General features: G+C 59.1%; 111 protein-coding genes, 1 pseudogene and 1 riboswitch (1 of these 113 running past the window's edge). Of the genes and pseudogenes, 76 read left to right on the forward strand and 36 right to left on the reverse strand.

Translation table 11 applies throughout. The features are described 5' to 3' along the window. Positions 1–28: 28 nt before the first annotated feature. Entirely contained in the window at positions 29–934 is a 906-nt protein-coding gene (locus tag HMPREF1287_RS10285; RefSeq protein WP_232218869.1) for a SagB/ThcOx family dehydrogenase, read from the reverse strand. A 148-nt stretch (positions 935–1,082) separates the two neighbouring features. Continuing rightward, positions 1,083–2,078 (reverse strand): RimK family alpha-L-glutamate ligase, encoded by a 996-nt coding sequence (locus HMPREF1287_RS10290; protein WP_023016721.1) that lies wholly within the window; start codon positions 2,076–2,078, stop codon positions 1,083–1,085. 367 nt (positions 2,079–2,445) lie between these two features. Here HMPREF1287_RS10290 and HMPREF1287_RS10295 point away from each other — a divergent pair, with 367 nt between their 5' ends. The 3 genes from HMPREF1287_RS10295 (at position 2,446) to HMPREF1287_RS10305 (ending at position 11,457) form a co-directional block, all read left to right on the forward strand. Further along, entirely contained in the window at positions 2,446–3,459 is a 1,014-nt protein-coding gene (locus tag HMPREF1287_RS10295) for a DUF3068 domain-containing protein (protein WP_023016722.1), read from the forward strand. A 375-nt stretch (positions 3,460–3,834) separates the two neighbouring features. After that, positions 3,835–7,329, forward strand: coding sequence for a DNA-directed RNA polymerase subunit beta (locus HMPREF1287_RS10300; RefSeq protein WP_023016723.1), 3,495 nt, complete (start codon positions 3,835–3,837; stop codon positions 7,327–7,329). Between the two features lie 132 nt (positions 7,330–7,461). Further along, entirely contained in the window at positions 7,462–11,457 is a 3,996-nt protein-coding gene (locus HMPREF1287_RS10305; protein ID WP_023016724.1) for a DNA-directed RNA polymerase subunit beta', read from the forward strand. Positions 11,458–11,618: 161 nt separating this feature from the next. Here the strand turns inward: HMPREF1287_RS10305 and HMPREF1287_RS10310 are convergent, their stop codons facing one another. Beyond that, a complete protein-coding gene (locus HMPREF1287_RS10310) occupies positions 11,619–12,413 on the reverse strand; it encodes a hypothetical protein (RefSeq protein ID WP_023016725.1) in 795 nt (264 codons plus the stop codon). A gap of 328 nt (positions 12,414–12,741) precedes the next feature. Then, positions 12,742–12,897, forward strand: a riboswitch (TPP riboswitch). Here HMPREF1287_RS10310 and HMPREF1287_RS10315 point away from each other — a divergent pair. From HMPREF1287_RS10315 to tuf, 8 genes are all read left to right on the forward strand, one after another. Continuing rightward, complete coding sequence (locus HMPREF1287_RS10315; RefSeq protein ID WP_023016726.1) at positions 12,887–13,501, forward strand: ECF transporter S component; 615 nt, start codon at positions 12,887–12,889, stop codon at positions 13,499–13,501. Its footprint overlaps the riboswitch before it by 11 nt. Before the next feature lie 13 nt (positions 13,502–13,514). Further along, positions 13,515–14,942: an ABC transporter ATP-binding protein gene (locus HMPREF1287_RS10320; RefSeq protein WP_023016727.1), complete on the forward strand. Its 1,428-nt coding sequence runs from the start codon at positions 13,515–13,517 to the stop codon at positions 14,940–14,942. Then, positions 14,935–15,705 (forward strand): energy-coupling factor transporter transmembrane protein EcfT, encoded by a 771-nt coding sequence (locus HMPREF1287_RS10325; RefSeq protein WP_023016728.1) that lies wholly within the window; start codon positions 14,935–14,937, stop codon positions 15,703–15,705. The genes HMPREF1287_RS10320 and HMPREF1287_RS10325 overlap by 8 nt, the downstream gene beginning before the upstream one ends. A gap of 26 nt (positions 15,706–15,731) precedes the next feature. Next, positions 15,732–16,283: a hypothetical protein gene (locus HMPREF1287_RS10330; protein WP_005281192.1), complete on the forward strand. Its 552-nt coding sequence runs from the start codon at positions 15,732–15,734 to the stop codon at positions 16,281–16,283. Between the two features lie 263 nt (positions 16,284–16,546). Continuing rightward, entirely contained in the window at positions 16,547–16,918 is a 372-nt protein-coding gene (gene rpsL, locus HMPREF1287_RS10335; RefSeq protein WP_005276879.1) for a 30S ribosomal protein S12, read from the forward strand. Between the two features lie 6 nt (positions 16,919–16,924). Beyond that, entirely contained in the window at positions 16,925–17,392 is a 468-nt protein-coding gene (gene rpsG, locus HMPREF1287_RS10340) for a 30S ribosomal protein S7 (protein ID WP_005276881.1), read from the forward strand. Between the two features lie 318 nt (positions 17,393–17,710). Continuing rightward, positions 17,711–19,840 carry an elongation factor G gene (gene fusA, locus HMPREF1287_RS10345; protein ID WP_023016729.1) on the forward strand — a complete coding sequence of 710 codons (2,130 nt, stop codon included), beginning with the start codon at positions 17,711–17,713 and terminating at the stop codon, positions 19,838–19,840. 390 nt (positions 19,841–20,230) lie between these two features. Next, entirely contained in the window at positions 20,231–21,421 is a 1,191-nt protein-coding gene (gene tuf / locus HMPREF1287_RS10350; RefSeq protein WP_005276884.1) for an elongation factor Tu, read from the forward strand. Positions 21,422–21,959: 538 nt separating this feature from the next. Here tuf and HMPREF1287_RS10355 read toward each other — a convergent pair. The 4 genes from HMPREF1287_RS10355 to HMPREF1287_RS10370 form a co-directional block, all read right to left on the reverse strand. Continuing rightward, positions 21,960–23,657 (reverse strand): ABC transporter family substrate-binding protein, encoded by a 1,698-nt coding sequence (locus HMPREF1287_RS10355; protein ID WP_023016730.1) that lies wholly within the window; start codon positions 23,655–23,657, stop codon positions 21,960–21,962. Between the two features lie 148 nt (positions 23,658–23,805). Next, positions 23,806–25,689 (reverse strand): ABC transporter ATP-binding protein, encoded by a 1,884-nt coding sequence (locus HMPREF1287_RS10360; RefSeq protein WP_023016731.1) that lies wholly within the window; start codon positions 25,687–25,689, stop codon positions 23,806–23,808. After that, a complete protein-coding gene (locus HMPREF1287_RS10365) occupies positions 25,686–26,678 on the reverse strand; it encodes an ABC transporter permease (protein ID WP_023016732.1) in 993 nt (330 codons plus the stop codon). The genes HMPREF1287_RS10360 and HMPREF1287_RS10365 overlap by 4 nt, the downstream gene beginning before the upstream one ends. Further along, positions 26,679–27,662: an ABC transporter permease gene (locus HMPREF1287_RS10370; protein ID WP_023016733.1), complete on the reverse strand. Its 984-nt coding sequence runs from the start codon at positions 27,660–27,662 to the stop codon at positions 26,679–26,681. A gap of 347 nt (positions 27,663–28,009) precedes the next feature. On the opposite strand from HMPREF1287_RS10370, the gene HMPREF1287_RS10375 reads away from it, so the two are divergent. Further along, positions 28,010–28,708 (forward strand): hypothetical protein, encoded by a 699-nt coding sequence (locus HMPREF1287_RS10375; RefSeq protein WP_023016734.1) that lies wholly within the window; start codon positions 28,010–28,012, stop codon positions 28,706–28,708. Here HMPREF1287_RS10375 and amaP read toward each other — a convergent pair. Genes amaP through HMPREF1287_RS10405 form a run of 6 tightly spaced genes read right to left on the reverse strand, consistent with a single transcriptional unit; the run spans position 28,697 to position 32,016 of the window. Continuing rightward, on the reverse strand, positions 28,697–29,272 hold the full coding sequence (gene amaP, locus HMPREF1287_RS10380; protein WP_023016735.1) for an alkaline shock response membrane anchor protein AmaP: 576 nt from the start codon (positions 29,270–29,272) through the stop codon (positions 28,697–28,699). The two genes, HMPREF1287_RS10375 and amaP, sit on opposite strands and share 12 nt — an antisense overlap. Then, a complete protein-coding gene (locus HMPREF1287_RS10385; RefSeq protein ID WP_005281210.1) occupies positions 29,265–29,831 on the reverse strand; it encodes a DUF6286 domain-containing protein in 567 nt (188 codons plus the stop codon). Before HMPREF1287_RS10385 ends, amaP begins: the two co-directional genes overlap by 8 nt. Continuing rightward, positions 29,824–30,987 carry an Asp23/Gls24 family envelope stress response protein gene (locus HMPREF1287_RS10390; protein WP_023016736.1) on the reverse strand — a complete coding sequence of 388 codons (1,164 nt, stop codon included), beginning with the start codon at positions 30,985–30,987 and terminating at the stop codon, positions 29,824–29,826. Before HMPREF1287_RS10390 ends, HMPREF1287_RS10385 begins: the two co-directional genes overlap by 8 nt. Beyond that, positions 30,987–31,181, reverse strand: a complete 195-nt coding sequence (locus HMPREF1287_RS10395; protein WP_005276895.1) for a hypothetical protein — start codon at positions 31,179–31,181, stop codon at positions 30,987–30,989. Before HMPREF1287_RS10395 ends, HMPREF1287_RS10390 begins: the two co-directional genes overlap by 1 nt. A 2-nt stretch (positions 31,182–31,183) precedes the next feature. After that, on the reverse strand, positions 31,184–31,531 hold the full coding sequence (locus HMPREF1287_RS10400; RefSeq protein WP_005276897.1) for a hypothetical protein: 348 nt from the start codon (positions 31,529–31,531) through the stop codon (positions 31,184–31,186). 5 nt (positions 31,532–31,536) lie between these two features. Continuing rightward, positions 31,537–32,016, reverse strand: coding sequence for an Asp23/Gls24 family envelope stress response protein (locus HMPREF1287_RS10405; protein WP_005276899.1), 480 nt, complete (start codon positions 32,014–32,016; stop codon positions 31,537–31,539). A gap of 711 nt (positions 32,017–32,727) precedes the next feature. Between HMPREF1287_RS10405 and rpsJ the strand changes: the two genes are divergently transcribed. From rpsJ to rpsQ, 11 genes are read left to right on the forward strand one after another with little or no spacing between them, the layout of a single operon-like run. Then, a complete protein-coding gene (gene rpsJ / locus HMPREF1287_RS10410; RefSeq protein WP_003848085.1) occupies positions 32,728–33,033 on the forward strand; it encodes a 30S ribosomal protein S10 in 306 nt (101 codons plus the stop codon). A 23-nt stretch (positions 33,034–33,056) separates the two neighbouring features. Next, on the forward strand, positions 33,057–33,713 hold the full coding sequence (gene rplC, locus HMPREF1287_RS10415; protein ID WP_005276932.1) for a 50S ribosomal protein L3: 657 nt from the start codon (positions 33,057–33,059) through the stop codon (positions 33,711–33,713). After that, positions 33,710–34,363, forward strand: a complete 654-nt coding sequence (gene rplD, locus HMPREF1287_RS10420) for a 50S ribosomal protein L4 (RefSeq protein WP_005281229.1) — start codon at positions 33,710–33,712, stop codon at positions 34,361–34,363. Before rplC ends, rplD begins: the two co-directional genes overlap by 4 nt. Beyond that, the gene (rplW, locus tag HMPREF1287_RS10425; RefSeq protein WP_005276934.1) at positions 34,363–34,665 is read left to right on the forward strand and encodes a 50S ribosomal protein L23; all 303 of its coding nucleotides are present in this window, start codon (positions 34,363–34,365) and stop codon (positions 34,663–34,665) included. The genes rplD and rplW overlap by 1 nt, the downstream gene beginning before the upstream one ends. 35 nt (positions 34,666–34,700) lie before the next feature. Continuing rightward, on the forward strand, positions 34,701–35,537 hold the full coding sequence (gene rplB / locus HMPREF1287_RS10430) for a 50S ribosomal protein L2 (RefSeq protein ID WP_005276935.1): 837 nt from the start codon (positions 34,701–34,703) through the stop codon (positions 35,535–35,537). A 13-nt stretch (positions 35,538–35,550) separates the two neighbouring features. After that, positions 35,551–35,829 (forward strand): 30S ribosomal protein S19, encoded by a 279-nt coding sequence (gene rpsS, locus HMPREF1287_RS10435; RefSeq protein ID WP_005276936.1) that lies wholly within the window; start codon positions 35,551–35,553, stop codon positions 35,827–35,829. Between the two features lie 3 nt (positions 35,830–35,832). Beyond that, entirely contained in the window at positions 35,833–36,195 is a 363-nt protein-coding gene (rplV, locus tag HMPREF1287_RS10440; protein ID WP_005276938.1) for a 50S ribosomal protein L22, read from the forward strand. Continuing rightward, a complete protein-coding gene (rpsC, locus tag HMPREF1287_RS10445) occupies positions 36,195–36,941 on the forward strand; it encodes a 30S ribosomal protein S3 (RefSeq protein ID WP_005276941.1) in 747 nt (248 codons plus the stop codon). The genes rplV and rpsC overlap by 1 nt, the downstream gene beginning before the upstream one ends. Before the next feature lie 3 nt (positions 36,942–36,944). Then, on the forward strand, positions 36,945–37,361 hold the full coding sequence (rplP, locus tag HMPREF1287_RS10450; protein WP_005276943.1) for a 50S ribosomal protein L16: 417 nt from the start codon (positions 36,945–36,947) through the stop codon (positions 37,359–37,361). Further along, complete coding sequence (gene rpmC, locus HMPREF1287_RS10455; RefSeq protein WP_005276944.1) at positions 37,361–37,591, forward strand: 50S ribosomal protein L29; 231 nt, start codon at positions 37,361–37,363, stop codon at positions 37,589–37,591. Before rplP ends, rpmC begins: the two co-directional genes overlap by 1 nt. A 2-nt stretch (positions 37,592–37,593) precedes the next feature. Beyond that, entirely contained in the window at positions 37,594–37,902 is a 309-nt protein-coding gene (rpsQ, locus tag HMPREF1287_RS10460) for a 30S ribosomal protein S17 (RefSeq protein ID WP_005276946.1), read from the forward strand. A 71-nt stretch (positions 37,903–37,973) separates the two neighbouring features. Here the strand turns inward: rpsQ and HMPREF1287_RS10465 are convergent, their stop codons facing one another. After that, a complete protein-coding gene (locus HMPREF1287_RS10465) occupies positions 37,974–38,795 on the reverse strand; it encodes a siderophore-interacting protein (RefSeq protein ID WP_023016737.1) in 822 nt (273 codons plus the stop codon). A 99-nt stretch (positions 38,796–38,894) separates the two neighbouring features. Here HMPREF1287_RS10465 and HMPREF1287_RS10470 point away from each other — a divergent pair, with 99 nt between their 5' ends. The 4 genes from HMPREF1287_RS10470 (at position 38,895) to HMPREF1287_RS10485 (ending at position 42,868) form a co-directional block, all read left to right on the forward strand. Next, positions 38,895–39,845 carry an ABC transporter substrate-binding protein gene (locus tag HMPREF1287_RS10470; RefSeq protein WP_023016738.1) on the forward strand — a complete coding sequence of 317 codons (951 nt, stop codon included), beginning with the start codon at positions 38,895–38,897 and terminating at the stop codon, positions 39,843–39,845. Beyond that, a complete protein-coding gene (locus tag HMPREF1287_RS10475) occupies positions 39,846–40,925 on the forward strand; it encodes an iron ABC transporter permease (protein ID WP_023016739.1) in 1,080 nt (359 codons plus the stop codon). Beyond that, positions 40,922–41,956, forward strand: a complete 1,035-nt coding sequence (locus HMPREF1287_RS10480) for an iron chelate uptake ABC transporter family permease subunit (protein ID WP_023016740.1) — start codon at positions 40,922–40,924, stop codon at positions 41,954–41,956. Before HMPREF1287_RS10475 ends, HMPREF1287_RS10480 begins: the two co-directional genes overlap by 4 nt. Before the next feature lie 84 nt (positions 41,957–42,040). Continuing rightward, a complete protein-coding gene (locus HMPREF1287_RS10485; protein WP_023016741.1) occupies positions 42,041–42,868 on the forward strand; it encodes an ABC transporter ATP-binding protein in 828 nt (275 codons plus the stop codon). A gap of 38 nt (positions 42,869–42,906) precedes the next feature. Here the strand turns inward: HMPREF1287_RS10485 and HMPREF1287_RS10490 are convergent, their stop codons facing one another. From HMPREF1287_RS10490 to HMPREF1287_RS10510, 6 genes are all read right to left on the reverse strand, one after another. Continuing rightward, a complete protein-coding gene (locus HMPREF1287_RS10490) occupies positions 42,907–43,302 on the reverse strand; it encodes a hypothetical protein (RefSeq protein ID WP_023016742.1) in 396 nt (131 codons plus the stop codon). After that, positions 43,299–43,424, reverse strand: a complete 126-nt coding sequence (locus HMPREF1287_RS12800; RefSeq protein WP_255342444.1) for a hypothetical protein — start codon at positions 43,422–43,424, stop codon at positions 43,299–43,301. The genes HMPREF1287_RS10490 and HMPREF1287_RS12800 overlap by 4 nt, the downstream gene beginning before the upstream one ends. 146 nt (positions 43,425–43,570) lie before the next feature. Beyond that, positions 43,571–44,248, reverse strand: a complete 678-nt coding sequence (locus HMPREF1287_RS10495) for a methionine ABC transporter permease (RefSeq protein WP_023016743.1) — start codon at positions 44,246–44,248, stop codon at positions 43,571–43,573. Beyond that, on the reverse strand, positions 44,248–45,270 hold the full coding sequence (locus HMPREF1287_RS10500) for a methionine ABC transporter ATP-binding protein (protein ID WP_023016744.1): 1,023 nt from the start codon (positions 45,268–45,270) through the stop codon (positions 44,248–44,250). The genes HMPREF1287_RS10495 and HMPREF1287_RS10500 overlap by 1 nt, the downstream gene beginning before the upstream one ends. A 16-nt stretch (positions 45,271–45,286) precedes the next feature. Beyond that, entirely contained in the window at positions 45,287–46,126 is an 840-nt protein-coding gene (locus HMPREF1287_RS10505; protein ID WP_023016745.1) for a MetQ/NlpA family ABC transporter substrate-binding protein, read from the reverse strand. Between the two features lie 463 nt (positions 46,127–46,589). Next, positions 46,590–47,522 carry a hypothetical protein gene (locus HMPREF1287_RS10510; RefSeq protein WP_023016746.1) on the reverse strand — a complete coding sequence of 311 codons (933 nt, stop codon included), beginning with the start codon at positions 47,520–47,522 and terminating at the stop codon, positions 46,590–46,592. 543 nt (positions 47,523–48,065) lie between these two features. Here HMPREF1287_RS10510 and rplN point away from each other — a divergent pair. Genes rplN through rplE form a run of 3 tightly spaced genes read left to right on the forward strand, consistent with a single transcriptional unit; the run spans position 48,066 to position 49,307 of the window. Beyond that, positions 48,066–48,434, forward strand: a complete 369-nt coding sequence (rplN, locus tag HMPREF1287_RS10515; RefSeq protein WP_005276965.1) for a 50S ribosomal protein L14 — start codon at positions 48,066–48,068, stop codon at positions 48,432–48,434. A 4-nt stretch (positions 48,435–48,438) separates the two neighbouring features. After that, positions 48,439–48,753: a 50S ribosomal protein L24 gene (gene rplX, locus HMPREF1287_RS10520; protein ID WP_005276967.1), complete on the forward strand. Its 315-nt coding sequence runs from the start codon at positions 48,439–48,441 to the stop codon at positions 48,751–48,753. A gap of 2 nt (positions 48,754–48,755) precedes the next feature. After that, positions 48,756–49,307 carry a 50S ribosomal protein L5 gene (gene rplE, locus HMPREF1287_RS10525; protein ID WP_005281269.1) on the forward strand — a complete coding sequence of 184 codons (552 nt, stop codon included), beginning with the start codon at positions 48,756–48,758 and terminating at the stop codon, positions 49,305–49,307. A 97-nt stretch (positions 49,308–49,404) separates the two neighbouring features. Here the strand turns inward: rplE and HMPREF1287_RS12750 are convergent. The 4 genes and pseudogenes from HMPREF1287_RS12750 to HMPREF1287_RS12760 all read right to left on the reverse strand — a co-directional run. Continuing rightward, positions 49,405–49,694: pseudogene (locus tag HMPREF1287_RS12750) on the reverse strand (IS30 family transposase); the annotation flags it as partial. A gap of 825 nt (positions 49,695–50,519) precedes the next feature. Beyond that, the gene (locus HMPREF1287_RS10535; protein WP_023016748.1) at positions 50,520–53,969 is read right to left on the reverse strand and encodes a choice-of-anchor M domain-containing protein; all 3,450 of its coding nucleotides are present in this window, start codon (positions 53,967–53,969) and stop codon (positions 50,520–50,522) included. A 207-nt stretch (positions 53,970–54,176) separates the two neighbouring features. Continuing rightward, positions 54,177–54,491, reverse strand: a complete 315-nt coding sequence (locus tag HMPREF1287_RS12755) for a hypothetical protein (RefSeq protein ID WP_023016749.1) — start codon at positions 54,489–54,491, stop codon at positions 54,177–54,179. 48 nt (positions 54,492–54,539) lie between these two features. Further along, positions 54,540–55,160, reverse strand: coding sequence for a hypothetical protein (locus HMPREF1287_RS12760; protein WP_023016750.1), 621 nt, complete (start codon positions 55,158–55,160; stop codon positions 54,540–54,542). A gap of 163 nt (positions 55,161–55,323) precedes the next feature. Here HMPREF1287_RS12760 and HMPREF1287_RS10545 point away from each other — a divergent pair, with 163 nt between their 5' ends. Then, entirely contained in the window at positions 55,324–56,109 is a 786-nt protein-coding gene (locus HMPREF1287_RS10545) for a formate/nitrite transporter family protein (RefSeq protein WP_023016751.1), read from the forward strand. Here the strand turns inward: HMPREF1287_RS10545 and fdhD are convergent. Further along, positions 56,106–56,924: a formate dehydrogenase accessory sulfurtransferase FdhD gene (fdhD, locus tag HMPREF1287_RS10550; RefSeq protein WP_023016752.1), complete on the reverse strand. Its 819-nt coding sequence runs from the start codon at positions 56,922–56,924 to the stop codon at positions 56,106–56,108. The genes HMPREF1287_RS10545 and fdhD overlap by 4 nt on opposite strands. Then, entirely contained in the window at positions 56,924–57,172 is a 249-nt protein-coding gene (locus tag HMPREF1287_RS10555; protein ID WP_005276987.1) for a DUF6457 domain-containing protein, read from the reverse strand. Before HMPREF1287_RS10555 ends, fdhD begins: the two co-directional genes overlap by 1 nt. A 354-nt stretch (positions 57,173–57,526) precedes the next feature. Here HMPREF1287_RS10555 and rpsH point away from each other — a divergent pair, with 354 nt between their 5' ends. The 7 genes from rpsH to HMPREF1287_RS12640 all read left to right on the forward strand — a co-directional run bounded on the left by rpsH (position 57,527) and on the right by HMPREF1287_RS12640 (position 60,453). After that, the gene (rpsH, locus tag HMPREF1287_RS10560; protein ID WP_005276990.1) at positions 57,527–57,910 is read left to right on the forward strand and encodes a 30S ribosomal protein S8; all 384 of its coding nucleotides are present in this window, start codon (positions 57,527–57,529) and stop codon (positions 57,908–57,910) included. 15 nt (positions 57,911–57,925) lie between these two features. Next, positions 57,926–58,462: a 50S ribosomal protein L6 gene (rplF, locus tag HMPREF1287_RS10565; RefSeq protein WP_005276991.1), complete on the forward strand. Its 537-nt coding sequence runs from the start codon at positions 57,926–57,928 to the stop codon at positions 58,460–58,462. Positions 58,463–58,465: 3 nt separating this feature from the next. After that, positions 58,466–58,867, forward strand: coding sequence for a 50S ribosomal protein L18 (gene rplR / locus HMPREF1287_RS10570; protein ID WP_023016753.1), 402 nt, complete (start codon positions 58,466–58,468; stop codon positions 58,865–58,867). Between the two features lie 40 nt (positions 58,868–58,907). Then, positions 58,908–59,531, forward strand: a complete 624-nt coding sequence (gene rpsE / locus HMPREF1287_RS10575) for a 30S ribosomal protein S5 (RefSeq protein WP_005276995.1) — start codon at positions 58,908–58,910, stop codon at positions 59,529–59,531. Positions 59,532–59,534: 3 nt separating this feature from the next. Beyond that, positions 59,535–59,720: a 50S ribosomal protein L30 gene (gene rpmD / locus HMPREF1287_RS10580; RefSeq protein WP_005276997.1), complete on the forward strand. Its 186-nt coding sequence runs from the start codon at positions 59,535–59,537 to the stop codon at positions 59,718–59,720. A 3-nt stretch (positions 59,721–59,723) separates the two neighbouring features. Then, positions 59,724–60,170 (forward strand): 50S ribosomal protein L15, encoded by a 447-nt coding sequence (rplO, locus tag HMPREF1287_RS10585; protein ID WP_005277000.1) that lies wholly within the window; start codon positions 59,724–59,726, stop codon positions 60,168–60,170. Between the two features lie 142 nt (positions 60,171–60,312). Then, a complete protein-coding gene (locus HMPREF1287_RS12640) occupies positions 60,313–60,453 on the forward strand; it encodes a hypothetical protein (RefSeq protein WP_005277003.1) in 141 nt (46 codons plus the stop codon). A 107-nt stretch (positions 60,454–60,560) separates the two neighbouring features. On the opposite strand, the gene HMPREF1287_RS10590 is transcribed toward HMPREF1287_RS12640, so the two are convergent. Together HMPREF1287_RS10590 and HMPREF1287_RS10595 are read right to left on the reverse strand one after the other, a co-directional pair. Then, the gene (locus HMPREF1287_RS10590; RefSeq protein WP_023016754.1) at positions 60,561–62,063 is read right to left on the reverse strand and encodes an FAD-binding oxidoreductase; all 1,503 of its coding nucleotides are present in this window, start codon (positions 62,061–62,063) and stop codon (positions 60,561–60,563) included. Positions 62,064–62,074: 11 nt separating this feature from the next. Next, on the reverse strand, positions 62,075–63,382 hold the full coding sequence (locus HMPREF1287_RS10595; protein ID WP_023016755.1) for a class I SAM-dependent methyltransferase: 1,308 nt from the start codon (positions 63,380–63,382) through the stop codon (positions 62,075–62,077). Positions 63,383–63,759: 377 nt separating this feature from the next. Here HMPREF1287_RS10595 and secY point away from each other — a divergent pair, with 377 nt between their 5' ends. From secY to eccB, 12 genes are all read left to right on the forward strand, one after another. After that, positions 63,760–65,085 carry a preprotein translocase subunit SecY gene (secY, locus tag HMPREF1287_RS10600; protein WP_023030124.1) on the forward strand — a complete coding sequence of 442 codons (1,326 nt, stop codon included), beginning with the start codon at positions 63,760–63,762 and terminating at the stop codon, positions 65,083–65,085. Continuing rightward, entirely contained in the window at positions 65,085–65,630 is a 546-nt protein-coding gene (locus HMPREF1287_RS10605; protein ID WP_005277013.1) for an adenylate kinase, read from the forward strand. Before secY ends, HMPREF1287_RS10605 begins: the two co-directional genes overlap by 1 nt. Then, the gene (gene map / locus HMPREF1287_RS10610) at positions 65,630–66,424 is read left to right on the forward strand and encodes a type I methionyl aminopeptidase (RefSeq protein ID WP_023016756.1); all 795 of its coding nucleotides are present in this window, start codon (positions 65,630–65,632) and stop codon (positions 66,422–66,424) included. Before HMPREF1287_RS10605 ends, map begins: the two co-directional genes overlap by 1 nt. A 79-nt stretch (positions 66,425–66,503) precedes the next feature. Next, positions 66,504–67,295 carry a L,D-transpeptidase gene (locus tag HMPREF1287_RS10615; RefSeq protein WP_005277016.1) on the forward strand — a complete coding sequence of 264 codons (792 nt, stop codon included), beginning with the start codon at positions 66,504–66,506 and terminating at the stop codon, positions 67,293–67,295. A 259-nt stretch (positions 67,296–67,554) separates the two neighbouring features. Next, positions 67,555–67,773, forward strand: coding sequence for a translation initiation factor IF-1 (infA, locus tag HMPREF1287_RS10620; RefSeq protein ID WP_003854422.1), 219 nt, complete (start codon positions 67,555–67,557; stop codon positions 67,771–67,773). A 182-nt stretch (positions 67,774–67,955) separates the two neighbouring features. After that, positions 67,956–68,324, forward strand: a complete 369-nt coding sequence (gene rpsM, locus HMPREF1287_RS10625) for a 30S ribosomal protein S13 (RefSeq protein ID WP_005281309.1) — start codon at positions 67,956–67,958, stop codon at positions 68,322–68,324. Positions 68,325–68,327: 3 nt separating this feature from the next. Continuing rightward, on the forward strand, positions 68,328–68,732 hold the full coding sequence (rpsK, locus tag HMPREF1287_RS10630) for a 30S ribosomal protein S11 (RefSeq protein ID WP_005277076.1): 405 nt from the start codon (positions 68,328–68,330) through the stop codon (positions 68,730–68,732). Between the two features lie 21 nt (positions 68,733–68,753). Next, the gene (gene rpsD, locus HMPREF1287_RS10635; protein WP_023016758.1) at positions 68,754–69,359 is read left to right on the forward strand and encodes a 30S ribosomal protein S4; all 606 of its coding nucleotides are present in this window, start codon (positions 68,754–68,756) and stop codon (positions 69,357–69,359) included. Positions 69,360–69,473: 114 nt separating this feature from the next. Further along, the gene (locus HMPREF1287_RS10640) at positions 69,474–70,484 is read left to right on the forward strand and encodes a DNA-directed RNA polymerase subunit alpha (protein WP_005277080.1); all 1,011 of its coding nucleotides are present in this window, start codon (positions 69,474–69,476) and stop codon (positions 70,482–70,484) included. Positions 70,485–70,551: 67 nt separating this feature from the next. Continuing rightward, positions 70,552–71,064, forward strand: coding sequence for a 50S ribosomal protein L17 (rplQ, locus tag HMPREF1287_RS10645; RefSeq protein WP_005277082.1), 513 nt, complete (start codon positions 70,552–70,554; stop codon positions 71,062–71,064). A gap of 419 nt (positions 71,065–71,483) precedes the next feature. Beyond that, the gene (truA, locus tag HMPREF1287_RS10650) at positions 71,484–72,365 is read left to right on the forward strand and encodes a tRNA pseudouridine(38-40) synthase TruA (RefSeq protein WP_023016759.1); all 882 of its coding nucleotides are present in this window, start codon (positions 71,484–71,486) and stop codon (positions 72,363–72,365) included. A 93-nt stretch (positions 72,366–72,458) separates the two neighbouring features. Continuing rightward, on the forward strand, positions 72,459–73,742 hold the full coding sequence (gene eccB / locus HMPREF1287_RS10655) for a type VII secretion protein EccB (RefSeq protein ID WP_023016760.1): 1,284 nt from the start codon (positions 72,459–72,461) through the stop codon (positions 73,740–73,742). A gap of 67 nt (positions 73,743–73,809) precedes the next feature. On the opposite strand, the gene HMPREF1287_RS10660 is transcribed toward eccB, so the two are convergent. Both HMPREF1287_RS10660 and HMPREF1287_RS10665 read right to left on the reverse strand, forming a co-directional pair. Then, positions 73,810–75,060, reverse strand: coding sequence for a S8 family serine peptidase (locus HMPREF1287_RS10660; RefSeq protein WP_023016761.1), 1,251 nt, complete (start codon positions 75,058–75,060; stop codon positions 73,810–73,812). Further along, positions 75,060–76,508: a type VII secretion integral membrane protein EccD gene (locus tag HMPREF1287_RS10665; protein ID WP_023016762.1), complete on the reverse strand. Its 1,449-nt coding sequence runs from the start codon at positions 76,506–76,508 to the stop codon at positions 75,060–75,062. Before HMPREF1287_RS10665 ends, HMPREF1287_RS10660 begins: the two co-directional genes overlap by 1 nt. A 152-nt stretch (positions 76,509–76,660) precedes the next feature. On the opposite strand from HMPREF1287_RS10665, the gene HMPREF1287_RS10670 reads away from it, so the two are divergent. From HMPREF1287_RS10670 to HMPREF1287_RS10700, 7 genes are all read left to right on the forward strand, one after another. Next, on the forward strand, positions 76,661–80,350 hold the full coding sequence (locus HMPREF1287_RS10670) for a type VII secretion protein EccC (RefSeq protein WP_023016763.1): 3,690 nt from the start codon (positions 76,661–76,663) through the stop codon (positions 80,348–80,350). Beyond that, positions 80,351–81,529 (forward strand): type VII secretion-associated protein, encoded by a 1,179-nt coding sequence (locus HMPREF1287_RS10675; RefSeq protein WP_023016764.1) that lies wholly within the window; start codon positions 80,351–80,353, stop codon positions 81,527–81,529. 133 nt (positions 81,530–81,662) lie between these two features. Beyond that, a complete protein-coding gene (locus HMPREF1287_RS10680; RefSeq protein ID WP_005277114.1) occupies positions 81,663–81,977 on the forward strand; it encodes a WXG100 family type VII secretion target in 315 nt (104 codons plus the stop codon). A 44-nt stretch (positions 81,978–82,021) separates the two neighbouring features. Then, positions 82,022–82,309: a WXG100 family type VII secretion target gene (locus HMPREF1287_RS10685; protein ID WP_005277116.1), complete on the forward strand. Its 288-nt coding sequence runs from the start codon at positions 82,022–82,024 to the stop codon at positions 82,307–82,309. Positions 82,310–82,669: 360 nt separating this feature from the next. After that, entirely contained in the window at positions 82,670–83,113 is a 444-nt protein-coding gene (gene rplM, locus HMPREF1287_RS10690; protein ID WP_034653789.1) for a 50S ribosomal protein L13, read from the forward strand. Continuing rightward, the gene (gene rpsI, locus HMPREF1287_RS10695; RefSeq protein WP_005281349.1) at positions 83,113–83,655 is read left to right on the forward strand and encodes a 30S ribosomal protein S9; all 543 of its coding nucleotides are present in this window, start codon (positions 83,113–83,115) and stop codon (positions 83,653–83,655) included. The genes rplM and rpsI overlap by 1 nt, the downstream gene beginning before the upstream one ends. A 408-nt stretch (positions 83,656–84,063) precedes the next feature. After that, a complete protein-coding gene (locus HMPREF1287_RS10700; protein WP_023017476.1) occupies positions 84,064–85,557 on the forward strand; it encodes an integrase core domain-containing protein in 1,494 nt (497 codons plus the stop codon). Here HMPREF1287_RS10700 and HMPREF1287_RS12805 read toward each other — a convergent pair. After that, positions 85,554–85,679: a hypothetical protein gene (locus HMPREF1287_RS12805; protein WP_005280350.1), complete on the reverse strand. Its 126-nt coding sequence runs from the start codon at positions 85,677–85,679 to the stop codon at positions 85,554–85,556. The genes HMPREF1287_RS10700 and HMPREF1287_RS12805 overlap by 4 nt on opposite strands. 83 nt (positions 85,680–85,762) lie before the next feature. Continuing rightward, entirely contained in the window at positions 85,763–87,688 is a 1,926-nt protein-coding gene (locus HMPREF1287_RS10705; RefSeq protein WP_023016766.1) for a BCCT family transporter, read from the reverse strand. A 195-nt stretch (positions 87,689–87,883) separates the two neighbouring features. Between HMPREF1287_RS10705 and glmM the strand changes: the two genes are divergently transcribed. The 4 genes from glmM to HMPREF1287_RS10725 all read left to right on the forward strand — a co-directional run bounded on the left by glmM (position 87,884) and on the right by HMPREF1287_RS10725 (position 91,699). Continuing rightward, positions 87,884–89,227, forward strand: a complete 1,344-nt coding sequence (gene glmM / locus HMPREF1287_RS10710) for a phosphoglucosamine mutase (protein ID WP_005277129.1) — start codon at positions 87,884–87,886, stop codon at positions 89,225–89,227. A 95-nt stretch (positions 89,228–89,322) separates the two neighbouring features. Next, positions 89,323–89,637 (forward strand): hypothetical protein, encoded by a 315-nt coding sequence (locus HMPREF1287_RS10715; RefSeq protein ID WP_034653448.1) that lies wholly within the window; start codon positions 89,323–89,325, stop codon positions 89,635–89,637. Beyond that, complete coding sequence (locus HMPREF1287_RS10720) at positions 89,637–91,421, forward strand: hypothetical protein (RefSeq protein WP_023016767.1); 1,785 nt, start codon at positions 89,637–89,639, stop codon at positions 91,419–91,421. The genes HMPREF1287_RS10715 and HMPREF1287_RS10720 overlap by 1 nt, the downstream gene beginning before the upstream one ends. Beyond that, complete coding sequence (locus HMPREF1287_RS10725) at positions 91,421–91,699, forward strand: hypothetical protein (RefSeq protein WP_023016768.1); 279 nt, start codon at positions 91,421–91,423, stop codon at positions 91,697–91,699. The genes HMPREF1287_RS10720 and HMPREF1287_RS10725 overlap by 1 nt, the downstream gene beginning before the upstream one ends. 22 nt (positions 91,700–91,721) lie before the next feature. Here the strand turns inward: HMPREF1287_RS10725 and HMPREF1287_RS10730 are convergent, their stop codons facing one another. Continuing rightward, positions 91,722–92,555 (reverse strand): dienelactone hydrolase family protein, encoded by an 834-nt coding sequence (locus HMPREF1287_RS10730; protein WP_023016769.1) that lies wholly within the window; start codon positions 92,553–92,555, stop codon positions 91,722–91,724. A gap of 202 nt (positions 92,556–92,757) precedes the next feature. On the opposite strand from HMPREF1287_RS10730, the gene HMPREF1287_RS10735 reads away from it, so the two are divergent. From HMPREF1287_RS10735 to HMPREF1287_RS10780, 10 genes are all read left to right on the forward strand, one after another. Beyond that, complete coding sequence (locus tag HMPREF1287_RS10735; protein WP_023016770.1) at positions 92,758–95,562, forward strand: FAD-binding and (Fe-S)-binding domain-containing protein; 2,805 nt, start codon at positions 92,758–92,760, stop codon at positions 95,560–95,562. A gap of 225 nt (positions 95,563–95,787) precedes the next feature. After that, the gene (glmS, locus tag HMPREF1287_RS10740) at positions 95,788–97,659 is read left to right on the forward strand and encodes a glutamine--fructose-6-phosphate transaminase (isomerizing) (RefSeq protein ID WP_023016771.1); all 1,872 of its coding nucleotides are present in this window, start codon (positions 95,788–95,790) and stop codon (positions 97,657–97,659) included. A 112-nt stretch (positions 97,660–97,771) separates the two neighbouring features. Next, positions 97,772–98,869 (forward strand): alanine racemase, encoded by a 1,098-nt coding sequence (gene alr / locus HMPREF1287_RS10745; protein ID WP_023016772.1) that lies wholly within the window; start codon positions 97,772–97,774, stop codon positions 98,867–98,869. Beyond that, complete coding sequence (gene tsaE / locus HMPREF1287_RS10750; protein WP_023016773.1) at positions 98,859–99,359, forward strand: tRNA (adenosine(37)-N6)-threonylcarbamoyltransferase complex ATPase subunit type 1 TsaE; 501 nt, start codon at positions 98,859–98,861, stop codon at positions 99,357–99,359. Before alr ends, tsaE begins: the two co-directional genes overlap by 11 nt. Positions 99,360–99,447: 88 nt before the next feature. After that, the gene (locus HMPREF1287_RS10755) at positions 99,448–101,037 is read left to right on the forward strand and encodes an aspartate:alanine exchanger family transporter (RefSeq protein ID WP_023016774.1); all 1,590 of its coding nucleotides are present in this window, start codon (positions 99,448–99,450) and stop codon (positions 101,035–101,037) included. A gap of 174 nt (positions 101,038–101,211) precedes the next feature. Next, complete coding sequence (locus tag HMPREF1287_RS10760; protein ID WP_005277164.1) at positions 101,212–101,721, forward strand: hypothetical protein; 510 nt, start codon at positions 101,212–101,214, stop codon at positions 101,719–101,721. Continuing rightward, positions 101,721–102,395 (forward strand): tRNA (adenosine(37)-N6)-threonylcarbamoyltransferase complex dimerization subunit type 1 TsaB, encoded by a 675-nt coding sequence (tsaB, locus tag HMPREF1287_RS10765; protein ID WP_023016775.1) that lies wholly within the window; start codon positions 101,721–101,723, stop codon positions 102,393–102,395. Before HMPREF1287_RS10760 ends, tsaB begins: the two co-directional genes overlap by 1 nt. Beyond that, complete coding sequence (locus HMPREF1287_RS10770) at positions 102,392–102,913, forward strand: GNAT family N-acetyltransferase (RefSeq protein WP_023016776.1); 522 nt, start codon at positions 102,392–102,394, stop codon at positions 102,911–102,913. The genes tsaB and HMPREF1287_RS10770 overlap by 4 nt, the downstream gene beginning before the upstream one ends. Further along, a complete protein-coding gene (gene tsaD, locus HMPREF1287_RS10775; protein WP_023016777.1) occupies positions 102,913–103,956 on the forward strand; it encodes a tRNA (adenosine(37)-N6)-threonylcarbamoyltransferase complex transferase subunit TsaD in 1,044 nt (347 codons plus the stop codon). Before HMPREF1287_RS10770 ends, tsaD begins: the two co-directional genes overlap by 1 nt. A 95-nt stretch (positions 103,957–104,051) precedes the next feature. Continuing rightward, the gene (locus HMPREF1287_RS10780) at positions 104,052–104,480 is read left to right on the forward strand and encodes a hypothetical protein (protein ID WP_023016778.1); all 429 of its coding nucleotides are present in this window, start codon (positions 104,052–104,054) and stop codon (positions 104,478–104,480) included. A gap of 13 nt (positions 104,481–104,493) precedes the next feature. Here the strand turns inward: HMPREF1287_RS10780 and HMPREF1287_RS10785 are convergent, their stop codons facing one another. Both HMPREF1287_RS10785 and HMPREF1287_RS10790 read right to left on the reverse strand, forming a co-directional pair. Continuing rightward, complete coding sequence (locus tag HMPREF1287_RS10785) at positions 104,494–105,129, reverse strand: response regulator transcription factor (protein ID WP_023016779.1); 636 nt, start codon at positions 105,127–105,129, stop codon at positions 104,494–104,496. Beyond that, positions 105,126–106,334, reverse strand: a complete 1,209-nt coding sequence (locus HMPREF1287_RS10790; protein ID WP_023016780.1) for a sensor histidine kinase — start codon at positions 106,332–106,334, stop codon at positions 105,126–105,128. The genes HMPREF1287_RS10785 and HMPREF1287_RS10790 overlap by 4 nt, the downstream gene beginning before the upstream one ends. Positions 106,335–106,446: 112 nt before the next feature. Between HMPREF1287_RS10790 and HMPREF1287_RS10795 the strand changes: the two genes are divergently transcribed. The 4 genes from HMPREF1287_RS10795 to groL all read left to right on the forward strand — a co-directional run bounded on the left by HMPREF1287_RS10795 (position 106,447) and on the right by groL (position 110,544). Further along, positions 106,447–107,052, forward strand: a complete 606-nt coding sequence (locus HMPREF1287_RS10795) for an ABC transporter ATP-binding protein (protein ID WP_034653450.1) — start codon at positions 106,447–106,449, stop codon at positions 107,050–107,052. Further along, a complete protein-coding gene (locus HMPREF1287_RS10800; RefSeq protein WP_023016782.1) occupies positions 107,036–108,298 on the forward strand; it encodes an FtsX-like permease family protein in 1,263 nt (420 codons plus the stop codon). Before HMPREF1287_RS10795 ends, HMPREF1287_RS10800 begins: the two co-directional genes overlap by 17 nt. A 311-nt stretch (positions 108,299–108,609) precedes the next feature. Next, positions 108,610–108,903, forward strand: coding sequence for a co-chaperone GroES (gene groES, locus HMPREF1287_RS10805; RefSeq protein WP_005277188.1), 294 nt, complete (start codon positions 108,610–108,612; stop codon positions 108,901–108,903). A 9-nt stretch (positions 108,904–108,912) separates the two neighbouring features. Next, a complete protein-coding gene (groL, locus tag HMPREF1287_RS10810) occupies positions 108,913–110,544 on the forward strand; it encodes a chaperonin GroEL (RefSeq protein ID WP_023016783.1) in 1,632 nt (543 codons plus the stop codon). Between the two features lie 368 nt (positions 110,545–110,912). Here the strand turns inward: groL and HMPREF1287_RS10815 are convergent, their stop codons facing one another. After that, positions 110,913–111,209: a WhiB family transcriptional regulator gene (locus tag HMPREF1287_RS10815; RefSeq protein WP_023016784.1), complete on the reverse strand. Its 297-nt coding sequence runs from the start codon at positions 111,207–111,209 to the stop codon at positions 110,913–110,915. 420 nt (positions 111,210–111,629) lie between these two features. On the opposite strand from HMPREF1287_RS10815, the gene HMPREF1287_RS10820 reads away from it, so the two are divergent. Continuing rightward, positions 111,630–112,076 carry the 5' portion of a sigma-70 family RNA polymerase sigma factor gene (locus HMPREF1287_RS10820; protein WP_005277195.1) on the forward strand. 126 nt of this gene lie beyond the right edge of the window, so only the first 447 of its 573 coding nucleotides appear in the window; it begins with the start codon at positions 111,630–111,632; its stop codon lies beyond the right edge, outside the window.

The following is a 112,076-nucleotide window of genomic DNA, read 5'->3' on the forward strand; positions in this document are numbered from 1 at the left end:
TCAATGCTCCTCCTATAACAAAGCCATCTCAGTCGTCCCTAGGCCCAACTGCAATTAGCATGCCCCAGAGGAAAGATCGCCAATCTAGTCCCGCGTTGTCAGCGATAATGTCTTCCCGAAAGAGAGAAATGCCCCGAGAGAGGTGGTCAGTGGCTGTAGCAACCATTTGAATAACTTGGCTAAGGTGCCCAATTTCTAGCCAGAGCGTTCGAATCGAGTTTAGACTTTCGTATTTCCAGGATATGACTCGAGGATCACCAACAGTAATAAAATGTATTGGGGCATCCACGACATGCGATTGTTTCCCAACCGCGGTCTTCCATTCCTTATAGGGTTCTAGATGATTGAGAAACAGTAAGGAATGGTTTTTCGGGTGGTATAAATAATAACCATCGTCGATTGAATCGCATCTACTAACGCGGACAATGAGCTCGGTTGAGCACAATCCTCCGGCAGATGGGGCCGAACGAAAATGGATGTTTCCGGACTTCTGTTCGTTTGTTGTTGGGCGCTTTGAAAAGCTTGCGGAATCGTAAAGGATTGATGCTAGTGACCTAAGGCTAATTGATTTTAGCTCTGTATTCGTAAAACGTGCAGATTTTCGAGAATTCAAAACAGATTTGAAGCTTCTGGTGTAGCTTATTGTCTCGCCGTGCGGAAGGTTCAATTCTTGCTTGGCGAAAATCGGATTCTCCCATACATGATGCGGTGGGCCGGTGAGCGCGAGTTTTTCCCTTAAATGCTGGTGATGCTCATCTAGTTGAGCGATTGTCTCGTCGGAACGGACTCCGCTGGCAAATGCGTAGTCGCGCGCGAGCGGAGGAGTATCGGGCCACATATCTAGAACCGTGCATTCGGTATTGGGGGGTTCATTAGAAAAATGCTGTAGTACCCCTAAGTTCTGGAGTTCCGGAAATGAATCTTCGCTAGACACGACCGTTACTCCACTAATAGTTTGACTATCTAGTAAGCGGAAGAGTTCCTCCCTTGCCTTCTGGTTTAAGATTGTCTGAGTTTGCTCTAGAGGGTCGTCCCAAACGAGATGCGGTCCCTTGAACCGAAAATGGCCCACTGTCGCTATTCTAAGCATCGTTTAAAGTCCTTTGTAAATATCTAGCAATGGCGTTGGAGACGAGATTCGTGCCAGCTCGGTCTTCGTAGAATAGCCAATCGAAGCAAACGTTACATTCAAGAAATATTGGGTCACCTCCTTGTATTAGGAGGTCGATGGCACATAAATTACAACCGGATAGTTGGGAGTATTCAATTAGAATATCTTTTAATCTTTGGGTAGATTTATATAGAGATACGCTCACGCCGTTGTTCTCTTGCCACAGGTCGTCTGCATTGTCATATCCCGATACTCGGAAAACGATAACTTCTTGGTCGATTACGTAGCAGCGGAGCTCATACTCTGAGTTCATATACTTCTGGAATAGGAGAGGTACCGGCTCATCACGAGTTGATTGATCTAGCTTCAAACGTTTAGGCATAGCTCCAAGAAGTGTTCCCGGAGTCGGTTCTACCCAGTGGGGGCCAATCGGTTTGGCAATTGAAAAGGGAAACGCCGCTTCATATCCAATTGACGTTTGAGGGGTAGTAAGCCCAATAGAATTGGCGAGCTGAATTTGTGCAAGCCGTGACCGAGCGTTACAAAATTGGTTTACGCTAAATAAAGCAATCTCTTCAAGCGTTTGTATGTAGGATATTGCCTGATCTTTGATATAAATTATTTCCTCTTTAACGCAGGATACATTTTTTATAGATTCGCGTGAAAAATGGCGGATCCAAGCTACTGCCACCGTGGTGTTGCCATGTTCCGTAACCAGTCTTCCGAAGTTATCTATTGGTAATAGCTCTTTACTGAGTTCGCCGTCGCTGTCAATTCGTACGACTCCAATGTTTTGGCTGGCGAGAATCAGCGACAGGAGGTCACATTCTCGGTCATCTTGGCGGGTTATGAAGACTACACTTTTTGATGGAAGCGATTCGGGGTGATTGTGGCGGAATTCTCGCTGAAAATCGTTGCTTGGGCCTTGAAGTCTTATGGTGATATTTTTGTCTATAAGGATCGTCATAGATATATGGCGGGGTCCTGTGGGTGCATGCTTGAGGGGCTTGCATCCACAGGGGGTAGCTAAAAGTCCTTTTTTACGTCGTGATTTGCTGCCTTGATTTTGTAATCATTAACAAAGGCGTCCAGCTTGTGATTGAGTCGTGGTGTGGGGTGTTCTGTCTGGTTTAGAATCTCCCGTGCTGTCTGAGCGCTGAGACGCGGTGCTACTTCTGTGTGGTGCAAGGTAAAACCTCCCGGTAGTGTGATGTGCATTACTTGCGGTAATTAGAATCTACATGAGCACTTTTGGGTCCGGGTATCCTACAAAAGTTCTATATCTCGTTTCAGGAAGTGTGTTTTGAACAAACGAGTCGGTAGGATAAGCCACCATGCTGCCCAAGTCCCGCATCTTCTCCGTCCTCCTGCTCGGCCTCGGCGTTGCGCTGGTGGCCGCCGGAGTAGCGGCGCCGACGTTTTTGGATTTCTCGCCGCGGCTGCCGTTGGAACTCAAAAACACCACGTGGACTCTTAAGGATGAGTCCGCGGATTCCCAAGTGGTCAATAAGGATGGAACGTCGCCTTATTCCGGGCCGATGACCTACCAGATCAATGCGGGCATCCAAGAGCCTTCGGATGAAGATACTGCGACGCTGCGCATAGGGGAGACGCGCCTGCGCGGCGATGGCCAAGGACTCGATGATTTAAGCCAAGCGCAGGTGTGGACCTATCCCATTGACCGCCTGAGCGGTGAGGCAAAGGCAGAGGCCAGCCTGAGCCATACCTTGGCCAGCCCTGAGGAGAAGGTTGCTGTCGATGGGTACTGGCTAAAATTCCCGGCGGATGCGGAAAAGACGAATTACCCAGTCTTTGACCCCACCTTGCGCAAGGCAGTGGACGCGGTCTTTGAAGAAGAAACTGAAATAGATGGCCGTACGGTGTATCGGTATCACCAGGAAATCGAGCCAACAAACGTAGCGCAGCTTTATGCCGCCGATGGCAATACCACCTCTTTCCCCAAGGAAGATGGGGGACACGAACCTGGTTATTTGATGCACTCGGGCAGTACGGATTTCTACGTCGACCAAGCTACCGGCCTGGTGGTGGGCATGGACATGGATATCGATGACTACTACGCGGACCGAGAGGGCGTAGGCCGCGAGCGGGCATTCGTCTTTAATGGTTCCATCTCAGAGGAGTCCCGCGCGGCGCTACTCGATGAAGCGAAATCGTTCCCACGCAACCGCGTGGCGGAGATTGCGCGGTGGGCGGCACTGGGTATCGGTATCGTGTTCACCTTTATTGGAGTCATTGGGGCGCTGGGAATTTACGACCGTAAAAACAAGCATGTGCGCCGACGCGGAAAGAAAAGCGCCAGCGAAATGACTAGCGAAAGTGTCAGCTAAGAGTATTAAGCGCGGTTCGGGTTGCGGTGGAATGAGTTTTTAGTGGTACGGTGCTTGTGGTTGCCCCACTAGATCTGGCGCAACATTGTTGCCGCGTTGGCGCAGCGGCGAGCGAGAGCTTGCCCCCTAGCGCGGAAAGAAAAAGCCTTAAGAGTGGTGTGTCTTTACATACCTGAGTTTTTCCTATACACTAATTCGTTGCGCTGGAATCTGGATCTTCGGTGCACATTTAGCCTTTCGGGTTGGTGATGGCAAAACCGACTTGACAAGGTGATTTTGTGCATTCTGAACCCAGACACTCCACAGCAGACCGAATGCTAAAATTACCAGCGGTTTTGCTGCTCGTCGGCCAGGGCGAGTAGCAATCCGCGTGAGGTGCTGGAAGGACCCATCTTGGCAGTCTCCCGCCAGACCAAGTCAGTGGCCAATATCCCCGGAGCCCCGAAGCGGTACTCGTTTGCAAAAATTAGCGAGCCTATCGCCCTGCCGGGCCTCCTTGACGTACAACTCGATTCCTTTGCTTGGCTCGTCGGCTCGCCGGAATGGCGCGAGCGTGAGCAGGCTGAGCGCGGCGATAACGCACGCGTGACGAGTGGCCTTGAGGATATCCTCGAAGAGCTCTCGCCGATTCAGGACTACTCGGGCAATATGTCCCTGTCCTTGTCGGAGCCTCGCTTCGAGCCGGTGAAAAACACCGTCGACGAGTGTAAAGAAAAGGACATCAACTACTCCGCGCCGCTGTACGTGACCGCAGAGTTCATTAATAACGACACCCAAGAGATTAAGTCGCAGACCGTCTTCATCGGTGACTTCCCGATCATGACGGATATGGGTACCTTCATCGTGAACGGTACCGAGCGCGTCATCGTCTCCCAGCTGGTGCGTTCCCCGGGCGTGTACTTCGATCGTTCCATCGATAAGTCCACCGAACGCCCGCTGCACTCCGTGAAGATTATTCCTTCCCGCGGTGCTTGGCTGGAGTTCGACGTGGACAAGCGCGATACCGTCGGCGTGCGCATTGACCGCAAGCGCCGCCAGCCGGTAACCGTCCTGTTGAAGGCGCTGGGTTGGAGCGAGGAGCAGATCAGGGAGCGCTTCAGCTTCTCTGAGCTCATGATGTCCACCCTGGAATCTGACGGTGTATCCAATACCGATGAAGCGTTGCTGGAGATCTACCGCAAGCAGCGCCCGGGCGAGCAGCCTACCCGTGAGCTGGCGCAGTCCTTGTTGGATAACTCCTTCTTCCGCGCTAAGCGCTATGACCTTGCCAAGGTTGGCCGTTACAAGGCCAACCGCAAGCTGGGCCTTGGCGGCGACCACGACGGTCTGATGACTCTGACCGAAGAAGACATCGCCGTCACCCTGGAGTACCTGGTACGCCTGCACGTGGGCGAGCGTGAGATGAAGGCGCCAAACGGCGAGATGATCTCGCTGAACACCGACGATATCGACCACTTTGGTAACCGTCGTCTGCGCACCGTGGGCGAGCTCATCCAGAACCAGGTCCGCGTGGGCCTGTCCCGCATGGAGCGCGTCGTGCGCGAACGCATGACCACCCAGGACGCTGAGTCCATCACGCCGACGTCCTTGATTAACGTGCGTCCGGTCTCTGCTGCTATCCGCGAGTTCTTTGGTACCTCCCAGCTCTCGCAGTTCATGGACCACAACAACTCCCTGTCCGGCCTGACCCACAAGCGCCGTCTGTCCGCACTGGGCCCAGGCGGTCTGTCCCGTGAGCGCGCCGGCATTGAGGTGCGAGACGTCCACGCTTCGCACTACGGCCGCATGTGCCCGATTGAGACCCCCGAGGGTCCGAACATTGGTCTGATTGGTGCGCTGGCGTCCTACGCCCGCGTGAACCCCTTCGGCTTCATCGAGACCCCGTACCGCAAGGTCGTTGACGGCAAGGTTACGGACCAGGTGGAGTACCTCACCGCTGATGAGGAGGACCGCTTCGCCATTGCTCAGGCTGAGGTCGAGCAGGACGAGGAAGGCCGCCTGATCGGCGAGCGCATCGAGGTCCGCCTGAAGGAGGGCGACATCGGAGTGACCGATGCCTCCGGTGTGGACTACGTTGACGTTTCCCCGCGTCAGATGGTCTCCGTTGGTACCGCCATGATTCCGTTCTTGGAGCACGACGATGCTAACCGTGCCTTGATGGGTGCGAACATGCAGAAGCAGGCGGTCCCGCTGGTTCGCTCCGAGGCCCCACTGGTGGGTACCGGTATGGAGCAGCGCGCTGCTTATGACGCCGGCGACGTCGTCATCACGCCAAAGGCCGGTGTAGTAGAAAACGTCACCGCTGACGTCATCACCATCATGGACGATGAGGGCCAGCGCGATACCTACATCCTGCGCAAGTTCGAGCGCACCAACCAGGGCACCAACTACAACCAGACCCCGCTGGTTTCCATGGGTCAGCGCGTAGAGGCCGGCCAGGTTTTGGCCGATGGCCCAGGTACCCACAACGGTGAGATGTCGCTCGGCCGCAACCTGCTGGTTGCATTCATGCCGTGGGAAGGCCACAACTACGAGGACGCCATCATCCTCAACCAACGCATCGTGGAAGAGGACATCCTGACCTCAGTCCACATTGAGGAGCACGAGATCGATGCTCGTGACACCAAGCTGGGCGCTGAGGAAATCACCCGCGAGATTCCAAACGTCTCCGAGGACGTCTTGAGCGACCTCGATGAGCGCGGCATCATCCGCATCGGTGCTGACGTCCGTGCCGGCGATATCCTGGTGGGTAAGGTCACCCCGAAGGGTGAGACCGAGCTGACTCCGGAAGAGCGCCTGCTGCGCGCCATCTTCGGTGAGAAGGCCCGCGAGGTGCGCGATACCTCCATGAAGGTTCCGCACGGTGAGGTGGGCAAGGTCATTGGTGTTGCTCGCTTCTCCCGCGATGACGATGACGACCTGGCACCTGGCGTCAACGAGATGATCCGCGTCTACGTTGCGCAAAAGCGCAAGATCCAGGACGGCGATAAGATGGCCGGCCGCCACGGCAACAAGGGTGTTGTGGGCAAGATTCTGCCGCCAGAGGATATGCCGTTCATGGAGGACGGCACTCCGGTGGACATCCTGCTGAACACTCACGGTGTGCCGCGTCGTATGAACATCGGCCAGGTTCTTGAGCTGCACTTGGGCTGGTTGGCTCACGCTGGTTGGAAGGTCGATACCGAGGATCCGGCTAACGCCGAGCTTCTCAAGACCTTGCCGGAAGAGCTTTACGATGTCCCAGCGGATTCCCTGACCGCCACCCCGGTCTTCGACGGTGCTACCAACCACGAGATCGAGCGCCTGTTGGCATCGTCCCGCCCGAACCGCGACGGCGACGTACTGGTCAACGAGCACGGTAAGGCCACGCTTTTCGATGGCCGGTCCGGCGAGCCGTACAAGTACCCCATCTCCGTGGGCTACATGTACATGCTCAAGCTGCACCACTTGGTCGATGAGAAGATTCACGCCCGTTCCACTGGTCCTTACTCCATGATTACCCAGCAGCCACTGGGCGGTAAGGCTCAATTCGGTGGCCAGCGCTTCGGCGAGATGGAGGTGTGGGCAATGCAGGCCTATGGCGCCGCCTACACCCTGCAGGAACTGCTCACCATCAAGTCCGATGACGTGGTAGGCCGCGTGAAGGTCTACGAGGCCATCGTGAAGGGCGACAACATTCCAGATCCGGGCATCCCTGAGTCCTTCAAGGTGTTGCTCAAGGAGCTGCAGTCCCTGTGCTTGAACGTGGAGGTTCTTTCCACTGACGGCACCCCGATGGAGCTGTCTGGCTCTGATGACGATGACATGGATAGCCCATCGCTTGGCATTAACTTGTCCCGCGATGAGGGTTCTTCCGCTGACATCGCCTAAATAGATTCTCGGTCCACTGCGGAATGCACGGTTCCGGTGTTTAACACCGGGGCCGCCGCGGGCGGGCAATAAAGATTAATTCATTAAAAGCCATCAATTCCTCACATGACGAGGATGAAAGGGAGACATTACGTGTTTGACGTAAATCTCTTCGACGAGCTCCGCATCGGTCTGGCCACTGCTGACGATATCCGTCGCTGGTCTAAGGGTGAGGTTAAAAAGCCCGAGACCATTAACTACCGCACGCTGAAGCCGGAAAAGGACGGCCTGTTCTGCGAGCGCATTTTCGGACCTACCCGTGACTGGGAGTGTGCTTGTGGTAAGTACAAGCGCGTCCGCTACAAGGGCATCATCTGTGAGCGTTGCGGCGTTGAGGTCACCAAGTCCAAGGTGCGTCGTGAGCGCATGGGCCACATCGAGCTGGCCGCTCCGGTAACCCACATCTGGTACTTCAAGGGCGTTCCTTCCCGCTTGGGCTACCTGCTGGACCTGGCACCGAAGGACCTTGAGCGCATCATCTACTTCGCTGCCAACATCATCACCTCCGTTGATGAAGAGGCTCGCCACAACGATCAGTCCACTCTGGAAGCAGAAATGCTGCTGGAGAAGAAGGACGTTGAGGACGATACCGAGTCCGAGATCGCAGAGCGCGCTTCCAAGCTCGAGTCCGACTTGGCAGAGCTGGAGGCAGCCGGAGCGCGTGCCGATGCCCGCAAGAAGGTACAAAACGCTGCTGATAAGGAAATGCAGCACATCCGCGAGCGCGGCGAGCGGGAAGTCGCACGCCTGGATGAAATCTGGAACACCTTCTTGAAGCTTGCTCCGAAGCAGATGGTCATCGATGAGACCATCTACGAAGAGCTGGTTGACCGCTACGAGGATTACTTCACCGGCGGCATGGGTGCAGAAGCCATCCAGACCTTGGTCCGCAATTTCGACCTCGAGGCAGAGGCTGAGGAGCTGCGCGAGATCATCAACAACGGCAAGGGCCAGAAGAAGATGCGCGCGCTTAAGCGCCTCAAGGTCGTTGCCGCATTCCTTAACTCCGGCAACGACCCGGCAGGCATGGTGCTGGACGCTATTCCGGTTATTCCGCCTGAGTTGCGCCCGATGGTGCAGCTGGACGGTGGCCGCTTCGCTACCTCGGACCTGAATGACCTGTACCGCCGCGTTATTAACCGCAATAACCGCCTGAAGCGCATGATCGACCTGGGCGCACCAGAGATCATCGTGAATAACGAGAAGCGCATGCTGCAGGAGTCTGTGGACGCGCTCTTCGATAACGGCCGCCGTGGCCGTCCGGTTACCGGCCCGGGCAACCGCCCGTTGAAGTCCCTGTCTGACTTGCTCAAGGGCAAGCAGGGCCGTTTCCGCCAGAACTTGCTGGGTAAGCGCGTGGACTACTCCGGTCGTTCCGTTATTATCGTGGGCCCGCAGCTGAAGCTGCACGAGTGTGGTCTTCCGAAGCTGATGGCACTCGAGCTGTTCAAGCCCTTCGTGATGAAGCGCTTGGTCGAAAACGACTACGCCCAGAACATCAAGTCTGCTAAGCGCATGGTGGAGCGCCAGCGCCCAGAGGTGTGGGACGTGCTGGAGCAGGCCATTTCTGAGCACCCAGTGATGCTCAACCGTGCACCTACTCTGCACCGGCTGGGTATCCAGGCCTTCGAGCCGAAGCTGGTTGAGGGTAAGGCTATTCAGCTGCACCCACTGGCCTGTGAGGCCTTCAACGCCGACTTCGACGGTGACCAGATGGCAGTTCACCTGCCGCTATCCGCCGAGGCACAGGCAGAGGCTCGCGTGCTGATGCTGGCTTCCAACAACATTCTGTCCCCGGCATCCGGTAAGCCACTGGCTATGCCGCGTCTGGATATGGTGACCGGTCTGTACTACCTCACCATGGACAAGGCAGAGGACGAGATTGGTGGCAACGGTCGTTACCGCGAGGCTGGCGAGGACCACCCGGCAACCGGCGTGTATTCGTCCTACGCCGAGGCCCTCATGGCCTACGACCGCGGCACGGTTGGCCTGCAGGCACCGATCAAGGTCCGCATCGATCACCTGCGCCCACCAGAGGACATCGAGGCAGAACTCTTCCCCGATGGCTGGTCCAAGGGCCAGGCATGGTTGGGTTACACCACCATCGGCCGCATTATGTTCAACGAGCTGCTGCCGTGGAACTACCCGTACCTTGAGGGCATCATGGTCCGCAAGGGCGGCGGCACCGACGGCAAGGTCCTCATTGGTGACGTGGTCAATGACTTGGCCACCAAGTACCCAATGATCACCGTGGCCCAGGTTCTGGACAACATGAAGGACGCTGGCTTCTACTGGGCAACCCGTTCCGGTGTGACCATTACGATGTCTGACGTGCTCGTGCTGCCGAATAAGACCGAGATCCTCGAGTCTTATGAGAAGGAAGCAGAGCGCATTGAGCGTAAGTACTGGGAGCAGGGTGCACTCACGGAGCGCGAGCGTTATGACCGCCTGGTAGAGCTGTGGAAGGACGCTACCGATACCGTCGGTGAGGCCGTTGAGAGCATCTACCCGGATTACAACCCAATTCCGATGATTGTGAAGTCGGGTGCTGCCGGTAACATGCGTCAGATCTGGACGCTGGCCGGTATGAAGGGCATGGTTGTGAACTCGCACGGTGATTACATCACCCGTCCGATTAAGACCTCCTTCCGCGAAGGCCTGTCCGTGCTGGAGTACTTCAACAACTCCCACGGTTCCCGTAAGGGTCTGGCCGATACCGCACTGCGTACCGCTGACTCCGGTTACCTCACCCGTCGTCTGGTGGACGTTGCTCAGGATGTCATCGTCCGCGAAGAGGACTGTGGCACCCGCCAGGGCGTGCGCGTTCCTATCGGCGAGGTCTCCGGCGACAAGGTCGTCCTCTCCGAGCTGTGGGAGACCTCCGCTTCCGGTCGCGTGCTTGCTACGGACGTCAAGGACGAGAACGGCGAGGTCGTTGCAGAGGCCGGTGCAGACCTGACCGAGGAGCTCACGCAGAAGCTTCTCGATGCCAAGGTCACCGACGTCAAGGTCCGCTCCGTGCTGACCTGCCAGACCCCGGCCGGTGTCTGTGCGAAGTGCTACGGCAAGTCCATGGCGTCCGGCCAATTGGTCGACATCGGCGAGGCCGTCGGCATCGTGGCTGCACAGTCCATTGGTGAGCCTGGTACCCAGCTGACCATGCGTACCTTCCACCAGGGTGGTGTCGGTGGCGACATTACCGGTGGTCTGCCGCGTGTGCAGGAGCTCTTCGAGGCTCGTAACCCGAAGAACCGCGCACCGATTGCTTCCGTGGACGGCACCGTGTCCCTGTCCGATGAGGGCAACTTCTGGACCATGACCATCACCCCGGATGACGGTTCTGATGACGTGGTTTACGAGAAGCTCTCCAAGCGCCAGGGCCTGGCCCAGGTGCGTCGCCCGATGGAGTCCAACCCGGATGCGATGATCGAGCGTTCCTTGAGGGACGGCGACCACGTTGAGACCGGTGACCGCTTGATGCGTGGTGCGGCTGACCCGCACGACGTGCTCGAGGTTCTGGGTCGTCGCGGTGTGGAGCAGCACCTCATCAACGAGGTGCAGGCCGTGTACCGCACCCAGGGTGTGGCCATCCACGACAAGCACATCGAGATCATCATCCGCCAGATGCTGCGCCGCGGTACCGTCATCGACGCCGGTACCACGGAGCTGCTGCCGGGCAACCTGATCGACCTTTCTGAGGCCAAGCAGATGAACGCTGCACAGGTTGCAGAAGGCGGCGAGCCGGCGCAGCTGCGCTCGGAGATCATGGGTATTACTAAGGCCTCCTTGGCTACCGAGTCTTGGCTGTCCGCTGCTTCGTTCCAGGAGACCACGCGTGTGCTTACCGATGCCGCTATTAACAAGCGCTCCGATAAGCTCATCGGCCTCAAGGAAAACGTCATCATCGGTAAGCTGATCCCGGCCGGTACCGGTATCTCCCGTTACCGCAATATCTCCGTCAAGCCGACCGAGGCTGCGCGCAACGCCGCTTACTCGATTCCGACTTACGGCGATTCCATCTACGGTGATGACGGCTTCGGTGAATTCACCGGCGCTTCCGTTCCGCTGGATGAGGACTTCACCTTCTAAGTCCTAGAGCGCGTGCCCCTCGGCACCGCGTCCAGTCAGAGCCCCCGCTTCCGTGCACACGGTAAGCGGGGGCTCTTTCAGGATATTTCTCTATTAACGCAGATGGCCTATAAATATTTTGATTTTCAAATATGGGATTTAAATTGGGATACAATTTAACGTCACTTTGAACGAGGATCGTTTTTCAGAATTTCTGGAAGGGGATCGCTCGCCGAAAAATATTGAAGAACGTTAGGATCCAAGCAATTAAGTAATTCAAAAATTTCCTTCCGGTAGATGCTGCAATCGATATCGATCAGTGACTCTTGGCGGCTAATTCTATTTCTAAGCAAAACGGCGTGATGCATGATAAAACTAGCTCGATCAGGGGAAATACTCTTAGGGCCCGATGACAGCGCCCGGCTAGTTATCTCTTTGTACACGGACTTGAGATTCGTATAGGTGGTCTCGTTAGGGTAATACTTGCGGGTGCCATCGGGGCGAATTGTCGGTTTTCGGTAGAAGAAAGCTTCCTTCCATTGAGTTAAGGTGACTTGGGCAATAATGTCATCGCGGTTAATGGGTTGACCTTTTCGCGGATGAGTTCCTTCGACGAGCCCAGTTCCGTTGTCGCGAATCCCTTTAGCATTCCTGGCTTTTCCTAGGGCTCTGTTTGCAATTTGTTGGCTGACTTTGGAGAGAGGGAAGGATACATTGCAAGTGGGATGTTCAATCCAATTTTTATTGCTTTGAGGCTCCTGCTCATCGCTCCATTCATCGATCGCTTTGCAAATCTTGTTTCTGAGGACAATCTCAAAAACGGATAATAAGTTCCAAAGCGCCGCAGATAGTTGAAGGTCCCACCTATAAAGCGTGAGGGCTCGACCAGCATGATTTCCCATTTGGGTTAAATATTTTTCAGTGCGCTGTTCCCCCAACGTCTGTAGTACATGCTGTTCATGTCTGGATCCGTGCATTGCTTCGTCTTCCTCGGCATCGCGGATTAGGTGATCTTGTCATAATGTGCTTTTTGGTCTATTCTCGGAATGGAGAGAGTGATATAGCCACCTAGGACTTAATTCACTCCAGTAGGAAGGGCCACGTCCGAACACCGGTTACAAACCGAAGCATCGGACGGGGCTCTTTCGTTTTGAGAGCGTCTGATGGGTTGTGTATAGGCTTCCCGTTACTGGGAGCCCAATTCGGCCGCCGAATTGGTTGTGGGGACCCGTATGCGTGCCTGCTAGTATGAGTAAAGCCTGTGGCCCAGATAAGTAAAAATGTGGGCCTTGGACTACTTGATTTAAACCATTACACGGGAGCTTTCAGAATCTGTGGGCCCGCGGGCGCACAGGCCGCACAGGCACAGAGGTGAAGGCTGAGATACTGCGATATGACGCGGTGAACCGTTGAACCTGATCCGGGTAATTCCGGCGAGAGGGAGGAAATAATGACTACTAATGCAGCTGCGTCCGCAGCGCCAAAGCGCAACCTGAACTGGCGCGTGGTGGACATCGTGGTGGCATCCGTCTTGGGTGTTGCCTGTGGCTTCGTATTCTTGGGCTGGAATGCCGTGGGCTATGCCTGGTACGAGGCCATGGATGCGCTCACGCCGGGCCTTGGTGGCTTGGCCACCGGTATCTGGCTGCTCGGCGGCATCCTGGGTGGATTGGTCATCCGCAAGCCGGGTGCGGCAGTTTACGTGGAGGTCCTTGCCGCCACGGTGTCGGCCGTCTTGGGTTCGCAGTGGGGCATTAGCACCCTGTACTCGGGCCTGGCACAGGGCATTGGCGTGGAGATCATCTTCGCCATCTTCATGTACCGCCAGTTCAACCTTGGCGTGACCATCCTGGCCGGTATGGCAGCAGGCTGGGGCGCCTTTGTTCTAGAGCTGTTTACCTCCGGTAACCTCGCCAAGTCCTTCGAGTTCAATATGATCTACTTGGTTACCCTGACCATTTCCGGTGCCATCTTGGCCGGCGCCCTGGGCTTCTACCTAGTGAAGGCATTGGCTAAGACTGGTGCCCTTGACCGCTTTGCAGTAGGCCGCGAACAGCGCGTTTAGGGCCTAGACTGCCGTGACTGATTTTTCACGCTTAGCAGGAAACGCCACAAAAATCGCGGCCCGCGGCTACGGCTGGACCCACGCTGGGCGTTCCCAACCGGCGCTGCAGGACATAGACCTTGTCATCGAACCCGGTGAGAAGGTCTTGCTGTGCGGGGATTCCGGCTCCGGAAAGTCCACGCTTTTGGCGGCGATCGCCGGCGTCTTGGGCTCTGACGAAGAAGGCACGCGCACCGGCAGCATCACCTTGGAGGATTCGGCGGGCACGGTGGAAGAACCGGGCAAGACCATCCCGGTGGGGTTGGTTCTGCAGGATCCGGATTCGCAGGTTATCTCCGCGCGCGTGGGCGATGATATCGCCTTTGGCTGCGAGAACCTGGCATATCCGCGCGAGGAGATCTGGCGCAGGGTGTGCCAAGCCCAAGAGTTGGTTGGCCCCTATGTGGATCTGGATTTTCCCACCGAGCACCTTTCCGGCGGGCAGAAGCAACGCCTGGCGCTCGCCGGGGTCATCGCCATGGGCGCGGGCGTGGTCCTATTGGATGAGCCCACCGCCAACCTGGATCCGGAAGGGGCGGGGGACGTGGTGCGGGCCGTCGGCAAGCTGGTAGAGCACACGGGTGCCACCTTGGTGGTGGTCGAGCACCAGCATGCGGCGTGGGAAAGCGTGCTGGACCGCGCGGTAGAACTGAAGGATGGACGCATTATTTCCGATGGTCCCTTTGCTGATGCCGCCGGCAAGCGCCAGGTCACCGGTCTTCCGCAGGCAAGGTCGCTAAAAAGCGATGCGCTCGATGAGTCCAACGCCGCGCTGTGGAGCAAGGATTTGGTAACCCGCTATGGGCCGCCGCGATCCATCTCCCTGCCGGCGGGGGCTTCGACCGTCATTACCGGCCGCAATGGCGTGGGAAAATCGACGTGGCTGATGACTATGGCGGGGTTACTTCCTGCCGAGTCCGGGGAAATCGGGGTCGCTGACTTCATCCGCCGCGGCGTGAAGGGCCCGCCTTCCCGGTGGAAATCCCGCGAGTTGGCTGACCGCATTGGTTTCGTCTTCCAAAATCCAGAACACCAATTTGTCGCCCGCACCGTGGAAGAGGAATTGCGGGTCGCGCCCAAGGTCATGCGCGTTGATCCCCCAGAGAAACGCATCGCGCAGCTGGTGGAATCGCTGCGCTTGGGGCACTTGCTCAAGGCCAACCCGTTTACGCTATCCGGCGGCGAAAAGCGCCGGCTTTCTGTAGCAACGGCGCTGGTGACCGCCCCGGAGGTGCTGCTCTTGGACGAGCCAACCTTTGGCCAGGATCCCGGCACCTTTGTGGAGTTGGTGGGGCTGTTGCGCCAATTGGCCGATGACGGCACGACCATTGCCTCCATTACCCATGACCCGCTCTTTATAGAGGCCTTGGGCGATCACCAGGTGGAGGTGCGCGGTGCCTAATCTCTTGCGCAACGTCAACCCGCTGACCCGTATCTTCCTCATGTTCGTGTGGGTAACGCCACTGCTTGCGTCCATTGACTGGATATCGGCGGCCTTATCGTTGGGGCTGACGCTCATTTTGGCGCCTTTGTGTGGTGTTTCCTGGTTGCGGATGTGGAAGGCCGGTTGGTTTTTATTCCTTATCGCCCCGTTGTCAGGCATCTCTATGCTGTTATATGGCGCTCCCGGCGGAGAGGAGTATTTCACTTGGTGGCTGATTACGGTGACGGAAAATTCGGTCACCCTGGCCATCGCGATTACGCTGCGCGTGCTCGCGGTTGCGCTACCCACGGTGGTGCTCGCGCGCGATATCGATCCCACCGAGCTTGGCGATGCCCTCTCGCAAATCCTCCGCCTTCCCTCCCGCTTCGTCATTGGTGCTGTGGCCGGCGTGCGCATGATGACGCTGCTGAAATCCGATTGGCAATCGCTCGGCATGGCGCGCAGGGCCCGCGGGCTTACGGATGAAGGTCGATTCAAGCACTTGCTTACAATGTCCTTTGGCCTATTGGTCATTGCCCTGCGCCGCGGCGGCAAGCTTGCGACGGCGATGGAAGCGCGCGGATTTGGGCGCACCCCACCCGGAGGAGGGGAGCGGACCTGGGCCCGAGAATCCAGGTTGCACGCCCGCGATGGGTGGGTGATGGCCTGCGGCCTCGCCCTTGCTTGTGTACCGGTGGTAACTTCGGTACTTACTGGGGCCTGGAGATTCTTTGGCCTTTAATCCGCGAAAGCAGTGATTCAAGCACTATGGACATTGATGCCGAACAAGAGCGCCTCTTGGAGGACATCGTTAAGCTAGCAGCCTCGCGAAAGCGTGCGTTTAAACCCATCACGGTGCTTATCGATGGCCCCTCTGGCTCCGGCAAAACCTGGACCTCCGCAGCCTTGGCAGATCGCACCAATTGGCGCGTGGTTCACCTCGATGAATTCTATCCCGGCTGGCATGGCTTGGAAAAGGGCTCCGAGATGGTGGGCGAGCAGGTTTTGCGCACCATGAACCCCGGCTATTGGCGCTGGGATTGGGAAGCCAGTTGCCCCGGCGATTGGGCAAGCCTTGATGTGCGCGATGACCTCATTATTGAAGGCGTCGGCTCCGTGACCGCGGACAATATCGCAGCCGCGAAAAAGCGCGGCGCGGTAGTAACCGTGCGCATCGATGGCCCCCGCGAGCAGCGCTATGAGCGCGCGATTGCGCGCGAGCCGGCCTATGAGAAATGGTTTAGCACCTGGGAAGAGCAGGAGAAATCCTACTTTTCTGATAAGGCCGCAGAGCCGGACCTGACGTGGGAGTGGGAGTAGCCCCTCCGCGCCGCCGGCAGGACGGACTACCGGTTTTGTGTTCATAGCGCTGGCTTTGCTAGTCTTATCTCTAGTTCACTATGTACTGCGCACCCTGTGTGAATATGGCGCGCAAAGAACATGGTGAAAAGTCTGATCCTTAACAAGGCGCCCGCCTTGGGAAGAGTTCTGGACATGCGGAAGCGCCCCGGGAAAGAGCGCCTATTTTTGCATGTTTGGTTCCCTTCTTAAGAAGTGGTGCAATTCGACAGAAAGACTGTTTAATGCCAACTATTCAACAGCTGGTCCGCAAGGGCCGCCAGACCAAGCGCAAAGAGGTCTCTACCGCTGCGCTGAAGGGTTCCCCGCAGCGTCGTGGCGTGTGCACCCGCGTGTACACCACCACCCCGAAGAAGCCGAACTCTGCTCTTCGTAAGGTTGCTCGTGTGCGCCTTACCAGCGGCATCGAGGTTTCGGCCTACATCCCAGGTGAGGGCCACAACCTGCAGGAGCACTCCATGGTCCTCGTTCGCGGCGGCCGTGTGAAGGACCTTCCAGGTGTTCGTTACAAGATCATCCGTGGCTCCCTGGATGCCCAGGGCGTCAAGGACCGTAAGCAGGCTCGTTCCCGTTACGGCGCAAAGAAGGGACAGTAATAAACAATGCGTAAGAATGCTGCTCCGAAGCGTCCTGTAGTAAAGGACCCGGTATACAACTCCGAGCAGGTAAGCATGCTCGTCAACAAGATCCTCCAGGACGGCAAGAAGTCCACCGCAGAGCGCATCGTCTACGGCGCACTTGAGGCTTGCCGTGAGAAGACCGGCACCGATCCGGTTGGCACCCTGGAAAAGGCGCTGGGCAACATCCGCCCGGACCTCGAGGTTCGTTCCCGCCGTGTGGGTGGCGCTACCTACCAGGTGCCAGTTGAGGTCCGTCCGGACCGCGCCAACACCTTGGCACTGCGCTGGATGGTGACCTTCACCCGTCAGCGCCGCGAGAACTCCATGATCGAGCGTCTCGCCAACGAGATCCTGGATGCCTCCAACGGCCTCGGTGCTTCCGTCAAGCGTCGTGAGGATACCCACAAGATGGCTGAGGCTAACCGCGCCTTCGCTCACTACCGCTGGTAATTTTTCAGCACCTTCATCAATGGCCTAAGCAACGAGAAACGAGTTTCGCGCTGAGTTCCGGGTTCCCGGCGGCGACACAAAACTTCATATCTCTTGCTTGGGCCATTTTGGTGGCACAGGGTGTGATTTAGTCCAGCACAGCTGGTCTAGTCCAGCGCATTCGCTTTGTGTCCAGTACACTGAAGCGATGGAAGTCTAGGAGCCGCTGGGCACCTAGCACGGCCACACAATGGCAAACTTTTCAAGAACTTATCCATGCAGGCGTCTTAGCCAGGTTTCTGGTCACGGCGTCGACGACTATTAAGTTGGGGTATAAACGTGGCACAAGAAGTGCTCAAGGATCTGAACAAGGTCCGCAACATTGGCATCATGGCCCACATCGATGCTGGTAAGACGACCACCACCGAGCGTATTCTCTTCTACACCGGTATCAACCGTAAGGTGGGCGAGACCCACGACGGTGCATCCACCACTGACTGGATGGCACAGGAAAAGGAACGCGGCATCACCATTACCTCGGCTGCCGTGACCTGTTTCTGGAACAACAACCAGATCAACATCATTGACACCCCGGGTCACGTTGACTTCACCGTTGAGGTTGAGCGCTCCCTGCGTGTCCTCGATGGCGCCGTCGCCGTCTTCGACGGTAAGGAAGGTGTGGAGCCACAGTCCGAGCAGGTGTGGCGCCAGGCTGCTAAGTACGACGTTCCGCGTATCTGCTTCGTCAACAAGATGGACAAGCTGGGCGCAGACTTCTACTACACCGTTGACACCATCGTTGAGCGCCTGGGCGCTAAGCCGCTCGTTATGCAGCTGCCTATCGGCGCTGAGGATGACTTCGACGGCGTTGTTGACCTGCTGAACATGCAGGCTATCACCTGGCGCGGCAAGGTCGAGACCGGTGCAGAGCCAACCTACGAGGAGATCCCTGAGGACCTCAAGGAAAAGGCTGAGCAGTACCGCGAGCAGCTGGTTGAGGCCGTTGCAGAGTCCGATGAAGAACTCATGGAGAAGTACTTCGGCGGCGAAGAGCTTTCCATCGACGAGCTGAAGGCCGGCATCCGCAAGCTGACCATCAACTCTGAGATTTACCCGGTCTACTGCGGTACCGCTTACCGCAACAAGGGTGTCCAGCCACTGCTGGATGCTGTTGTGGACTTCCTGCCTAACCCGCTGGACGTGGGCGAGGTTATCGGCCACGCTGTGGGCGATGAGGACCAGCAGCTTACCCGTAAGCCTTCCGTTGAGTCTTCCTTCTCCGCACTGTCCTTCAAGATTGCAGCTCACCCGTTCTTCGGTCAGCTCAACTTCGTGCGCGTGTACTCCGGCCAGGTCACCCCTGGTACCGAGGTCATGAACTCCACCAAGGGCAAGAAGGAGCGCATCGGTAAGCTCTTCCAGATGCACGCCAACAAGGAGAACCCGGTGGAGCAGGCTGACGCCGGCAACATCTACGCCGTTGTTGGTCTGAAGGAAACCACCACCGGTGACACCCTGTGTGACAAGAATGACCAGATCATTCTTGAGTCCATGGACTTCCCGGACCCGGTTATCAAGGTCTCCATCGAGCCGAAGACCAAGGCCGACCAGGAGAAGCTGGGTAACGCCATCCAGAAGCTCGCTGCCGAGGACCCAACCTTCACCGTTGAGCTGGATGATGAGACTGGCCAGACCGTCATCGGCGGTATGGGCGAGCTACACCTCGACGTGCTGGTTGACCGCATGAAGCGCGAGTTCAAGGTCGAGGCAAACATCGGTAACCCACAGGTTGCTTACCGCGAGACCATTCGCCGCAAGGTGGAGTCCATCGACTACACCCACAAGAAGCAGACTGGTGGTTCCGGTCAGTTCGCAAAGGTTATCTGCACCATCGAGCCGTACAACCCGGACCCAGAGACCTTGGAAGAGGGCGAGTCCGCAACCTACGCTTTCGAGAACGCCGTGACCGGTGGCCGCGTGCCGAAGGAATACATCCCTTCCGTCGATGCTGGTATCCAGGACGCAATGCAGTACGGCTACCTGGCTGGCTTCCCGATGGTCAACATCAAGGCAACGCTGGAAGACGGCGCTTACCACGACGTTGACTCCTCTGAGATGGCCTTCAAGCTGGCCGGCTCCCAGGTATTCAAGGAAGCTATGGCCAAGGCAAAGCCGGTTCTGCTGGAGCCAATGATGGCCGTTGAGGTTGTTACCCCTGAGGAGTACATGGGTACCGTTAACGGTGACATCTCCTCCCGTCGTGGTCAGGTCTTCGCCATGGAAGACCGCTCCGGTGCCAAGGTCGTCAAGGCTAAGGTTCCGCTGTCTGAGATGTTCGGCTACATCGGTGACCTGCGTTCTTCCACCGCAGGCCGCGCTAACTTCACCATGGTCTTCGACTCCTACGCTGAGGTCCCTTCCTCCGTGGCTCAGGAGATCATCGAAGAGCGCACCGGCGGCGCTAACTAATAGCGACGCCCCGCCCGTTCAGCGGTGGCTAAGGGCTGGTAGTCTCTGCCAGTAGATGCCAGCCTCACCGCTAAATGTGGCAACTGGGCCAGGGTAGCGGCGGGCTGAGTTTGCAGCTAAAACCAGTGGTTGTGAATTGAGCCGGCCGTTACCCTCCCAGGATCCTTTATTTGAGACTCTTGTTGAGGGAAATGGCCGCGAAGATTCGCGGGGTTACCTCCTATAATGGCGGTTTGAAAAAACCGCGGGATAAATCTAGGATCGTGTAACTGGCACGTAAAGAAAGCGTCATTAGCGCTTTGTCCCAGATAGTGGGTCAGGTGCCAATGACAACTGTCAACCACGTGGCTGCGAAGGTCGTAGCCACCATATAGTCCAGGAGGACATACAGTGGCAAAGGAGAAGTTCGAGCGTACGAAGCCGCATGTGAACATCGGCACCATCGGACACGTCGACCACGGCAAGACCACCACCACCGCAGCGATCACCAAGGTTCTGGCTGACCAGTACCCTGAGGAGAACCAGGCATTCGCGTTCGACATGATCGACAAGGCTCCTGAGGAGAAGGAGCGCGGTATTACCATTAACATCTCCCACGTGGAGTACTCCACCCCGAAGCGTCACTACGCACACGTTGACGCCCCGGGCCACGCCGACTACATCAAGAACATGATTACCGGCGCAGCTCAGATGGACGGCGCTATCCTGGTTGTTGCTGCAACCGATGGCCCGATGCCGCAGACCCGCGAGCACGTTCTGCTTGCTCGCCAGGTTGGCGTTCCTTACATCCTCGTTGCACTGAACAAGTGCGACATGGTTGATGATGAGGAAATCATCGAGCTCGTGGAGATGGAGATCTCCGAGCTGCTCGCAGAGCAGGACTACGATGAGGAAGCTCCTATCGTTCACATCTCCGCTCTGAAGGCACTCGAGGGTGACGAGAAGTGGGTACAGTCCATCGTTGACCTGATGGATGCCTGCGACAACTCCATCCCTGACCCGGAGCGCGCTACCGATCAGCCGTTCCTGATGCCTATCGAGGACATCTTCACCATTACCGGCCGCGGTACCGTTGTTACCGGCCGTGTTGAGCGTGGTCGTCTGAACGTCAACGAGGACGTTGAGATCATCGGTATCCAGGAGAAGTCCCAGAACACCACCGTTACCGGTATCGAGATGTTCCGCAAGATGATGGACTACACCGAGGCTGGCGACAACTGTGGTCTGCTTCTGCGTGGTACCAAGCGTGAGGACGTTGAGCGTGGTCAGGTTGTTATCAAGCCGGGCGCTTACACCCCTCACACCAAGTTCGAGGGTTCCGTCTACGTCCTGAAGAAGGAAGAGGGCGGCCGCCACACCCCGTTCATGAACAACTACCGTCCTCAGTTCTACTTCCGCACCACCGACGTTACCGGTGTTGTGAACCTGCCTGAGGGCACCGAGATGGTTATGCCTGGCGACAACGTTGAGATGTCCGTTGAGCTCATCCAGCCTGTTGCTATGGACGAGGGCCTGCGCTTCGCTATCCGCGAGGGCTCCCGCACCGTCGGCGCTGGCCGCGTTACCAAGGTTCTCGACTAATCGAGGCTTCGTAACCGCTCAGTAGAGCTTTAAGAGTCCGCTGCACCGCATGTCGGTGTGGCGGGCTTTTTTGATCCCTACTCGCGCCTTGAGTTGGAGAGGTCGCTGGCTACAGGCAGTGCTGGTGCTTTAGTGGCTTTTTCTGCACTCCGAGGGAACTGTAGGGCCAGCTTAAAACCTACTCACGATGTTAAAGGCCTGAATGCAGCGATATGGCTGTGCCAGGGTAGAGGCCATCTCGGGGGCTTTTAGCTGCAAGCGCCATAGGCGCGGGCCCCTAGGTAGGAGTCGCAATGTGTTTGCTCTAGGGCATCCGTGTAGTAGCGAGTCCGATAAGCTGCCGGACGGTCTGCGCTGACGGCTAATGGGCCGCCAACGCGATCCTGTCTCGCTGCCCACGCCTGGGCAGCGAGTTTGTCCCCTTAAGTTGCATCCTGTTGGGGTTTGCAGGGTCCAAACACACCCAAACACAAAGGAAGGCCTTCCACTACCTGCAGGCAGGTAGTGGAAGGCCTTTACCTAGTAAGGGAAGTAGTTATTACTTCTCCCAGCCGATGTTTTCCTTAGGGACGACGGCGAATCCAGGGGCGCCCATGTTGGCGATGCCCTTCTTCAGACCGACCATCTGGGGGCCGTTGGCGTGCGGAAGCAGTCCGTATTCTGCGAAGGCTTCGGACTCGAGCTCGTTGATGCGCTCGATCTGCTCATCGCGGGTCGGCAGCTTCTGCATCTCGTCGATCTTTTTGTCAAATTCCTCGGTACCGGTCGCGGACTTGTTGAGGGTGGAGTCGCTCGCGTAGGTCTGGCCGAAGAATGCCGGGCCGAATGGGTCACTTGCAGCGAAGCCGGAGAGCAAGAGGTCGAAGTCGCGCTCGCTGGTGATCTTGGAGAAGTCAGAGCTTGGGCGTTCCTCAATCTTCAGCTCGATGCCGGCGTCCTTGAGCATCTTCTGGACGGCGGTAGCAGTGGACTTGGAGACCTCGTCATCGCCGATAAGGACGTAGCGCAGGGAAAGCTTGTCGCCGTCCTTGGCGTAGTAGCCGTCATCGCCCTCAGAGTAGCCGGCGTCTTCCAGCAGGCTCTTGGCCTCTTCAACGTCGTACTTAAGAACCTCAGAAAGATTGTCCTTGTAGTCTTCCTGGGTTGGGTAGAGGGTCAAGGAGCCAGGCATTTCCTCTTCATAGCCCAGGCCGTTGTAGCGGATTTCTGCGAGCTGGTCGCGGTCGATGGCTGCAAAGACTGCGTGGCGAACATCCTTATCAGCTAGCTGTGGGGCCTTGGAGTTTAGGGTGAACAGGACGCTGGCTGGCCGGGTGGCTGCGCGGACGTCGATGGAATCGCCCATGTCTGCGGCGATGGTGAGGTTGTTCTTGCTGCCCACACCGGCGACGTCAATTTCGCCAGCCTGGAAAGCGTTGATGGTTGCCTGGGACTCCATCACGCGGTAGCTGACCTTGTCCAGCTTTGGCTCATCGCCCCACCACTTTTCGTTAGGTACGAAGGACACGGTGCCGCCGCGGAAGTCGGCGTTTTCCACCTTGAACGGGCCCGCGCCATACTGTGGGTTGAGCTTGCCTAGGTATTCTTCATTGAACTTTTCGGCGGTATCGATCGCTGGGTGCAAAATGTTGTTGAATAGTCCCTGCCACCATGGGTAAGGGGTCCCAAAGGTGATCACGGCTTCCTTGTCGCTCTCGCCCTTTTCCACGGATTCGATGAGCTCGTAACCATCGGTGGAGTTAACCTGCACTTCCGAATCTTTGCCGTTGTTGAAGCGCCAGGTGTTCTCGAAAGCCGTCCAATCAATGGGGGTGCCATCGTTGAAGGTGGCGTCATCATTGATGTCGTAGGTTACGACGGTCTTATCGCCTTCGGTGGACTCGTCTACTGAGTCCAGATACGCGGGATTTGGGGTGTAGTTACCTTCGCCGTCATATAGCGCCATTTGCGGGTTGTACCAGCCCCATACGGTGCGGGTATCCGTGGTCATATTGGCGTGGAAGTCGTTTTGCTGTTCGGTCAGCTCTCCGAGGGAAAGGCTCAGCTCGCCGCCGTCCTTGATCTCATCGCGTTCTTTTTCGTTGTAGTCACCGGATGGCTTGACGTCGATCTCGAGGCCACCGACAGCCTTGTTGGAGGAGTCGCCACCGCCAGAACCCGAGCAGGCGGTGAGTGCGAGTGCCGTGGCGGAAAGAGTGGCAACCGTTGCTATGCGGAAGCGACCGAACTTTTTCATTGGGGATTACTCCTTGCGTGAGATGAAGGCGAAGTTGGCATAGACGGCCGATTAAGTAACCATCTGTTGCAACTATGTGAAGTACTTTACAATATTCAAATTTGTGTCCGCAATCACTTTGGGAAAAGGATGCGGGGCTAGGGGGTAGCTAGGCCCGGGATTTTTCCCTGCGTGCGCGGGCAACCTTGGGATCTGGATTCGGGATGGCATCCAGAAGTTTCTTGGTGTAGTCGTCTTGGGGGTTATCGAAAATCTCATCCGTTGAGCCGGACTCGACAAACTTGCCCTTGTACATCACCGCAACGCGGTCCGAAAGGTGGCGCACGACGGAAAGATCGTGGGCGACGAAGAGATAGGACAGGCCCAGCTTTCGCTTCAGGTCCTCGAGCAGGTTAATGACACCCGCCTGGATGGAGACGTCCAAGGCGGAGACTGGCTCATCCAGCACGAGAACCGAAGGACGCGTGGCTAGGGCGCGCGCCAACCCGATTCGCTGGCGCTGGCCGCCAGAAAAGTGGCTAGGGAAGCGGTCCAGCTGCGAGGAATCGAGGCCGACCAGGTTCATGAGCTCATTCACGCGGGCATCGACGTCGCCGTCATAGCCTAAGGAATTGAGCGGTTCCGCAATTACCTCGCGAACGGTCAGGCGAGGATTTAGCGAGCTCATCGGATCCTGGAAGACGATCTGAATGTCTTTGCGGGCCTCGCGGCGCTCTGAGCCGCTCATTCCATTGGCGTCCTTGCCGTTGAGGACTACTGCGCCATTTTCTGGGTCCAGGTCCATGATCTCCAGCAGGGTGGTGGTCTTACCGCAGCCGGACTCGCCGACGATGGCCAGGCACTCGCCTTCGCGGATATCGAAGGTAATGCCGTCGACGGCCTTGACGGTGCCCACCTTGCGCTTAATCAGCGCGCCCTTGGTCAGCGGGAACTGTTTGCGGAGTTCGTTCACGGCGAGGGTAGTCTTGCGGTCCTCGCGGGGAACGTCGGCCAAGACGTCATCGGAAAGCAGCGGCGGCTTGAACATCAGCTCGCCGTCAATCTTGCGGTCGTGGATCTCCGGCGCGCGCAGGCAGGCGCTGCGGTGGGAGGTGGACTCGTCCTTGAGCGGAATCAGCTCCGGCTCGCCGGAAAGGCAAGCCTGTTGTGCGACGGGGCAGCGCGGGGCGAATTGGCAACGATCTTTTAGATCCACCAAGACCGGCGGGTTGCCCTCGATGGGGGTCAGGGGCTCCGAGGCCGAGGCATCGGGGCGCGGGGTGGAACCAAGCAGGCCCACGGTATAAGGCATGCGCGGGTTAGAGAAGATGGTATCGACATCGCCGTGCTCTACCGGCTGGCCGGCGTACATGACCATGACATCATCGGCGGTTTCTGCCACCACGCCCATATCGTGGGTAATCATGATGGTCGCGGCGCCGGTCTCGCGCTGGGCTACTCGGATGACGTCCAGGATCTGGGCCTGGATGGTGACGTCCAGGGCCGTCGTCGGCTCATCGGCAATGAGCACGCGCGGGTTATTCGCAATAGCAATGGCGATGACCACGCGCTGGCGCATACCGCCGGAAAACTCGTGCGGGAAGGACTTCAGGCGCAGGTGGGGCTCGGGGATGCCCACCAGATCCAGCAGCTCAGTGGCTTGCTTGAGTGCGGCCTTCTTGCTGACGTCCTGGTGGGCTTGGATGGCCTCCACTAGCTGCGAACCAATATCGAAGACCGGGGTCAGCGCGGAGAGCGGATCCTGGAAGATCATGCCGATGCCATTTCCGCGGATGCTCGACATTTCCTTATCAGAAAGCCCGAGGAGCTCTCGGCCATCGAATTTCACGGAGCCTTCTACCTTGGCGTATTCCGGCAGCAGGCCCATGATGGACATGGAGGTCACGGACTTACCGGAGCCGGATTCGCCGACGATGCCCAGGGTGCGGCCGGGGTGCAGATCAAAGCTGACACCGCGCACCGCAGAGACGGTACCTGCTTCAGAAGGAAAGCTGACGCGTAAGTCATTGACGGACAAGATAGGCGAAGTCATAGTTTACCTCCGGAATTGGAGTTGGGATCGAGTGCGTCGCGCAGACCATCGCCAATAAATGCCATGGAGACGGTCAGCAGCGTCAAGGTAGCGGCGGGGAAGTAGAACTGCCATGGGGCGGATTGCAGGGAGGCGGTGCCGCCCTGCAGCAAGGTACCGAGGGAGACATCGGGAAGCTTCACGCCCAAGCCCAGGAAGGACAGGGCGGTCTCAGAGCCCACGGTGCCCACCACGCCGAAGACGAACTGGATGATAAGCAGCGAACCAATATTGGGAATGACGTGGCGGATGATGGTGCGCATCTTGGATACGCCCATGTAGCTTGCGGCGCGGACATAGTCCTGCTCGCGGACGGTAAGGGCCAAGGACCAAATCACACGGGCCTGGTACATCCAGCCGAAGGCGATAAGGACGACCATCAAAAGCTTCCAGTCACCGCCGGAGTCTGCCACCACGAGGGCGATGAGCAGGAAGGTCGGGATGGACAGCAGGAAGTGGATAACGGCGAGGACGGCCTTTTCCGCGATTCCGCCCCACAGGGCTGCGGCACAGCCGATGAATGCGGAGATAACCAACGTGGCAAAGGACACCACGATGGCGATGGTTAGGGACCTGCCAAGGCCGTGGATGGTTTGGGCATAAAGGTCATTGCCGGAATCGTTGGTACCGAACCAGTGCTCGGAGCTCGGTGGCTCAGACAGGGCGAGGAAGTCCGGTTCCGTGTAGTCCCACTGGGCAAAGAAATTGCCAAAAAGGGCGGCGAAGATGAGAAAGCCCAGGATGAAAACACCGACGGTGGCTAGCTTGTTGCGGAAGAAGCGGCGGACGTACAGCTTGTACCGGGAAGTACCGCGGGGAACCTCCGGCAGCGTGGCCATGCGCTCGGCTTCCTCATTGCTTAAAGGATCCTCGGAGACGACCTCGGTGCGCGTAGAAACCTCGCCACGGGGCTGTTTCTTGGACATCTTTGGTTCTTTGGGATTTGTCATTTAGCTCACCCTTACTCGTGGATCCAAGGCGACAACAACGAGGTCTGCCAAGACGGCGGACACGGCCGTCATTGCGGCACCGAATGCCGCCACGGCTACCGCGCCATTGATGTCATTCTTACTTATGGTCTGGATGAAGTACTGGCCCATACCATTCCAGCCGAAGATGCGCTCCGTCATCACGGCACCGGTGAAGATGCCGGGCACGGAGAAGGCGACGGACGTTGCCACCGGAATGATGGAGGTGCGCAGCGCGTGCTTGCGGATGGCCTGCTGGCGGGTAAGTCCCTTTGCACGTGCGGTGCGGACATAATCCGCATCGAGGTTATCGAGCAGCAGCGTGCGCTGAGTCATGTGGTAGCTGGCGTAGCTGATGATCACCAGGGACACCGTGGGCAAGACGAGGTGCTGCGCGGAGTCCAAGAGCTTGGGGAAGAATCCCTCGACCCCCAAGGACTTAGAGCCGACGACGTAGAAAATCTTCTTGCCGGTCAAATCGTTGATCTCCAGGGCAGCCCAGACGACGGCGATGGAGGCAACAACCACGTGGGTATTCATCGCAATGATGGAAATTCCCTGCCACACGCGGTCACCGGTCTTGTACTGGCGGGAGGCGGTGTATACACCAACGGCCACACCGATGACGATGGACAGGATGGTGGCCAGCAAGAGCAGCTGTGCGGATACCCAGATGCGGTAGCTGATCTCTTCGTTAACCATCTCACCGACCGGAGATTGTCCCCAGTCCCACTTCGTGAGGATATTGGTCAGCCAGGTCCACCAGCGCTCCAGGAGCGGGGTTTCTGGGCTGAGGTTATAAGGCTCGAGGAGGTTATTGATTTCCTCATCTGAAAGTGGTGGACGGCGCTCGGTGTAGTTCGAACGCGGGTCCAAAAACGAGGCCGCCAAGAAATAAGCCAAGTTAGTGGCTAAAAAGATCATGAGTAACCAGCCCAAGATCTTTTTGATCAAATACTTTGTCATGGGGAAATTCTCCGTGCGCGGTTAAGCAGGAAACAGTGCGAATAAATATGAGGCCAACGATGGAGTCGTTGTATGTGACCAATCTAATAAGATATAAGCGAGCGCACAATTCACGTAGCCCCGTGATGTACATCGCCAATCAAACGACAGGTATTTTTTCAGTGTAGACGCTTAGGGCCTTAAAAAGAAAAATGGGATTCAGCTGCAGATTTAAAAACCTGAATTGTTCAACAGTTATAGGGAACGCTTACCTGAAAATAAGTGAAAACGGGGGTAACCAGTTAGCCAAGGCGGGGTGCTGACCCGTGGCTGTAATAGGGCGGAACGCCTCGGTAGGCTAGACCCTTATGGAAGATCCCACTCGCATTGACCCGACCTTGGCAGCGCTGCGCAAGGCATGGGAGGGCCAGCCCGATCTGAGCCTGCCGACGCTCTTTGCCTTATTGGCCAACCGGGGCATCGGCTGGGGCGTGAGCGACGCGGAGTTAGTCACCGAACTCGAGCGGCAGGCCGAGGTTCACCCGCCGCTATTGCCCTTGGAGGGCGGCCGCGTGGGCACTGGTGTGTGGCTCGTGCTTAGCGATGCCCCCACCTCCCGCATCACCGCCGATTCCTCCCGCATCATCGTGCGCCGCCCGAATGCTCAGCCGGTGGTGTGGGAATACAGCGCCATTAGGCCAACGGGGCCTGGCCGGCCCTTCGTGGTTACGGATACTGAGGGCTTTGAACACCGCCTTGGGATCGTCTCCAGCATCATGCGCCTGGATGAGCCGCTGCCGGAACTTAGCGGCCTGAGCCGTTACGAGTTGGGTGACTTTGTCTATGTCCTCCGCTTGGAGGACGCTATCGCTGTCCTAGACCACGGACTGCATCTCTTTCACAAGGAAAACCGGCGGGTGGTTGCCCATAATTATGCGTGGAAGAGGATAGAAAAATGCCGCCCTGGCGAGGAGTTGGAGTTACTCCTCGAGGGCGGCGATTATGCGCGATTGGGCAAGGTAGTTGAGGTTCTTGTTGCAGAGACCCCAAACCCCTTATTCAGCTAAATCCTTCATCGGCTTGACCTTGGTGAAGTGCAGCTTATAGCTGGTATCTAGGTCAGCGTCGGGGAAAGCCTCCCGGAAGTCGCGCTCATTCGTTTCTACAGCGTTGGTCAGCCGCTCCAGCGGCGTGTCTGGGTTGGCAACCACCGTGTACTGCAGCGTTGGGCGGGCGCGGTCGTATGCAACCAAGCGCTCGACCCGGTCCACACCCTCTAACGCGTCCAGATCCTTGGCCACCGCGGTGGCGATGGCGTTCATGGATGCAGAGATTGCGCCTTCTTCATTGGAAGCTGCGGATTCCACATTATTAAAGCGGCGGTGACGCAGGTTTACGACGATGAGCCACAAACCAATGATGAGCAATAGGGCAGAGGCACCGGCCAAGACCCAGACCCACCAACTATTGTCGCCCAAAGTGCGCCACGTATCGTGGTCTACCCACTCGGCCAGGTATTCAGCAAATTCCACATTGAAGTTAATGAGAATCGGCCACACACCGAGCGCGATGAGGATGATTCCGAGCAGGCCGAGGAGGATTCGGTCAAAGGTAGCAAGCTTTTTAGACATGATTATCCATCTCCGGAATCTTCTCTACGGCTACGGTGACCTTTGGTGGATGCGCAAGCACTTCCAAGGCACGGGTGACAGCAGTTTCTACGCGCCCCGGCAACTCGGAGTCTTGCTCATCGCCATTGACGGTAACCTTCGCGCTCTTGGTATCCGCGGAAGTCTGTGCGGACGCGACTCCCGGAACGCGGCGCGCTGCAGCAGAGCTCAAGCGCGCGACATCAACCGGACGCATCCACATGGAAGCGGACTCGGAAGCGACCTGGATGTGGGTATTGCGGCGCGTCTTTACCGCAGCGATTACAAAGATGAGACCAACGACGATGGAGCCCACGCCAGCCCAGATCATCCACGTTTCTAATTGCTCGGTGGCAATAAGATTGAGGACCGGCTGGACCCACGATTGGGCATTGGCGTCTGCGCCGACAAGCCAGGTTTCGCGTACGCCCACAATGCCAATGGCCAGCAGGACGAAACCTAAAATGACGGTCCACGTACGCACGGCAGGAGACGCCTTGGGCTGTTGCCCGAAATGCTCAGGCATATTCATCTCAGCCATTATTGCCTCCTTGCTCGTGGAATGGGGTGATGGAAATGGCACGCAGCGGCTCAGGCCGTGGCGCATAGACATGCAGCGGGCGCTGGCTCGTTGGGGTTACCTTGATGCGCTTGAGCGGTTCCTGGCGCGGGGCCTGAACCTTGCGCAGCGGGGCGGGCCTTGCGGTCCGCACGCGCTGCTCGCTCCGGGAATTATCGATCTCGATCTTGCGCAGTGGTCGTGGGCGAGGTGAGTGCACCTTGCGCAGGGGAGCCGGCCGCGCAACGCGAACGCGCTTGTACTGTTGCGCATTGTCGATGTCGATCTTGCGCAAAGGCTGCGGACGAGGGACAGAGACCTTTGCCTTCTTGGCGAAGGGACGTACCTGTCCGCTCGGGAGCAACCGAGCAGGGCGCGGGGCGCGAACACTGCGTACCCGCTCTGGGCGCGGTTCGATGATGCGGCGCGGTTCGTGATCTTCTGGAGCACTGATGTCTAACAGCTGGTGATCCGGAAGATCAGCGGAAATGCTGCGCACCGGCGCCTCCCGCGGCGTGTCAACGGAGCGCACCGGGGTATCGCCAGGCGGCGCCGATACTCCGCGGATGGCAACTTCCTTCCCGGAAGAAATCTCGCGGATATCCGCTTCTGGTGGAACGGCAACTGTGCGAACCACCGCCTCTTGCGGGGTATCGACGGTGCGAACCGCGGCTTCTTCCGGGGTCTCGATGCCTCGCACCTCGACCGAGTCCTGGGTGACAGGCTGGGTCACGGTAGACGGGGTGACCTCCGGCGTAAAAGCCGAAGCAGCAGGGCGCTGCGCAACCTGTTCTGCGGTCACGCGAGTATCCGGAACCGATTCACCAACGGTGACATTAACGCGGGTGGTGGTATAGCCGGTGTGGGCAGCAATGGCCTCTGAAATGGCGGCACGCGTACTTTCCGCGACTGCGGTAACCGGCGATGGCCACACCACAGCGATGGTCGCGCTTACTGCGGCGACCTCACGCTCTGGGTCCATCTGTACCGAAACCCGTGGATAACCGCGTCCGCCAATGCCAGCAAGCTTGGCATCTAAATCCTTTGTGCCAGGCACGCTAGCAATTGCGGCGGTCACGATTCGTTCCATGGTCCGCAGCGAGAAACGCGTGTGGCCCTTAGTGGAACCTTCTGACATTAGCCTTGGCCTTTCTCCTTGCCAATGAGGCCATTCCACACAGCGCTGAGGTCGATGCGGCCATCAAAATGGGAGCCCAAGAGGCCACCGATAGCAGCAAGCAGCACGGCGAGCAGCATCCAACCCCAACCTAAGTACAAAAAGAAGGCAAGTAGCAGGCCGATAACAATGCCCAATGTGGTGTAATTTTTCATATCTAATCCTTCGAGGGAGCAGCGGATAAGCCATCTACGGCATCAGAAAACTCAACGTCGACGCGATCTAATTCCGTACATGCCTTGCGGGCGGTCGAGCGGATTTCTTCCGCCAGACGGTACAGATCAGGTTGCGCACTGATATCAACGCGGACGTTGATTTGCAGGTGGCGATCGTCGCGGGGATCGGGCCGGCGCATGCCGGAAACCCTTTCGCCCGGGAAGAGTAGGTTCACCGAGCCGTAGCGTCCGCCGTCAAGGCCCGCGACACCGTTGAGCTTTTGCACCGCTTCCGCAATTGCGTGAGCGTGGCTTACCTCGAGCTCAAATTGCGCTCGGGGTTCAGGCATTGTTCTTATGCCTGGCCCTGGTTCAGTGCAGCCTGCTCTTCAGACTCGGAGTCTTCCTTCGGCAGCTTGACGTTGTGAACAACAACGTCAACGCGCTCTACGGTCAGGCCGGTCATGCGCTCGACAGCGTTCATGATGTTGCGGCGGATTGCCTCAGCCAGCTCGTGGATGGCAACGCCGTACTCAGCGGTGATGGCGATCTCGATCTTTGCGGAGCCGTTTTCTACCTCTACGTCAACACCCTGGCGTACGTCCTCGGATGCACCGAAGGACTCGCGGATGGTGCCCATCATGCGAGCGCCGCCGCCACCGAGGGAGTCAACGCCGGAAACCTCGCGGGCTGCAATGCCGGCGATCTTGGAAACAACGACGTCATCAATGGTGGTGGTGCCGTACTGAGTCTCCAGGTTGTTGTTTACCTCGCGCTCTTCAGAAGCGGCAACGTTGTTCTCAGAGTGCTTTGCAGGAGTGTTGTTCTCTGACATGGTCTTTAAGGCCTTTCCTTAAATATTGACTTGCATGGTCGCAATATGAAATTGAAGGACCAAGAACCAACGGTTCAAAATCCCTCTTTGAGCGTACCTACCGCCTAACCGGACGTGGGGTCTGTGACAACAATATTTACCAAAACGTGATTATTGGCACTATTGCCGGGGTGGTTTGAAAAACACCAGCCCATCGTGCTTAAATACTTAGGTTGCTTTAACAGGGCAGTGCGAACCGATAACGGGCCGTCTTAAACACGGTGCATATCGGGGAGACGCTGAGCTGGTAAAGCGAACATGACACCTTCGTTGTCATCGTGGTTCAGGGCTTTCCTGAAACACAGACTGGAAGGTCATCCGATCGGGCTAGGTCCGCGCTAGAGCAGAGACACCCCGAGACGATGGACCGGAGAAGGGGCATGGCAAATAAACAGCGGCAGTTAGCGAATAGGACACTCTCCACGTGTAATGCGTGAAAACCGTCCTCTTCACAATACTTTGACTACGGGTCTTGTACCCCGTCAGGAGCACTGCAGACTGGCATTTGCCATGTGCTGTATCTCTTGGTTGTCATGACAGTCAGACCACTGGCGTTGTGTCAGGCCCCAGGCCCGGACAACGTTATAGAGAAATCGAGAAGCAATTTCCCACCGCTTCACGCCCCGGAAACGCCGGGAATGTGAAAGTGGGGAAGCGAGGAAGAGGATAAGCGTGGCGGGACAAAAGATCCGCATTCGGCTGAAGGCCTATGACCACGAGGCAATCGACGCTTCTGCAAAGAAGATCGTCGAGACCGTTACCCGTACGGGTGCTCGTGTAGTTGGCCCAGTGCCGCTCCCAACCGAGAAGAACGTGTACGCAGTTATTCGTTCTCCGCACAAGTACAAGGACTCTCGCGAGCACTTCGAGATGCGCACGCACAAGCGCCTGATCGATATTCTCGACCCGACCCCGAAGACCGTTGATGCCTTGATGCGCATCGATCTTCCGGCAAGCGTCGACGTGAACATCCAGTAAGCGACTTTGGTGGAGAACTAATAATGAGTGAAAACGAGATCAAGGGCATTCTGGGCAAGAAGCTCGGCATGACCCAGGTCTTCGACGACGAGAACCGCGTTGTTCCGGTTACCGTCGTTGAAGCAGGGCCATGCGTTGTCACCCAGATTCGCACCCCCGAAACCGATGGCTACAGCGCCATCCAGATCGCCTTTGGCGAGATTGACCCACGCAAGGCAAACAAGCCTGAGTCTGGTCACTTCAAAAAGGCTGGCGTAACCCCGCGTCGTCACGTTGCGGAAATCCGTATGGACGACACCTCCGCATACGAGGTTGGCCAAGAGGTCAAGGTAGACATCTTCGAAGGCATCACTTTCGTTGACGTCACCGGCCAGACCAAGGGCCACGGCTACGCTGGTGCTATGAAGCGCCACGGCTTCCAGGGGCAGGGCGCAGCTCACGGTAACCAGGCCGCTCACCGCCGCGTTGGTGGTATCGGTGGCGCTGCTACCCCAGGCCGCGTCTTCAAGGGCAAGCGCATGGCTGGCCGCATGGGCCACGACCGCGTGACGACCCAAAACCTGAAGATTCAGAAAGTCGATGTCGAGTCCAACCTGCTGCTCATCAAGGGTGCTATCCCTGGTGCGCGCGGCGGCCTCGTCACCGTTAAGACCGCAGTGAAGGGCGGTGCACACGCATGAGCAACCTCAAGCTAGACGTCCACACCTCTGAAGGTAAGACCAATGGCTCCGTGGACCTGCCGGCTGAAATCTTTGACACCGAGGCATCCGTTGCTTTGATGCACCAGGTTGTCAACGCACAGCTTGCTGCTGCTCGTCAGGGCACCCACGCCACCAAGACCCGCGGCGACGTCCGCGGTGGTGGCCGTAAGCCTTTCCGCCAGAAGGGCACCGGTCGTGCGCGCCAGGGTTCCATCCGTGCGCCGCACTACACCGGCGGTGGCACCGTCCACGGCCCGCAGCCACGTAGCTACGCACAGCGCACCCCTAAGAAGATGATCAAGGCTGCTCTCTTCGGTGCGTTGTCTGACCGTGCTCGCAACGAGCGCATCCATGTCATCGAAGAGTTGGTTCCAGGCCAGAAGCCGTCCACCAAGGCGGCCAAGGCTTTCCTCGAGTCCCTGACCGAGCGCGACAACGTGCTGCTGGTTATCGGCCGCGAGGACATCAACGCCCGTCGTAGCGCTAATAACCTGCCGAACGTTCAGATCTTGGACGCCGGTCAGCTCAACACCTACGACGTTCTCTACTCCGATGACGTTGTGTTCTCCGTTGAGGCGCTACACACCTTCATCACTCGCGCTACCGGCGCGGATAAGGAGGAGAACTAATGGCTAAGATTTCTAACCCGCGCGATGTCATCATCGCCCCGGTTGTATCTGAGAAGTCCTACGGTCTGATGGAGCAGAACGTCTACACGTTCTTCGTCTCCCCAGACTCCAACAAGTCCCAGATTAAAGATGCCGTCGAGCAGATCTTTGACGTGAAGGTCGACTCCGTGAATACCGTAAACCGTGCAGGTAAGCGCAAGCGCACCCGCACCGGCTTCGGTCAGCGTAAGTCCACCAAGCGCGCATACGTGACGCTCCGTGAAGGCAGCGACTCCATCGACGTCTTCGGCGCAGGCGCTTAAGCGCCACCGGAGAGCCGAAAGGAAAAGGAAGAATTATGGCTATTCGTAAGTACAAGCCGACAACTCCGGGTCGCCGCGCATCCTCCGTATCTGAGTTTGACGAGATCACTCGTTCGACTCCGGAGAAGTCCCTGCTGCGCCCGCTGAGCAAAACCGGTGGTCGTAATAACTACGGCCGCATCACCACCCGCCACATCGGCGGTGGCCACAAGCGCCGTTACCGTCTGATCGACTTCCGTCGTAACGACAAGGACGGCATTCCGGCAAAGGTCGCCCACATTGAGTACGACCCGAACCGCACCGCAAACATTGCATTGTTGCACTACGTAGATGGCGAGAAGCGCTACATCATCGCGCCGAAGGGCCTGAAGCAGGGTGCTGTTGTCGAGTCCGGCCCGAACGCAGATATCAAGGTGGGCAACAACCTGCCACTGCGCAATATCCCGACCGGTTCGACCATCCACGCTGTTGAGCTCAAGCCGGGCGCTGGCGCTAAGCTGGCTCGCTCTGCTGGTGCTTCCATCCAGCTGCTGGGTAAGGAAGGCAAGTACGCCGTTCTGCGTATGCCGTCTTCTGAAATCCGCCGCGTGGACATCCGTTGCCGCGCAACGGTTGGTGAAGTTGGCAATGCCGAGCAGATGAACATCCGCTGGGGCAAGGCCGGCCGCATGCGTTGGAAGGGCGTTCGCCCGACCGTCCGTGGTGTCGTTATGAACCCGGTTGACCACCCACACGGTGGTGGTGAGGGTAAGACCTCCGGTGGTCGCCACCCAGTGTCCCCATGGGGTCACAAAGAGGGTCGCACCCGCAATCCGAACCGTTACTCCAACAACATGATCGTGCGCCGTCGTCGCCCGAACAAGAAGCGCTAAGAGGAGGTAAACAATGCCACGCAGCCTTAAGAAAGGCCCGTTCGTCGATGAGCACCTCCTCAACAAGGTGGATGCTCAAAACGATGCAGGCACCAAGCAGGTCATTAAGACCTGGTCTCGCCGCTCGACCATTCTCCCCGATTTCATCGGACACACCTTCGCCGTCCACGACGGCCGCAAGCATGTGCCGGTCTTCATCGAGGACTCCATGGTCGGCCACAAGTTGGGCGAGTTTGCACCAACCAAGACCTTTAAGGGTCACGTCAAGGATGACAAGAAGGGACGTCGATAAGCGATGAGTGAGACCATCACCTCCGCATCCGCCACGGCCCGCTACGTCCGCGTTACCCCGATGAAGGCACGTCGTGTGCTCGATCTGGTCCGCGGCAAGTCCGTAAGCGAAGCTTTGGCAATCCTGAAGTACGCACCGCAGGGTGCTTCCAAGCCAGTTGCAAAGGTCGTTGCTTCCGCAGCCGCAAACGCTGAGAACAACTTCGGCCTCGACCCACGCACCCTGGTCATCTCCGAGGCATACGCCAACGAGGGCCCGACCATGCGTCGTTTCCAGCCGCGTGCACAGGGTCGTGCATTCATGATTCGTAAGCGCACCAGCCACATCACCGTGGTTGTCGAAAGCCAGCAGGAAGGGGCCAAGTAATGGGCCAGAAGATCCATCCTCACGGCCTACGTTTGGGCATCACCTCCGACTGGAAGACCCACTGGTTCGCGGATAAGGACTACGCGAACTACGTAGCCGAAGACATCAAGATTCGTAACTACCTCAACAAGGGCCTCGAGCGCGCCGGCATCGCCGACATCGTTATCGAGCGCACCCGTGACCGCGTCCGCGTGGACATTCACACCGCCCGTCCGGGCATCGTGATTGGCCGCCGCGGTGCTGAGGCTGACCGCATCCGCCGCGAGTTGGAAAAGCTCACCGGCAAGATGGTTGCCCTCAACATCCTCGAGGTCAAGCAGGTAGACGCAAACGCAACCCTCGTTGCTCACTCCATCGCGGAGCAGCTGGTTAACCGCGTCGCATTCCGTCGTGCAATGCGCAAGGCTATCCAGTCCGCTATGCGCCAGCCACAGGTTAAGGGCATCAAGATCCTGCTGTCTGGTCGCCTGGGCGGTGCAGAAATGTCCCGCGTTGAGCGCTACCACGAGGGTCGCGTTCCGCTGCACACTCTTCGCGCCGAGATCGACTACGGCACCGCAGAGGCCCACACCACCTTCGGCCGCATCGGCATCAAGGTGTGGATCTACAAGGGTGACGTCGTCGGTGGCGTACGCGAGTCCGAACTGAACGCTCCGGCACAGGGCCGTGGCCGCGGTGACCGCAACGGTCGCTCCCGCCGCGGTGGCCAGCGCCGCCAGCGTGCACAGCAGAAGCAGGAGGGCTAATCCATGCTGATTCCTAAGCGTGTTAAGTACCGCCGTCAGCACCGCCCGAGCCGTCGTGGCGTGTCCAAGGGCGGAAACCGCATTAACTTCGGCGATTACGCAATCCAGGCACTGGAGCCTGCGTACATCACCAACCGTCAGATTGAAGCCGCACGTATTGCCATCAACCGCCACGTTAAGCGTGGTGGCAAGGTGTGGATCAACATCTTCCCGGACCGTCCGTTGACCCAGAAGCCGCTCGGTGTTCGTATGGGTTCCGGTAAGGGCCCGGTTGAGAAGTGGGTGGCTAACGTGAAGCCTGGCCGCGTACTTTTCGAGATGAGCTACCCAACTGAGGCTGTTGCAATCGAGGCTCTGCGCCGCGCTGGCCAGAAGCTTCCTTGCAAGGTCCGCATCATCAAGAAGGAGGACCAGTTCTAATGGCAACCGGTACCCCCGCCCACGAGTTCCGTGAGCTCGACAACGCAGAGCTGGAAACCCGTCTGAAGGATGCGAAGGAAGAACTGTTCAACCTTCGTTTCCAGAAGGCCACCGGCCAGCTGACCAACAACCGCCGCATCGGCACGGTTAAGCGCGACATTGCCCGCATCTACACCGTTCTGCGCGAGCGCGAGCTGGGCCTGTCTGTCGCTCCGGGAGCTGAGGCTTAATCATGAGTGAGGCTAACGTGACTGAATCCAAGAAGGGACCAACTCCGAAGAAGGAGAAGGTCAAGGGTGCTCCTAAGGTCCGCACCGGCTACGTCGTTTCGGACAAGATGTCCAAGACCATCGTCGTCGAGATCGAAGACCGCAAGCAGCACGCTCTGTACGGCAAGATCATGCGCTCTAACAAGAAGGTTAAGGCGCACGATGAGGAAGAAATCGCAGGCGTAGGCGATCTCGTACGTATCGCTGAGACCCGCCCGCTGTCTAAGGACAAGCACTTCCGTCTCGTAAAGATCATCGAGAAGGCTAAGTAAACCCTAGCCAGCGCAGCCCCTGTACCGGACCACATGGTTCGGCGCAGGGGCCTCTCGCTGTTTTAGGGCTCTTAAGGACGGGCCCTTCCATAAAACCAATAGGGCACCCAGGTGACGTCATCGGTGGGCAAGCCCCAGCCTTTCACCGCGAGGCCGCGCACCTTCTTTGCCAAATCTCCCTCGCCGGAGACCCACACGTACCCAGGTATCGGCGCAGCAGCATAATCTGCTTCCAGCGCGGCAACGACGGAATCTGCCTCCTGGTGCGGCTCAGTCCGAAGGACGCGCAGGCTGCGCACGCTGGGCTCCCACCTGGCCATGAGGCCGGGCTCTACTTCGTCATCGCTGGTGACCACGGCTACAACGTCAGTGGAAGCGAGCTTCGCCGGGTCATGTTTCTCTTGGTAGGCAAGGATATGCCGCAGGGCAGGCAAGGCGGAGGCATCGGCGACCAATAGCTGCGCAGCCTCGGTAGGCCGCCACATCTCGTTGCAGGTAAAGAACCCCGCGGTATCGCCGGGTTGCGCGCGGAGAATCCACCGCGAGCCGGGGCCGGAATCGCCGTGGGTGACCACATCGACATCGACAGTCGCGTCCTCAGGGTGCAGCGCGCGTATGGTGTACCAGCGCAGGTCTGGACGCGTTTCCTCGTCCATAGCGGCCACCGCCGCGCGGATATTGACGCCATCGACGGGGAAGGGCGCAAATTCCTGCCCGGCTTGCGGCATGACGAGGCCAAAGTATTCATCGGGGCCGGCGAGCTCATACGTCCGGAACGCCTCAGCGTGAAACGTCAGGCGGTGCAGCCGCGGTCGGATCTGCTCATTGGCGGTGAGGGTAACGGGGATCAATTCGTGTTCAGGCATCGTGGACGATTGTAAGGAAGAATTCATGCGTCCAACATACCTGGGCACAGTTAAGCCTTGCCTAATTCTTTCGGGGGGATAGGATATGCCACGTCATTTACCTCCTTTATTGAAAGGGTTAGCCTCATGAAGATTTTCGGACGCCGCACCATGGGTGTTGTGGCACTGCTGTCCGCCGGAGCCGTCGCCTTAGCCGGCTGTTCGCGCGGTGAGGGCGATGAAAGTACGCAGTCGTCCACCGATGCCGCCAGCGAGGAGCGCGTGGCTAGCCTGGGCTTGGGCGATGCCGATACGCTGCTCGCGCTGGGCATCACCCCCGTGACGGTGGCGCCGTGGGGCGCTGAGGGCGACGGCGATCCTTCCGGCGTGGGCCCGTGGTCAAAGAAGCTGCTTGGCGATGCCAAGCCTGAGACCATCTACAACACCGCAACCGGTTTCACCGCGGAGACCTTCGAGCAGATCACCGCGGCCGACCCCACCAAGATCATTGCGGTGAATCAGGCAGTGGATGCGCGCACGAAGGAATCCCTGGAAGAGATCGCGCCGACCACCGTCAAGCCGGATGGGTATGAAGACTGGCAGATTCCCTGGGAAAAGCAGGTAGAGGCCATCGCGGACGCCGTGGATAAGGAAGACGACGGCGAAAAGCTCATCAAGGACACCGAAAAGGCCTTCGAGGAATTCCGCCGCGAGCACACCGAATTGCAGGGCAAGTCCGCGGCCATCGTCATGCCTTATGACGGCAAGATTGGCCTGTACACCGATGAGGACGGGCGCGGACAGTTCATCGAGGATCTTGGCATGGAGATCCCCGATGAGTTGAAGGGCGATGGCAGCAGCTTCTTCGTTGACATTGCCCCGGAAAACTACGCAAAGCTCAACCAGGTTGAGCACCTCTTTGTCCTGGATTACAACGGCTCCGCGGATGTCTTGAAGAAGGATAAGACCTTCCAGGGCCTCGATATTGTCAAGGAGGGGCGCGTGCGCTACCTGGACACGGATACCGGCAACGCCATGAGCATGCCGAACCCAGTGACCATCCCCTGGGCAATAGATAAGTTTGAAGAGAAGCTGTAATTGTCAGCAACCACGAAGGACGGCCAGACTATCCAGACGGGTTCCACAGCGCAAAACCCCACAGCCACACCGGTGATGGCGCGGGGAAAGGGTCGCACGACGTTCCTTGTTGCCCTTATCCTCGTCAGCCTGGCGCTGGCGGTGGGGTCCTTGGCGCTGGGTTCCCGTTCCATTCCGCCTGATGAGGTCATCGCCGCGCTGCGCGGGGCAGGCGAGCAGGATATCCGCGATATCGTGTGGAACCTGCGCATGCCGCGCACCTTTTTGGCCTATTTCGCCGGCGCTGCCCTTGCCGTCGCCGGTGTCTTGGCGCAATCGTGGACCAGGAACCCGCTGGCGGACCCGGGCTTTATCGGCATTACCGCAGGCGCCTCGTTCTTCGTTGCCCTAGGTACGGCCATTGGCATTGCTACCACCACCGGCATGCGCACCACCCTCGCGCTCGTCGGCGCGGGCATTACCACGCTGCTGGTTTTGGCCGTCTCGCGGCGGTTCCAGGATCCGCTAACGCTCATTCTCGTCGGCGCCGGCGTCTCAGCAGCCCTGGGATCGGGCGCGGTGATCATCGGCCTGTATTCCACGGACGTCCTCGATAGCATGCGGCGATGGACCATCGGCTCGACCTTCGGGCGCGGCCCAGAAGACGTCGCCATTGCGGGTATTGGCCTGCTCATCGGCCTCGCGTGCGCGGCAATGGCGGCTAGGCCGCTCGACCTTTTGGCCATGGGGGAGGAGTCCTCGCTCGCCTTAGGCGGGTCTCCCACCACCGCGCGGGTGGGCGCAGCACTCAGCGTCGTGGTGCTGGCCGGCAGCGCCACGGCGGCGACCGGCCCCATTGCCTTCGTCGGCTTTGCCATCCCCCACATCGTGCGGCGGGTGGTTGGCCCAAGCGTTGCCACGATGATCCTGCCCTCCGCGCTCTTGGGCGGTTGCGCCGTGCTTGCCGCCGATATCATCGGGCGGCTTATCGTGGGTAACTCGGAGCTAGAGATGTCTATCGTGCTTGCCATCGTGGGCGCGCCCTTCCTCATTTGGGGCGCCCACCGTGGCGTGGGCAGAGCGTGGGGCGATAACGCATGACAACAATAAGCAGTATCCTGCAAGCGCAGCAGCGTCGCAGGCACGTCCGCGTGCTCGCCTCTACACTCGTATTTGGCCTTATTGCGCTTGCCGCCTACCTGGTATTGCTGGGGCAAGGCCCGCTGGAATTGAGCCCGCGGCAGGTCCTCGATGTGCTCACCGGCGGCGGCAGCGAGAGCCACATCAGGGTGGTGTGGGACTTGCGCCTGCCTGTTGCCATCGCCACCGTCATCGTCGGCGCCGCCCTCGGTGTGGCCGGTTCGTGGACGCAGACCATGGCGCGCAACCCACTGGCATCGCCGGATATTTTGGGCGTGACCGGCGGTGCATCGGTCCTGGTGGTGCTGGGCACTGTGCATTCGCGCCCCAGTTTCGCGGACGGCATCCCGGACTTCTGGTGGCGGGCATGCTTGGCGATGATCGGCGCCCTCCTCGTCGTCATCCTCCTCGCCGTCTTGGGTGGCATCGGCACGAGCAATCGCATCGTCATCGTCGGCATCGCCTTATCGCTGATGTTTCAGGCCGTCGTGGCGTATCTGATGCGCAGCGCCCAGATCCAGCGCGCGGCCGAGGCACAAACGTGGCTTGCGGGCTCGACCGGGTTTGTGCGCATGGAGGTCATCGTTCCCCTGCTAGTGGCCCTGGCACCGTTCCTCGCCATAGGCATCTGGTGCGCGCGGGAGCTGCCGCTGCTTGCCCATGATGATTCCTCTGCCACTACCCTGGGCGTCAATATCTCCCGCCAGCGCGCCCTGCTGCTCATCGCGGCAACCGGCATCTGCGCCGTGGTGGTCTCGGTGGTGGGGCCCATTGGCTTTATCGCGCTGCTAGCGCCGCACCTGGCGCGGATGGTGGCGCGCACGCCTACGCCCTCGCCGGTGGCATCGGCAGCCGCGGGCGCGGCGCTGCTGACCGTGTGCGCCGTCATTGCCGGCGCGATTCCGGTCAACGCGCCGGTGGGTGCGGTCTCCTCGGTCATCGGCGGCTGCGCCCTGGTGGTATTGGTGTGGAATGCGGCCCGGCGCAGCTAAATGCCGTGGCGCGGCACAGCGAAGTTCAGTCCAGCCCGCCACCCAAATAGTGCTACACACTCGTACGTGGATGAAGGAAAAGATATGACGGATAATCAGCCCACGAGCCCGAAGCGCCGGTGCAGCCTCCAAGCCACCGGCATCCATGCGGGATATAAGGACGGCGAGGATATCCTCTCCGGCGTCGACCTGCATGCCCGCGCCGGTGAGGTCACCACGCTCATCGGGCCCAATGGCTGCGGCAAGTCCACGCTGCTCAAGACGCTGTCTAAAATCCTGGCCCCGCGGCAGGGTAGCGTCATGGTCGGGGAGGCTGACCTGCATGCGATGAACGCGAAGGAAGCCGCGCAGCAGGTGGCGCTGCTGCCGCAGCACCCCGTGGCGCCGGATGGGCTGCGGGTAGGCGAGTTGGTCGCACGCGGGCGCCACCCCTATCAGGGCAGGATGCGCGGCCTTTCTCCTACGGACCGGGAGATCATCGCCCAGGCCTGCGAGGCCACGGAGATTGTGGACTTCCTCGATCGCGATATCGCTTCGCTGTCGGGCGGGCAGCGCCAGCGCGTCTGGCTGGCTTTGGCGCTCGCGCAAGATACGCCGGTGCTGCTTCTCGATGAACCCACCACCTTCCTCGACCCCGCCCATGCCATGAGCATGCTGGAGCTGGCTCGCGCACAGGCGCGCGCCGGCAAAACGGTGGTTGTGGTCCTGCACGATCTCATGCTCGCGGGCCACTACTCCGATTCCATGGTCGTGATGAAGGCCGGCGATATCATCGCTCGCGGCGCACCGAAGCAGGCGCTGGCCCCCAAGGTATTGGCGCAGGCCTATGGCATTGAGGCGGAGGCCTGGGACGACCCGCTTGGCGATGCCCCCATTATCGTCCCCCGCCGCGTCCTCCCCAGCGACAACTAAGCGCTCCCCGCGCTAAGCGCCAGGAGCGCTTGGTTCGGCTACTGCCGCGCCAACCGGCGGATATCCAAAACCGAAATGGCGATGATGAAGAGGTTGAGCACGCAGCCCACGCTCAGCAGGAAATTGCCGATGCGGTAGGTTCCTGTGCCGACTGCCGCCATGTTGCCGTAGATGTAGATCCAGATTCCCCAGCCCACCAGCAGCACGATGCCGGCGATGCCGGATAGCAGTTTGAGGCTGCGCGGGGAGGCTGGAGCGAAGAACTTAAAGGCGGCATCGATAAGCGCGCCCGCTGCAAGGATGATGCTTACTCCACCCGAGAGCCACAGTGGGAGCAGGGCTGCGGTGCCAACGACGACGGGGAGGATGAAGGCGAGGAACGCTAAGAGGAATAGGCCCAGGTGTATCCACAGCGTGCGTTTGGTGTAGCTCATAGGGCTGACTCTACTTCCTTGCGCAGTGGGGGATTGGCGCCGGTGCGGGAGGTCGTTCTGTTATCCGCGCTGCTGGTCACCGCCACAGTAGTCGGTTCTTCGCCGCACACATGAATAATCATAGTTCCATAGTATCGGGGACATGAACCACCGACCGAACTTTCATTTCGCTCCACCAGTTGGGAGAAAGTGACGTCGTAGAGCTTGGCTTTCTGATACTAGAAAAGGCTGGGGATAAACCCCAGCCTTCGTCCTTTTCGGGCGTACTTTAGGCGCCGTTGCGTGCCCGGCGGGCGAGCGCATTGCCCAAGCCCTGGATTGCTTGTACCACCACGATGAGGATAATCACGGTGAGGATAATGGCTACGGTATCGAATTGCTGATAGCCATAAGATACCGCCAAGTCACCGACGCCGCCACCACCGATGGTTCCGGCCATCGCAGTGGCAGAAATCAAGGTGATGGTGGAGGTGGTCAGCGCCAAGATGATCGAGGCCTTAGCTTCCGGCAGCAAGAAATAGCGGATGGTTTGCCACAGGGAAGCGCCCATGGATTCCGCGGCTTCGAGGATGCCATCGCCAACTTCCAACACCGATTGCTCGATGAGGCGGGCCATAAACGGCGCGATGAAGATGGTTAGCGGCACCAGCGCCGCGGTCATGCCGATGGAAGTTCCAACGATAAGGCGCGTGAACGGGACGATTGCCACCATCAAGATGATAAACGGCAAGGAGCGCACCGTATTGACTAGGAAGTCCGTAATCCTAAACAGAACGCGGTTGGGATACATGCCCTGTGGGTTAGCAAGTACCAGGATGATTCCCAGGGCAACTCCGCCGATCGTTCCTAGGAAGAGGGAAATACCCACCATATAGAGGGTTTGGCAGCCGGCCTCTAGGTATTGATCGATAGAAACCTTGGTATCGAAAATCTCGGTTAAATCCATTAGTTCACTACCTCTGCGTTGAGTTGGCCCTGCTGCTGTATCCATTGCACGGCATCGTTAAGCGCAGCTTCATCCTTATTGGCGAGCCCGAGTACCAACGTGCCAACCGTGCCATCGCGTAAGGCCACGTCGGAGGCGTGGATAATATCCGTGTCGATGCCTCGTTGCACCAAGCTGCTGACAAGCCCCTTCGCCGCGCCGCTGTGGTGGGTGACGCGCAGGACGCGGTCATAGTGGGATTCATTGACCGTTTCTTGTACCGATGCTGGAAGGTGTTGCGGGAGCACTGTCTCCACGAGCCGCTGCGTCAGGGGTTGCTGTGGAGCAGAAAAGACGCCGCTCACGGAGCCGTTTTCGATGACGTGGCCGTCCTCCATCACCACAACAGTGTCCGCAATGCGGGAGATAACGCCCATCTCATGCGTGATGATGACGACGGTGATATCCAGCTCCTGGTTCACGCGGACGATGAGATCCAGAATCTGGTCTGTCGTGAGCGGGTCGAGGGCTGAAGTAGGTTCATCGCACAGCAAGATCTTGGGGTTGGTAATCAAAGCGCGGGCAATACCAACGCGTTGACGCTGACCACCAGAAAGCTGCTTCGGCAGCGATTGAGCGCGTCCTTCAAGGCCCACCATTTCCAGCACCTCGGTAACGCGCTGCTGGATTTCCTTCTTCGGCGTTTTGGCCAAGATGAGCGGCATCGCCACGTTCTGGGCCACCGTCTGCGTATCGAGCAGGTTGAAGTGCTGGAATACCATGGACACTTCTCCGCGCAGCTCGCGCAGTTGTTTCTTGGACAGCGCGTTAAGGTCGCGGCCCAGAACATTGACCGTTCCAGCGGTGGGCTTTTCCAGTCCGTTAATGGTGCGCAGCAAGGTGGACTTGCCGGCACCACTCGTGCCGACGACCCCGAAAATGGAGCCCTTTTCGATGTCCAAGTTGACAACTTCCAGGGCTGTCACCGAGGCCGACTTCGTGCGAAAGGTCTTGCCTAAGTCGCGAAATTCAACATCAAGCATGGAGAAAAGTTCCGTATTACTTCTTGAGCGAGTCTGGAACGAACCAGTAGTTTTCCTCGTTCACGCTATCGACGTGGTCGAGGAACTCCTGGGACTTATAGGCATCAATAACTGCCTTAGCCCAGTCAGCGTCCTTCTTGTCTTCCGTGGTTACGGCCTGGAGGATGAGGTCATCACTGAGATCTTCTTCCCCAAGGGCCAGGGAAGGGTCGACCTTGGAGGAATAAGCGATGGAGCCTGGGATAATACCCCAGTCAACATCGTCCATGGAGCGCGGAATGGTAGCAGAGTCCATCGGCTGAATCTTGAGGTCGTGCGGATTGTCCTCAATGTCATTGACCGTCAAGAGGTTCTGGTCAGCATCGTCCTTCATGGTGAGCCAGCCAAGCTTGACCAAAAGGCGGAATGCTCGAGTCTGGTTCGAACCGTCCTGCGGGATGGCAACGGTGTGTCCCTTATCCACATCATCAATGGACTTATGGGACTTGGAGTAAATCTTGGTCTTAACGGTGGGGATATCGGTGAGGTTGGTCAGCTCGGACCCAGTCTCTTGGTTGTAGACGTTCATGTACGCCGTGTGCTGGTCTACGTTGAGATCAATCTGCCCCTCGGATAGAGCGACATCTGCCTGTCGCAGCTCAGAAAAGTCCGTGTAATCGACCTTAAAGCCTTCATTTTCAAGGATTGGCTCAATTCCGTCCTTGAAAAGTTCAGAATATGGTCCTGGGGAAGTACCAACCTGAATCGTATCCGTATCGCTGTTGTCTTCACTATCGCTAGCGCAAGCGCTCAGCGTAAGTGCGGTTGCAGCAGCCGTTACCGATGCGCCGATTTTTGTAAATAGAGAGCGTGTCATGAGGAACCTTGGAATAGTAGACGTAAAAGTGGACGCAACATAGACTACCCGGTTCAACTATTTAGACCAAGTTGTATGGAGTGAGGAACTCTGTGTTTTTATGGCTGGCCCGACCGTTGTGGGTGGCATTTCCGCAGGTGACCTGGGTAAAATATAGCCTCAGTATAAATAATCGGGGGAATTTAATAGGATTTACTATGCAAAATTGTACAGGCTGGTCTAGTTGTGCGTCAGGGCACAGGAATCATTGCGGTAATCATGGTGGGGGAGGATATGGGGAGGGGTAACTGAGAGTAGGGGAGGACTGTCGAGCTGTAGGCCGTTGAGTCTGCCAGCCATGAAAGCCTCACAATTTTACGACACTGGAATTCCTAATGCGCATAGAAAAAGGCTGTGCGGCCGGGAATCGTTCCCGACCGGCACAGCCAGTCCTTTTACGGTTTTACCTGTAGGGGTGTTTCGCTTAAGCGAAGAACTTGCGGCGTGCAACGAATTCACCTGCAGCAAGCAGGCCTGCGATAGCCAGTGCAACAGCGCCACGTGCGATGGAGTTGTTACCGGTCTCTGCGGCCATGCCACGAACGTTGTCGGTGGACTGAGCACCGTTGGTGGTGCCCTGTGCGGAGTTACCCTCTGCAAGCTTGCCGCCCTGAGCGATGACCTCGTCCTTGTTTTCCTTCAGCATCTGCTCGGAAGCAGCCTTCTCCTCAGCGGTAGGCTGCTCGTTCTTGCGAGCCTCGTCCTTGACGTAGGTCTTACCGTCGTGGGTCAGGTACCAAGTGATGCCACCGATGATCAGCGCTGCAGGAAGTGCCAACCAAGCAAGCTTCTTGGCGTCGAACTTCTTCTCATCCGGCTTTGGAGTCTCGCCTGCAGCACTCTTGCACTTGCCGATGGTTTCTGGGGTTACCTCAACGTTGACGGCATTGGAGCCTTCAACGTATACATCCTTCTGCTGAATGTGCTGGTAGCAAATGGTGCCGTCTTCCAAGGTCTTGGTAGACGCACCAGGGATTGCGCTGGTGTCTTGCTGGTCCTTGACAAGCTTCTCGGCTTGGTCTGCGGTCAGGCGGACAGGGTTGCCGTTTTCTGGCTTAGACAGCCAAGAACCGTCCAACTGCTTGAAGTACTCAACGCCATCGACGACGATTGGGTCAGCAGCGGTGTCGTGTCGCTCGATCTCGCCGTTGTTTTCTGCATCTTCGTCCAGTTCGCCGGTGGTGTCTTCATCGGCTTCCGTGTTGGCGTTAGCCTCGGGGCGTAGGTCCAGTTGCGGGTTTTCTGGAGCAACGTACATAGGGTTGTCATTCTCTTGAGCCTGCGCCACAGTGGTGCCACCCAAAGCCAGCGCGCCGGTGAGGACGGCGGCAGTGAGAGTCTTTGGAAGACGGTTCATATTTTTCCCCTTAGGGGGGGATGATCTCCGTCAAGAGGGGAATTTGCAATTGACAGGAATAACATTAGCCACAGCTGTTCAAACTGTCATCTAGAAACTGTAATCATTTGTGTGGATAAATGAATCTTTTTTCAGAAACGGTCGAAAATTGGAACTAATGCGCGGGGTGGCTTGGTGAAACTTACGTGCAGGGAAAGCGTGAAAAGTGCAGGTAATTCTACTCAAGGAAGTTAAATTTGGGATAATTCGAAAAATCGAAATGTATTGCATTCTCGAAGGTGGAAGTGCTACACCTCCATGGGGGTGATTCGCCGAGGCAAAGTGCTGCGTTTGCGGTGTTTTGGAAGTGGTTAAGCCATGTGGTTCAATGTATAGGTTGCGAGAGCTGGTCGGTCCGTAGCGGTGCGTTTCCGAATCGCCGGTCCGAGACCCATCGACGCTTTACGGTGTTCGTTGTAAAGGCTTGAGCACAGCAAGTTTGTAGACCGCGTGTGGCAAGGACGGAAATCTTGTCGCACATCAATCCAGGTCAGGAGACCCATAGTGATTCAGCAAGAATCGCGTCTGCGCGTCGCCGACAACTCTGGTGCACGTGAGCTTTTGTGCATCCGCGTTCTCGGCGGCTCCGTCCGACGCTTCGCTGGCATCGGCGACATTATCGTCGCAACCGTCAAGGACGCTGTTCCAGGCGGCAGCGTTAAAGAAGGCGATGTAGTTAAGGCAGTTATCGTCCGCGCGAAGAAGGAAACCCGTCGTCCGGACGGTTCCTACATCCGCTTTGATGAGAATGCTGCAGTTATTCTGAAGGGCGATAGCGAACCTCGCGGTACCCGTATCTTCGGCCCGGTTGCTCGTGAACTTCGTGACAAGCGTTTCATGAAGATCGTTTCTCTAGCACCGGAGGTGATCTAATCTTATGAAGATCCATAAGGGAGATATGGTGATTGTCATTTCGGGCCCAGATAAGGGCGCGAAGGGCAAGGTCATCGAGGCATACCCGAAGCGCGAAAAGGTCCTCGTTGAGGGCGTTAACCGCATCAAGAAGCACGTCGCAAACTCCGCTACCGAGCGTGGCGCCGAGTCCGGCGGAATTGTTACCCAAGAAGCTCCGATCCACGTGTCCAACGTTGCGATCGTTGACTCCGAGGGCAACCCGACCCGCGTGGGCTACCGTTTCGACGAGAACGGCAAAAAGGTCCGTATCGCGCGTAGCAACGGGAAGGACATCTAAAAATGAGCGAGAACTACACCCCGCGTCTGAAGACTCGCTACCGCGAGGAAATCCGCAAGAACCTGAACGAAGAGTTCAACTACGACAACGTCATGCAGATCCCTGGCGTCACCAAGGTCGTCGTCAACATGGGTGTTGGCGAAGCTGCTCGTGACTCCAAGGTTATCAATGGCGCTCTCGAGGACCTGACCGCTATCACCGGTCAGAAGCCACAGCTGCGTCGCGCAAAGAAGTCCATCGCGAACTTCAAACTGCGTGAAGGCATGCCCATCGGCGCGCGCGTTACCCTGCGTGGCGACCGCATGTGGGAGTTCCTGGACCGTCTGCTGACCATCGCGCTGCCACGTATTCGTGACTTCCGCGGTCTGTCTGACCAGCAGTTCGACGGCCACGGTAACTACACCTTCGGTCTGTCCGAGCAGTCCATGTTCTACGAAATCGACATCGACAAGATCGATCGTCCCCGTGGTATGGACATCACCGTCGTTACCACCGCTACCAACGACGAAGAAGGCCGTAAGCTCCTGCGCGAACTCGGCTTCCCGTTCAAGTAAATAGAGCGCTAAAAAATCCCAACTCGTTGCAAGGAGTTGGGATTTTTTAGTTTTAATGCCAGCGCTTGGATTCTAGGGGTCGTTGCAACGATGACGGTTACTTTGGTGTGATACTACCGGTTTGTGTCAGGGCGTTGGTCATGACTTCGGCTGGGGTGCGCCAGTTGCGTGCTTTGCGTGGTTTGGGGTTGTGAATGTTGGCGATCATCTCCAGGTCCTCGGCGCTGTAGATGGACAGGTCACTGTTTTGGGAAGGATTCTCCTGAGCCTGCCGTTGGTGTTTTCGTTGCTGCCTCGTTCCCACGGCAATCCTGGATGGCAAAAATAGATGGGAATGTCAGTGGCCATGGTAAAGGCTTTATGGCCAGCCATTTCACTTTCTTGGTCGGGCTGGGCTCTTCTTATTAAGTGTTAAAAACAAAAGGAACGTCGAAGCTATCATTAGTCCAAGGGAGAATGTGTAGTTTGAGTCATTCAGTAATCCACCGAAAATCGATAGTGCAAACCCGACGAAAAATACCCCAGATTCCGATCTCGGGTAAAAATCTCTACGTATAGAGGCGTTGTACAGGGCCAAGAATATTACCGCCACAGCAAGAGGGAAAACCCTTAATTCTCCCCAGAAAAAGCCTGCTAGAGAAGTGGATACAAGAATGATGAAAGGAGTTAAAGCAGATTTCGATATACGGCTAAACAAAGCTAATCACATTTCTTACGGGGAACCTTCGCCCGTCCATTGGTCATAAATTGCTCAGGGTACCATGTTGATTCACGTGGACCCAATTTCTCTTAGCGGTCAATTTATTCCATTATGTAGTCGGGCTATCACTGCATACAGGCTCAATTTCTACTGACTTTCCCAAGAACCCGTAAACAGTTAGATAAATTTAATTTGCATAGTGTTTCTTCGATAATAGGGAATGAGCCAGAAAGGTAGGTAGGCACCCAGCATAATCCATTGAACTATTTTTAACATGCTGAATATAACCGTTCAGTTTAGTTTCCGCCCCATTCGGGCAGAGGTTAAAAGCTTGGTGCGTAAATAACCACGTCAAAACGCAAAATGAGCCCGGCCCGAACTGGTAAGCGACCATGCTCGGGGCCGATCTCTGCGTCAGAAGTAGATGCTTCTTGGGGTCTAAGGTCGTGGAGCAGTTCCCCGGTGAGAGTTCGTTGCAGTGGGGCGGTGCAACGAACCCCGGAGCTTAAGGGCTACTGACTGTCCTTAGACCGCTTTTTCACCAACACTATGCCGCCGACAATAAAGAGTGCGGCGAGCACGAGTCCCCAACCGATATTGGCACCCGTGGAGGCTAGTGCACCGTTGTGGGAGCTGGAGGAGCCTCCGCCGGATCCGGAGCCCGGACCAGAGCCACCGCCTGCTGCACCCTTAGCGGTTGTGGACTTGCTGGAGCCCTCCGACTTCCCAGTGCTATTTCCCTTGGCACCTGCATTCGATCCGGACGAGGTAGAAGCCTTGGACTTTTCGGAGCCCGGCTTATTAGTGCCGGTGCTATTCGAGCCGTTATCTGGCTTGGTAGCGCCTGGCTGCTTATCCTTCGAGGAGTCTGCGGGCTTGCCCTCTTCCTCATCGCTTTCTTTGTCAGCGCCTTTTCCGCCGGGCTGGGTGGTTGAATCGCCTACGAGGAAGGTCACGGTGTGCCAGTCGGTGAGTTTGTCACCGTTGTTGTTGACGGTGCGCATGTCCATCTCGTAGCGGCCTGGTTCGGTAAAGATCCAGTGCGCGTGGACATGAAAAGGACCATCCTCAACGCCCTTAATCGTATGGGTACCGTTGCTATCGGCTAAGGTCCGTTCCGGTGTGTTCAGGGAGGCAGTGTGGCCGGCCCACCATTGTCCGTCCGTAGGCGCTGACTTAGGACGAACCTCGATAGCAGCGTCACGGTAGTCTTGCCCGACCTTGATCGTGTCCCATCCCGGCCACACAGCATTGTGATCCTGTTGTAATGGCAGGTGGTAAATCGTTGAGCCAGTCTTTACCATTCCGGTAAAGGACAGCGTCTTAGCCAGAGAGTCAGCGACCGGCACGCGTTGCGCATCGTGAATGCGCAACGCTACGTCTTCAGGCACGTTGTGGCGGTTGTCTTCGTTGACATAGAAGCCAAGTTTATTGTCCACAACCTTTGGCCCGAAGTCGATGTGGCCCTTGGTGATCTCGCGCTTTTTGGAAGGCTCTTCGCTGGGAGCGGGGTCCGTTGACTCTGGGGTTGGTTCCTTCGATGGGGCGTTGTTGTCGGTTGTGCCGTCGGTGCTGCCATTGGAGCCGCCTTCGGTCGCATTGTCATTGCCCTTGGTTGGTGGGGTAGCAGATGATGAATCCTCGGTAGCTACCTTGAAGCGCAGAACGGCCTTCTTCGCGGTTTTGCCGTCTTTTTCGGCGACCGTGACACCGACTTCATACGTACCGGGCTTGTTGAATGCCCAGTTGAGGTGCATGTGGTCAGGGCCTTCGGTGGTATAGGAATGCGTACCATCGCTGCCGGCAAGGCGCTGGTCTAGGCCGGTTTGATCAGCCAGATATGCCAACCATTCGCCGTCCTTCGGGGCTTTGACGGGGGTGAAAGTAAAGGTGTAGTCCTTCTTGGTGTCCTGGTACGCATCTTCGGTGCTTATCCCAGGCCACACCACGCCGGTGCGCTGTGTCTCTGGCAGGACGTAGGCTGCGCTGCCTTTCTTTCCAAAGTGCGGGATGTCCTTGTTCAAGGTGGTCTTGACCTGCTTGGGAACGGTGAAAAAGACATCGGAAGGCTTACGCCAGATTGCACCAATATGGTACAGATTCGTCTCGTCCTTGATGCCTAGGTGCAGCTCACCGTCCTCGTGGATTGGGGCGATATCGACGTGGCCTCGGTGCAGATTGAGCTCCTTGTTGGGGGTGTCCTTATCCTTCGGGCCCTGCGGTTTGGGTTTGGGGACATTGGGGACAGAAGGCTTCGGGGTCGTGGAAGGTGCTTCAGGGGAAGACTCTTCGGTTGGGGTGGAACCCTCTGACTCTTCTGCTTCTTCCGAACCTTGCGGCTTCTTTGGTGTGTTGGAGTCTTCTGGATTCTCCGAGCCTTCTGGTTCCTGCGTGTCCGCGGAATCGGGAGCATCTGCGAACGAGACGGTGGTCTCAGCTATCGGCTTATAAGCCTCTTTGTGAGTATGGCTAAATAGCGTGGCGCCGCCGGCATCGGAACGCGAATCAGGAACGATGCGTAGCATGAGCTGGTAGCCGGGCTGCTTACAGCTATCGATGAGTTGCCTGCTCGTCCTTTGTCCTGGCCCGGAAGTAAAGCCGATTTCGCAATCTGCAATATGCTTTTCCGGTAGGTTGGTCATCGGTTCGCCATTTACCTTGTAGAAGCCGCCGGTAACGCGCACCGTGGTGCGGTCATCTTCGGGCTCTACGGTGATGTCGATATTGCGGTCACCATCGCCGTATACCTCGCTGGTGGACACGGTGATATCTGGGCTCTCGATCTTAAGGGGCTCTGTCTCAAACGGCTCTATCTCTTCCATTTCGGGAGTAGGAAGCTCGCCGCTTTTCGTTGTAAAAGCTTCGTCATCTTTAGCGGCCCTTTCCTTGACGGTGACGGCGCTGGTCCAGAACTCCACGGGTTCGGATACCCAGCGTGGGCTTGGGGCGTCATCGTCTGGGATAAAGATGGCTTGGAAGTCGGATTTTTCTTCACCGATCATTTCATCCCACGATGCCTTACCGCCTTCTACCTTGCGCTCGGCAAGGTAGTGGCCATTGATGGTGAAGACGGCGCGGCCGGTGTCTTTGGCATTTCCCGTATCGAGTGACAGCGTGGTGAGGATGCCTTCCTTCGCGCCCTTGGTATCGGCCGTGGAGGGAGCCATCTTAAACATAGGGGCATTGGACTCGGAATCTTCGGCTGCGGAGCCTTCAGGCTTGGCATCGTTAAAGGCAGCATCAAGATCGGTAATCGTGCGCTCGGCGGGGTTGGTCCCGCCTACCTGCCAGACTAAGGTTTGTGGCTCGGAGTGGATGAAGGTGCCATCCTTCTTTCGCGCAGAAGCGCGGTAGGTGACCTCGTAGTGGCCGGGACGGGTAAACGTCGTAGCGTTATGCGTATGCGTTCCCGCGTTAACCCATGTGGTACGGAATCCCGGATCGTGGGAGGACCAGAGTCGGTTGAGGGGGTAGTCCTCTCCGTTGTACCTAAATAGCTCCATGCGGCCGGGGCCCTTAAAGTCCACGATCTCCATGTTGAAGGACTTATCGCGGAATTGATCGGTAGGTAGATCTGCAGCGGCGCCGAACCCAGCCCAGATGGGCATGGTGTTTTTCGGGAAGCCGACCGCGGGGCCGCCGTAGTACATGAGCTGGTTTGTCTTGGCCTTAAGAAATTCAAAGCGTGGGTCATCGGGCACGCGCCAGGCATAGGCTCCTAGGCCGCCGTCGACGCGGCCGTGGCTCACCCAGTTGATCGTGTCCTCGATGGGGACTAGGCCCGCACTATTGGACATGAGCTTGAAGTTCCCGTCCTGCCACACCGCGTGCGGGGAATCCACGTGTGTTTGGGTGCGGACAATCGGGGCATCGCCAGCGAGGGCGAGGGGAGCGTGGAATAACGCGAGCGCCAAGGCCACCACTATGGTGGCAAAGCGCGCAAATGAGGTGCGCAAAGGCATAAGGTTCTCCCAAGGTTAAAGGCAGTGAACTTTTATGTAGATTCAAACGAATATTACACTATTGCAAACCGTTATCGGTACATATAGTGAGGTGAGGGAAAATATACCTGTGCGCTGGGAAAAGGGAGGATATGAAAAGTCCCTACTTCCGGCGGTGGAAATAGGGACTGTGGGGTTCGGGGGTAGGTGGCGGAGGGTACTCGGCGATTAAGCCTTCTTGTCCTCCGCGGTATGGGTGGTGCCTTCGTATTGCCAGCCCACGACGGCATTGCGCACGGCGGCCTCGAGGGGGTTAGCGGGCTGGATGCAGCTAATCGTCAGCAGCCTGCCTGGCATCGCGTCCTCGCCCCATACGCTGGAGTCACCGGCCAAGCCCTGTTTATCGGGGTCGTGGAGATCGGTTGCGGTGTAGATGAGCCAATTTTGGTCGGAATTTTTGGTGCGGACGTAGAGCTTATCGCCGATGCTGACCTTGTGCTCGTTGGCAGCGCCATCGTAAAGCTTATTGAATACGGCAGGCACACCCGCGCCGGTGTGGCCGGCGATGACGACGATATCCTCGGCATTGGTTCACGGCAGGGAATACGGGCGATCATCGGCGGTATAAGTGCAGGCCTTATCCATGGTGTCAGGGTTGATGGCGCCATCGAGCACGCGGCAATTGTCATCGTCGAACTTCGCATGAACATCGATGGCGGGAATGAACATCTCTACCGCGGCGGATGGCTCAATGACGGGGGCCTGTTCCGCCGTGACCTCGTTGGTCTCCAGGCCTTCTGGCGGGCTGATGCTGCGATCGATGGAGCTGATGACCAGCAGTGTTACCACGATGCCCGCCGCGATACGGAGGACCCAGGAAGACTTCCAGGCATCTTTCACGCGATCCCATCCGGAAGGCTTCTTCCGGTGCCTAGGCAAAGAGGTCTCCTCGAGGCGGCGGTTGGGGTAGCGGCGCTGGATGCGGCGCGCGTGGTTTTCGGCCTTCCGCCAATCGCGATCGTCGGAGCGGTGCCTGCCGGAGCGCCTGGGCTGGGTTCCTTTGGCATCGCTGGTCGATGGCCGGGGGCGCGTGCTGCGGGTCCTGCGGGAATAGGACGTAGCGGCAGTGTTGCTTTCTGGTGCCGCCGAGTGGCGCGAGTGCGCCGCAGAACGTTGGGGCCTCTCCCTCCGTGGCCGGTCTTGGTGGTCCATGCGACCTCCGAGGAAAATAGGGACAATAGGGGTGGGTGTGAACCAAGTTTATAGTAATAATTTCTATTTACTGTTTATTGACGCGGGGAATGCGCAACACGCTACGATAATCCGTGATTCTCTTGTCCGTATAACCACAGTTAAATAAGGAAATAAGAAAACGGTGTCTCTCAACGAAGCTGCCAAAGGCGCATCCCTGAAAAAGGCCGCCCTGCTCGATCAATCATTTGCACGCTTTTCTGTCCGCGCAATCCTCGCCGGTGTCTATTTGTGCATCGGTACCGTCTTTGCCGGTGTCGTAGGCCAGGCGGTAGAGGGCGTTGCGCCGGGCCTCGGGTCCGTGACCTTTGCCCTGTTCTTCGGCCTAGGCCTATTCGCCATCGTTATCCTCGGCGCGGAGCTGGCCACGGGCAATATGATGTACATGGTCTACGGGGCTATGCAGAAGCACCTTTCCTGGGGTAAGGCCTTCTACGTACTGCTTATTACCACGATCTTTAACCTTCTAGGCGCCATCATCTTTGCCGCCGTCATGGGCATGTCTGCCAAGCTCGCGAATATGGATCCCTCGCACCTGTTGGTCACCATCTCTGAAGGCAAGCTGACCAAATCCCCGCAGGGAATGCTCGTAGAGGGCATGGCCGCAAACTTCGTGGTCAATATGGGCATCGTTGGCGCGGTCTTTGCCAAGGAAATCGTGTCGAAGTTCATCGTCATCGTCCCCATCATCGGCATCTTCGTGGGCCTAGGCCTCGAGCACGTGATTGCCAATTTCTGCCTTTTTGCGCTCACCTTCTTCGGCAGCGATCCACTGCCGGCAGCGCTGACCGTTGGCAATGTTGCTCTCAACTGGACGCTGGTGTGGATTGGCAACTTCATTGGCGGCGGCTTGCTCATCGGTGGCGTGTACGCCTGGCTCAATAATGGGCCGGAAGATTACCGCGACTAGGCCAGCGTGCCCGAATAAAGGTTAAAGCGATCAGCACGGGCAAAGCCCACTAGCGCCATGCCGGTCTCGCGGGCGGTCTCTACGGCAAGGGAAGAGGCGGCGCTGACGGCAACGAGCATGCCAAAACCGGCCATGGCGGCCTTTTGGACCAGCTCGAAACTGGCGCGGGAGCTCATGACCAAAATGAGGTCATCGGCGGGCAGGCGCTCTTCCATGAGCAGGTGGCCAATGACCTTATCGGCGGCGTTGTGCCTGCCTATGTCCTCGCGGATGACCACCGGCTCACCCTCGAGGGTAAACGCGCCGGCGGCGTGGATTCCGCCGGTCTTGCGGAATTCCTTTTGGGCGGCGCGCAGCTTCTCCGGTAGCTGGACCACCAGCTGTGGATCCACGGGAATCTGGGGGATGGAATAGCGCGACTTCTTTGCCAGTGCTTCGATGGACGAGGTTCCGCACACGCCGCAGGCGGAGGTCGTGGTGGTCAGGCGGAGATCGCTTAAGTCCAACGGCGTATTCTTTACCAAGTCTATGTCTAGCAGGTTATAAGTATTCATGCCCTCGACGGTGGCACCGGCGCAGTAGCGGGCAGTGGTGACATCGGAAAGCGCGGCAATATGCCCCTCGGAGTGGAGGAAACCGTGCGCCAGCTCAATATCGTGGCCCGGGGTGCGCATGGTGGTGGTGATGGTCTGCCCACCCACGCGAATCTCAAGCGGCTCCTCGCCGGCGACGGTATCGGCGCGGGTATCTACCTGCGCGTGCTCGCCCAGGCGCACCTTCGTGACGGCAAAGGTGGCATTCTTGCGTCCAGCCATTACTTCAGCGCCTCCTTGAGGGTTTCGATATTTACCTTGGCTTCTGCCGTGCTTGCCGATGCCAACCCCACCACGAACGCCGTCAACGGTGCTGCCGGCCGCGATTGGGTATGGGCCACGTCCTTGGTTAAGTCCAGCAGTTCCCGGGTCAGCGCCGTGGCCTCGTGGGGCTCGAGGTTTAATAGCCGCGCGGCTTCTTCAAGCCATTGGTGGGCGGTGCGGATCGGATCTTCGTTCTCGGTACTTATCTCAACTACTCCTCAATTATGTAGCGCTGTATCCGACTGTAATGAATGCAGGGGATTTATTTGGAAAACCGCAGGATATGGCGTAAAGTGTTCCCGCGTGCCTGCGCTGCAGCCGGTGCATGCGCAAAGCCTTGCGGGTTTTGCGTGCTGAACTGGCAAAACGCAGAGCCGAAAAAGAATTGAACATCAACTTTGTTGTAGGCCCCTCGCCGTTTATAGCGGACCGTTGTCTGAATCAAAGGGTGGCGAGCGCCTTGCGGTATTGACCGTGAGGAGCGTGAGTAGCCCGAAATCACACGGAAAACGCTTTGGTGAGCACGGGAACCGCAACGAGAAAGGTACACGGTCACTCATATGACTATGACTGATCCTATTGCCGACATGCTGTCGCGCGTGCGTAACGCAAGTAACGCACACCACGACGTCGTGTCGATGCCTACCTCCAAGTTGAAGGCAAATATTGCTGACATCTTGAAGCAGGAAGGCTACATCGCTGACTACACCGTTGAGGGCCACACCCTGTCCCTCGAGCTGAAGTACAACAACCGCGAGCGTTCCCTGTCTGGTCTGCGTCGCGTGTCTAAGCCGGGTCTGCGTGTGTATGCAAAGTCCACCGAACTGCCACAGGTCTTGGGCGGCCTGGGCGTGGCTATCATTTCCACGTCCCACGGTGTGCTGACTGACCGTCAGGCTGAGGAGAAGGGCGTAGGCGGAGAAGTTCTCGCCTACGTCTGGTAAAGGGAGGTTTGACACATGTCTCGAGTCGGTCTAGCACCGATCGCCGTACCAAACGGCGTCGAAATCAACATCAACGGCCAAGACGTTGAGGTCAAGGGCCCTAAGGGTACCCAGAGCGTAAACGTTCCGGATCCGATCACCATTAACGTGGAAGACGGCATCTTGACCGTTTCCCGCCCTGATGATCACCGCAAGCACCGTGCTCTGCACGGCCTGTCCCGCTCGCTGCTCAACAGCGCCGTCATCGGCGTGACCGAGGGCTTCACCATCAAGATGGAAATCTTTGGTGTCGGCTACCGTGTGCAGCAAAAGGGCCAGGACCTGGAATTCAGCCTGGGCTATTCCCACCCGATCCTCATCAAGGCTCCGGAGGGAATCACCTTCGCAGTGGACGGCAACACCAAGCTGTCCATTACCGGTATTGACAAGCAACTAGTCGGACAGATCGCCGCTAATATCCGTCGCCTGCGTAAGGACGATCCTTATAAGGGCAAGGGTATTCGCTACGAAGGCGAGCAGATCCGTCGCAAGGTCGGAAAGACGGGTAAGTAAGCAATGGCAAACACTGAAAACACGAAGCGCACTCCAGTCGGCAAGGACATTTCTTCTCGTCGTCGCGAAGCACGCGCACGCCGCCACTTCCGTATCCGTAAGACCCTGCGTGGCACCCCTGAGTCCCCGCGCTTGGTCCTGCACCGCTCTTCGCGCCACATGCACGTCCAGGTCATCGATGACCTGGCAGGCCACACCCTGGCCTCCGCATCCTCCATGGAAGCGGACATCCGTGCACTCGAGGGCGATAAGAAGGCAAAGGCTGCCAAGGTGGGCGAACTGATTGCTGAGCGCGCCAAGGCCGCTGGCATTGAGCAGGTCGTCTTTGACCGCGCAGGCTACAAGTACCACGGCCGCGTCGCTGCGCTGGCAGACGCCGCACGTGAAGGTGGTCTGAAGTTCTAATGATCATCGTCAACGGAAACATCAACGGAAGGATCGCGTAATGTCGGACCGTGAACAGCGTGACGGCGGACGCTCCGCCGAGAACAACAAGAACAACCGCGGCGGCAACGGCCGTCGCAACGATCGTCGTAACCAGCAGGACAACGAGCGCGATAAGTACATCGAGCGCGTTGTGACCATCAACCGCGTCTCCAAGACCGTTAAGGGTGGCCGCAACATGTCCTTCACCGCTCTCGTCGTCGTTGGTGACGGCCAGGGTCAGGTAGGCGTTGGCTACGGCAAGGCTAAGGAAGTTCCGGCTGCAATCCAGAAGGGTGCAGAAGAGGCTCGCAAGAACTTCTTCCGCGTACCTATGGTTGCCGGCACCATCACCCACCCGGTAGAGGGTCGCGACGCAGCGGGCATCGTCATGATGAAGCCTGCCGCTCCTGGTACTGGTGTCATCGCCGGCGGTGCTGCTCGTCCGGTGCTCGAATGCGCTGGCGTGCAGGACATTCTGTCGAAGTCCCTGGGCTCCGACAATGCACTCAACGTCGTCCGCGCTACCGTGGACGGCCTCAAGCAGCTGGTCCGCCCCGAAGAGGTTGCCGCACGCCGCGGCAAGTCCATCGAAGAGGTCACCCCGGCCCGTATGCTGCGCAAGCGCGCAGGTCAGGAGGCATAAACAATGGCTCTGAAGATTACACAGGTAAAGGGCCTGGTGGGCACCAAGCCGAACCACCGCAAGAACATTGAGGCTCTGGGCCTCAAGCGCATCGGTCAGTCCGTTGTTAAGCAGGACACCCCGATCATCCGCGGCATGGTTCACAAGGTTCGCCACCTGGTCACCGTCGAAGAAGTGGCAGGGGAGTAAACCATGGCTGATATCATCAAGCTGCACGACCTGCGCCCAACCGCAGGAGCAAACAAGCCCAAGACCCGCGTCGGCCGCGGTGAGGCATCCAAGGGTAAGACCGCTGGTCGCGGTACCAAGGGTACCGGCGCTCGTAAGCAGGTTCCCGCTGCTTTCGAGGGTGGACAGATGCCCATCCACATGCGTCTGCCTAAGCTCAAGGGATTCAAGAACCCGAACCACGTTGAGTACCAGGTTGTTAACGTGGCTGACTTGGCCGAGAAGTTTGCCGATGGCGGCGACATCACCGTCGCTGACATCGCAGCTGCTGGCCTCGTCCGCGCTAACCAGCCGGTCAAGGTTCTGGGCAGCGGCGACATCAACGTTAAGTTGAACGTCACCGCAGACAAGTTCTCCAAGTCCGCCGTAGAAAAGATTGAGGCTGCTGGCGGTTCCGCCAACACCAAGTAATCTGGACTAGAGACTAACTACACCCCCTTTCCTCGCACCTTGTGTGCGGGGCGAGGGGGTGTAGTCGATCTATGCGGACGTATGCATGGCAGTGGTAGTGTTATCACCGTAAACACTCATCCCTACTAGCTAGGAGTTTGCTATGTCGTCCATTTCTTCATTCCTTGCCGCTGTCATCTCCGCCGTGCTGGCGCTCGCCGGCTCCACCGGCCCCGTTGACGCCAACCCGCAGCTGTCCCAGCCGGATAACGCTGAGACCGCGCAGGTGGCCCAGGAGCAGTAGTCGCGCTGATTTAAGCCTCGGGCCTCGTCAGAGATTGGGCCCGTAGCTGCAAAAAGGGTGGAACGCTTTCACGAGCGTTCCACCCTTATGTGGTTTTGGGAGCTGTCCTAGGCCTCGTCCACGGTCTTTTCAAAAAGGCCGGGGAAGCGGTCATCGGGGTCCGTTACGGCCTTGATAGCATCGGGCAGCTTCCCGCCATAGAGCTCCTCGAACCGCTCGCGGGAGTAGAAGGCCTCGGAGTACAGCGACTTGTGGCCGCCCAAGTCATTGACCTTTTCTTCAATGACGCGGTTGAAGGCCCCATTGCCAGGAGCGCTGGGATCGACGTGATCGCCGTCCACACCGGACCAGAAGCCGACGTTGACCCACGTCTTGCCGGGGCGCAGCGGGTACAGCGGCCAGGGGTCCTGGGACTCGGCGGCAATATCGCCGGTGCCCACGAGTTCGCCCACGCCATCGCGCAGCCGGATGGGGCACAGCCATACCGGCTGGATATCGGAGGCCTGGAAGAACCAGTGGAGGAACTCTGGGAGGTTTTCCGGGGTGACCTCAATATCCTGGACCACGCGCTCGGCGCGCGGCTTGCCGTGTGGCTTTTTGATGAAGTTGTACTCCAACTCGTACTTCCGGTCCAGACGCACGAGCTTCCAGTAGAAGGAGCTGCGGCGCAGCTCGCGCGGCCAGACCTTGCGCACCTTGGGGTTCTGGGCGCCAAAGGCACGCGAGCACCAGAACCAGTCAGTATCCCAGCGCCAGATATAGTCGCGGATGGTAAGGCGGTCTCGCCGAATGCCCTGGGCGTGCTGCAGGCTGCGGTAGTAGATCTTATCCCGCGTGTAATCGGAGGTAGGGCCTTCTTCATCGGTAAAGCGCGCGAAGACGAGGTAAGCCTCGTCCTCAGAAAAGACCACACCGTCTAGGCCATCGACGGTTTCACCCTCGTGGGTGTGGTGAACGGAGACATCGGCAAGCACGCGGCTTGCCTCCTCCACCGTGTGGAAACGCTGCTCGCGCAGCTCCACGTAGGGCGGCACGGGCTCGAGCTCGATCTTCAGGCGCACCGCGTAGCCCAGAGAACCGTAGGAATTGGGGAAGAGGCGGAAGAGATCGACGTTCTGCTCGCGCGAGCAGGTAAGGATCTCGCCGGTGCCGGTGAGGATATCCATCTCGATGACGGACTCGTGCGGCAGGCCGTTGCGAAAGCTCGTGGATTCCACGCCCATGCCGGTGACCGCGCCGCCCAGGGTGATGGTTTTTAGCTGCGGAACGACGAACGGCATGAGGCCGTGCGGCAGGGTGGCATCAACCAAGTCCTCGTAGGTGCACATGCCCTGCACATCGGCGGTGCGGGCGAGGGGATCGACCTCGATAACCCCGCCCAAGCCGGAGACGTCGAGGCCTATCTGATTCTCGCTGCGGCCGCGGAAGAGGTTAGAGGTCTTTTTGGCCAGGCGCACGCGCTTTCCGGCGGGGACCTCGCGGAAGCTGCGCAGCAAGGTGTCTACGCCGGCGCGGTGGGCCTGCCAGCCCACGGGCTCGATATGCACGGCATCGACCGGGCGCGGCTGCAGGGCAGAAACGCGCTCGCGTAAGTGATCCAAAAGGGTCATATGGGCTCCTTTTAAAAGCGGCTGTCTTCCCACCAACGGCGCTCGGGCACGCCGGCGCGGGAGCCGGCCTCGCCGAGCTTGATGCCCAAGAAGTGGTAGAGGTTAATGATATTGCGCTCGAAGCCCCACTCCGAGCCGGCCATGTAGATGCCGTAGAGGCGCGCGGTGGGCAGGCCGACCAAATCGCAGGCCTCTTCCCAGTTCTCCTTCAAGTTCTCACACCACTCGTGCAGGGTGCGCATGTAATCAAAGCGCAGGGATTCGGTGTGGAAGACCTCGAAGCCATTGTCCTGCATGGCCTTGGTGACGTTGCCGGAACCGGTGAGCTCGCCATCGGGGAAGATATAGCGGTCGATGAACCCGCCCTTGGGCGTCTTGTGGTTATCCGGGTAGGTGATGTTGTGGTTCAACATTAACCCGCCGACCTTGAGCTTGCTGTACATGAACTTGAAGAAGTCATCGTAGTTCTGCACGCCGATGTGCTCGATGATGCCGATGGCGGAGATCGCATCAAAGCCTTCTTCGGTGACATCACGGTAGTCCATGAAGCGGACCTCGGCCAGATCCTGCAGGCCTTCTTCCTCGATCTTCTTTTGGCCCCACTCGGCCTGCTCTTGCGACAAGGTCACGCCGATGGACTTCACGCCGCGGCGGGCGGCGTAGCGCACCATGCCGCCCCAGCCACAGCCCACGTCCAGGTGGGTGTCGCCTTCTTTTAGGCGCAGCTTGTCAAAGATGAGGCGGTACTTGTTTTCCTGTGCCTCCTCCAAGGTGGCATCTGGGGTGGGGAAGTAGGCGCAGGTATAGGTCATGGAATCGCCCAAGAAGAGCTCGTAGAAGTCATTGCCCACGTCGTAGTGATCAGAAATGACGTCGGCGTCGCGCTCCTTGGAGTGCTTGGACAGGCCATCGTGCAGCTTGCGGCGCAGCCAAGAGGCGCGCTCTACCTCAGGCACCGGCTGGATGTGGAAAGCACCCATGGAAGCCAGCGAACGAACCACGCGGGCCAAGTCTTTAGCGCTGGGCTTTTCAAACTTGTCATACATCGCGTGCAGGGCGTTGAAGATGCCGTACGGGTGGGCGGGGTGCTCGCCTTCTACAGAGATGCCGTCGGTGACGTAGGCGCGGGCGAATCCGACATCGCCTGGGTGGGTGGCGATATAAGCAAGTCCGCCGAGGCTATTGATGGTGACCTTGTAATCAGCATCGGCAGGGCCGGTGGCAGAGCCATCAAAGGCTTCCCAGCGGAAGGGGTTGGGACTAGGGATAAATACGTCGATGATCTCAGCAACGGTCATCGGCGTGAATTTTTTGCTCATTCAGACTTCTTTCGCAACGTTGGGTTCACACCAATAACGACCTTGGCGTTTAGGGACCGCCAGGCCGGAAAACTACGGGTAAAAAATTGCGCAGGGCAATAATTAACATGGTAAACCCCCAGTGGAATAAGCGCGAAAGAATGGGCAATCATTGTCACATAATGCGGGTTAGATGTGGCGCGCAGATATAAGGCTGGTAGGGTTATGGGGTCAAAAGTGTTCCACCGTTCCTTTGGGACTCCTTGTCTTTACTTCTTAACGCCAAGTGAGGAAGATGTGGAGCCCTGCGGGAGCCATAGAGTGTCCACCTCCGTGTGTTGCTGCGTGAGGAATCCATAGATTCGCGCGTGACAGCGGTAGGCCAGGAGGATTTTGTAGTGTCCGCCATTTTGCAGGCTTTTAAGGATGCCGACCTACGCAAGAAGATCATCTTCACCATCGTGATGATCATTGCGTACCGCATCGGTGCACAGATCCCGTCGCCGGGTGTAGATTACGCGTCAATTGCAGGGCGCCTGCGTCAGCTGACAGAGGAATCCGGAGACCTCTACTCCGTGATTAACCTGTTTTCTGGCGGCGCCCTATTGCAGCTGTCGATCTTCGCCATCGGCATCATGCCCTACATTACGGCGTCCATTATCGTGCAGCTGCTGACCGTGGTCATCCCGCGCTTTGAGCAGCTGAAGAAGGAAGGCCAGTCTGGGCAGGCGAAAATGACCCAGTACACCCGCTACCTCACGCTCGCCTTGGCGCTGCTGCAATCCTCCGGCATCGTCGCGCTGGCGGACCGCGAGCAGTTGCTGGGCCAAGGCGTGCCGGTCTTGGCGGAAGACCGCAACTTCTTCACCCTGATCCTGCTTGTGGTGACGATGACCTCCGGTGCCGTCCTCGTGATGTGGATGGGCGAGCTGATTACGGAAAAGGGCATTGGCAACGGCATGTCCCTGCTCATTTTCGCCGGTATTGCGACGCGCCTGCCTACCGATGGCATGAATATCCTGCAAAACAACGGCGGTATGGTCTTCGCCATGGTGCTGGCTGGCCTTATTGTTCTGGTCGTCGGTATTACCTTCATCGAGCAGGGCCAGCGCCGCATTCCGGTGCAATACGCCAAGCGCATGGTGGGCCGGCGTCAGTACGGTGGTTCTTCCACCTATCTGCCGCTGAAGGTGAACCAGGCCGGCGTTATCCCGGTCATCTTCGCTTCCTCGCTTATCTACATGCCGGTGCTGATCACGCAGATCGTTAACTCCAGCTCCGTGCACACCCCAGATAACTGGTGGCAGCGCAATGTGATTGCGCACCTGCAGGCGCCGTCCTCCTGGCAGTACATCGTCTTGTACTTCCTGCTGACCATCTTCTTTGCATACTTCTACGTCTCGGTGCAGTACGACCCCGCTGAGCAAGCCGATAACATGAAGAAGTACGGTGGCTTCATCCCCGGCATCCGCCCGGGCCGCCCCACCGCGGAGTACCTCGGCTTTGTCATGAACCGCCTGCTGAGCGTCGGTGCCCTGTATTTGGCGTTGATCGCCATCCTGCCGAATATCCTGCTGGATCTTGGCGTTGGCCACTCTTCGGCCGCCGGCACCTCCGCCTTTGGCGGTACGGCCATCTTGATTATGGTCTCCGTCGCCTTGACCACGGTCAAGCAAATTGAATCTCAACTTCTCCAATCCAACTACGAAGGACTATTGAAATAATGCGTCTTGTACTTCTCGGCCCTCCCGGTGCTGGCAAAGGCACCCAAGCAGCAATCCTGAGCGAAAAGCTCGGCGTTCCACACATCTCCACCGGTGACCTCTTCCGCGCCAATATTGGCGAGGGCACCCCGCTGGGCGTTGAGGCGAAGTCCTATATCGACGCCGGCAAGCTCGTGCCTACCGATGTCACCGCGCGCATGGTAGAAGAGCGCCTCAGCCAAGACGACGCCAAGAACGGCTTCCTCTTGGACGGCTTCCCGCGCACCACCGAGCAGGCAGACATCTTGGAAGAGCTGTTGTCCAAGAAGGGCGAAAAGCTCGACGGCGTATTGAACTTCGAGGTTTCTGAGGACGTTGTTGTCAAGCGCATGATGGCCCGCGGCCGCGCCGACGATAACGAGGAAACCATCCGCACCCGCCTGGGTGTCTACCGCGATGAGACCTTCCCGCTCATCGAGCACTACGGCGATGCCATCATCCCCATCAAGGCAGAAGGCTCCGTCGAAGAGATCAACGCCCGTGCCATGGAAGCGCTGGGCAAGTAATGGCTTTTCGGCGCCGCACCAAGCGCATTCCCGCCCGCACCCCGGGCGAGCTGGATGCTATGCAGGCGGCTGGCGAGATCGTCGGCAAGACGCTGCAAGCAGTCCGCGCCGCGGCGGCGCCGGGAGTGAGCACGCTGGAGCTCGATGCGGTGGCGGAACAGACCATCCGCGATGCCGGTGCCACCCCTACTTTTAAGGGCTACGAAGGCTTTCCGGGCTCCATTTGTTCCTCCGTCAACGATGTCATCGTGCACGGGATTCCGGATGCAAAGACCGTGCTTGCCGATGGCGACCTCCTCTCCATCGACTGCGGCGCCACCCTCGATGGCTGGGTAGGAGATAGCGCGTGGTCCTTTCCCATCGGTGAACTGGACCCGGACGTTGCGGCATTGAACGCGGCGACCGAGTGGGTGCTCATGGAAGGACTGCAGGCGATGGTCCCGGGCAACCGCCTGACCGACGTGTCCCACGCCTTGGAGCAGGCAACTTACCGCGCCGAAGACAAGTTTGGCGTATCCCTTTATATCGTGGATGGTTACGGCGGTCATGGAATTGGCCGGACCATGCACGAAGAGCCCTACTTGGAAAATGAGGGAAAGCCTGGCCGCGGGCCCGTCATTCAGGAGGGCTCCGTCCTGGCCATCGAGCCAATGCTTACTTTGGGCACCGTCGATAGTGCGGTGCTAGAAGATGACTGGACGGTGGTCACGCTCGACGGTTCCGTTGCCGCACATTGGGAGCACACGGTAGCCGCGACGGCGGACGGCCCGCGTATCCTCACCAGGCGCTACTAATAAATTCCCAGTACATATTCCCTGAAAAATCGCCGCTTAAACTAGGCGTAAATCCCCTGAAAGGTTTATACTCACCACTATGTCTAAATTCAGCCTCCGCAAGTTAAGTGCCACCGTTGCTGCACCAGCAGTGGCTGGCGTCATGGCATTGAGCACGATTGCCGGCGCCCCTGCAGCCTCTGCTCAGCAACTCCCTTCCCTCGATCAGCTCACTGCCCAGGCCCAGCAGCAGCTTGATAACTTCCACGGCCAGACCCGCGACCAGGCATGGCAGACCCGCAATGACATCCTGGACCAGGCTGAGAAGTACACCCCGGAACTGGTGCCTAACGTGCAGTCCGCAGTCGATAGCGCCCTGGAATTCCTCTTTCCGGGCCTAGTGGCTCAGAAGAACGAGGAAGCACGCCAGGCTCGCGAGGCTGCTGAGCGCGCACACGCACAGCAGATTGCGGAAGAAAAGGCGAAGGCTGAAGAGGCGGCGCGCCGTGCGGAGGAGCAGCGCCGCGCTAACCAATTCGACCGCGGCTCCTGCCCGGCAGATGCCAAGATTTGTGTCGACCTTGACGGCCGCCGCACCTGGCTGCAGGAAGGTGGCGACGTATCCTACATTTCCCCATCCATGTCCGCCGGCATGGTGGGCGAGGAAACCCCGCGCGGTACCTTCCACGTCAACCGCAAGGTGAAGGACGAAATCTCCCGCGAGTTCAATAACGCGCCGATGCCGTTCTCCATCTACTTCACCAATAACGGCCACGCTTTCCACTTGGACAACACCAACGTTGACTCCAATGGTTGCGTTCACCTGCCTTATGATGCAGCGGTTCGCTACTGGAACGATGTCCAGATTGGTGACAAGGTCTACATCTACTAATTCGGCGTAGCTCACCGCGTTAACGCGCCTCGCCCTCGCGCTTGGTTCCGGAACTTGGAACTGAGCGCGAGGGTATTTTTAGTTTTCCGCTGCCGGTTGGGGATTTATGAAAGTGCGTGCGGTTTGGAAATCGTGTCGCTGCAGCGTATGCTGGTTTGACGGTGTATAGCGCCAGTAGGTCTGGTTGGCTTGCACCACCGCAGTAGACAACAAACATGCAGGTGACAGGTACTTGTCTGTCGCCAGAAAAGTAGAGGTTATGGCTAAGGAAGGCGCAATTGAGGTAGAGGGTCGCATCGTCGAGCCTTTGCCAAACGCAATGTTCCGTGTCGAGCTCGACAATGGGCACAAGGTTCTTGCTCACATTTCCGGTAAGATGCGTCAGCACTACATCCGCATCCTCCCGGAGGATCGCGTCGTCGTAGAGCTGTCTCCTTATGACCTGACCCGCGGACGCATCGTCTACCGCTACAAGTAAACACAGTCAGCCTCCTCACCCAAGGGCGAAGCATGGCTTTGTCCTGTACACCTCAGGCTACGGTGGCCTGAGCCCGCACTGGTAAGCAACCCAAGGATTCCCGGCACGGTCCGGGCGAAGCGTTGCATGGAGCGGGACGGATGGGGAGAAAACCGCCGTAACAACCCGAAAGGACACGCCTTATGGCACGTCTAGCTGGTGTTGACCTTCCACGCAATAAGCGTATGGAGGTCGCTCTCACCTACATCTACGGCATCGGTCCAACCCGTGCCAAGGAATTGCTAGAAAAGACTGGCATTTCTCCTGACCTGCGCACCGACAACCTGGAAGATGAACAGGTTTCGGCACTGCGTGACGCAATCGAAGGCTCCTGGAAGGTAGAGGGTGACCTCCGCCGCCAGGTTCAGGCTGATATTCGTCGCAAGATTGAAATCGGAAGCTACAAGGGTCTGCGCCACCGTCGCGGTCTGCCGGTACGCGGTCAGCGTACGAAGACCAACGCGCGTACTCGTAAGGGCCCGAAGAAGACGATCGCAGGAAAGAAGAAGTAGTTCATGCCTCCAAAGACTCGTTCCGGCGCACGCCGTTCCGGCCGTCGCGTCGTCAAGAAGAATGTGGCTCTGGGCCACGCATACATCAAGTCCACCTTCAACAACACCATCGTCTCGATCACCGATCAGACCGGTGCTGTTATCTCCTGGGCATCCTCCGGCCACGTTGGCTTCAAGGGTTCCCGTAAGTCCACTCCGTTCGCCGCGCAGATGGCCGCTGAAAGCGCCGCACGCAAGGCAATGGACCACGGCATGAAGAAGGTTGACGTATTCGTCAAGGGTCCGGGCTCCGGCCGCGAGACCGCCATCCGTTCCCTGCAGGCTGCAGGCCTCGAGGTTTCCTCGATCACGGATGCAACTCCACAGCCGCACAACGGCTGCCGTCCGACCAAGCGTCGCAAGGTTTAAGGGAAGGAAAGAGGTAAGAAAATGGCTCGTTACACTGGCCCCGCTACCCGCGTATCCCGCCGTCTTCGCGTCGACTTGGTCGGCGGAGACATGGCATTCGAGCGCCGCCCGTACCCTCCGGGACAGGCTGGCCGCAACCGCATCAAGGAATCTGAGTACCTGCTGCAGCTCCAGGAGAAGCAGAAGGCAAAGTACACCTACGGTGTGCTGGAGCGTCAGTTCCGCCGCTACTACACCGAGGCTAACCGCCTCCCAGGCAAGACCGGTGACAACCTGGTCATCCTGCTGGAGACCCGCCTCGACAACGTGGTTTACCGCGCAGGTCTGGCACGCACCCGCCGCCAGGCTCGCCAGCTCGTTTCCCACGGTCACTTCACCGTGAACGGCAAGAACATCAACATCCCGTCCTACCGGGTTACGCAGTACGACATCATCGATGTCCGCCCGCGTTCCCAGAAGATGGAATGGTTCGAAGACGCTCAGGACGCTCTTATCGATGCCAACGTACCGGCATGGTTGCAGGTCGTTCCTGATACGCTGCGCATCCTCGTGCACCAGTTGCCCGAGCGCGCTCAGATCGACATTCCGCTGCAAGAGCAGCTCATCGTCGAGCTTTACTCGAAGTAAACTGTTATACCGCACGGCCCTGCAAGGCCACGCGGTCCATCAGGAATCTTCAACCTCAAGATTTTTACCCCCTCTACCGGCGTCAAATAGCGGTCGCCGAAAAGGAGAATTGCAATGCTCATTTCCCAGCGTCCTCAGCTCACCGAGGAATTCATCGACTCGTCTCGTTCCAAGTTCGTTATCGAACCGCTCGAGCCGGGCTTTGGCTACACCCTCGGTAACTCGCTGCGTCGCACCCTGCTGTCGTCCATCCCGGGCGCAGCGGTAACCTCCATCAAGATTGATGGTGTGCTCCACGAGTTCACCACCATCAACGGTGTGAAGGAAGACGTTTCTGAGATCATCTTGAACATCAAGAGCATGGTCCTATCCTCCGACTCCGATGAGCCGGTGGTTATGTACCTGAGCAAGGAAGGCCCTGGTGATGTCACCGCGGGCGATATCCAGCCGCCGGCTGGCGTGGAGATCCACAACCCGGATCTGCACATCGCTTCGCTAAATGACACCGCTAAGCTGGACATTGAGCTCGTCGTCGAGCGCGGCCGTGGCTACGTCCCGGCTGCCGCAACTTCTGGGGAAATCGGCCGTATTCCAATCGACCAGATCTACTCCCCAGTGCTGAAGGTCTCCTACAAGGTCGAAGCTACTCGTGTTGAGCAGCGCACCGACTTTGACAAGCTGACTATCGACGTCGAAACCAAGAACTCGATTTCCGCACGCGACGCCCTGGCTTCTGCCGGTGGCACCTTGGTCGAACTGTTCGGCCTGGCACGCGAGCTGAACAACGCAGCCGAAGGCATCGAGATTGGTCCCTCCCCGCAGGAGACCGAGTACATCGCCGCCTACGGCATGCCTATCGAGGACTTGAACTTCTCCGTTCGCTCCTATAACTGCCTGAAGCGTCAGGAAATCCACACCGTCGGCGAGCTTGCAGAATGCACCGAGTCCGACCTGCTGGATATCCGTAACTTCGGTCAGAAGTCGATTAATGAGGTAAAGATCAAGCTGGCTAACTTGGGCCTTGCTCTGAAGGACACCCCTGAGGACTTCGACCCAACCCAGCTCGAGGGCTACGACGCAGAAACCGGTGACTTCAAGGACCCGGCTGCGGACGATTCCGAGTAAAGAATCACCCTGAACTGCGGCACTCGTTGCCGCGCGCTCAACTTTTACCGCACACGAGGAGTAAACAATGCCTACCCCGAAGAAGGGTGCCCGTCTCGGTGGCTCCGCCAAGCAGCAAGCTCACATGCTGAGCAACTTGGCAGCTAGCCTGATCGAGCACGGCGCCATCAAGACCACCGATGCCAAGGCGAAGGTTCTTCGCCCGTACGTCGAAAAGATCATCACCAAGGCTAAGTCCGGCACCATTGCTGACCGCCGCGCAGTGCTGAAGCTCATCCCGCGCAAGGATGTTGTTTCCCACCTGTTCGACGAGGTTGCACCGAAGTTTGAGAACCGTGAGGGTGGCTACACCCGCACCATCAAGCTGGACAACCGCACCGGTGACAACGCCCCGATGTCCCAGATCTCCCTCGTTCTTGAGGAGACCGTGACCTCCGAGGCTAACCGCGCTACCCGCGCTGCCGCTTCCAAGGCTGCTGAGGCTGAAGAGGCTCAGGCAGACGAGGCTGCGGAGACCGAGGCTCCGGCCGAGGACACCGCAGCTGAGAACACCTCTGCTGAGGAGTCCGAGGAGAAGTAATCTCCCTCGGTCACTGAATTCGCGCAGGCCCTAACGCCCTGCGTGGATTGCAGTTCCTACTCGCAGAAGTAGCGCATAATCGCCGCCTTCCCATTCTCTTTACGAAGAGACAGGGGAGGCGGCTTTTGTCGTTTTGGACTTGGAGCCTCAGGTACTTGGTCCCACTCCGTCGTCCCGCCCCTCGTCCCACTCCGTCGTGCGACTTCGCCATGCAGCGGACCACGCAACTTCCAATCCACAACGACAACTATGTACAACCTCCTACGCTCAACCTCCTATGCGCATCCTCCACTGCAATAACTGAGCAAATACGGCCTTCAGATATTGCATTTTCTGCTCAAAACGAACAGGGGAGGTGTAGCAGGAGAGGTTGCACATTTCGGGAACTCGCCGATGCCTCCGGTAGCATTAGGTCCACCATGACTGAAGCAGCAGCGATCGCAGATGAGGGACCAGCAGAAGGATTCGTTCGGATCCGGGTAGATCTGGCCTATGACGGCACCGATTTTCACGGATGGGCCAGGCAAAAGGGCGGACTGCGCACCGTCCAAGGCGTGCTCGAGGAGCAGCTAGCAATGATCGCTCGGACGGAGGTACCGCTGACGGTAGCTGGGCGTACGGATGCGGGCGTCCATGCTCGCGGGCAGGTGGCGCACGTGGATGTGCCACAGGAGATGCTGGAGCAACGGTCCGTAGCAAATGATCCCGGGAAGTTGGTGCGCAGGCTTGCCAAGTTGTTGCCGGAAGACGTCCGGGTGCACGGCTGCGATTTCGCGCCAGAAGGTTTTGATGCCCGATTTTCTGCGCTGCGCAGGCATTATGTGTACCGGATAACCACCAGCCCGCGGGGTGTGCTGCCGACGCGGGCGCGCGATACGGCCGAATGGTTCAAACCGGTAGACATCGGGGCCATGCAAGACGCGGCCAATGCGCTGGTGGGTCTGCACGATTTTGCGGCCTTTTGTAAGGCCAAGCCGAATGCCACCACCATTCGCGAATTACAGGAATTTAGCTGGCAGGATGTCTCGACGCCGGAGGAACCGCAGCTCTTTGAGGCCCGGGTGACCGCGGACGCCTTCTGCTGGTCGATGGTGCGCTCTTTGGTTGGCTGTTGCTTAAGCGTTGGGGAAGGCCGCAGGGACGTCGACTTTGCCGCGGCGTTGCTGCAGGAAACCAAGCGCTCCTCTCGCATCCCAGTGGCACCGGCGAAGGGCCTGTCTTTAGTGCAGGTGGATTACCCGGAGGCGGGCGAAATGTCCGCGCGGGCGGATATAACGAGGGAAAAGCGCACGACCTTGTGAAAACACGCTGCCAAGTGGCAGGGGTGAGGAGCCTGCGCTAGCCTGAGGTCTGGGTTTATTTAGACTTTTCGGGGAATTTTCGGGGGGAAATTCATGGCACGTCCATTGCCAACGACCAAGGCCCAAGTCTCGGGCCATAAATTTTTACGCCGGCGTGTGGAACACGGGCTCGTATTGGGCGATACCCGTATGATCCACGATCCGCTGGCTCGCCGCCGCAAGGCGATGATATTCGGCGGAGTAGGAGTGGCCTTTTTAGCGGTCGGCTCGGGCCTTTTGGCTTGGCTGCAGCCGAGCCCGCAGCCAGGGGATGCGCCCATCGTGCGCTCGGAGCAAGGCCAGCTCTTCGTGGACGTCAACGATACGTATCACCCCGTTTACAACCTCTCTTCCGCGCGGATCATCGCCGGCGAGGCGGCCGAGGCGCAGACCATTGGGGACGAGCATTTGCGCGAGGCCTCGTTGGGCACGCCGGTGGGAATTTCGGATGCTCCCGGCTATTTGGCCGCACCGGGCGAGACCCCGCAGCGCTCGTGGGCGGCGTGCCTTGCCGGCCACGATGAGCGGCCCGCGGATAATCCCACCAGCATCGATGGCCAACAGGTGGCCCAAGAAGAGGTCATCGTGGTGGCGGATCCGCCGCAGGAGGGTTTTGGGGAGGAGCGCGCCGCGCTCGCAGAAACGGATGGTGTGCAGTGGCTGCTCACCGCGGACGGGCGCGTGCGCTTGCCCGATGCGCAGAGCACGGAGGGCCGGGTCATCCGCCGCGGGATTGGCATCGACGGGAGCACCCATTCCTGGCCCGTCCCCGCGGAGTTGCTCAATGCCTTTGCGGAGCAGCCGCCGCTGACGTTTCCCGATCCGCTGCCGGACATCATGGACACCGGGCAGGGCCAGTGGGCCCAAACGGACGACGGCGTCGCCGAGCTTTCCGCCACCCAGGCAGACATGTTGGTTAGCTACGGCGCGACGCGCAAAGAAGCCTCACCACAAGAGGTAGGCGCGCTTGCCGATGCCCCCTTAAACTTCCGCCTGCCCGCCACCACCTTCGACTTCGTTGGCCCAGATGAGGGCTGGATGTGCGCTGATAGCGATGGTGGGGCAGCGCTGGTGACTGAGAACCCCGGGACGGTAGCGCTCGCCGGAGAGGGTATAGCGGATCGTTTTGGCGGGCTATCGGCAGGCGGCGTCGGAGTGGATACCGGGCATGGCTATCACGTTGTCTCGCCTACGGGGCAGCGCCATGCGGTGGACAATAAGGAACTCTTGGAGGCCCTCGGCACCGGTATTGGGGCGGAGGTTCCGTGGGAAATCATCCGGCTACTGCCAGAGGCTTCGCGCTTGGACCGGGACGAAGCCCTGCAGGTCAGCCACTAGGCGGTGCTATCCCGCACCGCGCTTGATGCTCGTACTGACCAGCACGAGCAATAAAACTTACGCCGACTTACTCAGACTTCGGTCGGCGTAGCCCGCGAGCAATCGCCAGGCCGGTCAGCAGCAGGACTAACCCGCCGAGCACCCAGCCGGTTCGGCTCGCAGCCGGGGAGCGTTCGTCTTTGGCGGGCTGGATAGTCAGATCGCGCGCGGGTGCGGCATATTCGCCATCGATATGCGTCAGGGCGGCGAGCGGATCGATGAAACCGTTGCCGGGCTCGCCGGCGGAAAGCAGCCGTTGGCGTATATCGGCAGCGCTGGCGTCTGGGTAGCGCTCGGCTAATAGGGCGGCGGTGCCGCTGACTACTGGGGCCGCGAATGAGGTGCCATGGAACTGTGCCAGGGAATCCTGTTGGTTCTTCCCGTCCGCCCAGCCACCGGCGGGATTAAGCGCTAAAGGGACGAAGCCGTGGGCGGATAATTGTGGGCCATCGGCAGGCGTGAGGGAGTACTCGGCGAGTGCGTGGGCATCCTCTTGGGCGCTAACGGATAAAACGGTTGGTGAATCAGCGGGAAAGACGTGATCGCCTTCTTCGCAGGTGCCGGAGGAAATATTGCCGGAGGCTGCGATGACTACCGCGCCGGCATCTTCTGCGTGGCCGAGCGCCTCATCCAAGCGGGAGCTATCGATGCGCCGCGCGGTCTTCTCTGGAACGCAGGACACCACGGAAATATTGATCACCCGGGCGTTGTCCTCCACGGCATGATCGATGGCGCGGGCCAATGTGTCGAGCGAGCCGGTGGTGCTGTCCTCGTCGGACTCGCCGGCTGTGTCATCGTACTGGCGATAATGCGCGCTGGTTTGGCGGATGGCGCGGATCTCAGCGCGTGGGGCGATGCCAATATCGTGCCCGGCAATGATGCCGGCTACAACGGTGCCGTGCAGGTCGCAATCTCGGTGCGGATCCGGTTCTTCCGGAGTGACCAGGTCCGCGCCTGCGGTGAGATTCGGCAGCTGATCGTGGTGGGCAACGCCGGTATCGATGACGGCTACCTTTATGCCCTCGCCCGTGGCAAAGGAATGCAGCTGGGAACGGTAGGCGCGTTGGTCCTCGGAAGGCTCTGGCGCTAGGGGAGAAGGATGCGCGGTGGCGCATTCCCGGTCCGGTTCCCGTGCGCCCGCGATGGGCGCGGTGGGAGCTCCTGTGATGAAATCGCCGGTTCCGGCGAGGACACATGCGGTAAGGGCGCAAGCAGCAAGCCTTGAACTGCCGCTGAAACCAGGTAGTGCGGAAGAACGACGCGAGCGGGTTTGGCCCATTATCCCAGCCCCCTGATGAGCTCGAAGATCCCGGCGAGGTGCGCGGCAAGCGGCAGGCAGGCGGCGATGGTGAGGGACTCAATGCGTTCGAACCAGGCGATGGTCGTTGGTTCCACCTCGCTCATTTTGGCCGTCCACAGTGGTGCGCTTAGCATCGCGGTAAGCAGGAGGGCCGCAACCACCGTTGGCGCCCAAGCGCCAGCAAGCCCATCTGCGGCAATCGCATGCACGGCGCACAGGCAGGCGGTAAGACAGGCAACCATGGCGACGAGCATGAGAGCCCAGCTAGCAAGCACGCGCCCGTGACGCGCGGCGTGCATGACCACCGTTCCGGCAACGGAGACGCAGAGTGCTTGGACGAAGCCGAGCCCGGTTAAACCGGTGCCGAAAAGCACGGCGATGCGAGACCCGATGGTAGCGGCGGATCCCGCCTCGTCCACGGTCCCGTCCGTGGCCACAAGGGTGCCGGTGCCAGTGAAACTGAGCGCGATAAGGGCCGGGATGAGGCAGAGCGCGATTGCGCAGCAGATGCCCTCGTAGGCGTACCCGGCGCGGGTGGCGCGATCGTCCACGTCGGGCTGAAGCTCATCCGAGACGGCGAGGTCTTGGCCTGCGGTGGGCAATTGCGGCACCTTGAGCCCCGCGGTGGCGATGGTCAGCGCGGGGGCGGTGGCAAGCATTATGACGCCTGCGATAACGGTGCCCGCAGCCGCTGCCGTGCCGTGGCTCGTGCCGATGCCCGAATTGCCGCTGAGCCCAGGAAGCAGGTAGCTCACGGCTGCAATGAGCACTAGCCCGGCGATGGTGAGCGCGCCGGAGGTAATGCGTACCGTGCTTAACCGGGTGAGGTGGCAGGCCAATAACGCCGCGAGCAGGGTGGCGCTGGTGGTGAGGGCGGCATAGGGGGCATCGGCAAGCGCGGGCGAAATAAGTGCCCAGCCGCTCGCCGCCCCTGCCGCCAGGGTGAGCATGACAAGCGATAGCGCCCGCGTCCACAGTGCGAGCACGAAGGCCGCGATGGCGAGCCCGGCGCAGGCCACCGCTGGGAGCGAGAGTACCCAAGCGACGGCGAAGGCCGCGGCAAGCCCCGCCCACGCCCAGACGATGGGAATGGCCGAAGTGGTGTCGTCGTGGCTCTGGGCGGCGAGGGATTCGGCGGCGTCGCGGATTACGGGCGCGGGCCGCTCCTCGCGCGGGGCGAGCACCAGGATGGAGCCTTCCGCTAGCGGCGTGGCGGCAAGCGGTGCGGTGAGGTCGATGGTGCGCCCAGAGGCCGTGCTGGCGCGCCAGGGTGAGTCGATCGCGGGTGCATCGACAAGGTCAGTAAGTTCTGCCATGAGCTCGCCGAGGCTGGAGCTTAATGGCAATGCCACGTCTGCTTCCTTGTGGAAGGAATCTGCGTGGATGCGGATGGTAAGGCGCAGGTGATGCGCCGTTGGAGCGGTCATAATTCCCCCGAATTGTCTAAAGATTGTGGGCGTCCCCCTTGCCCAATGCCACATATTGTGGCTTACTGGTGGCGTCGTGTCCACCGCAGCGCGGGGAATCTTGGCAGGGGGTCAAGGGCGCTAAGCGTGTGGATCGGGGGAGGATTTTACCCATGCTTGGGATCGGGGAAACCCACATCGTGGAGCCATTGTCCATGCCGCTTCGGGACGCGCCACCGCCGCTTCCCACCGGAACCATCGAGGCAGAGGAAGTTCCGGAAGCGGTGCGCCCGCAGCCGGTGCCGCTGGTGCGCCTGCTGCTGCCCATCGTGATGATCGCCGCGATGTTGGGCATGGTGGCGCTGATGGTGTTGGGCGCGGGCGATTCGCGGCATATCAGCCCGGTATCCCTGATGTTTCCGCTGATGATGCTGGCCAGTATGGCCATGATGTTTGGGCCGCACAATAGCGGGCAGGACCCGGATGAAACCCGGCGGACCTACTTGCGCCACATTAAGGCGCTGCGGGAAAAGGCGCTGGATAATGCCGGTGCGCAGCGTGCGCACGAGCTGTACCGGCATCCGGATTCGGCGGGGCTGGAACCGCTGGTGGGATCGCGGCGCATGTGGGAGCGTGGGCCTGATGATCCGGATGCCTTGGAGGTGCGCGTGGGCACTGGGCCCACCACGTTGTGCACGCCCATCAACGTGCCTGATTCTGGTGCGACCGAGGACCTGGACCCGGTCTGTGCGGTGAGCATGCGCCAGGCCATCAAGGCGGTGGGCACCGTGCCGGATCTCCCGGTGGTGATCCAATTGCAGGCCTTGAGGTTTTTATCCTTTACCGGCGATAATGCCCGCGATACGGTGCGCGCCCTCGTCATGCAGCTAGCCCTGGCGCACGGTCCCGAGACCATCGGGGTTGAGGCCATCGGCGGCGAGTGGGAGTGGCTAAAATGGCTGCCGCATACCCGGGAGCCGGATAAGGCGCGGTTTCGCATTGTGCTTGTCGATGCCCTCCTGACCACCGGCACCGAAGACTTCTTCCACGGCGATTCTTATATCACCGTCATTGAGGTAGGCGGCGCGCCGTCGTCTGCGTTGAGCCTGCGCGCGGAACAAGAAGGCCTGTGCCTCGTCGCGGCGGATACCCTGCAGGCGGTCACGGCCGCGGGCGTGGAAGAACTAGGCACACCCGATAGTTTGGGCACTGCCGCGGCCACGATTATGGCCCGCCGGATGGCGGTCTTTCGTCGCCCCGATAGCACCTCGGGGCGCCGGGGCAATGATTTGCTGGGGCTGCTCGGCTACAGCGGTGTGGATGAGTTGGCCGCTAGCGGCATGTGGCACGGGCGCGATGGTGCCTCGCGGCTCATGGTGCCCATCGGCATCGATTCCATCGGACAGCCGGTAACCGTGGATCTCAAAGAATCCGCGCATGGCGGAATGGGGCCGCACGGCCTGTGCATCGGGGCGACGGGCAGCGGTAAATCTGAGCTCCTGCGCACCCTGGTGACTGCACTTGCCGCCACGCATAGCCCGGATGAACTCAACCTGGTGTTGGTGGATTTCAAGGGTGGTGCGACCTTCCTAGGCTGTGACCGCCTGCCGCATACTTCTGCGGTCATTACCAACCTTGAAGAAGAATCCACCCTGGTAGAGCGCATGTACGATGCCATTTCCGGGGAGATGAACCGCCGTCAAGAACTCCTGCGTACCGCCGGCAACTTTGCCAATGTGGGCGAGTACAACGCTTCTGCGGATGCCGTGCGGGACTATGGGCCCTTGCCGGCGCTGGTCATCGTCGTCGACGAATTTTCCGAGCTCTTGGGCCAGCACCCGGACTTCGCCGAGCTCTTCGTTGCCGTGGGGCGCTTGGGGCGCAGCCTCCACGTGCACCTTCTTTTGGCCTCCCAAAGGCTCGAGGAAGGGCGCTTGCGGGGGCTAGATTCCCACTTGTCCTACAGAATCGGCCTGAAAACCTTTTCCTCCGCCGAATCCCGCCAGGTCCTTGGCGTGACCGATGCCTACCACCTTCCTGGCCAGCCCGGCGCCGGGTACTTGAAATCCGATGCCGAAGACCTCACCCGGTTTCAAGCCTCCTACGTGTCTGGGCCGCTCGCGCGCCGGGCTGCATCTGGCGCGGGGATGCACGCGGCCACGGACCTGGAAGGTAATCCTTCCGGCCCGCCGCGCCGGGTGGAGCTTTTTACGGGATGGGCGCAGGACGATGCCTCTGCACAGAATTCGCCCACGGTGGTGATGGATGAATCCACATCGGTTCTTACCGAGGTGGTTCGCGCCGCCGGCGAAGAGGCCGCCGCACGCGGCCAGGAGGCCCACCGCATTTGGCTGCCTCCGCTGCCGCCGGTCATTGAACTATCGTCCCTCGATATGGAGGGCGCGGAGTCCACCGCAGCGGAACTATCCGCGCCGATCGGGATTATCGATAGGCCGTACTACCAGCGCCAAGACCAATTGGTCATCGACTTTCACCAACACGGCGGCCACCTTGCCCTGTGCGGGGGACCGCAATCCGGCAAGTCCGGTGCGCTGCGCACGATAGTCTCGTCCCTGGCGCTTAACCGGCGACCGGAAGATATCCGCTTTTATGTCATCGACTTGGGCGGCGGGCAGTTAGCGGCCCTAGACCGGTTACCGCACGTTGCCGGGGTAGCCGGGCGCGAGGAAGGCGAAAAGATCCGCCGCATCGTCGATGAGGTCGCCGGGTTTATTCGCCGGCCGGAATCGCGCGAGACCTTCTTGATTATCGATGGCTGGCACCACATCGGTCCATCCAATGCGGAGTTTGAGGATTTAGCCGAATCCATCACGGATATCGTTGCGGACGGTGCCTCCGCCAACGTCCACGTTGTCATCGCGACCTCCCGGTGGACCACGATGCGCCCGGCGATTAGGGACCTCATCGCCCACCGCCTCGAGCTGCGCTTGGGTGAGGCACTCGATTCGCTTATTGACCGCAAGCTGCAGCAAAAACTGCCCAGCGCGCCGGGCAGGGGGCTGACACAGGCGGACGAAAATATGCTGCTCGCCCACACCTCGAATCAAGATATTGCCCATATCTGCCGCGTGCATGCTAACGCCGTTCCCGCCCCGCAGCTAAAGATGCTGCCCGCGGTTCTAACACCAGAGGCGCTCGCCGCCCATGGCGAAGCACCTACTGGCGGCATCCCGTGGGGCATCGGCGGGCGCGACCTTTCCACCCTGGCGTGGAATCCGGAGCGTGAGCCGCACCTGGTTGCCATCGGCGCCCAGGGCTGCGGCAAGTCCAATTTCTTAACACAGATAATGCGCGGGATTAGTAGCCTTCCGCGGGAGGCGGCGCGATTGGTGGTCATCGATCAGCGCCGCGCTCACCTGGGCACGCTGGATCAGGACATGGTGGCGGCCTATGCCGCAACGCAATCAAGCGCGCAGGAGGCAATCGTTAATACCGTGCGCACGCTGGAACAACGCTTGCCGGGGCCGGATATCACCCCAGAGCAACTCGCCGCCCGCGATTGGTGGGAGGGCCCGGATATTTACGTGGTGATCGATGATGCGGACTTGGTCAGCGATATAGCCTTGGCACCCTTACTCGATCTTCTGCCTCATGCGCGGGACATCGGCTTGCACATGGTCATCGCCCGAAAATCCGGCGGCATCGGCCGGGCACTGTTCGGCCAATTCTTTTCCGCGGTGCGCGATCTGCAACCCGCATTCCTGCTTTTCGATGCCGACCGCGACGAAGGCACCATCTTCGGGCTCAAGCCCAGCCACCAGCCGCCCGGGCGCGGGCAGTGGAGCATCCGCGGCGAAAACCTGGGAATCGCCCAGGTGGTCTATGGGGAAGGAGAAGAATAAATGTCTACAGAAACACCTATCTCCTCACCAGCGGCAACGATTACGGTGACCGTTATGGATGCGGCCACCATCTTTGAAGGCCCAGAGACCGTGTACCGCTACGATCTCGCCGGGACCGGCATCGTAGAAGGCAAGGCCTTAGGCCACGTCATGGACCAGATTGCGAAGATCGCTGGATCCGCTTGGCCGGACGTGGACGTATCCGTCATCGCGGATCCCTCTGGCACCGCCGTCTCCCGCGAGGCCGTCACCATTCTTACCCGCCAACTCGATGTAGCCGGCGCCCGCGTGCGGCAGCAGGACGCAACACCCGCACCGGAATCAACTCCAGCACGAGAGGCTGAATCGGCTGCGGGCGAGGCAGGGGCACCGTCGGCAGTAGCGGCGGCATCGGCACTTGCGGATGCCCCAGAATCCGCGCCCACCGCCCAGATGGATATTTCCACGGGCCGCACGGAAACAACGGCTGACCCGGGAACTGGTGCGCGAGCAGAAAAAGGGCAGGGGACAGGCACGCGGTGGGCCGATAAGCTGCGCGGCTGGATAGGTGCCATCGATATGTTTCATGTCGCCATCGTCGTGGTGATCCTCGCCGTCGTCGGCGCCTCGTGGTGGGCCATGGGGGCGAATGCGTCCGATAATGAGGACGGCGGCGAGGCCGGCACCGCCGCTGGAAGTGCCACCGCTGCGAGCGCCGCCGACTCCGTGCCAAAGGAAGAATCCGGTGGTGGCAGCGATGGCAACGCGGACGCGGCTGGCGACGCGGGCGGTGACGGCGAGCTCAACCCAGGCGAAAAGCGCCTTGATATCGAAGGGCTCTCCGTCGTCCTTCCCACCGGATTTCAGGCCACTGTGGAGGAAGGCCTAGTGACCGCCACAGGAGAAGACCCTGATTTAAGGATTCTCTTAGCGGCGGACTCGCTTTTTAACGTGCCGGCCAAGGCGCTCTTTGGTGAAATCAAAGCGCAGGTAGACAAGGATCCGGAACTGCGCGATGTATCCGAGGACGCAGGGCGTTTGCACTATATAGAAGACCCCGGCGATGGCTCCGTTGTGGAATGGACCATCTGGGAAGATACCGGGCACCACATGTCGGTGGGGTGCCATACCCGTCATAATGCCAATGCCGTGCAAAAAGCCGCGTGCCGGATGGCCACCGAATCCCTGAGTAAGAAATAAACAGAAAAGTTTTTAACGTCCCGGGAACCAAATGGGTCTGAGCACAGTCCAATAACGGTGAGAAAGCACAGAAGCTTTTTCGGGGGAAATCACACTCAACATCTCTTCCCGCCCTAAGGAGGGGCGCACTGTTATGTCTCAGACTTTTAAGACACAAGCCGATGTCATGGTCTCTACCGCCGGCCGCGTCGATAACACCAATGACGAGGTCCAAGGCGAGCTCACCCGCCTGCAGGGTGTAGTTGATTCTGTCCGCGGCAGCTGGGCCGGCCAGGCGCAGGTTTCATTCGATAACTTGATGCAGCGCTATAACACCTCCGCGCAGCAACTGCGCGAGGCATTGACCTCGATTTCTGAAAACATCCGCAGCAATGCCCACAACTTTGACAACGTCGAAGCCGAAAACACCCAGGCCTTCTCCAATGTTGGCGGCGGCCTCGCCCTGTAACCCAGCCACCTCCACCAGCAACTTCGAAAGGAAGCATTTTTCCCATGTCCGAAATTAAGTACCAATTCGGCGCCATCTCTTCTGCCGCAGCTGACATCAACGCCACCTCCGGCCGCATCAACAGCACCTTGGCCGACCTCAAGTCCCGCCTCCAGCCCATGGTGAGCACCTGGGAAGGTGAATCCGCAGTGGCTTATAACCAGGCCCAGGCCAAGTGGGATAAGGCAGCACAAGAACTCAATACCGTGCTGGCAACCATCTCCAAGACCGTGTCCCAGGGCAATGACGCCATGAGCGATGTCAACCGCCGCGCCGCCGCTAGCTGGGGTTAACGCACCCTTGGCGGCATCTATCTAACCTGTTTCTTTAAAGCGCAATAGGGGAGTCGGGCGGTGCCCGTGCCCGTATCCATCCGGCAGGAGGCGAACGCAGCCGCCGTCTCCTTACCGCGCTACTTGCACAAACCGCCACATAGAACCTCTTTTACCGGTACCTCTTCTTCCTGGAAAGGTGCCGGTTTTGGCGTTTTGGTCTTTTACTCCGGTAGCGGCTAAAGTTGTAGCCCTATGTGTTCGCTCGTCGGCAAGCAGCTGGCGAAGCGCTTCCCGCAGGTCTCCACCGGCCGCTGTTGGGAAGCGAATGGATGCTTAGCGCTGGCCGGCAGTTCCGAGACAGACTTTCAAGGAGTCATTTTGTCTACTTTCCACCCAAAGAGCGGTGACATCACCCGCAAGTGGTACGTCATCGATGCTACTGACGTGGTGCTGGGCAAGCTTGCTTCCACCGTGGCAGACCTGCTGCGCGGCAAGCACAAGCCACAGTTCGCACCCAACGTTGACACCGGTGACCACGTCATCATCATCAACGCTGACAAGATTCACGTTTCTTCCACCAAGCGCGACCGCGAAATGCGCTACCGCCACTCCGGTTACCCGGGCGGTCTGAAGTCCATGACCCTGGGTCAGTCTTTGGACGCCAACCCGGTCCGCGTTATCGAAGAATCTGTTGCCGGCATGATGCCGCACAACAAGCTCTCCCGCGCTTCCATCAAGAAGCTGCACGTCTTCGCAGGCGATGAGCACCCGTACGCCGGTCAGAAGCCGGAAACCTTCGAGTTTAAGCAGGTGGCACAGTAATGGCTGAGCAGAACATCGACAACAATGTAGCCGAGGCTGCTGACATCGCTGCAGCAAGCGCCGCTACCGAAGAGTTCACCAACACCATCGGTGATTCGTTGGCTAGCGCCAACCCTGAGACCGAGGCAGAGGTTGAGGCCGCTGCTCCGGTTCACGAGGGTCCAATTCAGACCGTCGGTCGCCGTAAGCGCGCCGTCGCTCGCGTTCGCCTCGTTGCTGGCTCCGGCCAGATCGTGGTCAACGGCCGCGAGTTCGCTGAGTACTTCCCGAACAAGCTGCACCAGCAGGACATCCTCACCCCGCTGACCCTGCTGGACCGCGAGAACCAGTTTGACCTGAAGGTCACCGTTAACGGTGGTGGCCCAACCGGTCAGTCCGGTGCCCTGCGCCTGGCTATCGCTCGTGCACTGAACATCTACAACCCGGCTGATCGCTCCACCCTGAAGAAGGCTGGTTTGCTCACCCGTGACGCTCGTGCAGTTGAGCGTAAGAAGGCTGGTCTGCACAAGGCACGTCGCGCACCGCAGTACTCCAAGCGTTAATCTCGCTTCTACTGCGCGCGCAAGCGCCATACATTGCCGCTGCTTCCCATTCTGGGAGGCGGCGGCTTTGTCGTTTTATCGCTCTTGGCGGTGTCCCTTTCGGTTGGGACGGCCAAACCCCGCCTGGCCGGCCTCTTGAGGCTTAGCCTTGCGCGAGACAAAGGCGCTCAGCTCGGGTCGCGATGAAGCGCTCGCACGCCGCAGCGCGCCACGGACTGTAGGGACAGAGAAAAGCCCGCCTCTCATCGCGGTGAGCGCTAATGCTGTGATGTCTAGTGACTTTTTGGACTCGGAGTCCATTGACTTTTTGGACGCGGAGTCCAGTTAGTTTTTTGACGCGGAGTCCAGGAAGTTTATGGACAGGATGTCTAACGACTTTTTGGACTCTGGCTTCTTGACAATGTGGGGATGGCAATTCCCATTACTCTCCGCAAGAAGATAGCGGATTTCGACCCCATCCGTGAGGGCATCACGGTCCAGCAGTTCTGCAAGAACATCGGCGTATCGAAGCAGACGTACTACAACATCAAAGCACGTATCGCCGAACGCGGGCGGGCTGGCATCGTGCCCGACAGCACGGCACCGCTGAACCCGCGACGGGTCTACGATGACAAGATTCGACAACAGGTCCTGCAAGCTCGCGGTACGTTAAGAGCCCGCGGCCAAGACTGCGGCCCATGGTCAATCTTCTACTTCTTCCTCGACGAACTCGGCTACGACCAACCACCGTCACGAGCTTTAATCGCACAATGGTTGCACGAGGCTGGCGTCGCTGACATCAATGCACGTAAACGACCGCGTAAGTCCTACAGGCACTTTGCCAGGGGCGAAGTCAATGAACTGTGGCAGATCGATGCGTTTGCCTACAGACTCTTCGATGTGCCTCACACGCAAGTGACTATCTACCAAGTCGTCGACGATGCCAGCCGCTTCGACGTCGGCTCCCAAGCTTTTGGAACTCCAGAAAACGGCACCGATGCCCGCATCACGCTAAGTGGAGCCATTGATGCTTACGGACTTTTCCAAGAAGTCCTCTCTGACAACGGTGATGCCTTTGCCACCTACCATCGCGGCCGGCTGTCGCAAACCGAACGCTGGCTCGCCAGCCTGGGAGTTCAATCAAGTGCGGGCTTTGCTCCCACGACGCAAGGCAAAGACGAGCGATCGCACCAAACCATGACCAGGTTTTTGGATGCTCGTACCCCGACGACGCTGGCGCAGGTCCAACAGCTGATTGTCGACTACCGCAACTTCTACAACACACGCCGTCGCCACCAAGGACTTCTCAGGGGCAAGATGCACATCACCCCAGCCCAAGCCTGGGAGATTATCTCGCATGCCCAGCCACCGACGCAGCCGATTGACCCAGATGTTTTATGGACAAAAATCGCGAAACAATATCACCGGATTCACCCCGACAACCAGGCAGATGCCTTAGCAGCCGACACAGTGGTCGCAACAGATAATGCCCTGCCTGAAGTTGCAGCTTCAGACAGGGCACCAAGTAACGACACTCAGGCAATCCAGCAAGATACACCCCATGCCGATTCCTCAACCGTAATGCCAAGCTCTACCGGTGTAAATGCACTCTGGCCTATCCCGGACAAGCTGTGGATCAACAAAAGCGGGGTGGTACGCGTCATGGGGCACGGCCTCTACGTCGGGCTGCGCTTCAAAAATCGAGCCATCTACAGCAGCGTAGCCGATGACTATGTGGAATTTTTTACTGATCACGACGGTGAGAAACTGTTTTCATTTCCGCTACCGATCCAACTGAATCAGCGTCCACCCGGCGGTCAAATCAACATAAACCACGTTGTCGGCATGTGGCACCGACAACCCCCAGAGCTAAAACCCAACCTCTCTGGGCCACGGCCAAGCCGCCGGAAGAAGCCAAGCTAGCACCAGTACAAAAACTCCGTGGACTCCCCGTCCAAAAAGCGGGGAGACTCCGCGTCCACAAAGTCCCAAGACTCCGAGTCCACAAAGTAGCTGGACTCCAAGTCCAAAAACCTCATGGACATAACAGGTGAGCGCTAATGCGCAGCGCGATGGAGGCGGGCTAGGGACCTAGAGCCTAGAGGAGAAGGCCGGTTAGGCAGGGAGATTATTCATCGTCTTCTGCGTCCTTGCCCTTGATTTTCTTCTGTGCAAAGTCCTTGAGCTCGGCGCGGCGCTCTTCGCGGAGGGCTGCCTGCTCTGCGAGGTACTCATCCGATGCGTTGATGGTGTACCACTCGTGGAGGTACGGGTCATCGTTTTCAATTTCAGCCCCAGCACCGTGGTTTTCTGGAACGGCAGAAGAGCTGAATACGAAGTCGCCATTGTGTTCTTGCAGGCCCAAGTGGGTGCCGCGCTCAATGGCGGCATGGGCATATTTCCTGCGCAGTATTGCAGGATCGCGTGCCAAGTCCTTGCCCCAGGCCACCATGATGCCGATGAGGATGAAGGTAAACGGCAGCGAACTGGAGACCATGATGGATTGCAGGCCGCTCAGGGCATCCTTGCCGGCGATAAGCAGCAGAGACAAGGAAATGCCACCCAGGGCAACGCCCCAAATAACGGAAATCGATGTCGAGGGGATTGGTCGACCTGATTGGGACATGGAGCCCATGACGTTGGTAGCGGAGTCAGCGGCTGTATTGAAGAAGACGACCACAGCGAGGAGGACGATGACCGTGGTGATGCTAGATAGCGGCAGCGATCTCATGAGATCGAACATCACATTCTCGCCGGAACCTTCAATCTCGATTCCGTCTCCATCCAGGTGGGTCTTGATTGCGGTGGCACCAAAGATGACGTACCAGAAAAGCGACAGGGTGGTGGGCACGAGCATGATGACGAAGACGAATTCGCGAATGGTGCGCCCGCGGGAAATCTTCGCGATGAACATGCCGACGAAGGGCGACCAAGAAATCCACCACGCCCAGTACAGCATGGTCCATGCGGTGACGAATTCCTTTTCCGGTTCACCCTGGGAGGCGGAGAGGGACATCATGTCTTCGAAGTGCTTGAAGAACTGCAGCAGGGAGGCGGGAAGCAGGTCCAGAATATAGAGCGTCGGCCCAGTGATGAGCACGAAGACCGCGAGTCCGATGACCAGGCCCATGTTGATATTGGACAGGATGCGGATGCCGCGCTTGATGCCGGACATTGCGGAAAGAATGAAAAGGATGGTGAGGATCGTAATGATCACCACCATGATTCCGTTGCCTTCGAGGGGCTCGCCGGTAAGGATAGAGGTACCCGTACGGATCTGCAGCGCGCCGATACCCAGGGAGGTAGCCGTGCCGAAGAGGGTGACCAACACTGCGAAGATATCGACGATCTTTCCAAATACCCGGTTATTCGAATCCGTAATGAGGGGTTCAAATAGCGAGGAAATGAGCGGGATGCGGCCGCGTCGATAAGCAGCATAGGCAAGCGCGCCGCCCACCAGCGCGAAGATCATCCACGGCAACGTAGCGTGGTGCAGAACCGCCTGGGCAAAGGCAGGAAGGATGGCTTCTTGGCTGCCGGATTCGACACCGGAGAGATACGGCGGTGGAGTCAAGAATAGGGCAAGTGGCTCCATCGGGCCGTAGAAGACCAAGCCGATTCCCATACCGGCGGCAAAGAGCATGGCGATCCAGGCGTTCCGGGAGAAATCGGGCTTGGAATCATCGGCGCCGAGTTTAATTTTGCCGGTTGGGGCGATGGCGATCGTCAGCAGGAATGCCGTGGTGGCAATCATGATGATCGTAAATAGCCATCCAAAGTTTTGGACGACCCATGCCCGCATGGTGCTTCCTGTGTTGGCCAGGTTATCTGGGGCGATGATGGCCCACAGGATAATGCCAACTGTTGATGCCAAGGCCACCGCAAAGACGGTTTTATTGGTCTTGAAATCTGCGCGGGTGTTTTCGACACTTACTCCGGGAATGAGGGCTGGATGAATAGCGCGTTCCCCAGAAGCGGCTTTCGCAATGGCTGATCGTGCCTTTTGCGAGGTAGTTTCAGGTGACTTGTCACCTGAAGATCTAGGTTCGTTCATCGTTGATCCTCTCTAGGGCAAAAGAGTGAAGTATAACCTAGCTAATAATTTCATATAAAAGCCAAAAAGTACGACTTTAAGCAAATTTTGCTTTTCATCACAAGGACATTTTTCGTGATGTTGGTTACCCAACTGGCCTGCTTGCCGATGCCCCAAACATGCGACCCGCGGGACTAACAAGGCATAATTGTCTGCATGACTCGACTATTTGGAACCGATGGAGTTCGCGGCCTCGCGAATAAAAAGCTGACTCCCATTTTGGCCTTGACGCTGGGACAAGCGGCTGCAGAGGTCTTTACTGCGCAGCGCGAATCTTATGAGCGCCGCCCCTTGGCAATCATCGGCCGTGACCCCCGCGTATCGGGCGAAATGCTCGATGCCGCTATCGCCGCCGGCTTGGCGTCGCGCGGCGTGGACGTTGTGCGCGTGGGGGTGCTTCCTACCCCAGCCATCGCCTTTTTGACGGATGATTACGGAGCGGATCTCGGCGTGATGATCTCTGCCTCCCATAACCCGATGCCAGATAATGGCATTAAGTTCTTCTCCGCAGGCGGCAAAAAGCTGCCGGATAGCGTGGAAGATAAGATTCAGGCCGCGATGGATAACCTCGTTGAGGAGGGCCCGACGGGCACCAAGCTGGGCCGCATTATCTCGGAGGCGCCCGATGGCCGTGAGCGCTATCTAGCGCACCTGAAGGAGGTCGTCTCCACTGACTTGAGCGGCATCAAGGTGGTCGTGGATACGGCCAATGGCGCGGCCTCAAAGGTTGCTCCGAGTGCCTATGAAGCAGCAGGCGCTGAGGTCATCCCGATCTACCACCGGCCCAATGCCTTTAATATCAACGAAAATTGTGGTTCCACCCATATCGAAAAAGCCCAGGCAGCGGTGCTCGAGCATGGTGCCGATTTGGGTCTTGCCCACGATGGCGATGCGGACCGCTGCCTCGCCGTCGATGCCGAAGGCAACGTCGTCGATGGCGATCAGATCATGGCCTTGCTCGCGGTAGGGATGAAGGAAGACAATGACCTGCGCTTTAACACGCTCGTGGCCACGGTCATGTCCAATTTGGGCCTGACGCTTGCCATGGAGGAGCAAGGCATTGAGGTCCGCCACGCGGCGGTGGGCGATCGCTATGTTCTCGAAGAGCTCCACCGCGGCGATTTCTCCTTGGGTGGCGAGCAATCCGGGCACGTCGTGCTTCCCGATGACTCCACTACCGGCGATGGCACCCTCACCGGCCTTTCCATCATGGCGCGTATGGCCAAGTCTGGAAAGAGCCTGAAGGAATTGGCCTCCGTGATGACCGTATTGCCGCAGGTGCTCATCAACGTTCCGGTATCCAATAAGGCGGCGATCATGGATTCTGCCGAGGTCAAGCAGGCCATCGTCGAGGCAGAAGAAGAGCTCGGGGAAACCGGCCGCGTCCTGCTCCGACCCTCTGGCACCGAAGAGCTGTTCCGCGTCATGGTGGAAGCTGCAGAAGAGGAACATGCCCGCAAGGTGGCGGGTAGGCTTTCTGCCGTCGTCGCCTCGGTATAGGCAGGAAAATAAGAAGTACCGGGAACCATTTGGTATAAACCCCAGTCCAATGAAGGTGAGCACACTTACCGCATATGGATTTGGGGATTATACCGATGTCTGAGGTTTTTCTTCGCCCCGCAGAGGCGATGTCCGCACTACAACAAGCTATAAGCGCCAACGATGAACAGCGCCAAGCCCACCGCGCCGATGTTCCAGACTTTCCCGTTGCCGCTGCTGGGCGGAATTTTTCCGGCCACGGGGAGCGCATACGCAGCATCCTCGCGCGCATTCATGACAATGGAACGTGGCGCTTAGACAATATCTCTGCCACGGGCCAGGCAGCGCACGATCAGATGCGCGCATTCGCCACGTACGATGCCGGCTTTAGCCGCTCCTTTGCAGGAGAAAGCGGAAAGGCAGTGGACTAATGAGTACGTTGACTAAGTCGCTTTTAGGGGATTATTCCGCCGCCATTTCGCAGTTCCAATTGGCCTGCCTGGGAAATTACTCCGGCCCCAGCATGCCCTTGGGGCTTCTGAGTGAGCTCATCAGCGCGGTAGATGGAATCGCCCCACAAAACATTCTGCGCCATACCATTTCCGCGGTGGGCGGCAATCTCCCGCACGGTGGTGGAAAGGGGCTTGCGGATTTCTTGCGCACTGACGACTCCGATGTTGCTAACGGCACCTTGCGCGAGCACCTGACCGGCATTCAAAAAGATTTTGATATCCACCGCGATGAAGGCAAGCAGCTTACTGACTCTGCCAAGCAATGCTCGGGCGCTATTTCCGATGTCGTCGATACCTCCGATACCGCACTCACCGAGCTGATTTCTGCGGTAATCCCACTGCTCAATATCTTGTCCATGGTGGCTACCAGGCACCCGCTGGCCAAGTTCATTATTCCCATCGTCTCCACTATTGGTGCGAAGATCATCGATGACACCAATGACTCCATCGCTAGCACGTGCCGGGACCGCGATGATGCCATTGAATCCTGTTACGACGAGTTTGAGTCGCGCTGCGAATGCGTCTGCGAGCGCCCTCTGCCTGAGGAATGCCCCGAGCCGGCAGAGGCCGAGGAGAATTCCTGCCCACCGCCAGTGGAAAAGTGCCCAGATACGCCAGCTCCCACGCGCCCGATGCCCGATGGCGGGGGCGACACCGTCCCCAACCCGCCGCAGCCAGCGCAGCCGACGCAACCCGCATCTACCGCTGAGTGCCCGCCCAAGCCGGAACCGATGCCAGAGCCGACCCCGGAGCCAAAGCCAGATCCGAAGCCAGATCCGAAACCGGCACCGCAACCACAATCCGCACCCGAGCCGAAACCAGCTCCCGAGCTGCAACCGGAGCCGAAACCAGGACCGGCTCCGAAGCCGGCTCCTGAACCCGCACCTGAGCAGCACCCTTCCGGGTGCCAGTGCCAACAGTGCCGCGGTTTCGTAAACGAGCCGCCTCGACAGAACGAATCCACGACCACTCCGGCGCACGCAGATCCGAATCCTGAGCCGGAACCCAAACCACAAGACTGCCCACCAGAACAACAGGAACAACCCGCACCGCAGCCAGAACAGGACCCAGTACCTGAGCCTGTGCCGGAAGATTCTGAATGCGAAAAAGAACCAACAACACCGGCTGCCGTGGAAGATGATGCGGCCTGTGACATCGAGTCCTCCTGCAGCGGCAGCTTGGGAATCGTCGGTGCAGGAATCGCTTTGGTGGGCGTAGGCCTCATCATTGAGGGTGCTGCGGAGTGCCTGGAAAATATCGCCGATGCAGATTGCCCAGAGCCTGAACCGGAACCTGCGCCTGAGCCGGAACCCGAGCCCGCACAGGAGCCTGAACCAGAACCTTGCCCTGAACCAGAACCAGAACCAGAACCGGAGCCGTGCCCAGAACCTGAGCCGCAGCCCGAGCCCGCGCCTGAACCCTGCCCGGAAGACGGAACAATTGAGCCACCTCCGGAGCTTTCCCAGGTGGAAGAGCCGGCCCCGCCTCCAGAAAAAGTACAACACCTGCAGGCAGCGGAAGCCGCTGGAGCTGGAGCACCTGCGCCAGAGCCGCAGCCTCAACCTGAGCCTGCACCAGCACCGGCACCGGAACCTGCGCAGCCACAGGCCCCAGCCCCGCAACCAGCCCCGGCCCCCGAGCCTGCGCCAGCGCCAAGCTCAGATGAACCATCCGTGACTGCACGAAAGGCAGGGCAGTGGTAATGAATAACGATTTCGCAGAATTCGCGCAGGGATTTCGCGAGCGCACCGCGCGGCGCATGTTGGAATTTGAAAAAAGCCTGGCTAAGGCCCAAGACGAGCTAGAAAAGTCCACGGCCAAGGCCGTGCAGCAGGCCAAAAATGAGCAGCGCGGGGGAAGGGACGGTGATGCGGTGGGGCATCGGCAAGCAGCTGCTGGAACGTGGCGCCGAAATAGTGCTGCCCCAACGCGTGTCAATAACGCATCGGGGCAGGTGAAATCTGTGCTGCGACGTGGATAGGTCTAGTTCAGCGAATTAGCTTTTAGTCATCGCGGGAAATGCCGGCGCGCTCGGCCAGTTCATCGCCGGTCAAGCTTTCTACCTTCTTCGCGCTCGCCTCAGGATCCGCAAAGCCATCGTAGGCGGACTCGCCGGCAAGGGTAGAGAGCAAGAAACCGGTGACGAGGCCGCGGGCGATTTCGGTGGGGCCGGATTGGAAGGCGCCGGAACCGATGGCTAATTTGCGGAAGCGATCTTCGCTAAAGCCGGCCTGCGTGCCCTTATCGATGGCCCGGTAGGCCACCTGGCCGCGCCAGTTATAGGCCAGCTTGGCGGGGTTTCCGGCATTGAAAATATCATCGCGCCCAGAGCCAATGACCAAGCCCGGCGTATCGAGGCTGCGGGCGGCCTCGACGGCGGACGGGGCGGTCACGGCGGGATAAATTGCGGCGACGGCCTTGACCTTCGGGTTATCAACCGCGCTCAAAACCGCGGTGCCGCCGCCCATGCCGTGGCCGATCATGCCGAGCTTGCCCGGCGATACGGTGATATTGCCGGTTCCGAGCTTTACCCCAGCGGCGATCTGCAACGCAGATTCCATGTCTGCAGACAGGTTGCGGTGATCGGGGAACATGCCGGTCTCAGAATTGGGGGCGACCACGACGATGCCCCAGCTGGCGAGGTGGCGCAGCGTGGCGTGGTAATCCTTGATTTTGTGCATCCAATCGTGGCCAAAGGCGACGGCGGGCAGGCCTTGGCCTTCTGCAGGGGTATAAACCTTGCCGGTAATACCCGCATAATCGAGGTCGCCAACCAGCACGCGGTTGCGGCCACGCTTCGATAACGTTCCTAAGTGTTTATTCAAATTCGCAGACACGCATTCTAGGATAGATGAAGATCACCCCGTGCTGGTGGCAAGGGGTGGCGAGTGGCACATGCGGGGGATTCGCGGAGGACAAAAGGGGTTGGCGGTGCCGAAGTTATATGGGTTGCCTTACTTGCGCGGCGGCGAGAAGGCGGGCGAAAATGTGCACTAGGTAACATTTTCTATGCTTCTCTGGGAAGGCAGGTCGCCGCATATGACTACCGGCACCCTTAAGATCGACCAATTATTTCCGCAGGATGGGCCGGAGGTAAAGACCGGCATCATCGACCGGGTGGCCTATGCTTCCGATGCCTCGCACTACCTCTACACCCCGAAGGCCGTGATTGAAGCGCGCTCGGCAGAACACGTGGCCGCCATATTCAAAGCGGGGCGGCAGCAAGGTATTCCGGTGACCTTGCGCTCGGGCGGCACCTCCTTGGCCGGCCAGGCCTCCGGCGAGGGCTACCTGGTGGATGTGCGCAAGCATTTCCGGGGCATAGAAGTCCTCGATGACGGCAAGCGGGTGCGCGTGCAGCCAGGGGCAACCGTGCGCCAGGTCAATGCGCGTTTGGGGCTGCGCAACCGCAAGCTCGGCCCGGACCCGGCCAGCGAGGCGGCCTGCACCATCGGCGGCGTGGTGGCGAATAATTCCTCCGGCATGGCCTGCGGCACCGAATTCAATACCTATAACACCTTGGAATCGCTGACCTTTGTCTTGCCTTCTGGCACGGTGATCAATACTGCGGACGCGGATGCGGACCGGCAATTCCAGGCGCAAGAACCCGAGCTGGTGGATACGCTGACCCGCCTGCAGCGCCGCGTGCGCGATAACCAGGAATCAGTAGATATCATCCGCCGCCATTTCCAGCTGAAAAATACGATGGGCTACGGGCTTAATTCCTTCCTGGATTTTGATAGCCCAGTCAAGCTTTTTGAGCACCTGTTGGTGGGCTCCGAAGGAACGCTCGCGTTTATCGCGGAAGCGGTCTTTCGTACTGTGCACATCTCTTCCCTCACGACGACTACCGTGGCGGTCTTTAATAATCTTTCCGCCGCTACGAAGGCGTTGCCCGCGCTCGTGGAGACCGGTGCCGCCACCCTGGAGCTGATGGATTCTGCCTCCATTCGCGTGGGCCAAGGCTTTGATAAGGTCCCGCAGGCCATTACCGGCTTCGATGTGGATTCACAGGCCGCGCTGCTCATTGAGTACCAATCCGATGACAAGGAAGAGCTGCGGGAAAAAGAGAACAAGGGCTCGTCCCTTTTGCGTGAATTGGACCTGCAATCGCCAGCGGAATTTTCTGCCGATATTCCCACCCGCACCGCCGCGTGGAATTTCCGCAAGGGCCTGTATGCCCAGGTGGCAGAAGCGAGGCCCTCAGGAACCACGGCGCTCTTGGAAGACGTTGTGGTGCCGGTGGGCGATTTGGCCGATACCTGTTCCTCCTTGCAGGAGCTTTTTACCCGCTATTCTTACGACGATGCGGTCATTTTCGGCCACGCGAAAGACGGCAATATCCACTTCCTTCTAACGGACCGCTTCGAAGGCGATAGCGCCATTGGCCGTTATAACAACTTCAATGAGGAAATGGTGGACTTGGTGCTTTCGGCAGAGGGAAACCTCAAGGCCGAGCACGGCACCGGCCGCGCCATGGCCCCGTATGTGCGCCGCCAGTACGGCGATGAGCTCTACGAGGTCATGCAGCTGCTCAAGCGCGCCTGCGATCCCGCCGGGACCATGAACCCGGGTGTGATTCTGGACGATGACCCCGATGCACACATTACAAATATCAAGCTCAACCCCACGGTGGAAGAGGAAATCGACCCGTGCGTTGAGTGCGGCTATTGCGAGCCGGTCTGCCCGTCGAGGGATCTCACCTTGACCCCACGCCAGCGCATCGTGGTGCGCCGTGCCCGCCAGCGGGCGCAAGAAAGTGGCGATACACACTTGGTTGCAGAACTCGATGAGGCCTATGAGTACATGGGCATCGATACGTGCGCCGTGGATTCTATGTGTCTAACCGCCTGCCCAGTGGGCATTGATACCGGTAAATTCATCAAGAAGCTGCGCCACGAGAATGCTGGGGCCGCAGAAGAAAAGGTTTGGTCTACCGCCGCCAAGAATTGGCAGGTCACCAGCCGCGGTGCAGCAACGGCGCTAACCGGCGCGCATATGCTGCCGGCGCAGCTGGTCACGAAAGTCACCGACGTGGCCCGCTCGCTCATCGGCCCCGATACCGTGCCGGGATACCAGCCGGAGCTCGGCAAGGGCGGCAAGTCCCGCGAGCGCCTGGCCGGGCGCGTGGGAGATCGCTACGCTGAGACCTCGGGAATCTACCTTCCAGCCTGCGTAAACTCCATGTTCGCCCCGCAAGGCGAGGGCATGGGCGCAACGGTAGCCTTCATCACCGTCTTGGAGCGAGCGGGGATCGCGCTGGAGATGCCTAAGGGCATCGAGAAGCTCTGCTGCGGAACGCTATGGTCCTCAAAGGGCATGCGCAAGGGCCACGACAGTATGGAGCAGCGCGTGCGCGAGAGCATCATGGAGGCCACAGATAACGCCCGCCTGCCCGTGATCGTGGATGCGTCCAGCTGTACCGCGGGCTTTCAGGAGATGCTGGAATCCATTGGCATTACCGTCATCGATGCGCTGAGCTTTACTGCCGATACGCTGCTGCCGCGCCTCGAGACCACCCAGCCGGTGGATTCTATGACGATTCACCCGACTTGTTCGGCGTTCCAGCTCGGCATGATGGGCGATGTTGAAAAGGTCGCCCGGGCCGCAGCTACGGAGGTGCATATCCCCACCGCCTGGAATTGCTGTGGTTATGCCGGCGACCGCGGCATGCTCCACCCAGAGCTTACGGAGTCCGCCACCCGCGCCGAGGCCACCCAGGTCACGGAACTGGGCGCGCAGTATCACGCCTCGACCAACCGCACGTGTGAGCTGGGCATGACCCGCGCCACCGGCGAGGATTACCACCATGTTCTTGAGATACTAGAGCGCGCTACCCGCTAACGGTCCGGCAGGGAAGGGGCGCGGCTGCTTGCCGATGCCCCTCTTCTCCCGCGTCCCCGGTCAGCTGCAGTGCGGGAGGGTTGCTCACCGAACGGGCAAAAACTAGCGGTGTGCAGGCCAGTTTTCAGTAACTATAAACGGCCCGAATTAGTATGCGGCCATAAATAACAGGCCCTTAGTCCAACCCCCCGGTTCGTGTTGACCAATGAGGTAGGATTCCTTTTTATGTGTGGAATTGTTGGATATGTTGGTCACGCTAGCGGTGACCGCGAATACTTCGCTCTGGATGTAGTCGTGGAAGGTCTGCACAGACTGGAATACCGCGGCTATGACTCCGCTGGTGTGGCGATGTACGCCGATGGGGAGATTAGCTGGCGGAAGAAGGCGGGCAAGGTTGCTGCCTTGGATGATGAGATCGCAGCCCGTCCGCTGAAGGATTCCGTGTTGGGAATCGGGCACACCCGTTGGGCCACCCACGGTGGTCCGACCGATCTCAATGCGCACCCGCACGTCGTTGACGGCGGCAAGCTGGCCGTGGTGCACAACGGCATCATCGAAAACTTCGCGGAGCTGCGCACCGAGCTGTTGAACAAGGGCTATAACTTCGTTTCTGAAACCGATACCGAAGTTGCGGCTGCTTTGCTTGGTGATGTTTTCCACAACGACGCCGCAGGGGATCTCACCAAGGCAATGCAGCTGACCGCCCAGCGCCTCGACGGTGCGTTTACCCTGCTGGCCATTCACGCTGACCAGCCGGATCGCATCGTTGCCGCCCGCCGCGATTCGCCACTGGTTATCGGCTTGGGCGAGGGCGAGAACTTCTTGGGCTCTGACGTCTCGGGCTTTATTGACTACACCAAGTCCGCAGTGGAAATGGACAATGACCAGGTGGTCACCATCACCGCTGACGATGTCGTCATTACTGACTACGACGGCAACCCCACCGAGGGCAAGTCCTTTGAGATCAAATGGGATGCGGCCGCCGCTGAAAAGGGTGGCTTTGATTCCTTTATGGAAAAGGAAATCCACGACCAGCCTGCCGCCGTGCGCGATACCCTGTTGGGCCGCTTTGATGAGCAGGGCCAGCTGACCTTGGATGACTTGCGCATCGATGAGTCGGTCTTGAAGTCCATCGATAAGATCATCGTGATCGCCTGCGGCACGGCGGCCTATGCCGGGCATGTGGCGCGGTACGCCATCGAGCACTGGTGCCGCATCCCCACCGAGGTCGAGCTCGCCCACGAGTTCCGCTACCGCGATCCGATCGTCAACGAGAAGACCTTGGTCGTGGCCTTGTCCCAGTCCGGCGAGACCATGGATACCCTGATGGCCGTGCGCCACGCCCGCCAGCAGGGCGCGAAGGTCATCGCCATCTGCAATACGCAGGGCTCGTCCATTCCGCGCGAATCCGATGCGGCGCTCTACACCCACGCGGGGCCCGAAATCGCGGTGGCCTCCACCAAGGCTTTCTTGGCGCAGATTACCGCGACCTACCTGCTGGGCCTGTACTTGGCACAGCTGCGCGGCAATATGTTCTCTGATGAGATTCAGGGAGTTCTTGCTGAGCTGCGCAATATGCCGGACAAGGTACAAAGCGTTATCGATGAAGAAGAGCAAGTAGCCGGCCTGGCTAACTCCATGAAGGATGCGGAATCCGTGCTCTTCTTGGGCCGCCACGTAGGCTTCCCGGTTGCTCTTGAAGGCGCGCTGAAACTCAAGGAGATCGCTTACCTGCACGCAGAAGGCTTTGCCGCCGGCGAGCTCAAGCACGGCCCGATCGCGCTGATTGAGGAGGGGCAGCCGGTCTTTGTCATCGTGCCCTCCCCGCGCGGGCGCGATTCGCTGCACTCCAAGGTGGTATCCAATATCCAGGAAATCCGCGCCCGCGGTGCCATTACCATCGTGATCGCAGAAGAAGACGATACCGCGGTAGAGGATTACGCTAACCACGTCATCCGCGTGCCAAAGGCGCCGACGTTGATGCAGCCGCTGCTTGCTACGGTGCCCCTGCAGATCTTTGCCGCACACGTGGCAAAGTCCAAGGGCTATGACGTTGACCAGCCGCGCAACCTGGCTAAGTCCGTGACCGTGGAATAACCTTTCCGGCGCCTCAAGCCCCTTTCTCACCCTTGCTTGCACGGGCGGGGGAGGGGTTTATGCGTATCTGCAGTAAATTCAGCGCGCGGGTGGAAAGTGGCACAATAGTGGCATGCTGAAAACCACAATTGACCTTGCTGCCATCGCGCATAATGTGCGGCTGATTAAGGAGAAGATCGGCCCAGACGTCAAGCTGATGTGCGTGGTGAAGGCGGATGCTTACGGGCACGGGGCAGAAAGGGTCGTGCCCGTGATGCTGGAAGCAGGGGCGGATTCTATTGGCGTCGCCACGCTGACAGAAGCAGTGCAGCTGCGGCGCATGGGGGTCGATTCGCCCATTGCGGCATGGATCTGGCAGACGGATCAGGTGCTTGAAGAGGCCCTGGCCTGCGGCATTCAGATTGCGGTCAATTCTCCCGCGCAGGCCCAGAAGCTAGTAGAGGCAGAGGTTCCCGCTGAGGTCTATATCAAGGTCGAAACCGGAATGCACCGCTCCGGGGTGGATAAGGCGGAGTGGGGTGAGGTTTTTGCGCTGCTGCGGGATGCCCCGCATATCACCGTCCTAGGCCTTATGTCCCACTTTGCCTGCGCCGACGATCCGGATAACGCGCATAATGACACCCAGGAAGAAGAGTTTCGGCGCGCCCTGAATGCGGCGCACGCGGCGGGTCTGGAGTGTACGGTCAATCATTTGGCTAATTCGCCGGCCACGCTCTCGCGCCCATCGGCGCACTTTGAGCAGGTGCGGGTGGGTATCGCGTGCTATGGGCTCGAGCCCATCGCGGGGCGGGACCATGGATTGTGCCCTGCAATGACGTGGTCCGGAACCGTCTTTGGGCTTAAGCCGATCGATAAGGGTGAGGCCACCAGTTACGGGCGTACCTGGAGCGCGGATAAGCCGGGTTTCCTAGCCACGGTGGATTGTGGCTATGCCGATGGTCTGCCGCGGGCGTACCAGGGCCACCTTCAGGTGGGCATCGGCGGGCGGCTTTATCCCCAGGTAGGCCGGGTGTGCATGGACCAAATTGTGGTGGATCTAGGAGAAAACCCGCACGGCATTACCCCCGGTGATGAGGCCATCATCTTTGGCCAGGGTGGCATGTCTGCCACCGAGCTTGCTGATGCCGTGGGCACCATCAACTATGAAGTGGTGTGCCGGCCCACCGGCCGCACCGAACGCGAATATATAGGAGAGTCCGATGCACAGTAACTTTCCGGAGTCTGGAACCCGCGATCTGGCAACGGTGGAACAGACCCACGCCTGCGGCAAGGAACTGGGCGCAGCGCTGGAAGCTGGCGATGTCGTCATCTTGGATGGCCCATTGGGCGCGGGCAAGACCACCTTCACCCAAGGCATAGCCCAGGGCATGCAGGTCAAGGGCCGGATTACCTCGCCCACGTTTGTCATTGCCCGCGTGCACCGCTCCCGGGTTGGGGGACCGGACTTGGTGCACGTGGATGCGTACCGCCTCTTGGATGAGGGCGGGGCCAATTCCGGCGATCCCCTGGGGGAGCTGGATGCCTTGGACTTGGATACCGAGCTTGCCGATGCCGTCGTCGCCGCCGAATGGGGCGGCGGCCTTATCGAGCAGATTGCGGATTCCTACCTCTTTGTGAGCATCGACCGCGAACCGGCGGAGTTCGCCGGCGCCGATGAGGACGTGCGCCGCGTCAGCTGGTCGTGGCACCACAATGATTAGCTGGGCCTCATTAATTTGAAGGTATAAGTGATGGATATCTTAGGGCGTCAAGTTGCTTTAGGTATTTAAGGTGCGGGATCCTTGAAGGGTGTTAGATCTCCTAGCCTCCAGTCCTTTGCTCGCCCTTTTTGCCATCATGGCCATCGGTTTGGCCATCGGCAAAATCAAATTCTTTGGCATCTCTTTGGGCGCCGCGGCCGCGATGTTCGTGGCGCTTGGGCTGTCTACCGCCAATCCGGATATCCAGATTCCACCGCTGGTGTATCAATTCGGCTTGGCCATTTTTGTTTATGCCATCGGCCTTAATTTCGGGCCGTCGTTCGTCCGCGAATTTGCTACCCGCGGCTGGAAGCTGACCGTCTTTATGATCGGCATGTTGGTCCTGCTCGTGGGCGTAGGCTTCGGGCTCATTCGCGTCTTCGACCTCGATACGGATGTCGCCGCGGGTATGTTTGCCGGTTCGCTGTCGTCCACGCCAGGTATGGCGGCGGTGGTGGATATGCTGGGCAACTCCACCCCGGTCGTCGGTTATTCGCTGGCTTATCCGGGCGCGGTCATCGGCGCGATCCTGGTCGCCGCCATCGGCGCGAAAATACTGAAGGTGGACCATGAGGCAGACGCCAAGGAAGAGGGGATGATTCCCGCCCCGCTGGTGGCTAAAGGCGTGCGGCTGACCAAAGACTTCCCTGATACGGCCGGGCACCTGTATCAAGTTACCGGGCACAGCGTGGTGGCCACGCGCGAGATTTCCGATATGGAACACCACCGGCTGGCGCAGCCGGATATGCCCCTGCGCAAGGGCGAAGCATTCCTTATTAATGGCTCCGAAAAAGACGTCGCCGGTGCTATCGAGGTGCTCGGTGAGGAATATCCCGTCGAGCTCACCCCAGAGGCGGGCCTGGAATTTAAGCGGATAACCGTGTCTAATCCGCAAATTGCGGGCAAGCGCATCCGCGATATCGATGCGCTCGAGCACGGATTTATCATCGCGCGTGTGCGCAAGGGCGATAGCGATGCGGTGCCGCACCCGGATATGGTGCTGAATTACTCCGACCGCGTGCGCGTGGTCTGCAGCTCGCACCACGTGCGCGAGGTGCGCAAGTACTTGGGCGATTCCGAATCGGCGCTTGGCAACGCTGACCTCCTATCCATGTCCATCGGTCTGACCTTGGGTATGTTGCTGGGCCTTATCCCCATCCCCATGCCGGGCGGATCGACCCTGCAGCTCGGGTTTGGTGGCGGCCCCGTCGTGGTCGGCCTATTCCTCGGCTACCTGAACCGCACCGGCCCCATCAATTGGCAGATGCCCTTCCACACCAGGGAAACACTTTCAAACCTGGGGCTGACGCTCTTCCTGGCGGGGGTGGGGACATCGGCAGGCGCATCGTTCCGCGATGCGCTTACGGATCCGTCCTCGCTGACCATCATCGGCGTCGGCTTTATCATTACCTTGGTATCGGCCATCCTCATCGGCGTTATCGGCATGCTGGTGCTGCGCTTGAAGTGGGACGAGGCCATGGGCTGTGCGGCCGGCATGACCACGAACCCGGCAGTATTTGCCTATATCCGGGGCCAAACCGGCACGGAGCTAGCCGGGCGCGGCTGGGCAACGGTGTATCCAACCACCATCATCGGCAAGATTATCGCCGCTCAGGTGCTGTTATTGTTATTGCTTTAGCCCCATATGTCCCGCGCTAATTATTCACCCACTGGGTAAGCCGCCTACACTGACAGGCACTACCCCGTGGGTGAGTGTTTGTTGGCCGCCGAGTAGCCTCGGTAATAGAACTGACAATCACTTCACCATATGTACATATAGGACCCCCTTGACCCGAGGAGCGTTACTCACCCCATGACTAAATTTGCTCGCAACCTGACCACGACCATTATCGCGCTGTTTATCATTGTGATGATGGTGCTCGTTGCCGGGGCCACCCTGCGTGATGAGGATTCCTTGGAGGGCAACCTCACCAACACCTTGCAGCATGCCCCGCGGAACCTCGAGGTAATGTCGCTCATTCCTTCTGATGTCTACGGTGCGGACTACAGCGCCATCGGCTTCATTTGCGAGGGCATGGCAGAAGACAAGGTCAAGGAAGCCGCCCCGAACCCTGATGACATCACCTTCGAGGACGGCGTTGTTCCTGAGGGCAAGAGCTACGTCATGGCGCTGGGCCACAACGTTGATCCCTATGTAGAGGAATTGGATTCCTCCGAGGTGGAGGTCTGCGAGATGATCAACGCCCAGGTTAAAGCCATGGAGCAGCAGGGCCACGGCCTAGACGGCGGGGTTCCGCTGGTCCAGGGCTCCCAGCCGCTGACCTTCCAGAGTGAAGACGGCGTGTGGAAGCTGGTCGGCTAATGCGCGTCCTGGCCATTGATACGGCGACGACCGCCCTGGTCACCGGGGCAGTCGACACCGAGTCAGGGCAGATTACGCAGCGCATTCTGGCCGATGCGCGCGCGCATAATGAGCGGCTCATGCCCACCATCCTCGAGGTAATGAGCGAGGCCGGGCTTGAGCTCGGTAACCTCGACGCCATCGTTGCAGGCATGGGCCCCGGCCCCTTTACCGGCTTGCGCGTTGGCATGGCCACGGCGCAGGCGCTTGCCGATGCCCTCTCCATCCCCCTCCACGGCGTCTGCACCCACGATGCCATCGCGCATACCGCGCTAGCAGGGGCGAATGAAAAGGACGCGGCGCTGGTCGCCACCGATGCCCGGCGCAAGGAAATTTATTGGGCCACCTACCGCGCGGGGCAACGCCTTATGGGCCCAGCGGTATCGAAGCCGGGGGATCTTACCCTGGAGGGTATCGCGCAGATCATCATTCCAGAAAAACTGGCTGACCAGCTGCCGGGAGTGCTGGCTGCGCTGCCGCGTGGTGAGGCCGCGCCCACTGCCGAGGGCCTAGTGGCCGTCGCGCAGCTTGATGCGGATCCAGAACCATTCGTACCGATGTACCTGCGCCGGCCCGATGCGGTTCCACCCAAAAAGCAGCAGCTTTCCCCGGCCATTCCAGAGGTACACCTGTGAACCTGCGCGAGCTTACTCCCGCCGATGCGCCGCGCTGCGCCGAGCTGGAAAAGGTGCTGTTTCCTGGCGAAACTCCGTGGACGGCAGCGGTATTTGAGCAAGAAATGGCCCAGCCCTTCACCTTCTACCTCGGGGTGGAAGGTGCCCTTGACCCCGCAGCGCCGGAGGACGGCGAGGATCCAGTCCTTCTAGGCTATGCCGGCATCGGCATGATGGGCCCGGCTGCAGACCCAGAGTTTGAAATCCACACCATCGGCGTCGATCCGCAGGCGCAGCGCCGCGGTATCGCGCGCATGATGATGGATAATATTTGCTATATCGCGGACCTAAAAAGCGCGCCGGTCTTTTTGGAGGTGCGTGTGGGAAACGATCCCGCCATCGAGCTGTACCGGCGCTACGGTTTTAGCATCGAGGGGATTCGCCGCAATTACTATCAGCCCTCCGGCGCGGATGCGCACGTGATGGTGCGCCCCAGCCAGTCCCCGCAAGCACGCCAGCGCGAAGCAAAGGAGCAGTAATGAAGGTCATGGGTATCGAGTCCTCCTGCGATGAGACCGGGGTGGGCATCGTCGAATTGGGCCAGGATGGCCACATGGATATCGTGGCCAACGCCGTTGCTTCTTCCATGGAGCAGCACGCGCGTTTCGGTGGCGTCGTGCCCGAAATCGCTTCGCGCGCGCACTTGGAGGCCATGCCGCAGGTGATGCGGGCGGCGTTGGAAGAGGCGGGCATCGATAAGCCGGATGCCATTGCCGCCACGGTGGGCCCAGGCTTAGCCGGCGCCTTGCTCGTTGGTGCCTCTGCCGCCAAAGCCTATGCCGCGGCGTGGAATGTGCCTTTTTATGGTGTCAACCACCTCGGCGGCCATGTGGCCGTGGCCAACCTAGAGGGCGAAACGCTGCCGCACTCGGTGGCCCTGCTGGTATCCGGCGGCCACACCCAGCTGCTCGAGGTCGAGGCCGTGGGAAAGCCGATGCGCGAGTTGGGCTCCACGCTTGACGATGCCGCCGGTGAGGCCTACGACAAAGTCTCCCGCCTTTTGGGCTTGGGCTATCCGGGAGGTCCGGTCATAGATAAGCTGGCTGCGCGCGGCAGCGCCACCATCGCCTTTCCCCGTGGGATGTCGCGAGCCGAAGACCTACGCGGACCGCACCGCCATGATTTTTCTTTTTCCGGCCTTAAAACGGCCGTCGCTCGCTATGTCGAACGTGCCGAACAGGCTGGTGAGACCATATCCGTCGAGGACGTCTGTGCCTCGTTCCAAGAGGCCGTGGCCGATGTGTTGACCGCCAAGGCCATCCGCGCCTGCGAAGATACCGGTGCCAAGGTGCTCCTGCTCGGCGGCGGCGTGGCGGCTAATTCTCGGCTGCGCGGGTTGGCGGCCAAGCGTTGTAGCGCCGCTGGGGTAGAGCTGCGCGTGCCGCGCTTGCAGCTGTGCACCGATAATGGCGTGATGATCGCGGCGATTGGGGCCCAGCTGATTCACGAGGGCGCGCATCCCTCCGGGCTTGGCGTGGGCACCGATACGCAGATGGAAGTGGAAGAACCTCAGTTAACCTAAAGTTCTTTTTCCTCGCACTGCAGGGCAGGCAAGGTGGCGGTAACCTTAGACAGGTTCCCGCCCCCTTTTTTCCTTGATACAAGGAGTATTCCCTTATGACAGTCGGTTTTCTCGTCCAGCCGGATCTCTCTCGCCGCACGATCGAATTCGAGCTGGAAGACGCGAACCAATACCTCGGTGGCGCTGAAAAGGACCGGGTTTCCGTGGTCTTTCAGGATGACGGCACCACCTATGCCGCACTCTATAATCCGGAGGCGAAGCAGGAGGGCGCCGAGCCCAACCCCGTAGCGTCGCTTGCGCGCAATGCCGCAGACACGGGCAATTCCGCCTTCTTGCAAGACCCCATCCGCGCTATCAGCGGCCCAGTCATCTTTGTAGATGCCGAAGGCGACGACGACACCATCGATGAGGTCATCGCTTCCGTTGAGCATGGCATCCGTGCGGTGGAGAACTACCGCGAGGACTTCCCAGATGAGTACACCCTGTGGCGCGCTGCGGTGATTAACTCCACGAAGAGCGCATAAGCACGCCCCCCTTTCAGCGCTCGGTGTGGCGCAGCCACGTGAGTACGGCCTTGACGCGGCGGTTGGCGTCCTCAGGCCGGAAGCCAAGTTTTATAAAAACATTGGAGACATGCTTGCTTACCGCACCGGCGGTAAGAACGAGCTTGTCTTCGATTTCTTTATTGCTTAGGCCCTGCGCCATGAGCCCCAAAACTTCGCGCTCTCGGGCGGTTAATTGGCTCAGCCCCGTGCGCCGCGCGGAGAGCAGGGCGGTGACCACTTCTGGGTCGACGACGGTGCCGCCGCCTGCCACTTCCTCAAGGGTGTGCACGAATTCATCCACATCGGATACGCGCTCTTTGAGCAGGTAGCCGAATCCGCCGTGTTCTAAGAGCCGGTCCAAGTAGCTTGCCGCCACGTACTGGCTGAGTACCACCACCGGTTGCGACGGGTCTGCTGCTCGCACATCGTGCACGGCGCGCAGCCCATCATCGCTCATGGTGGGCGGCATGCGGACATCGGTGATGATCAAATCGAAGTCACCGCTGTCCGCGCAGGCCAGCAATTCCTCCGCATCGTTGGCCGTGGTCACGCTATGGCCCAGGGCCGCTAAAAGCTGTTCCAGCCCGGCGCGCAAAAGGGCGGAATCCTCTGCCAATAAGAGTTTCATTGGGCCTCCTGCAGCGGTAGTGCCATGGTCAATGTGGATCCTTGCCTTTCTGTTTGCGCGGGGGAGAAGTTGGCGGTGCCGCCGAGGGCCGCCGCCCGCTCGCGCAGGCCGGCCAGCCCAGTGCCTGTGGTAGTTTCGCCATTCGTGCCACGGCTTGTACCAGCGTCGACGCCATTACCGGCGTCGACGCCATCAACGGTGACCGCGCGGGGGTGCTCGGTATCGGTCCCACTAGGGGCCTGACCTGTAGAGCGGCCACCCGTACCGTTATCCCGGATGCTCAGGCGGAGATCGTCGCCAAAAGAGATGGACACGGTGGCGGCGGTGGCCGCGCCGTGGGTTGAGGCGTTGGTCAGCGCCTCTGCTACCGCGTGGTAGGCCAGTAGCGCCGTCGTTTCCCCAATCGATCGTTCCGCGCCTTCGACGTGCAGTTCCGCGTCGAGCCCGCTGTGGGCCAAGAGCTCATCGAGGGCGGGGATGAGGCCGTCATCGAAAAGCACCTGTGGCGCAATGCCGCGCACGGTAGCGCGCAGGGCGGATAGGGCTTGGGTGGCGTTATGTTCGGCATCGGCAAGCGCCTGTTGAGCCTCGGGCGGGGATTGCAGCTTGGCCGCAGCCAGGTTGAGCTTGAGCGCGGTCAGGTACTGCTGCGGCCCATCGTGGAGCTCACGCTCGATGCGGCGGCGCTCGCCCGAAAAGGCATCAATAAGCGTGGCGCGCGAGGCCGCCAATTCCTGCGCAGAGGGGCTCAGTGCGAGACGGGTGAGGGAAATGGAGGCCTTGACCAGCAGACGGTTGAGCCCTACCAGCAGGACGAGGAGCACGGCTGCCGCCAACCAGCACACGACAAAGATCAGTGGGCGATTATCGGTGGACCATTCGCCGATGTTGAATTCAGCCTGCGGAATAAACGGTGCGACCACCAATACGCCCGCGATAAAACCGACAAAGACCCAGTTGGCAAAGCAGGCCACGCAAATAAGAAGCTGCAGTAGGAGGTGATAAAACTGCTGCCAATCAAACCATCTGTTGGCCCGCCGCGGGGGAATATCAACGCCCATCCACGTTGCGCCGTAGCGGCCGATAGACTCCGCGGCGCGTGCGACCAGTGGAATCCACGGCAGCATGAGCACCGAAATCACCAGTCCCGGAAGAGCAAGTATTCCGAGGACGAGGCTCCACCCATTGGCCTTGACAGTTCGCATATCCGTTCAGCCTAGCCGTCGCGCCGGGGTGGTGGCAGTAGAGCTAGCCCCACCATTTTTCGGGCAGCCTTCCCCATCGCGCGTGCCGGGCACGGCCGGTGGAATGGAAGGCATGTTAAAAGCACAGAATCTGAGCAAGCGCTACGGCAGCCATACCGCACTCGCCGAGGTGGACCTAAGCATCGAGCCGGGGGAATTTGTCGCGATTATGGGGCCATCCGGAAGCGGCAAGACAACGCTGTTGAACCTGCTCTCCGGGCTGGATAAGCCTAGCTCCGGCACGGTCAACGCGCCGGGCCGCACGGAGCGCGCCTTCGTATTCCAGGACTATAACCTGCTGGAATCGCTCAACGCCTGCAAAAATGCCACGTTGACCGCGCACTTTTCCGGCCGGCGCTGCAGCCGGGACGCGGTGCAGAAGACCTTTGCGTCTCTGGGGCTTGACGGGCTGGAGCGCCGCCTGCCCGCGCAGCTGTCCGGCGGCCAGCAGCAGCGCGTCGCCGTCGCCCGCGCCTTGCTGGCCGGTGCGCCGTATATCTTCACCGATGAGCCTACGGGCGCGCTTGACGATGCCACCGCCCAACTCGTCCTCACCCACCTCCGCACCGCCGCACGGGGCGGGGCCGCGGTGGTCATGGTGACCCACTCGCACCTTGCCGCGGAGGCCGCCGATCGCATTATTGAGCTCCAGGAGGCCAACCATGCTGGTGTGGCTTAAGGACTTACAAAGCAATTGGCTATCCTGGCTTGCCGTGGCCTTGACCATGGTGGTCTCATCGGCTGCGTGTGCGCTGGCGGTATCGATGCTGGTGGCCACCTCGGACGCGGATGATGATCCCACGGGGCCTCTCGGTGGCACCGTGCTGGGCATGGCGGTCTGCGCCGTCGTGTTGATTACGTTGTCGCAGATGCGGCTGATCATTGAGGAACGCGAACCCGTCTACCGCTCGTGGCGCATGATCGGCATGCCTGGGTGGATGATCAATAGCTTCATCGTGGGGCAGGTGAGTGCCGTGAGCGCTATCGCGGCATTCATCGGGACCTTCCCGGCGCGCCTATTGGTCGACCCTATGACCGCGGCCTTTCGCAGCGACGGGATTCCCATGCCGGAGTTGGCCATTACCCCGTTGGTCATCCGCATCGCTGTATTTGTCTGCGTGGCATCGGCGGTCTGCGGTGCCCTCATACCGCTGCGCCGGGTCTTTCGCCCGCGGGTGGAACCGCGCCGCGTGTGGGTGATGCTGCGCTGCCTTGTGGCTGCCGGTTTGGTGGGCGGTGCCGTGTACGGCTGCCTGCAGATAGAGGAGCCGGCCGATAGCATCGCCGCTTCCATGGGGCTGGTCATCCTGGTGGCATTCATGACGCCATGGCTCATGCCCGCCGTGGACCAATGGACGCGACTATGCGGCATCGCCGGGGCCAATGTGCGGGTGCGCCGCCGCTTTTCCGTGCCCCATATCGTCCCGTGGGTGCTGTTTGGTGGCTTGATTGTCGCGGTCGGCTCGGGGATAAGGATGTTCAAAAGTAGTATGGGCGACTTAGACACCTTGTCATCGGGGCAGGTCTTCGCGGCGTTTCTCGGCCCAGTCGTGGCCCCAAGCATCGTTGGTGCGGTGTTGACTTCACTCATTATGCGCTCGCGCATCGCCAGCGATGTTCGCGGACTGCGGTTGGCCGGTGCCTCGCCAGCAGCGTGGGTGCGGGTGCAGGTGGGCGAGGCCTTCTGCCTGACTATTACTGCTGCGGCCATAGTCATCACCTTGAGCGTGGCGGTGGTCGCGCTGCTCAACCACCTGCTGCAGACCGATTCTCATTCCGGGATGAGCGCCCTATGGGAGGGCTTCGCCGGGGTGTGGTGGGCGCCATTCGGCCTAATTTTTGGCGCCATGTTTCTTGCGCTGTGCGCGGTCAAGCTCATTCTCGCGGGATTCCTGCGCTCAACCGCCCAGATCCGCACAAACTGATGGATGAATCGCCGATATTCTGATGGGTAGAACGCGCTCAAACTGATGGGTGAAACGGCTTCAAACTGGTGGATGGATTTAAAATGACTGCTCAAGGCTGCTTATTCACCGTCTTTGACCTACACGGCGCATTAGTGTGGCCCCGCTGCGGGGGTCGCGTCGTTGTTGAGGGTTAGCAGTCACGAGGGTAGAGTGCTAATCAGGTTGTTTGACCCACAGTTGTTCACCCGCGACGACGGCTGTGCTGGACATCCACAACCGGCACGCGCGCGCCATTAAGGCGCGCAAACGAACAATACGGAGGAAACATCATGGCAACTATTAAGCCGCTTGAGGACCGCGTCCTCGTACAGATCGTAGAAGCAGAATCCACCACCGCATCCGGCCTGGTTATCCCGGACTCCGCAAAGGAAAAGCCGCAGGAAGCAACCGTTATCGCCGTCGGCCCGGGCCGCTGGGAAGACGACGATGACCGCATCCCCATGGACGTTAAGGAAGGCGACACCGTTGTCTTCTCCCGCTACGGCGGCACCGAGCTGAAGTACGACGGCGAAGAGTACTTGCTGCTGAGCCAGCGCGACATCCTCGCCATCATCGAGAAGTAGGAACTACTTATGGCAAAGCTTATTGCATTCGACCAAGAAGCTCGCGAGGGAATTCAGCGCGGCGTCGATACGCTGGCTGATGCCGTTAAGGTCACCCTCGGCCCACGCGGCCGCAACGTCGTATTGTCCAAGGCCTTCGGTGGCCCGACCGTTACCAATGACGGCGTGACCATCGCCCGCGATATTGACGTCGAGGAGCCCTTCGAGAACCTCGGCGCGCAGCTGGTCAAGTCCGTTGCGGTCAAGACCAACGACATCGCTGGCGACGGCACCACCACCGCGACCTTGCTGGCCCAGGCGCTCATCTTTGAGGGCCTGCGCAACGTTGCAGCTGGCGCTAACCCAATTGAGCTCAACCGCGGCATCTCCGCAGCGGCGGAAAAGGCCGTCGAGGAGCTCAAGGCACGCGCCACCCCGGTCAACTCCGCCTCCGAAATCGCGCAGGTAGCCACCGTGTCCTCCCGCGATCCGGAGGTCGGCGAGATGGTCGCCGGCGCCATGGAAAAGGTGGGCAAGGACGGCGTCGTCACCGTCGAGGAGTCCCAGACCATGGACTCCACCGTGGATGTCACCGAAGGTATTTCCTTTGACAAGGGCTACCTTTCCCCGTACTTCGCTACGGAGGAAGAGACCAACCACGCGGTGCTTGATGATGCCGCCATTTTGCTCGTCCGCAACAAGATTTCTTCCCTGCCGGACTTCTTGCCGCTGCTGGAAAAAATCGCGGAGACCAACCGCCCGACCCTCATCATCGCGGAAGACGTTGAAGGCGAGCCGCTGCAGGCGCTCGTGGTCAACTCCATCCGCAAAGTCCTGAAGGTTGCCGCCGTAAAGGCACCGTACTTTGGCGAGCGCCGCAAGGGCTTTATGGATGACTTGGCCGTAGTTACCGGCGCCACCGTGGTGGACCCTGAGGTGGGCGTAAACCTGAACGAAGTCGGCCTCGAGGTGCTGGGTTCCGCGCGCCGCGTGACCATCACCAAGGAAGACACCGTGCTTGTCGATGGCGGCGGCAGCGCCGCAGCCCTCGATGATCGCCGTGAACAGATCCGCGGCGAAATCGCCCGCACCGATTCCACCTGGGATAAGGAAAAGCTCGAGGAGCGCTTGGCCAAGCTCTCCGGCGGCGTCGCCGTTATCCGCGTCGGTGCCGCTACCGAGACCGAGGTCAACGAGCGCAAGCTGCGCGTCGAGGACGCCATCAACGCCGCCCGCGCGGCCGTAGAAGAAGGCGTCATCGCCGGCGGCGGCTCCGTGCTGGTGCAGATCTCCAAGGAACTCGAGTCCTTTGCCCAGGACTTCGAGGGCGAGGCTAAGGTCGGCGTGCTCGCCGTCGCCCGCGCTCTGACCCGCCCGGCATTCTGGATCGCAGAAAACGCAGGGCTCGATGGCTCTGTCATCGTCTCCCGCGTATCTGAGATGGCCAACGGTGAAGGCTTTAACGCCAACTCCCTGGAGTACGGCAACCTCATCGATAACGGCATCATCGATCCCGTGAAGGTCACCCACTCCGCAGTGGTCAATGCCACCTCCGTTGCCCGCATGGTTCTTACCACCGAGGCATCCGTCGTGGAAAAGCCGCAGGAAGAAGACAACGCTGAGGCCGGTCACGGCCACGGCCACGGCCATCACCACCACTAATTCCTGCGCTATAGCCCAGAGCCCGCCGCAGCCTCCCCGTCTTATTGGGTCGGCTTGCGGCGGGCTTCTGGCTTATACGTAAAGCACGCGGAAACCATAACCCGTGCGATGCCCCGGTAGGCCTTTTTAGCCGCCAGTGGCAGAAGGAGAGAGGATAGTTCACAAAAGCCGCCAAGCTTTGGGTTCCTCCTCAGCCGGCGGCCGCCTCGTCTTTAGTGGCACGCCCCAGGACTTAGCGGGCTCGAAGGAGTCCCTCACGGGGCGTTATTTGCAGCAGGCGCTGGCCAAGCAGGGCTAGTCCGGAACCCCGGACTCCCGCCCGCCGCGAGCGAGGTGTGTGGGCTTTACGCGCTAACTTAAATTGTGGCTTAAGCGTTGACCGTTGCGCGGCGACGCTTGCGCAGCGCCACCACGCGCTCAGACTCGCTCATTCCGCCCCAGACGCCATACGGTTCGGCCGAACGCAGGGCGTGCTCGCGGCAGAGCTCGATAACCGGGCAGGAATTGCAGATGGCCTTGGCGCGGTTTTCGCGCTGGGCACGGGCGCGGCCACGCTCTCCGTCTGGATGGTAAAACACGTCCGAGTTTTCACCGCGGCACGCACCTTGCAACTGCCAATCCCATACATCTGCAGTAGGTCCGAGAAGAGACTTGGACTGAGACACGTTTCTTAAGCTCCTTATAACAGGACGAGAATTCTTACGCTGGCGGCCGGTGGAGAGTCATCCGCGAACCGCAACGATTTGTAGTGTGTCGCGTCTTGGTAAACAAAGGGTTACTAGTATTTAACTTCTAGGTATTGTATCTATTTATGGGACTCGTTAGCGCCCATTTACCTGCAATAATGGCTAAGGTTAACGAATTATGAATTTTCCTCTTTCTATTGTGCAGGGGCCATAAACCCGCCTTCAAAGCGGGTACAACGCGCTAGGCGTGGGTTTCTTGGTGGTGTTTTCCTTGCTAGGGCATCGCCAAGCAAGGGCAGTGCCGAGGCGGAGGTGTGAAACGCAGTTGCCCCTTTGCACTCCCTGCCCCAGAGGAAATATGGTTGAATATCGATTTAATAGTCTGCAGAGGGTGCACTCGTGAGCGATAAGGATAAAGAGCTAGCGGAACTCGTCCCGCTGGCCGCTGGTGGTAGCCGCCGCGCACTGCAATCTATCCTGCAAATTATTCATCCGCAGGTGCTGCGCTATTGTCGTGCGCGCATCGGTGGCGGGCGCCAGCCCACCGCGGAAGACGTGACCCAAGAAATCTGCCTCGCCGTCGCCACCTCTATCGATTCCTATGAAGACAAGGGCCGGCCGTTTATGGCCTATGTCTACGGCATCGCTTTTAATAAGGTCACCGATGCCCACCGCGCCATGGGCCGCGACCGCTCTACACCCACCGAAGAGCTTCCAGAAAGCACCGCGAACGAGGCGACTCCCGAGGAATGGGCGCTAGAAAATGACGGTAGTAACAGAATGCGCGCCTTGCTCGATACCTTAAGTGACAAGGCAAAAAACATCGTTATTTTGCGCGTGTTCGTT

It is taken from the genome of Corynebacterium sp. KPL1986 (assembly GCF_000477975.1).
GTDB classification, from domain to species: domain Bacteria; phylum Actinomycetota; class Actinomycetes; order Mycobacteriales; family Mycobacteriaceae; genus Corynebacterium; species Corynebacterium accolens.

What these genes read in the sequence shown, in the direction of transcription:
- HMPREF1287_RS10360 (WP_023016731.1), bottom strand. Translation starts at nt 25,689, where the DNA reads ATGACTTCGCCTATCTTGTCCGTCAATGACTTACGCGTCAGCTTTCCT.
- HMPREF1287_RS12805 (WP_005280350.1), bottom strand. Translation starts at nt 85,679, where the DNA reads ATGTCCATGAGGTTTTTGGACTTGGAGTCCAGCTACTTTGTGGACTCG.
- HMPREF1287_RS10295 (WP_023016722.1), top strand. Translation starts at nt 2,446, where the DNA reads ATGCTGCCCAAGTCCCGCATCTTCTCCGTCCTCCTGCTCGGCCTCGGC.
- HMPREF1287_RS10780 (WP_023016778.1), top strand. Translation starts at nt 104,052, where the DNA reads ATGACAGTCGGTTTTCTCGTCCAGCCGGATCTCTCTCGCCGCACGATC.
- groL (WP_023016783.1), top strand. Translation starts at nt 108,913, where the DNA reads ATGGCAAAGCTTATTGCATTCGACCAAGAAGCTCGCGAGGGAATTCAG.
- rpsI (WP_005281349.1), top strand. Translation starts at nt 83,113, where the DNA reads ATGGCTGAGCAGAACATCGACAACAATGTAGCCGAGGCTGCTGACATC.
- HMPREF1287_RS10590 (WP_023016754.1), bottom strand. Translation starts at nt 62,063, where the DNA reads ATGACCCTTTTGGATCACTTACGCGAGCGCGTTTCTGCCCTGCAGCCG.
- rplE (WP_005281269.1), top strand. Translation starts at nt 48,756, where the DNA reads ATGAGCGAGAACTACACCCCGCGTCTGAAGACTCGCTACCGCGAGGAA.
- HMPREF1287_RS10785 (WP_023016779.1), bottom strand. Translation starts at nt 105,129, where the DNA reads ATGAAACTCTTATTGGCAGAGGATTCCGCCCTTTTGCGCGCCGGGCTG.
- tsaE (WP_023016773.1), top strand. Translation starts at nt 98,859, where the DNA reads ATGCACAGTAACTTTCCGGAGTCTGGAACCCGCGATCTGGCAACGGTG.
- HMPREF1287_RS10470 (WP_023016738.1), top strand. Translation starts at nt 38,895, where the DNA reads ATGAAGATTTTCGGACGCCGCACCATGGGTGTTGTGGCACTGCTGTCC.
- glmM (WP_005277129.1), top strand. Translation starts at nt 87,884, where the DNA reads ATGACTCGACTATTTGGAACCGATGGAGTTCGCGGCCTCGCGAATAAA.
- HMPREF1287_RS10480 (WP_023016740.1), top strand. Translation starts at nt 40,922, where the DNA reads ATGACAACAATAAGCAGTATCCTGCAAGCGCAGCAGCGTCGCAGGCAC.
- HMPREF1287_RS10725 (WP_023016768.1), top strand. Translation starts at nt 91,421, where the DNA reads ATGAATAACGATTTCGCAGAATTCGCGCAGGGATTTCGCGAGCGCACC.
- HMPREF1287_RS10795 (WP_034653450.1), top strand. Translation starts at nt 106,447, where the DNA reads ATGTTAAAAGCACAGAATCTGAGCAAGCGCTACGGCAGCCATACCGCA.
- rpsG (WP_005276881.1), top strand. Translation starts at nt 16,925, where the DNA reads ATGCGTAAGAATGCTGCTCCGAAGCGTCCTGTAGTAAAGGACCCGGTA.
- rplQ (WP_005277082.1), top strand. Translation starts at nt 70,552, where the DNA reads ATGCCTACCCCGAAGAAGGGTGCCCGTCTCGGTGGCTCCGCCAAGCAG.
- HMPREF1287_RS10760 (WP_005277164.1), top strand. Translation starts at nt 101,212, where the DNA reads ATGACTAAATTTGCTCGCAACCTGACCACGACCATTATCGCGCTGTTT.
- HMPREF1287_RS10365 (WP_023016732.1), bottom strand. Translation starts at nt 26,678, where the DNA reads ATGACAAATCCCAAAGAACCAAAGATGTCCAAGAAACAGCCCCGTGGC.
- alr (WP_023016772.1), top strand. Translation starts at nt 97,772, where the DNA reads ATGCTGAAAACCACAATTGACCTTGCTGCCATCGCGCATAATGTGCGG.
- HMPREF1287_RS10735 (WP_023016770.1), top strand. Translation starts at nt 92,758, where the DNA reads ATGACTACCGGCACCCTTAAGATCGACCAATTATTTCCGCAGGATGGG.
- fdhD (WP_023016752.1), bottom strand. Translation starts at nt 56,924, where the DNA reads ATGGCTGGACGCAAGAATGCCACCTTTGCCGTCACGAAGGTGCGCCTG.
- rpsQ (WP_005276946.1), top strand. Translation starts at nt 37,594, where the DNA reads ATGAGTGAGGCTAACGTGACTGAATCCAAGAAGGGACCAACTCCGAAG.
- rplB (WP_005276935.1), top strand. Translation starts at nt 34,701, where the DNA reads ATGGCTATTCGTAAGTACAAGCCGACAACTCCGGGTCGCCGCGCATCC.
- HMPREF1287_RS12800 (WP_255342444.1), bottom strand. Translation starts at nt 43,424, where the DNA reads ATGATTATTCATGTGTGCGGCGAAGAACCGACTACTGTGGCGGTGACC.
- rplC (WP_005276932.1), top strand. Translation starts at nt 33,057, where the DNA reads ATGAGTGAAAACGAGATCAAGGGCATTCTGGGCAAGAAGCTCGGCATG.
- rpsL (WP_005276879.1), top strand. Translation starts at nt 16,547, where the DNA reads ATGCCAACTATTCAACAGCTGGTCCGCAAGGGCCGCCAGACCAAGCGC.
- HMPREF1287_RS10595 (WP_023016755.1), bottom strand. Translation starts at nt 63,382, where the DNA reads ATGAGCAAAAAATTCACGCCGATGACCGTTGCTGAGATCATCGACGTA.
- HMPREF1287_RS10485 (WP_023016741.1), top strand. Translation starts at nt 42,041, where the DNA reads ATGACGGATAATCAGCCCACGAGCCCGAAGCGCCGGTGCAGCCTCCAA.
- infA (WP_003854422.1), top strand. Translation starts at nt 67,555, where the DNA reads ATGGCTAAGGAAGGCGCAATTGAGGTAGAGGGTCGCATCGTCGAGCCT.
- rpsM (WP_005281309.1), top strand. Translation starts at nt 67,956, where the DNA reads ATGGCACGTCTAGCTGGTGTTGACCTTCCACGCAATAAGCGTATGGAG.
- HMPREF1287_RS10330 (WP_005281192.1), top strand. Translation starts at nt 15,732, where the DNA reads ATGGACATTGATGCCGAACAAGAGCGCCTCTTGGAGGACATCGTTAAG.
- eccB (WP_023016760.1), top strand. Translation starts at nt 72,459, where the DNA reads ATGGCACGTCCATTGCCAACGACCAAGGCCCAAGTCTCGGGCCATAAA.
- rpsH (WP_005276990.1), top strand. Translation starts at nt 57,527, where the DNA reads ATGACTATGACTGATCCTATTGCCGACATGCTGTCGCGCGTGCGTAAC.
- HMPREF1287_RS10375 (WP_023016734.1), top strand. Translation starts at nt 28,010, where the DNA reads ATGGAAGATCCCACTCGCATTGACCCGACCTTGGCAGCGCTGCGCAAG.
- groES (WP_005277188.1), top strand. Translation starts at nt 108,610, where the DNA reads ATGGCAACTATTAAGCCGCTTGAGGACCGCGTCCTCGTACAGATCGTA.
- rplD (WP_005281229.1), top strand. Translation starts at nt 33,710, where the DNA reads ATGAGCAACCTCAAGCTAGACGTCCACACCTCTGAAGGTAAGACCAAT.
- HMPREF1287_RS10605 (WP_005277013.1), top strand. Translation starts at nt 65,085, where the DNA reads ATGCGTCTTGTACTTCTCGGCCCTCCCGGTGCTGGCAAAGGCACCCAA.
- HMPREF1287_RS12640 (WP_005277003.1), top strand. Translation starts at nt 60,313, where the DNA reads ATGTCGTCCATTTCTTCATTCCTTGCCGCTGTCATCTCCGCCGTGCTG.
- rpsC (WP_005276941.1), top strand. Translation starts at nt 36,195, where the DNA reads ATGGGCCAGAAGATCCATCCTCACGGCCTACGTTTGGGCATCACCTCC.
- amaP (WP_023016735.1), bottom strand. Translation starts at nt 29,272, where the DNA reads ATGTCTAAAAAGCTTGCTACCTTTGACCGAATCCTCCTCGGCCTGCTC.
- HMPREF1287_RS10310 (WP_023016725.1), bottom strand. Translation starts at nt 12,413, where the DNA reads ATGCACGGATCCAGACATGAACAGCATGTACTACAGACGTTGGGGGAA.
- tsaB (WP_023016775.1), top strand. Translation starts at nt 101,721, where the DNA reads ATGCGCGTCCTGGCCATTGATACGGCGACGACCGCCCTGGTCACCGGG.
- HMPREF1287_RS10680 (WP_005277114.1), top strand. Translation starts at nt 81,663, where the DNA reads ATGTCTCAGACTTTTAAGACACAAGCCGATGTCATGGTCTCTACCGCC.
- glmS (WP_023016771.1), top strand. Translation starts at nt 95,788, where the DNA reads ATGTGTGGAATTGTTGGATATGTTGGTCACGCTAGCGGTGACCGCGAA.
- rpsD (WP_023016758.1), top strand. Translation starts at nt 68,754, where the DNA reads ATGGCTCGTTACACTGGCCCCGCTACCCGCGTATCCCGCCGTCTTCGC.
- HMPREF1287_RS12760 (WP_023016750.1), bottom strand. Translation starts at nt 55,160, where the DNA reads ATGGACCACCAAGACCGGCCACGGAGGGAGAGGCCCCAACGTTCTGCG.
- rplX (WP_005276967.1), top strand. Translation starts at nt 48,439, where the DNA reads ATGAAGATCCATAAGGGAGATATGGTGATTGTCATTTCGGGCCCAGAT.
- HMPREF1287_RS10490 (WP_023016742.1), bottom strand. Translation starts at nt 43,302, where the DNA reads ATGAGCTACACCAAACGCACGCTGTGGATACACCTGGGCCTATTCCTC.
- HMPREF1287_RS10670 (WP_023016763.1), top strand. Translation starts at nt 76,661, where the DNA reads ATGCTTGGGATCGGGGAAACCCACATCGTGGAGCCATTGTCCATGCCG.
- HMPREF1287_RS10315 (WP_023016726.1), top strand. Translation starts at nt 12,887, where the DNA reads ATGACTACTAATGCAGCTGCGTCCGCAGCGCCAAAGCGCAACCTGAAC.
- rplP (WP_005276943.1), top strand. Translation starts at nt 36,945, where the DNA reads ATGCTGATTCCTAAGCGTGTTAAGTACCGCCGTCAGCACCGCCCGAGC.
- rpmC (WP_005276944.1), top strand. Translation starts at nt 37,361, where the DNA reads ATGGCAACCGGTACCCCCGCCCACGAGTTCCGTGAGCTCGACAACGCA.
- HMPREF1287_RS10370 (WP_023016733.1), bottom strand. Translation starts at nt 27,662, where the DNA reads ATGACAAAGTATTTGATCAAAAAGATCTTGGGCTGGTTACTCATGATC.
- rplW (WP_005276934.1), top strand. Translation starts at nt 34,363, where the DNA reads ATGGCTAAGATTTCTAACCCGCGCGATGTCATCATCGCCCCGGTTGTA.
- tsaD (WP_023016777.1), top strand. Translation starts at nt 102,913, where the DNA reads ATGAAGGTCATGGGTATCGAGTCCTCCTGCGATGAGACCGGGGTGGGC.
- HMPREF1287_RS10800 (WP_023016782.1), top strand. Translation starts at nt 107,036, where the DNA reads ATGCTGGTGTGGCTTAAGGACTTACAAAGCAATTGGCTATCCTGGCTT.
- rplO (WP_005277000.1), top strand. Translation starts at nt 59,724, where the DNA reads ATGGCTGATATCATCAAGCTGCACGACCTGCGCCCAACCGCAGGAGCA.
- HMPREF1287_RS10615 (WP_005277016.1), top strand. Translation starts at nt 66,504, where the DNA reads ATGTCTAAATTCAGCCTCCGCAAGTTAAGTGCCACCGTTGCTGCACCA.
- rpsS (WP_005276936.1), top strand. Translation starts at nt 35,551, where the DNA reads ATGCCACGCAGCCTTAAGAAAGGCCCGTTCGTCGATGAGCACCTCCTC.
- HMPREF1287_RS10510 (WP_023016746.1), bottom strand. Translation starts at nt 47,522, where the DNA reads ATGAACCGTCTTCCAAAGACTCTCACTGCCGCCGTCCTCACCGGCGCG.
- HMPREF1287_RS10505 (WP_023016745.1), bottom strand. Translation starts at nt 46,126, where the DNA reads ATGACACGCTCTCTATTTACAAAAATCGGCGCATCGGTAACGGCTGCT.
- HMPREF1287_RS10355 (WP_023016730.1), bottom strand. Translation starts at nt 23,657, where the DNA reads ATGAAAAAGTTCGGTCGCTTCCGCATAGCAACGGTTGCCACTCTTTCC.
- rplR (WP_023016753.1), top strand. Translation starts at nt 58,466, where the DNA reads ATGGCAAACACTGAAAACACGAAGCGCACTCCAGTCGGCAAGGACATT.
- HMPREF1287_RS10290 (WP_023016721.1), bottom strand. Translation starts at nt 2,078, where the DNA reads ATGACGATCCTTATAGACAAAAATATCACCATAAGACTTCAAGGCCCA.
- HMPREF1287_RS10535 (WP_023016748.1), bottom strand. Translation starts at nt 53,969, where the DNA reads ATGCCTTTGCGCACCTCATTTGCGCGCTTTGCCACCATAGTGGTGGCC.
- HMPREF1287_RS10640 (WP_005277080.1), top strand. Translation starts at nt 69,474, where the DNA reads ATGCTCATTTCCCAGCGTCCTCAGCTCACCGAGGAATTCATCGACTCG.
- rplV (WP_005276938.1), top strand. Translation starts at nt 35,833, where the DNA reads ATGAGTGAGACCATCACCTCCGCATCCGCCACGGCCCGCTACGTCCGC.
- HMPREF1287_RS10705 (WP_023016766.1), bottom strand. Translation starts at nt 87,688, where the DNA reads ATGAACGAACCTAGATCTTCAGGTGACAAGTCACCTGAAACTACCTCG.
- HMPREF1287_RS10715 (WP_034653448.1), top strand. Translation starts at nt 89,323, where the DNA reads ATGTCTGAGGTTTTTCTTCGCCCCGCAGAGGCGATGTCCGCACTACAA.
- HMPREF1287_RS10405 (WP_005276899.1), bottom strand. Translation starts at nt 32,016, where the DNA reads ATGTCAGAGAACAACACTCCTGCAAAGCACTCTGAGAACAACGTTGCC.
- HMPREF1287_RS10500 (WP_023016744.1), bottom strand. Translation starts at nt 45,270, where the DNA reads ATGCTTGATGTTGAATTTCGCGACTTAGGCAAGACCTTTCGCACGAAG.
- truA (WP_023016759.1), top strand. Translation starts at nt 71,484, where the DNA reads ATGACTGAAGCAGCAGCGATCGCAGATGAGGGACCAGCAGAAGGATTC.
- HMPREF1287_RS10660 (WP_023016761.1), bottom strand. Translation starts at nt 75,060, where the DNA reads ATGGGCCAAACCCGCTCGCGTCGTTCTTCCGCACTACCTGGTTTCAGC.
- HMPREF1287_RS10790 (WP_023016780.1), bottom strand. Translation starts at nt 106,334, where the DNA reads ATGCGAACTGTCAAGGCCAATGGGTGGAGCCTCGTCCTCGGAATACTT.
- HMPREF1287_RS10685 (WP_005277116.1), top strand. Translation starts at nt 82,022, where the DNA reads ATGTCCGAAATTAAGTACCAATTCGGCGCCATCTCTTCTGCCGCAGCT.
- HMPREF1287_RS10700 (WP_023017476.1), top strand. Translation starts at nt 84,064, where the DNA reads ATGGCAATTCCCATTACTCTCCGCAAGAAGATAGCGGATTTCGACCCC.
- HMPREF1287_RS10390 (WP_023016736.1), bottom strand. Translation starts at nt 30,987, where the DNA reads ATGTCAGAAGGTTCCACTAAGGGCCACACGCGTTTCTCGCTGCGGACC.
- HMPREF1287_RS10720 (WP_023016767.1), top strand. Translation starts at nt 89,637, where the DNA reads ATGAGTACGTTGACTAAGTCGCTTTTAGGGGATTATTCCGCCGCCATT.
- rplF (WP_005276991.1), top strand. Translation starts at nt 57,926, where the DNA reads ATGTCTCGAGTCGGTCTAGCACCGATCGCCGTACCAAACGGCGTCGAA.
- rpmD (WP_005276997.1), top strand. Translation starts at nt 59,535, where the DNA reads ATGGCTCTGAAGATTACACAGGTAAAGGGCCTGGTGGGCACCAAGCCG.
- HMPREF1287_RS10385 (WP_005281210.1), bottom strand. Translation starts at nt 29,831, where the DNA reads ATGGCTGAGATGAATATGCCTGAGCATTTCGGGCAACAGCCCAAGGCG.
- HMPREF1287_RS10495 (WP_023016743.1), bottom strand. Translation starts at nt 44,248, where the DNA reads ATGGATTTAACCGAGATTTTCGATACCAAGGTTTCTATCGATCAATAC.
- HMPREF1287_RS10400 (WP_005276897.1), bottom strand. Translation starts at nt 31,531, where the DNA reads ATGCCTGAACCCCGAGCGCAATTTGAGCTCGAGGTAAGCCACGCTCAC.
- HMPREF1287_RS10465 (WP_023016737.1), bottom strand. Translation starts at nt 38,795, where the DNA reads ATGAATTCTTCCTTACAATCGTCCACGATGCCTGAACACGAATTGATC.
- HMPREF1287_RS10675 (WP_023016764.1), top strand. Translation starts at nt 80,351, where the DNA reads ATGTCTACAGAAACACCTATCTCCTCACCAGCGGCAACGATTACGGTG.
- HMPREF1287_RS10665 (WP_023016762.1), bottom strand. Translation starts at nt 76,508, where the DNA reads ATGACCGCTCCAACGGCGCATCACCTGCGCCTTACCATCCGCATCCAC.
- map (WP_023016756.1), top strand. Translation starts at nt 65,630, where the DNA reads ATGGCTTTTCGGCGCCGCACCAAGCGCATTCCCGCCCGCACCCCGGGC.
- rpsE (WP_005276995.1), top strand. Translation starts at nt 58,908, where the DNA reads ATGTCGGACCGTGAACAGCGTGACGGCGGACGCTCCGCCGAGAACAAC.
- HMPREF1287_RS10395 (WP_005276895.1), bottom strand. Translation starts at nt 31,181, where the DNA reads ATGAAAAATTACACCACATTGGGCATTGTTATCGGCCTGCTACTTGCC.
- rpsK (WP_005277076.1), top strand. Translation starts at nt 68,328, where the DNA reads ATGCCTCCAAAGACTCGTTCCGGCGCACGCCGTTCCGGCCGTCGCGTC.